This is a genomic window from Pseudomonas sp. WS 5503, assembly GCF_012985385.1.
Lineage (GTDB): Bacteria > Pseudomonadota > Gammaproteobacteria > Pseudomonadales > Pseudomonadaceae > Aquipseudomonas > Aquipseudomonas paracarnis.
Genome location: NZ_JAAQWI010000009.1, coordinates 1 through 115,343, shown reverse-complemented (window position 1 = coordinate 115,343; position 115,343 = coordinate 1). Strand labels below are relative to the sequence as shown.

Genomic DNA, 115,343 nt, shown 5'->3' with positions numbered 1-115,343 from the left:
GATCGTGAGCCGCAATCCCAACCTCATGCAGGGGGCCCGCAACGCTTGGATCGGTGACCTGTTGATCCTGGGCTGCGTAATGGCCTGGGGGGCCTATTCGCTGCTGTCCCGGGAACTCAACCAGACGTTGGGGCCGGTGCAAACCGTCACTTGGTCGGTGCTGTGGGGGACGCTGATGTTGACCCTTGCCACCCTCGCCACCGGTCGGCTGACGCTGCAAGGTTTCAGCGCGCTGCAACTGGCGCAGTGGTACAGCCTGCTGTACCTGGGCGTGCTGGGTTCGGCCCTGGCCTATATTGGTTACTACGACGGCATCCGGCGAATCGGCGCGACCCGTTCCGGTGTGTTCATCGCCCTCAACCCGCTGACAGCGGTGATATGTGGCGCGCTGCTGCTGGACGAAGCCTTGACAGCGCCGATGCTGGCGGGTGGCGCGGTCATCCTGTTGGGCATCTACCTGTGCAACAAACCCCTTGCGTGGGGCAGGGCAATGGGGATTTGATAAGAGTACGGACAAACCTGGTTACGCTGTGTAGAATCAGTTTACGCATACAAGAATATGGACTTGCGCTCACGCAAGCCTCGGCCGTCAGAGACTGATGACACCATGAAGCTACTTGGCTCCCCCCTCATCTTTGGTGACTTCCTCGCCCGCAGCGTGCGAGGCCTTTCTTGTGCGCCACCTTCCAGCCTCATCCTTGCTTGCAACTAAACAATTGCTACCCACAAGAATGATGAGGCACCGAACATGACCGACCAACTCGACAACCCAATGGGCCTGATGGGCTTTGAATTCATCGAATTTGCATCGCCCACCCCAGGCACCCTGGAGCCGATCTTCGAGATCATGGGTTTCACCAAAGTGGCGACCCACCGTTCCAAGAACGTGCACCTGTATCGCCAGGGCGAGATCAACCTGATCCTCAACAACGAACCCGATAGCCTCGCTTCTTACTTCGCGGCCGAGCATGGCCCGTCGGTGTGCGGCATGGCGTTCCGCGTCAAGGACTCGCAACAGGCCTACAAACGTGCCCTGGAGCTGGGCGCCCAGCCGATCCACATCGACACCGGCCCGATGGAGCTGAACCTGCCGGCGATCAAAGGCATTGGCGGTTCGCCGTTGTACCTGATCGACCGGTTCGGCGAAGGCAACTCGATCTACGACATCGACTTCGTCTACCTCGAAGGGGTTGATCGCAACCCGGTAGGCGCTGGCCTGAAGGTCATCGACCACCTGACCCACAACGTCTATCGCGGGCGCATGATCTATTGGGCCAACTTCTACGAGAAGCTGTTCAACTTCCGCGAAGCGCGTTATTTCGATATCAAGGGCGAGTACACCGGCCTGACCTCCAAGGCCATGAGCGCGCCGGACGGCAAGATCCGTATCCCGCTGAACGAGGAGTCGTCCAAGGGTGCCGGGCAGATCGAAGAGTTCCTGATGCAGTTCAACGGTGAGGGTATCCAGCACGTCGCGTTCCTCACCGACGACCTGGTCAAGACCTGGGATGCGCTGAAGAAGATCGGCATGCGCTTCATGACGGCGCCGCCAGACACGTATTACGAAATGCTCGAAGGCCGCCTGCCGAACCACGGTGAACCAGTGGACCAGTTGCAATCGCGCGGCATCCTGCTGGACGGCTCGTCGATTGCCGGTGACAAGCGTCTTCTGTTGCAGATCTTCTCGGAAACCCTGATGGGCCCGGTGTTCTTCGAGTTCATCCAGCGCAAAGGCGACGATGGGTTTGGCGAGGGCAACTTCAAGGCACTGTTCGAGTCGATCGAGCGCGACCAGGTGCGTCGTGGCGTATTGACCGCCGACTGATCCATGTGAGGCCGGGCAGGCTGTTCCGGCGCTTCAAGCACAGGCTCCGTATCGAAAGGTACGGAGCCTTTTTTTTGCCTGCCAAACAGGTCCGACCGATCTTGTAACAGACAAATCCTCGGGGCAGGGGAACGGCGTCGTCATGGCTTCCACTCAGGAGTGACGCAAGAGCTGATCTTCTCCTGTGTCGCAACCTTGCGTTTCGCGAACCCCAATTGTGAGGAAAGACTGATTATGACAAAACAAACTCTGGCGGCTGCAGTGCTCGCTTTGTGCGGCTTCGCTGCCAGCTCCGCGCATGCGGCAGACGGTACCATCACGATCACCGGCTCGGTCAGTGGCACCACCTGCACCATCAGCGGCGGTACCGGGGCCTCGCCAGGCTCAGGCGCCAACTTTCCGGTAGTGCTTGACCGCGTACAAACCTCGGCTCTCAAGGCAGCAGGCGATACGGCAGGCGCCAAGCGCTACTTTGTGTATGTGGGCGGCTCGGGCGGGTGCCCGGACGGTACCAAGGTCGCCGTACGTTATGAACCGACCAGCCCTGGCATCAACCCGGCAACCGGCAACCTGCGTAACACGGCAACGGCGACACCCGCCTCCCGGGTGGAGGTACAAATTCTCGATGGGGCTTCCAACACGCCAATGGACTTGCGCACAGGTAATAACTCGACCGTTGCCACCGTTACCAGTGGTCTGGCGACCTTGCCGTTTTACGCACGCTACATCGCCAACGGCGGAGCGGCAGGCGCGGGCAATGTCACCAGCAGCGTGCAGTACTCGGTCACCTTTCCTTGATGCAGCCAGGCTGATGACCACTGCGTTTGTTGCCTGAGATCCTCGCTCGACCCAGTGGTCGGGCGCAGGACAACCGTTTTCAAGGATTACCTGATGCAGGATTTACTGATGATCTTGAGTCGTCGTGTGGTGCGGGTCGCGCTGAGCCTGGCCTTGGGGATGGCATCGCACACGGTGCACGCGGGAGTGGTTATCGACGGTACGCGACAGATTTACCCCGAGCCGCGACGTGAGGTCACCGTGCGAGTAACCAATGATGACAAACACGCGCCCCGCCTGGTCCAGGCGTGGCTGGACGCGGGTGACGCGCAGGAAGCGCCGACACTGAGCGATGTGCCTTTCGTCCTGTCTCCTCCGGTATTTCGCCTGGACGCCGGCAAAAGTCAGTCCATGCGCCTGTCCTACACCAAGGCACCGCTGCCGACGGATAGAGAGTCGCTGTTCTGGTTGAACGTACTTGAAGTGCCTGGCGCTACCAGTGAGTTTGATCCCACGCTTGAAGACAGCCAGCGGAATCACTTCAAGTTCGCGTTTCGTATCCGCACCAAAGTGTTTTTTCGTCCGGCGCAGTTACCTGGAACACCCGAGGAGGCGCCTGGGCTGTTGCGCTGGTCCGTGGAACGGGGCGCCCAAGGCAGCGTGATACAGGTGCATAACCCCTCGGCGTATCACGTCACCTTCAACGACATTGTCCTGCTCATGGGCTCTGGTCCCGAAGCGGAAAAACTGTCCCTGACGGAGGGCATGGTGGAGCCAGGAGGCACGTTGAAGGTGCCGGTGCCGAAAGCCGCGAAGGTAATACCCGCCGATGCGCGGGTGGATTTCACTTACATCAACGATTTCGGCGGCTTTTCATCCGCGCAGCCTGCTGTATTGCACCGCTGAACGCGGCCCCTAAACGTTGCTGATGGCAAGCAAACGTACATTTCTCAGCGTCCACTGAAGTCATAACTATGCCTAGTCACATCCAAGTACGGGTGCGTCGCTGCGCCCCGATTTTGCCATTCCAGCATCGCACGATAATGCTGGGCGGTCTGATGAGTGCGGCCGTGATCGCCAGCGATGTCGCGCTTGCGTCTGAGTTGAGCTTTGATCTGAACGCATTCTCCAGTGGCCTGGCGTCGTCGGTTGACACGTCACGGTTCAATACCAGCAACCAGATGAGCCCTGGCATATACCGCGTAGATATCGTAGTCAACGGCCAGACCCTGGGGCGCAGGGAGGTGGAGTTTGTTGCGGCCCATGCAAAGACCGGGGCGCAGCCGTGCTTGAGTCGTGAAGTATTGGAAAAAATCGGTATCGCGATGGATAAAGTCGATACTGATGCCCATGGGCGCGAACTCTCGAACCCTGCCGCCGCCGGCCAGTACTGCGGCGACCTGGGGCAGTGGATTCCGATGGCATCCAGCACGTTCGATCCGGGTGCACTCGAGTTGGCGGCCAGCGTGCCGCAGGCCTACATGAAGCGTTCCATGCGCGGCTACATTGACCCCGAGTTGTTGGATGAGGGCATTGCCGCCGGGCTGCTCAATTACAACTTCAGTACCAATACGGTCACCGCAGGTGAAGGTGACGGTCGTACTTACCTGGGCCTCAATGCCGGTATCAACCTGGGTGCATGGCGCTTGCGACATCAGGGCGCCCAGGCCTGGAGCAACCGCACTGGCTTTGAGACTTATCAGAACACGTCCACTTATGTACAGCGCAGCATCATCCCCTGGCAGTCACAACTGACCCTCGGAGACACCTTCAGCAACGGACAGATTGTCGACGGGGTGCGCGTGCGGGGCGTCACTCTGGCCACCGACGACCGGATGCGCCCGCAGACGCAGCAAGGTTACGCACCGCAGGTTCGGGGGACGGCCGACAGTAATGCAACGGTCACGGTCAGCCAGAACGGCTACACCATTTATGAGACCACGGTGCCGCCCGGCCCCTTTGTTATCAGTGACCTACATGCCACCGGCTACGGTGGTGATTTGATCGTCAGCGTGACCGAAGTCGACGGGCGTCGGAACACCTTCGTCGTGCCGTACTCGGTGGCCCCGCAGTTATTGCGCGCCGACGCGACAAAGTACAGCGCCACCTTGGGTAAGGTGCAGCAAAAAGGCGTTGATGCGAAGGGCGCCAACGTCTTTCAAGGCACTTTGCAGCACGGTTTGACCGATGATCTGACGGTCTACGGTGGCGGTAGTGTTTCCAAAGGCTATGAACAGGGAAAGCTCGGTATCGCGTTGAATACGTCCTTCGGTGCGTTCTCTCTGGACACTGCCACCTCCCATACCGAGGTGCCCGATCATGGGCGCCAGTCCGGGCAAAGCCTGGGGCTGGGTTACAACAAAAGCCTGCCGGCCTCGGGTACGCATTTTGCGCTGGGTGCGTATCGGTTCTCCACCGAGGGTTACCTGAACCTGCAGGATGCACTGAATGTGCGCGAAATCGCGAGCCGGGCAGGTGACATCAACAGCTATGCCCGGCAAAAAAGCCGGCTCGACATGACAGTCAGCCAGCAGTTGGGTATCGGCACCTTGAGCTTGTACGGCAGCTCCGTCGACTATTGGGGAGGACAGGAAGGGCGCCAGGTTTCATTCACCGCCAGCTATGGCTCGACCTGGAACAAGGTCAACTGGAACCTGTCGGCACAGCGTTCCAGGGTCCAGGACACGCGACAACTGACCCAAAGCGAGCTCAGCGACGATGTGTTTTTCGGGCGTATCGGCCAACCCGGGCGTATCGATAACCGCTACATGCTCACACTGTCGATGCCGCTGGGGGGCGAATCGCGAGCGCCGACGATCAATACTTCGTTCTCCCGGGACACCGGTGATACACGGGGCAGCCAGCAGCAGGTGGGCATCAACGGGTTCCTGGGCGAGGACACCGCACTCAACTACGGTGTTTCAGCCAGCCGCGCAACCAGTGAAAGCACGCACTCCGGCCAGTTCAACACCTATGCCGGCTATCGCACGGATGCCACCCAACTGCGTGCCGGATATAGCCAGAGCCGCGATAGCTCGCAGCTTTCGTTTGGCGCCGATGGTGGGGTGGTCGTTCATGCCGCAGGTATCGCGTTCTCGCAAAGCCTAGGCGAAGCCTCGGCGCTGGTGCATGTGCCAGGTGCAGAAGGGGCCAGGCTCGGGGGGAGCAGCGGTGCACGGGTCAACAGCAGCGGGTTCGCTGTCGTGCCCAATCTGACGGCGTTCCAGAATAATACGGTGGAAATCGATCCGGAAGGCATGTCGATGGATGTAGAGCTCCAGGAGTCGACGCGCAACGTCGTACCGACCTCGGGCGCAGTATCGCTGGTCAAGTTCGACACGCTCAGTGGTCGGGCGGTACTGGTCAAGGGCGTCCACGAGAATGGCAGCCCGCTGCCATTTGCAGCACAGGTATTTGATGCGCAAGGGCGTGAGGTAGGCGTGGTGGGGCAGGCCAGTAAAGCCTTCGTCCGAGACATCCCGCAGGAAGGTCGTCTGACCGTCAAGTGGGGCAGCAAAATCGCCGAGCAGTGCGATATCTACTACCACATGCCGCCGATCACCGAGGGCCAACGACAGGCCACTACCGATTACCTTCAGGGGGTGTGCGTGGCAAGCCAAGGGCGCCAGGTTGCGGGGCAGCTATGAGTGAGTGCCGATGGATGACTGTTGCGGCGCATGACTTATTCGATATGACAGAGGTGTTGTTTTCATGACTAGGTTTTCACTTGCCAGCGTGGTGCTGGGAGGATGGATGGTGGCGCTGGAAGCTCAAGCGATCACCTGTGCCCCCGGCCCGGCGGTGAATATTTCCATTCCCCCGATCACGGTTGCGGCCGGGCAGCAAATCGGGCAGGTGGTCGGGTCCGCCAACGGCTATCGCTTCGACAGTCCTCCATCGTCCGCGCTTCGGTGTACCACACGAATTGCTTTAGGGGCACAGGCCAGGCTGGCACTGGTCAATAGCACGCCGACGGGCCGGACATTTTTCGCTAGCGGGCTTTCAATGCCAGTGTATGCCACCAATGTGCCTGGGGTGGGGTTTGCCCTGATGGCGAGGGACCCGAACCGGCCGTTCATGGCCATCAACACGGCAGGTGTCACACTCATTGTTGGAGATGCCAGAGCAAGGCCCATCGTCCTTGGGCTTGATACCCGAATTTATTTTGTCGCCACAGGCGCCATAACGGGTGGCACGATCACCGCCAGAAACATTGCAAGGTATACGATCACCGGCACGCCCATCACCGGCGCTGGCTATTACGCAGTGAACTTCTCCAACGTCACCATCAATGCGCCACGAAAACCCACCTGCAGGGTCTCAACACCTTCGGTCGCCATGCCTATGCCGGCCGTGGCTGCTCGTGATTTTCGCGGCGTGGGTAGTTTCGCCGGCAGCGTGACCCGCAATATCACACTGTCATGTGCGGGTGGCATCGGCGGGGCAACGCGTGACGTATTTGTGACGGTGACAGACCAGACCGTGCCGGCTAATCGCAGCGACGTACTGTCCTTGACCCGTACCTCTATGGCCAGTGGCGTTGCTCTGCAATTACTACGGGGGAACACGCTGGTGCGCTATGGGGCTGACTCCACGACGATTGGGAACCCGAATCAGTGGCTGGTCGGCAGTACTGGCAATGCGACTGTCCAGATCCCTTTGACCGCACGTTATATCCAGACCGCCTCCTCGATCCGTCCCGGCAGCGCGAACGGGTTGGCGTCATTCACAATGAGCTACCGATGAGCAGCGCGCTTTGGCGCGGGGGCCTGGGCGTGCTGATGAGCTTGCAGGCAATCGCCGTGCAGGGCGAAATCGTGATTGACCGCACGCGTGTCATCTACCCGGTTACCGCGCGCACGGTGGTGGTCAATCTGCACAATGAGGCTGACGGTCCGCGCCTAGTGCAAGCGTGGATCGATGATGGCGATGCGATGGCGGCACCCGAGAACAGTGATGTACCGTTCACGATTACGCCACCCATCGCCCGTATGAACGCGGGTACCGGGCGCGCCTTGCGGATCATGCATGATCAAACGCCAAAACAGGTGGCCGACCGGGAGTCGGTGTACTGGCTGAACGTACTGGCAATCAGACCGAGCGTTGAGGCATCCGATGAAACCAACGCCCTGCAATTTGCCTTTCGTACGCGGATCAAGCTTTTCCTCCGGCCCGCCCAATTGCCGGGAAAGGTACAGGACGTGGTTCATGCGCTTCAATGGTGCCTAAGCCGAGGGGACGACGTGGGGTTGGAGGTGCTCAACCCCACGGCGTATCACGTGACCTTGTCTGGTGTGGTTCTGACACTCGGTGGTGTGGAGCATCACAGCGAAGATCCGCCGATGGTTGCACCTTATGCTACTGCACGGGTTGCGATACCTGAGTTGCCTAGCGGCGATCTATCCGGCCCGCAATTACAGTTCACCACCTTGGATGATGATGGGGCTACTCAACATCATCAAGCACAGTTGCAGTTTGTCGACTGTTCGTCGGTCAAACCCTACGCTGCCGCACCAGATGCTTGAACCCTTCGAACACCAGCACCATGACCGCGATCCAGATCGGGATGTAGGTCAGCCATTGGCCTGCCTTGATCCCTTCACCCAGCAGCAGCGCCACCACCAGCAACAGCACTGGCTCGACATAGCTGAGCAGCCCGAACAGGCTGAACGCAAGCAGCCGGCTGGCGATGATATAGCTCACCAACGCCGAAGCGCTGATCAGACCCAGTATCGGGATCAGCGCATACAAATTGGGGTGGGCATCCATCACTGCGAAGCCCTGTTCGCCGCTTTGCACAAACCACCATGCCACCGGCAGCATCAGCGCCATGTCCAGCCACAGGCCGCCCAGGTGGTCGGTCTTGAGGTATTTACGCACGATAAAGTACAGCGGGTAACCGATGATCACCACCAGCGTCGCCCAGGAGAACCCACCGGCCTGGTATAACTCGTTGAGTACACCGAGCCCGGCAAAAAAAACCGCGATCTTTTGCAGGTAGGAAAGCTGTTCGCCCCACACCAGGCGCCCGGTGAGCACCATGGTCAGCGGCAGCAGGAAGTAACCGACCGACACATCCAGGCTGCGCCCGTTCAGTGGCGCCCACATGAACAACCACAGCTGCACACCGAGCAAGGCCGACGACACCAGTACGCCGCCGATCAGCCGTGGCTTGGCCGCGAGCATGCGCAGCAGTTCCCAGACCCGGCGCCACTCTCCGCTGACGAGCATGAACACCGTCATGCAGGGCACGGTGAGCAGCATGCGCCAGCCGAAAATCTCCAGGCCACTCAGGGGCGTTAGCAGTGATGTGAAGTAATACATCACGGCAAACAACACCGAAGCCAAGACCGATAACACCACACCTTTAGACACGTTGTCCTCGCGAAAGCCAATTATTGCGCGGGTAGTCTACAGGCGTGCCAATCGACCGGATACAAAATGCCCGACATCGTTGAACCCGGGCGAGGACGAATGCCCCGGCGTGACCAACGAATCAATGAATGCCTCGTCTTCAGCGCTGATCTTCACCGCCAGCGCCCCGGTGTAGGCGTCCCACTGCGCCTCGGTCCGTGGCCCGACAATCGCCGAGCTTACCGCCGCATTGTTCAGCACCCAGGCGATTGCGAACTCGACGATCCCCACGCCACGCCCTTGGGTGTATTGCTGGATCTGCTGGGCAATGCGCAGTGATTCAATTCGCCACTCGGTTTCCAGGATGCGTTTATCCTGGCGCGCGGCACGGCTGCCGGGCTCGGGCGTGACATCCGGTGCGTACTTGCCGCTGAGGACCCCTCGGGCCAGTGGACTGTACGGCACCACTCCCAGGCCGTAGGCCGCTGCAGCGGTGATCTGCTCGGCCTCGGCCTGGCGATTGACGATGTTATACAACGGCTGGCTGATGATGGGTTTATCGACGCCCAGGCGTTCGGCCACGCGAATCACTTCAGCGATGCGCCAACCCCGGTAGTTGGACAGGCCCCAATAGCGGACCTTGCCCTGGCGGATCAGATCTCCCATGGCGGACACGGTGACCTCCAACGGCGTGTCGTGGTCTTCGCGGTGCAGGTAGTAGATGTCCAGGTAGTCGGTATCCAGGCGTGCCAGGCTGGCGTCCAGCGCGTTGAACAGACGCTTGCGGCTCAAACCGCTGCGGTTGGGCACGCCGTCGGTAGGGCCGAAGCCGACCTTGGAGGCCACCACCCAATCCTGGCGGTTGCGTGCAATCGCCTCGCCAACGATTTCCTCGGAGCGCCCGCCTGTATACACGTCAGCCGTGTCGATGAAATTGATGCCCTGGTCCCAGGCCTTGTCGATGATGCGCAGCGAATCTTCGGTGCTGGTCTGTTCGCCAAACATCATGGTGCCGAGGGTCAGAGCGCTGACCTTTAACCCGGACTGGCCCAATGTGCGGTAATTCATGCAAAGCTCCTCACGCAAATGTAAGTGATGCAATACCAGACCCGAGCGCTCTGGAACAAGCCCTGGAGGCATTTCTTCATGTGCGTAGCAAAGTCAGGCAGCGGGCCTGTAAAAAGCGGTGCAGCACTTTCACGCGTTCCGACACTTGCAGGCGGTGCGGGCACATCAGGTTGAACGGCGCGGGTTCGCCTTGCCAGTCGGGTAGCAAGGGTACCAACCGCCCAGCCTGAATATCACGGGCCACATCCAGGTTGGCCTTATAGGCAATGCCATGCCCCGCCAACGCCCAGCGGCGGACAATCTCGCCGTCATCGCTGAGGTAGTCACCGCTCACCTCGACTTCTTGAAGCAACGCCCCCTGGCGGAAATACCAGGTGCTATTGGCCTGGCCCCGGCGCATATAGCGCAGCGTGCTGTGGTGGGCCAAATCTTCGGGCGTATGCGGAGTACCGTGGCGCGCCAGGTAGTCGGGGCTGGCGCAGGCAATGCGATGGTGATCGGGTGCCACCGGCAGGGCCACCAGGCTGGAGTCTCTAGGCACGCCAAAGCGCAAGGCGATGTCGACCGTGTCGCGAAACAAGTCGGCATTGCTGTCGTTGAGCAACAGTTGCAGACGGATGGTGGGGTGCTCCAGCTTGAACTCATCCAGCCAGCCCAGCAGCACATTGCGACCAAAGTCCGAGGGCGCGGCCAACTGCAATAAACCACTGAGGCTCTGGCCCTGTTGCTTGATGGCGTGCTCGCCGTCCGACAGCGCCTCCAGTGCCACCCGCACACTGTCCAGGTAACGCCGACCTTCTTCGGTCAGGCGCATGCTGCGGGTGGAGCGGGCGAGCAGGCGGATGCCGAGGCGGGTTTCAAGGCGCTTGAGGGCAATGCTGGCCGCCGCCGGCGTGAGGCCAAGGCCACGGGCGGCGGCCGTCAGGCTGCCGGTGTCGGCGCTGCGCACGAAGACTTCGAGGTCGAGAATGGAGCTCATTGATAAAAATCCTTTAAAGATCTTGTCGTTTTACCCGGATTTTTCATCGATTACCAAGCTGGGAAGATGAACGCTCACTTTCTGACCCAGGTAGTTTTCTCATGACCTCTTCTCTGAGCGGTAAAACCATCATCGTCATCGGCGGCAGCAGCGGTATCGGCGCGGCAGTGGCCCAGGCAGCCTTGGCGCGAGGCGCGCATGTGATCGTGGCCGGGCGCCGCTTGGCGCCAGGTTCCGACAGCGGGCTGCGCAGCGAGCCGGTGGACGTCACCGACAGCGCCTCGTTAACGCAACTGTTCGAAACCGTGGGGCGCTTTGACCATCTGGTCTACACCTCGGGGCCTTCGGTGCGGGCCAAGCCTTTGATTGAAACAGACCTGGATGAAGCCCAGGACAACTTCGATGTGAAGCTCTGGGGCGCACTACGCGCCATTCAACACGCGCTGCCCTTTTTGCACGAACAGGGCAGCATCACCCTGACCTCGGGCCAGTTGGGGCGCAAGTTGGCGACAGGGCAGTTCATCAAGACGGGCATTAACGCTGCGACCGAGGCCTTGGGCAAGCAACTGGCCAAAGAACTGGCGCCGCGTCGAGTCAATGTGATCAGCCCAGGGGTGATAGACACACCGGCCTATGCAGGGCTTGGCCAAGAGCAACGCTTGGCAATGTTTGCCAAGGCGGGCCAAGGGTTGCCGGTTGGGCGGGTGGGGCAGGCTGAAGAAGTGGCGGCGGGGTATGTACTGGCCATGGAAAATGGCTTTATGACCGGTGCGGTGGTTGATATCGACGGTGGCGGCCTGTTGTAAATACATGGTCCAAGTGGGAGGGAGCAGATCCCTCCCACGTTGAAGGCGTCAGGCCTTGAGCGTGCGCGTCATCCGCAATGCCAGGACACTGCCGCCCACAATCACCGCCGCCAGCAGGTACAACGCCACATCCGTAGACCCGGTGGCATCCTTCACAAAACCCACGATATACGGGCTGAGAAAACCCGCCATCTGCCCCATGGAGTTGATCAACGCCAAGCCACCCGCCGCCGCACCTGCGCTGAGCATGGCGGTGGGCACCGGCCAGAACATCGGCAGGCCGGTCAGGGCGCCCATGGTGGCGATGGTCAGGCCGAGAATGGCGATAGCGGGCGTAGTGGCGAAGTTAACGGCGATCACCAGGCCAATGGCGCCCATCAACATCGGCACCACCAAATGCCAGCGGCGCTCCTTGCGCAAATCGGCAGAGCGGCCCACCAGCAACATGAACACCGCCGCCAACAGATACGGGATCGCGCTGAGCCAGCCAATCACCAGGTTGTCGCTGAAGCCCATGTTCTTGATGATCGACGGCAGCCAGAAGTTGATCGCATACACGCCACTCTGGATGCAGAAGTAGATCAGACCGAATGCCCAGATCGCCGGGTTCTTGAACACTTCGGCCAGGGAGTCGCTGGTGGTTTTCGGCTTGTTAGCCAGGTCTGTGGCCTGGTCCGCTTCCAGTACCGCACGCTCATGGGGCTTGAGCCACTTGGCGTTGGCGAAGCTGTCACTGAGCAGGAAGTAGGCGAGGGCGCCGAGGACCACGGTCGGGATGCCTTGCAGCAGGAACATCCACTGCCAGCCCGCCAAGCCACCTTGGCCTGCGGCAAAGTGATTGAGAATCCAGCCGGAAAACGGGCTGCCGAGCAAACCGGACACCGGGATCGCCGACATGAACAGTGCCATGATTCGCCCACGGCGGAAGGTCGGAAACCACTGCGAAAGGTACAACACCACGCCGGGGAAGAAGCCCGCTTCAGCGGCACCGGTGAGCAGGCGCAGGGTGTAGAAATGCGTGGGCGTGGTCACAAACAGCAGGCATGTGGAGAGCGTACCCCACACGATCATCATCAACGCGATCCAGCGCCGCGGGCCAAACCGGGTCAGCGCCAGGTTGCTCGGCACGCCGCATAGCACGTAGCCGATAAAGAAAATCCCGGCTCCCAGGCCGTATACGGTTTCACTGAATTTCAACGCGTCGAGCATCTGCAGCTTGGCAAAGCCAACGTTTACCCGGTCGAGGTAATTGAACAGATAGCAGATAAAAATGAAGGGGATCAGGCGCAGGGTAATGCGCTTGTAGATGGCGTTTTTATCGTCATCGCTGGCCAGTGCGGCAGTGGCGCTCTGTGACATGGGATTCTCTCTTTATTATGATTTTTCGCGGTGCGAGGGTAACGTTGACCGCCCTGACAGTCTCGGTGACGTGAAGGGCAACTGTCTTTGTGCCGGCGCACAGTCAAGCCATCTTTGCGCTGTGCTGGTGAACAACCTTTTTCAGGAAATTAGCCCCATGTTCGAGCTGGATCATGCCCTGGCGCAGGAGATTGTCGATCGCACCATGGCAATCCTGCCCCATAACGTCAATGTCATGGACAGCCAGGGCTTGATCCTGGGCAGCGGCGAGCCGGAGCGTATCAATACCCGCCATGAAGGTGCCCAGCTAGTGTTGGCCAATGGGCGGGTGGTGGAAATCGACGGGCAGACCGCCAAGCATCTCAAGGGTGTGCAACCAGGAATCAATCTGCCGCTGCTGCATGATCAGCGCCTGATTGGCGTACTGGGTATCACCGGCGAGCCGGATGGGTTACGCACCTATGCCGAACTGGTGCGCATGACCGCTGAAATGCTGGTCAGCCAACGCCACCAGCAAGCCGAACAACAATGGCGGCGCCAGCGTTGCGATGATCTGCTGGCCCTGCTGTTGGCCGACAGCGGCGACTCCCCGCGCCTGGTGGACGAAGCCCAGCAACTGGGGCTCAAGCCACAACTGGCGCGCACGCCATACCTGTTTGAACTGGGCCCGGGCCAAACGGCGGAGGCCCTGAGCGCCTGGCTCGCCAGCCGCTACCCCGACAGTTGGTGCGTCAGCTCTGCGCAGTTTTCCTTGCTGTGGTGCCGACCTGCTGGGGTGCAGGTCGATAACCCCCGCTTGCTGGAAAAGCTCGACGGCCTGGGTTGGAACGTCCTGCGCGTGGCCATCGGCGGGCAAGCGGAGGGCTTGGCGGGACTGCGCCGCTGCTATCGGCGGGTGGGTGATCTGCTTGCTTATGGCCGCGATATCCTGCCGCAATCACGCCTGTTGACCCTCAACCGTTATCGCCTGCCGGTGATGCTGTGGCGTCATCGCAACGACGACGCCCTGGACGAATTGCTCAACCCGTTGCGCAAAGTGTTGGCCAAGGACAGCAACGGGCAACTGCTTGCCACGTTGCGCAGTTGGTGCGAGCACGATGGGCAAAGCCAGGCGTGTGCCGACGCCTTGGGCATTCACCGCAACAGCCTGCGCTACCGCATGGAGCGCATAGCCGAACTCAGCGGCGTAGACCCGCTGACGCTAGATGGGATGCTTGCCTTGTACCTGGGCGTCCAACTGCTGCCCCACCCCCTGTAGGAGCGAGCCTACTCGCGAAAAACGTCAACGATAACGCAGGTTGCCGGATTCACCGCGGCGCGTTCCGGTCTTTCGCGAGCAAGCTCGCGCCTACAACGGGCATTGTAGAAATGAACAACAAACCCGCCCCACACTTGTGCATCGGCCCCGCGTCATTGCCCCAGCCAACTGGCAGCATGGGCGTTATAAAAACCGGAGAAAGCCCATGAAAATCGTGATCGCCCCCGACTCGTTCAAAGACAGCCTGAGTGCCGCAGGTGTCGCCCAGGCGATTGCCGAGGGGTGGGCCGAGGTCTGGCCTGATGCGCACGTGCTTCAATGCCCGATGGCCGATGGCGGTGAAGGCACGGTGGATGCGGTGCTCGCAGCATGTAAGGGGCAATTGCGCCGGCACACGGTCCGAGGCCCGCTGGGCGACAGCGTCGAAGCGCGTTGGGGATGGTTGGCCGACAGCCATACCGCGATGATCGAGATGGCCGAGGCCAGTGGTTTGCAACTCGTCGCGCCGGGGCAGCGCGACGCCTGTTCCAGTACCACCTATGGCACCGGCGAGTTGATCCGCGCCGCGCTGGATGCCGGGGCGCAGCGCATCATCCTGGCGATTGGTGGCAGTGCTACCAACGATGGTGGCGCGGGGGCGATGCAGGCCCTTGGCGTGCAGCTATTGGATAGCGAACGCCAGCCACTGCCGGCGGGTGGGTTGGCGTTGGCGCGCCTGGCCCATATCAGCCTCGAACAACTGGACCCGCGCCTGGCACAGGTGCGTTTTGAAATCGCCGCCGACGTCAACAATCCCCTGTGCGGCCCCCACGGTGCCTCGTCGATTTTCGGCCCGCAAAAAGGCGCGAGCCCCGAGCAGGTGGCACAACTGGACGCGGCCCTTGGGCACTTCGCTGACCATTGCGCCCAGGTGCTGCCCAAGGATGTGCGCGACGAACCCGGCAGTGGTGCCGCCGGTGGACTGGGCTTTGCTGCCAAGGCGTTCCTCGCCGCCCAGTTTCGTCCAGGGGTCGAGGTGGTTGCTGAACTGGTTGGCCTGGATGAAGCGGTACGGGGTGCCGACCTGGTGATTACCGGCGAGGGCCGCTTCGACGCCCAGACCCTGCGTGGCAAAACCCCGTTTGGCGTGGCTCGCATTGCCCAGCGACAGGGCGTGCCGGTGGTCGTCATTGCGGGGACATTGGGCGAGGGCTACGAGCAGATGTATGCCCAGGGTGTGGACGCAGCATTTGCTTTGCCATCGGGCCCGATGTCACTGGAACAGGCTTGTCACGAGGCGCCGCGCCTGTTGCGTGAGCGGGCCTCGGACATTGCGCGGGTGTGGCGTTTGGCTATTCAGCGCGGATAGATTAAGACCGTCAACGCCGTGACAGACTTGGCGATAATTACTATCATCCGTGCTTACTCTGAAGACCGGCTGACCTGGCCGGGCATGTTGGAAACCGATCATGCAGATCAAGCGTTTTACCCTCGTCAATTTCCGCGGTATCGAGAAGATGGAACTCGATTTCGAAGGCAGGAAGACTGTCGCTTTGGTGGGCATCAACGGCGTGGGCAAGTCGTCGATTCTGGATGCGTTGGCGATAACGCTTTCGAACTTGACATCGCGGGTTGTGGGCAAGGCTGCCAAATCCAGAACTTTGTCCAAAGATGATATTCGAGCAGGGGAAGATTACACCCGTTTGGAGTTAACGACGGATTTGCAAAATCAGCCGGGTACAAAGGATTTGAGCTGGGCAATAGCCTTGAATAAGAAAGGAGGAAAACATCCAGCAGATCGTAGTAGCGATTTATTGGCCTTGAACGTAAAAGCCGACGAGTTCGAATACGGCATCCGGCACTACGAGTCAGGATTTGATGATTGGATAACATTGCCGTTGGCAGTTTATTACGACGTGCACCGTGCCGTACTAGACGTACCATTGCGCGTTCGCGAACAGTTGGTTAACGCTATCGCTGAAGGGTATGACGATGCGTTGGGCCACGGTGGCGCGGACTTCAAGCGGTTCTTCATCTGGTTTCGCAATCAGGAAGATCTTGAAAATGAAAGTAGTCGGGACACCCCTGGCTATCGAGACAGAGAGCTCTCCGCTGTACGCCGAGCTATCGAAACCTTCACTGGATTCCGGGACGTCCGCGTTCGTCGTAAGCCAGCGTTGAGAATGACGGTCCTCAAAGGCGATCTCGAATTCAATGTCCTGCAGCTATCCGACGGTGAAAAATGTCTATTGGCAATGGTTGGCGATTTGGCGCGCAGGCTTACATTACTCAATCGCGAAGTGGCTGACCCACTGCAAGGGAAGGGTGTCGTCCTGATCGACGAATTGGACCTGCATCTCCATCCGGGTTGGCAGCGTACCGTTGTTGCAAACCTTGAAAAGACCTTTCCCAATTGCCAGTTCATCATCACCACCCATTCACCACAAATATTGGGTGAGCTGCCGGCTGAAGCAATCATGCTATTGAAGGATGGCCGGTTTATCGGGCATCCAGAGCGTTCGCTTGGGTTACGCAGCGGCGAAGTGATCGAAGAATTGATGGGGGATGTCGCGCAAAACCGCGACGTTGGCCATCAACTCCAGGCAATACATCGCTATCTGGATGACGACAAACTGGAGCATGCCGAAGCCAGTCTTTCGCAATTGAGAGATAAGGTTGGGGACATTCCGGACATCCTGGAAGTACAAGCGAGCATCGACTCCTTGAGGTGGGCCGGAGAAAGTGAAGCATGAGGTCCATCACGAAAGGGGCAGAGCCCCGCGAGTTGATTGAGTGGCGTCGGGAAAACAAAGACACGCCGCAAAATCTGTTTTATGGCCGTGGTAGCAGTTTTCCAGCGGAGCCTGTGCGCAGGTCGTTATTGCGTGAGCAGTTTCATCTTTGCGCTTATACGCTACGTCGGCTACCTACGGCGCAAGAATGCGGAGCCAAAGGCCAAGACACTATTTTTAGCTGCCATATCGAACATGTGCTGCCCCAGGCAAGGCATGTGGACCAAAGCATCGCTTACGACAACATGGTCGCATGCTATCCGCCTAGTCAGTCCAATGTCGCCTGTGAGTACGGAGCAGAGGAAAAAAAGGCCTACGACCCCGCTCGAAACCCCTTTGTATCGCCTCTTTCGCCCCACGCGAGCCGGCTTTTTCGATTTTTAAGAGACGGAAAGGTTGAAGGGCTTTCACCGGAGGCGGTTCAAACGATTGAAGTGCTCAAGCTCAATCACGCCACGCTGGTCAATGACCGCAAGGCGGTCATCAAAGGCTGGCTTATGCCACGAGGAAAACCCATTTCTGCCGCAGCGGCCAGGCGTTTGAGCACGGAGGCCGAGACGCCGGACGCCAATCTTTGTTTACTTCAGTACTGCATGGCACTTAAGCAACAGGCCGAGTTACATGCGGACAAGTACGAAAAACGCGCGGTGCGTACCCGAGGTCAGGTGAGACCATGAAGGTCAACCCATTCGGTTAGCAGGGACAATCCGCGCCTGCTGTGAATCAATGATCCCTCCGGCCAACCGCTCTACCCACTGCGCTTGAAACCCCTGCAGCGCCGCACCGGGTTGCTGCAGCTGCACAAACTCAAGCATCGGGTCTAGCACCGCTGTGCGCACGCCGCTCAATTCCTCCAGGGTCGCCAGGCCGCAGAACGGTACATAGGCTTCGCTGTAGCCGCCTTCGTGCACCAGCACCAGGCGGCCCTGACATAAACGATCGGCTGCCAGGCGCAGGGCGCGGGTCAGCAGACGGAACGATTCGCTGTGCAACAACATGCGCGCTAGCGGGTCGACGGCGTTGGCGTCATAACCGCAAGCAACGATGATCAACTCCGGCTCGAAGCGCTCCAGCGCGGGCACTACGATGCGTTCCATGGCGTGTAGATAGGTGGCGTGCCCACTGCCTGGGGGCAACGGAATATTGATGTTGGCCCCCACGCCGGCCCCGCGGCCTCGATCCTGGTCGCCGCTGTAGCCAGGCGGGTAGCAGCCGTCCTGATGCAGCGAAATCGTCAACACATCGGCCCGTTCTTCGAAGATCGACTGCGTGCCGTTGCCGTGGTGCACATCCCAGTCGATCACGGCAACTTTGCCCAATCCGTTGCGGGCCTTGGCGGCCTCGATGGCAATGGCAATGTTGGCGAGAAAGCAAAAGCCCATCGCGCTGTCTGCCAGGCAGTGATGCCCCGGTGGCCGCGACAGCGAATAGGCATTGTGCGCCTGGCCCCTGAGCACCGCGTCCACGGCGGCCAGGGTCAGTCCGGCGGACAGTTGCGCAATCTCGTAGCTGCCCGGCCCAATCGGTGCCTGGGGGCCAAGCTCACCGCCGCCAGCATCGCTCAGGGCCTTGAAACGCTGCAGATAGGCACGGCTGTGGACGCGCAGCAGATCCTCTTCACTGGCTGGCGGCGCGCTACGCAGTTGTAGTTGGCGGCTCAGTCCGGAGACATCCAACAGGCTTTTCAAGCGGCGCTTGGTCTCCGGTGACTCGGCATGCCCGCTGCCGGCCGGCGGCTGCACCCAGCCGCCCACGGGCAGGGTCAGAGCATGGGCGCCGGCGCTGTGCCACAGGCTAATTTCGTCGAAGAAAAATGCGGTGGTTGGGTTCATACCGGTTCCAGTTCAGTGGGGGAATGGGGACGGCTGGCGATGATCATCACCAGCGACAGCAGGGTGATAGCGGCTGCACCGAGCAGCAACAGGCTGAACCCGCCGCTGGCCTCGATCAGGCGGCCGGCGAGCGCTGGGCCGATGGCCAGGCCGCCGCCGATAACCAGGTTGGAGGCGTTCATCAGCTTGCCGCTGTGATCGAGGTCGGCCAGGCAGGCCAGGATCAGCGGCAGAATGAAGGTCCAGGTGAATTTGAACAGCAGCGCCGCCAAGGCAAATCGCAGCAATGCGGGCTGGCCAAGCAACAAGAGCACCGCTGCCGCCATCAACAGGTAGCCCAGCAGCAACAGCACTCCACGCGGCAAGCGGGCCCCGATCAGTGAAGCGCTCGCTGCCCCGGCAATACCCATCACGGTGGCGATGGCGAGGATTTCGCCGCCGTGCTGCGCCGAAATCCCGGCACTGGCGCCCAAGGCACCGATAAAGGTCCATACGCCCCCCAGGCTGATGTAAAAGGCCAGGACAGCGCCAACCCCCAGGGCGGCTTTCCAGCGTGAACCGGGCAATACCGGGGCGCGGTTGGCGGGCAACGCAGGGCTACCGGCGGGAAACGCCCGCGCCAATGGCAGCAGCAGAGCCATCAACCCTGCCAGGAGCAAGTAGCAGGCATTCAAGCCAAATCGATCGAACAAACCAGGCAACACCACCAGGCCGAGGGCACCGACGATCAACTGCCCCATCACCCACACACCATAGACCCGGCTGGGGTTGGCGGTGGTGGCCGCACTGGCCAGGCAGAGGATCATCAACGAGCCGCCGGCCAGGGCGCTGGCAGCGCGCAACACCAGCAGTCCGGCGTAGGTGTCGGCCAGCATCGACAGCAAGTTGGCGGCCATGAACAGCAGCGCGGCGACCCGGGCGGCGGTGCGCCAGTCAACCCGCTTGAGCCACCACCAGGCGGGCAAGGTCGCCAGGCTCATGGCGCCCAGTTCCACGGAAAACAAGTCGCCGATACGCGCTGGGCTCAGCTGCCACTGGCTGGCCAACTGCGCGGCCACGGCGGGAGCGGTCATCAGGATGGTCGGGGTGATGGCGGCAAACAGCACGATCGCTGCCAGCCGCGCCGTTATCGCAGGGTTGGAAATGGGCATTTTCAAGCTCCAGGGAAAGGGGTCAGAACACATGCACCAGGCGCAACAGCGCTTCGGTGCCGGCATAGCCATTGGAAGCCGCAACGCTTTGCGAAAGGCTGACCATCAGTTGGTTCTGCCGGTCGAGCCAATGCCCGAGTTCGAAGCCGACTTGGGTGTAGCGCTTGTGGGTGTCGTCGAGGCGGCGGTTGTTGAGGCGCAGGGCGCCACCGTCGGCCTGGATCAGGCGCAGTGCACCGTAAGTGGCGGCGCTGAAGTCATACGAGGCAAAAGCCTGCAGGCGATACAGCGGGGCTTGCTTGAGTTCGCTGCTAAAGTAATCGTCATTGCGGCCATAGAGCTGGGCTTCCAGGTTGGCTTCCAGTACCCAGTTTTCGCCGATGCCGTGGGTGTAGTTGTAGACAAAGGTGGCGCCCCAGCGATTGGCACCGGGAGAGACGTCCGGGTTTTGACTGTGGTACTCACCCACCGGCACGGTGATCAGGCTCAACAAACCGCTATAAGTGCGCGAAGCCGGATCGTTGACGAAAAACAGCGTGCCGCCCACCTGTGGATCGCCCATGCCGCGCTCGCGGCTGCGCTGGTTGGCGCCGGGCAGGCGTGCGCTGATGTCGGCAAAGGGCAGGATGAATTGCGGCGTGCACAACGTGCCGCAGGCGTCGGTGAAATACACCTGGCGGTAAGCCACGGCGTTGACCCTGAGGTCGGCCTTGCCGGTGCTGTCGGCGGGGCCATGGAAATCGCCGGCACGGGTGGCGGGCAGGTACAGCACACCCAGGCGGGTGCCTGGTGGAGCGGCGAAAAAGTCGCGGGCGTTGAGGTCGGCAGCCTGGCTGTCGAGGCTGAACAGGCTGGCGCACAGCACTGCCAGGTTACGTAAGCGTGTGGAAGTCATGACGAAGCGTCTCGTGTCAGAGAAGGCCGGAAAATGGGCAACAGCAGCCCGAGACCGTAAAAACGACCGTGGCAAACCGTGGGAGAAACGGGCAGGGTCAGTCGGGCGGGGCGTGCACCAGGTGCGCTATGCGCGCCTTGTCCTTGACGCCGAGCTTGGCGTAGATGGCGCGGATATGGTGACGCACGGTGTTGGGTGAGAGGCCAAGGTCGCGGGCCACTTCCTTGTAGGTCTTGCCCTCGCCAAACCCTTGGGCTACGTCGTTTTCCCGTGGGCTGAGCTGGGGCAGGGCGCGGTTGAGGCGCGCGGCCAACAGCAATTGGTCGCCCACCGGTGACGCCTGGATATGGATGCGCTTGCCGTCATGCCCGCGCTCATCCAGCAACACCGGCAGGGTGGGGCCACGCCATTGCGGCCATTCGCTGAGCAGCAGGTCGACAAAACCGCGCTCGGCGCATTGCAACACGCCCCGTGGGTCGCACACCGCCAGGGCCAGATTGCGCGGGCTGGCCAGGGTTTCGCGCATGGCCACCAAGGTGCGGATCTGGTTTGCCGAGACCGCCGCCACCAGATGCAGCATCAGGTTATTGAGCAACTGGCAATCCTGCGCGTTGAACGCGGGCGCAGTGGGCTGGCGGTAGAGCGTCAGGTGATGACTGAGGTGGGTTTGCGGGTCGATATGGATCACACACAGCAATTCACCCAGGCCGTGGCGTTGCCCCAACCAATTCAAGGCGCTGCCGTTGGCGGGGTCGCGCATATCGATAATTACTGCCTCGCCAGGCGAGGCATGCACCCGTGCAACGGTAACGTCCAGATGGCGGATCGACTGCCAGTCCGCCAGGTAGTCGGGTGGCAACTGATAGAGGTAGCTGTTGTGCTCTTGCGGCAGACCGTTGATGACAGCCGAGCGTCCCCACCAGGCACTGTCGAAGGCCAGCAATTGGCTGACGCGTGCCAGGGCATGGCGCTGGAAGTGTTCGATGTCCTGATGTTGGGCCAGTCGTTGCAGGTCCAGCGTCAGGGTGCTGAAGGCCTGTAACAGGCCCGAGTGATCAAAACGGCTCATGGGTGTTCCTCTGTGGGACTTTTTTGTTGTTCTCGTCACAGGGTGAAGGCCGAAGCGTCGGGTTGACGGGGCAGGGCCTGGGCAGAGTATCGGCGCTGCGCATATGGATCGCCATCGTTCAGATGCAGGATGGTGCTGGTCGGCCAGTGGGAAAATTCCCGGCTCGTCAGTCAGGCGCTTAGCCTCTACACTGGCCCGCCACTTGTCTTTCAAAGGATGAAATGCAATGCACCCACCTGAACCGTCTATCGTGATCCAGCGTTTTACCGAGGCCCACCTGGAGGGCGTCGCCGCGCTCTACAACGAACCGGCTGTTTGTCGTCAGGTGCTGCAAATGCCTTTTCAGTCTGTTGAGATGTGGCGCAAGCGCCTGGTGATGGATAACGAGCGGCGCCTGCAACTGGTGGCGGTGCAGGGCACTGAGGTGATTGGCCAATTGGGGCTTGAGCAGTACTTGCGTGTACGCCAGAGCCACGTTGGCTCATTGGGGATGGGCGTGGCGCCCGCCTGGCAGGGCAAGGGTGTCGGTTCGCGGCTGTTGGCGGCCGCGTTGGAGGTAGCCGACAACTGGATGAACCTGCGCCGTGTGGAACTGACGGTCTACGCCGACAACGAAGCGGCGCACAACCTGTACCGCAAGTTCGGCTTTGAAGTGGAAGGGCGGTTGCGCGACTATGCCCTGCGTGATGGTGTGTTTGTCGACACCTTCAGCATGGCGCGCCTGCGCACGTCGGCTTGATCCTGTAAAACTGTGGGAGCTGGCTTGCCCCAATGCCAGTCAGTTAAGGGCTTTTTGTAGGAGCGAGCTTGCTCGCGAAAAACTCACAGGCGCCGCGTTTATTCAGGAAGCGCGCGTTATCGTTGACGTTTTTCGCGAACAAGCTCGCTCCTACAGTAGGCGATGACCGCTTAACTGACTGGCATTGGGGCTTGCCCGCGAAAGCGGTCTGACAGCCCCGCCAGGATGTTGGATCAGACCGAGTACATACCCGTTCAGGTAAGGACCACAAAGTTGTGTAGATACCTAAGCCTCTAAGGCAAACCCCACTGCGGCCTGCGCATGCAACGCGGTGGTGTCCAGCAGCGGCAGGGCGCTGTGTTCGGGCTGGATCAGCAAGCAGATTTCCGTACAGCCGAGGATGATCGCCTGGGCGCCTTGTGCAGCGAGTGCCTGGATCACCCGCTGATACACCTGGCGTGACGCGTCACTGATGATGCCCACGCACAGTTCTTCATAGATGATTCGGTGCACCTCCTGGCGTTCATCCGCGTCTGGCACCAGCACGGTAAGCCCCTGGGCGGCAAGGCGGGACTTGAGGAAGTCCTGCTCCATGGTGAATGCGGTACCCAGCAAGCCTACCGTCAGGGTCCCGGCCTCCAGAGCCGCCGCCGCCGTGGCATCAGCAATATGCAGGAAGGGGATCGACACCGCCGCCTCAATACGCGGTGCCACCAAGTGCATGGTGTTGGTACACAGCACCACACAATCAGCGCCCCCGGCCTGCAAGCGCCGTGCGGCATCTTCCAGGATCAGCGCGGCATCGTCCCAACGCCCGGCATGCTGAGCCTGTTCCACCGGGCCGAAATCTACGCTGTACATCAACACTTGCGCCGAGCGCAGCGGGCCAAGATGGTCGCGCACGCGCTGGTTTATAAGGCGGTAATACTGGGCGCTGGACTCCCAGCTCATGCCGCCGATAAGGCCGATGGTGCGCATAGGGTGCTCCTGAAAAAGGATGAGCCTTCACCTTACCCACTCGAGGCTGATGAGTCATACGCAGTTGCCGACCCATTCACCGGAACAGTTCAAGCAACGTGGGTGATCGGTCATCGTCCGGTGCTGAGCGACTCGTCCATACCTGTGAGAAATGACAGTATATTTTGCTGAAAACCCCATATCTAATCAGCACGAACGACCGAGCAGCCCCTGAGCGCTCATGATGGCGACGCTCCGTTTTCCCCTACGCCGAAAGACCGCCATTGCCGAGTGACCTTCGGATACCTCTCACATCCAGAGTTTTTGATTTCAAATAAGGTCAGCCCTACTGAAAGTTTGATTCCAGAGGAGCTTTTCATGGCACCGCAACACTGTGAAGGCGACACCGATACCCGCCACAACAGTCATTCGTCACCGGCGCCGCTCACGATTCCCGATATCCAGCTACCTTTCGCCGTTGCACCGCCGCGTGCCGACACTGAACGGCTGCGTGCGCATGCGCTTGCTTGGGCGCAGCGATACGGTTTGATCGGCAGGCGTGGCGCGCATCGGTTGACCACCACGGCACTGCTCGACCTGGGAATAGCATTGTGCGGGCGGGCGCCCACGCACCGAGCGCAGACTCTGGTGTGCTGGTACCTGTGGGCGCTTACGCTGGATGACCGTATTGATGACGGACCCTGGGCGGAAAACGGCGCGCTGGAGCATTTCATCGCCGCCGTGCAGGCGTTGACCGACAGCGGCGATGCTGTGCCGTCACGTGAACGCGACCGGTTCGAGGACCCGATGCTGGCTGTTCTGGTCGATGACTTGTGGCCCGAGACCCAGCGTTGGGGCAGCGGGCCTTGGCGGCAGAGGCTGGCGGGGCACTTGATCCAGCATCTGCGCGCGCAGGCGGCGCAGGTACGCATGCGAGAAACCGATACGGCGCTCGCCCTGGCTGAGTATCTGCCGTTGCGCCGGGATTCCTTCGGCGCCCTGTTCTTTTTTGATCTGATCGATGGTGCCGAAGCCCTGGACCCGCACGTGCATCCTGCGCAGGTGGAAACATGGAGCAGGTTGCGTAAGCACGCTGCCGATATCATTGCGTGGACGAACGATATCCACTCGGTTGCCAAAGATGTGGTGTGTGGCGAGCGCTTCAATCTGGTGTCGATACTCGGGCACACCGCCGGCCTGGACTGGCCTGGCGCGATAGAAGCAGCCCATCAGATGGTCAACACGGCAGTTGCTCAATTCACGGCAGCCGCTACCGAGCATGCCCATTACCCGCCGTGCGCTGCGACCGATCCGGACCGGTTGCGTCAGGTTGTCCGGGCGGCGGGGGACTGGCATCGCAGCGTTTCGCGCTATCACCTACAGGCCGATGGGTGCGCGGTACAGCACAGCCGACAAGTGGACCTGGCGCTGACTCCGCCGACCCTCAAGTCCCGCCAGTTCGAAATCGACCCGTACCCCTTGTATGAGCGTTTACGCACCACACTGCCGATCGCGTACGACGAGCCCACCGATGTTTGGCTGGTCAGTCGGCATGTGGATGTCAAAGCCGCGTTGACCCACCCAGGGGCAAGCAATCGCAACTACACCTGGCAGATTGGGCCGCTGCTGGGGCACACCATTGTGACCATGGACGGCTGCGAACACGCCCAGCACCGAGCATTGCTCACCCCGTCGTTTCGCAGCAAGGCGCTGGTGGCGCTCGAAGCGTCTGTCACCGCAGTGACCGCAGACTTGCTGGCGCGTATGCAGGGCCGGCCTCAGGTCGACCTGATTGCCGATTTCACCGCTGCGCTGCCGGTGCGAGTGATGGCTCATGCATTGGGCCTCCCGGCACACACACGAGAGGAGGTGGAGCGGCTCAAGCGTTGGTGTGCCATCGGCTTCGCGTACATGGGCAACTATCGTCAGGACCCAGCACTGTTGACCGGCGGGTTATCCAACCGGGACAGTTTTTACGACTTTATCCAGCCCTACATCGACGCTCGGCGTATAGAACCCAAGGACGACTTGATTTCACAACTTCTGGCGGCACGTATCGACGACCAGCCGTTGTCCGAGTCCTTTGTACGGTCCTATTGCGCGATCCTGATGACGGCAGGCAGCGAGACCAGTCACGGCGCCCTGGCGAATCTGATCGTCAACCTGTTGAGCGAACCTGGCGTGAAAGAGGCGGTGATCGCTGATCCAGCACTGATGGACAACGCCCTCACCGAAACCCTGCGACGCAACCCGCCTTTGCAACTTGTACTTCGGGAGGCGACTGAACCGCTGCAACTGCCGTCGGGAACAATTCCTGGTGGCGCAACCCTGGCCTGCCTGATCGGTTCAGCCAATCGTGATCCGGCCCGGTTCAGCGACCCGGACACCTTCAATATGTTGCGCGCCGAACAGGCGACCAGCCATTTCGCTTTCGGAGCGGGGCGCCACTTCTGCCTGGGCTCCATGCTCGCTCGGATGGAGATCACGATTGGCGCGCGCATGCTGCTGCAGACCTTTCCCAACCTGCGCTGGGCTCCGGGGTTCAAGCCCGAAGAGCGCGGGTTTCTCAATCGCTGCCCTGATCAATTGGAGGTCGTGCTTTGACCACATCTGTTTCCACCGAGCAACCCGGCTACACCCGCAGCTATCTCGCGGACCAACACGCAGGCCAATTGGCGAGGTTGCAAACCTTGGAGCGCGCCTTTGACCCGTTAAGCCATAAGGTTTTTGAACGATTGGATCTGCCGGACGCGCCCGCCATCCTTGATCTGGGCGCCGGTGCCGGATCGCTCGCCGGCTGGTTGAGCCAGCGATATCCCGACGCAACGGTTACCGCCACGGATATCGATACTCGCTTCCTGGTCGACATTCCCGGCATCAAGGTGATGACCCACAATGTCACGACCGATGATTTTCCTGCCGCATCGTTTGACGTGGTGCACGCCCGGGCGTTGCTGTGCCACCTCACTGACCGCGAGGAGATAGTGACGCGAGCCGCCACTTGGTTACGTCCCGGAGGCTGGTTGGTGATCGAAGATGTGAGCCTGCAACCGAGCCTCAGAACGACGAACCCGTTGCTGCGCAAAGTCGCCCAGGCCGGAATCACACTGTTGGAGCAGTCCATCGGGTCTGACATGTTCTGGGCCGATCGACTGCCTGATCGGCTACGTGACCGGGGGCTTGTCAACGTGGGGCATCGCACCCTCGAAGGCCGAATCGGCGACAACAGCCCGGCAGATGCCTTCTGGGCGGCAACCACCGCGCAGGCAGGGCCTGCATTGTTGGAACTTGGGTTACTCACCCAGGCAGAGCTGGATGCCATGGCCATGCTGCGTGCCGATCCAACGTTCACCGACGCCGCCTTGACGTTAGTCAGTGCCTGGGGACGCGTCCTCTAGCTTGATACTGTGCGGGGGCGCACATCATTGCACTTAGGAACATACACAATGACCCATGATGTAGTGTTAGTTGATGCGCAAGATAGACCGATCGGAGTGTGTGGCAAACGCGATGCACACCTGGGGAACGGACGGCTTCATCGCGCTTTTTCAGTGCATTTGATCGACAGCAGTGGCCGTCATCTGGTTCAGCGTCGTGCGGCAGGTAAAATGCTTTGGCCTGGTTTTTGGTCGAATGCTTGCTGCAGTCATCCTGCACCTGGCGAGACTATTCTGGAGGCGGCGTCCCGTCGTCTACACGAAGAGTTAGGCGTCTGGGCTTCCTGCCGCTCTCTGTACAGCTTTGAGTACCACGCGCGCTTCGGATCTGTCGGTGCGGAGCACGAACTCTGCCATGTGCTGGTTGCTCAAACGGACGCTGAAGTTTCTCCCGCTGCCGACGAAGTCAGCGAGGTCAAGTGGCAGACCCGAGCCGACATATCCGCCCAACTTGCACAGAGTCAGGCGTTATTTACGCCCTGGTTTGCAATGCAATGGCCGCGTCTTCTAGCAGAACATCCCGAGTTCGACATACCGTCCAAGCACGTATAGACCTGTTGTTTATGACAGTAGACGACGCGCATCCCACAGCCGTTAATAGGTGGGCCAAGCCTGCGTGTTGCAGCCTTGGCCCACTTGGATGACGAGGGTTGCCAAATGTCAAATGCATACGAGTTTCTTAGCTTCGATGATTTGCCAGCTGCTGAAATTACCGAGAACGAAAACACGATCACCCTTACCGCGCCAGCGATTCCTGACGTTGATGCAGGACAAGAAGTCGTGTTCTTCGTGCGTACGCCTCTGGGCAAGGGCATTGCCGTCTACCTGACCTTGCAACAAGACCGCCTGAATGAACCCATGGAGGTGAAGTTGGATAAGAGCCAACTACCCAAGTCGAAGGAGTGGCACGTCGATTACGGCGCCTACGTTAACAAGCGCGCGGCTCATCGTTCAGCCGTGTCATATTTTCCAGCGACGACGGCGGCCAATCAGAGCTAGAACAGACGACAATAACCTGCGGCGAGGGAGGCGACCTCCTTCGCCATCTCTGGCGTTAATAAGGTGCTATACCTACCACTCACTCTTACGATAGTGGTCGCCAGGGAGTTTAATTGATGAAACTAAGGCTAATGGTCAGCACACTGTGTGTTGCCTCGCTAGGCATGGCCGGTTGCGCCAGCAAGGTGGTGCAGCCGGATGAGTATTCAGGGTTTCTTTCCAACTACAGTCAGCTCAAGGAAGCCAAGTCACCGTCGGGGGCTGAGGTGATGCGCTGGGTTGATCCACAGCTGGACCTGAGCCGCTACACCGCGGTCTACATCGAGCCTACCCAGTTTTACCCCAAGCCCCAGGCCACTTCCCGAATTCCCGAGAGCACGTTGCGGGGCATCAATGACTATTACAACCAGGCGCTCAAGCGCGAGCTGGGTCAGTCACTGCCCGTGGCCAATGCCCCAGGCCCAGGGGTAATTGTTGTGAGAGCGGCGATTACCGCCGTGAGCAGCAAGACCGAGAGTCTCAAGCCATATGAGTTTATTCCCGTCGCCCTGGTGGCTGCGGCAGTGAGCACGGGCACCGGCATTCGCGACCAGGAAACCACCCTGGGCACCGAGGCGCAGTTCCTCGATGGCGCCACTCATAAAGTGCTGGCCCAAGTGGTGCGCAAAGGCACCGGCAAGCCGCTGGCTAATGACTCCCAAGTGATGAAGGCCGACGATGTAAAAAGCGTCATCGACGGTTGGGCGTCAGACCTGCACCAGTCCTACGTGAAACTGAAAAAACACTGAGTCAAAAAAAAGCGCGGCGGGTCATCGCCCGTCGCGCTTTTTTTATTCGCCGAGCTTATTTAAGCGGCGTCAACGCTGGTAGCTTCCACTGGCCGCTAGCGACTTCAGGCTTGGGCAGGTAAATGCGCAAGACCGCATAGAACGGGCCGGGAGGGGCTGGCAACCAGTTGCTCTGCTCAGCCTTGGGTGGCTCGTGGTGTTGCAATGCCAGGGTCGAGCCACCCTCTGCGTCGAGCTTGAGGCTCGGCAACATCTGCGAGTTGATCAGGTAGCGCTTCTTGTGGTTTGGCACCAGCAGTTTGGTCTTGGCGTCGTACATCGTCAGCGACCAGAACGCATCAGCCGGCGGCAACTGGTCCTTGGCAAAATGCACGTTGTAGCTGTGGCGTGCACCATTGGCCGGTTTGCCCTCGCTGTCGATGACGTAGCTCAAGTGCGCGGCTTCATCACTGGAGTTGCCGAACATCCCCAGCTCGGCACCGGCGTAGCGGTACAGGTAGTTGTTTTGCAGGTGATCGCGGCTGCCGTACAGGTCTGCGCCGGTTACTTGGTGGGTGTCGACCTTGGCCTTCTTGAACGCGGCGAATTCAGCGCGGCCATCGGCGATGCCGTCTTCCAGAGCCTTGCGCTGCTCGGCGGTCAACTGGTTGATTTTGAACGGCGCGCCCGGGGCAATACCGATCCTGGCAAAGCGCGCCAGCAGATCTTTTTCATTGTCCTGGGGCGCGGCGAAGGCCAGCATGAAGTTCAGGTAGCGAAACAGCTGCGGGCCTTCGGTCATCGTCGACATCGGCTTGGGCCATTGGATCTTCGGCACGTTGGCGGGGGCGGGTTGCTTCACATAGCTGCTCAGCGCCTGCACCTTGTAGCCGCTCTGGATCTGCTTGACCTTGCTCAGGTCTTTGTCGTCAAACAGTTGAGTGCGGTAAAGGGCGTAGGCGATGTTGCTTTCGCTGTAGACCACACGGTCGATGTCCACCGGCTGCTGACCTTTCCAGTCTGGCCCGGCGATCATGTAGTGCCCGCCGTTATTGCCGGTACTGCGGGTGCCCAGGTAGGCGAAATTCTGCGTATAGAGATCGATCAATTGCACCGAGTAATAGCGGTTGTCTTCAATCTTGGGCAGGGTCAGCACCAGCGGCTCTTTGCGCAAGTCCATCCACACGAACGAGTAGGGCGTGTCGACGTTCGGGGTGGTAACTGCGTTGTCCTTGGGGGTGAGCACCTGGGCGCTGTTTTCGATACGGTTGAACGGCGCCTTGAAGTGGGCACCGCCTTTATCAACGGCCTGGGTGTAGAGCGTCTTGTACATCTGCACCACCGGGAAGCCGTACAAGTAGGCTTCCTTGGCAATGGCCCTGGCTTCGCTGGGGCTTGCGGTGAAGTCAGCCCAGGCGCCGGAGCTCATGAGTATCGAGAGGCTCGCCAACAGCAGGCGCGTCGGTTTTCCAATCATGTTGTTGCGTCCTTCCTGAGTGCTATCTGAGAGCGTGGCGTGAAGGCGCTGAGTTTCCTGTTTTATTGGCCGGTCGTCACGTTAATCTCTGCAAAGGACCATGAGGAAGGGGCGTTAGAGCATGGATTTGACTTTGTCACGCAACTGATCGATCGAAAACGGCTTGCCAATCACCTGCATGCCGTCGGGCACATCAATGTTTTCGGCATAGCCGCTGGCAAACAGGATAGGCAGGGTAGCGCGCAGTTCGCGGACCTTGGTTGCCAGTTGTTTGCCGTCCATGTCGGGCAGGCCAACGTCGGTCATCATCAGGTCGATGATCTGGTCGGTATTTTGCACCTGCGCCAGTGCTTCCCCAGCATCCGCGGCTTCGAGCACCTTGAACTCCAACTCTTCGAGGACATCGACGATCAGCATGCGCACGATGGCGTCGTCTTCGACTACAAGGATGGTGGAGGTGTGGGACATAGTGAACTTTCCTGAACAGTGAGAGCGCTGGGCTTAAAGGCAACTAGATTGTGAGTAATAACAATGCCAGCAAGTTCCGAAGCAATTGCTGGCATTGTGACCTTAGCGGCGCAAAAAGTCCCGTCCGCTTGCGTGCTGACTCACCAAGGTGCAGGCGCCATGAGCTAGACCGCATTCGCTGCCAATCAACGCACAAACATAGCGTTGAGCGATGTTATTCGGGCAAACTTGCGGTTTTCCCGCATTTGGCCAAGGCATGCCCATGACACCCGCGTCGTCCGTCGATGAAAAAAGCTTTCGTACCTTGCTGAGCCGAAACGTGGCCCTGCCCTTGGGCGTGGGCGTGCTCAGCGCGGTGTTTTTCGTCTGCCTGATTACCTATTTGCTCTCGGTGATCCAGTGGGTGGAGCACACCGACCGCGTCATTAACAACCTCAATGAGACGTCCAAACTGACGGTTGACCTGGAAACGGGTATGCGCGGGTTCCTGATCACCGGTGACGAGCACTTCCTTGATCCGTACGAAGTGGCCAAGCCGCGGATCATTGCCGACCTGCGCAATTTGCAGGATCTTGTGGCCGACAACCCGCAGCAGGTCGACCGACTCAAGCGCTTGGAAACCTTGCAAACCGAATGGAACAACTACGCACAGTCGATGATTGAGCTGCAGCGCAACAGCGGTGATTACCGGGGCGCGGTCAAGGCGGGCCGGGGCAAGCGGCTCACCGATGAAATTCGCAAGGAATATGAGGACGCGGTGGCGATGGAACAACAGTTCCGTATCACCCGTAACGCAGAGGTTACCCGCACGACGGTGATCAGTGTCACGTTGTACCTGGCGTTTGTACTGGGGCTGAGTGGTTTTCTGGCCTACATCGGCAGGAAGAATTTAATTTCACTTTCAAAGAGTTACAGCGCAAACCTCGCGTCACAACAGAAGATTGCACGGCGCCTGGAGCAAACCGCCTGGCTGCGCAATGGCCAGACCGAGCTGGCCGAGCAAGTGCTTGGCCAACTGACCCTGAACATGCTGGGACGCAATATCCTGCAGTTCTTCGCCCAGTACATGGGCTCGGCCGTCGCCGCACTGTACGTGCGCGAAGAACACGGCGGCCTCAAGCGTGTGGCCACGTATGGCTTCTCCCGCGAGCAGGAACAACAGGAACAGTCGATCTACAGCGACGAAGGCATCGTCGGGCAGGCCGCCCAGCGCGATCGCCTGATTCGCCTGGACGATGTGCCGGTGGATTACTTCAAGGTCAGTTCCGGCCTCGGTGAAGGGGCCGCCCGCAGCGTATTGGTGGTGCCAACCAGCGATGATGACCGTGTCAATGGCGTGGTCGAGCTGGGTTTCCTGCGCCCGCTGGATGAGCGTGATATCGAACTGCTGGAACTGATCGCCGGCAATATCGGCACCTCCATCGAAGCCGCGCGCTATCGCCAGCGCTTGCAGGAAGTGCTGGCCGAGACCCAGCAGCTCAACGAAGAACTGCAAGTACAGCAGGAAGAGCTCAAGACCGCCAACGAAGAGCTGGAAGAACAGTCGCGCATTCTCAAGGAATCCCAGGCCCACCTGGAAACCCAGCAGGCTGAGCTGGAGCAGACCAACGAGCAACTCGCCGAACAGACCCAGACCCTGGCCGAACAGCGCGACGCCATGGACCGCAAGAACATCGAGCTGAACCAGGCCCAACTGGAGCTGGAAGACCGCGCCGATGAGCTGCAGCGCTCCAGCAAGTACAAGTCCGAATTCCTGGCCAACATGTCTCACGAGCTGCGCACACCGCTGAACAGCTCGCTGATCCTGGCCAAACTGCTGGCAGATAACCCCCAGGAAAACCTCAGCGCCGAGCAGGTCAAGTTTGCCGAATCGATCTATTCAGCCGGCAATGACTTGCTCAACCTGATCAACGACATCCTGGATATTTCCAAGGTCGAAGCCGGCAAGCTGGAAGTGCGCCCGGAAAACGCTAGCGTCGAACGCCTGGTGGATGGCCTGCGCGGCATGTTCGAGCCGCTGGCAATGGACCGCAAACTGGGCTTCCAGGTGGACGTGCAGCAAGGCTCGCCAACCCTGCTGTTTACTGATCGCCAACGCCTGGAGCAGATCCTCAAGAACCTGTTGTCCAACGCCATCAAGTTCACCGAACAGGGCGAGGTCAGCCTGTCGGTGTCCCGCGCGCCGGGGGAAGGCATTGCCTTTACCGTGCGCGATTCCGGCATAGGTATCGCCCCGGATCAACAGGAAAGCATCTTCGAAGCCTTCCGTCAGGCCGACGGCACCACCAATCGCCGTTACGGCGGTACTGGCCTGGGCTTGTCGATTTCCCGTGACCTGGCCACCTTGCTGGGCGGCTATATCAGTGTGACCAGCGAACCGGGAAAAGGCAGTATTTTCACGCTTGTACTGCCTGAACAGTATGTCGAACGCGACGAGGACGCGGCGCCGATCGAGCCACCGCGCCAAGTGGTGGTCGCGCCGGCACCGGCGCCTGTCAAGGTGTCGCCATTGCCGGTGGCCGACGCCAAGGTGATCCCACGCTTTGCCGACGACCGAGAAAAAGCACCGTTCAGCACCCGCTGCATCCTGGTGGTGGAAGACGAGCCGAATTTTGCGCGAATCCTGTTCGACCTCGCTCACGAACTGGGTTACCACTGCCTGGTAGCCCACGGTGCCGACGAGGGCTATAGCCTTGCCGAGCAGTACATCCCCGACGCGATCCTGCTGGACATGCGCCTGCCAGACCATTCCGGGCTGACCGTGCTGCAACGCCTCAAGGAACACGCCAACACGCGCCATATCCCCGTGCATGTGATTTCCGTGGAAGACCGCGTCGAAGCCGCCATGCACATGGGCGCCATCGGTTATGCCGTCAAGCCCACTACCCGCGAAGAGCTCAAGGACGTGTTTGCGCGCCTGGAAGCCAAGTTGACCCAGAAGGTCAAGCGCATCCTGCTGGTCGAAGACGATGACCTGCAGCGCGACAGCATTGCCCGCCTGATCGGCGACGATGACATCGAGATCACCGCCGTAGGCTTTGCCCAGGAAGCCCTCGACCTGCTGCGCACCACTATCTACGACTGCATGATCATCGACCTCAAGCTGCCGGACATGCTCGGCAACGAGCTGCTCAAGCGTATGGCCACCGAGGACATCTGCTCGTTCCCGCCAGTAATCGTCTATACCGGGCGTAACCTGACCCGGGATGAAGAGGCCGAGCTGCGCAAGTATTCACGCTCGATCATCATCAAGGGCGCGCGCTCGCCTGAGCGTCTGCTGGATGAAGTCACGCTGTTTCTGCACAAAGTCGAATCCCAGTTGTCCCATGACCGCCAGAGGATGCTCAAGACCGCCCGCAGCCGCGACAAGGTCTTCGAAGGACGCAAAATCCTGTTGGTGGACGACGACGTACGCAATATCTTCGCCCTGACCAGCGCCCTGGAGCACAAAGGCGCTGTGGTGGTGATCGGGCGTAACGGCCAGGAAGCCATCGACAAGCTCAATGAAGTGGACGATATCGACCTGGTGCTGATGGACGTGATGATGCCGGAGATGGACGGTTACGAGGCCACCGCCTTGATCCGCCAGGACCCACGCTGGAAAAAACTGCCAATCATTGCCGTGACGGCCAAGGCCATGAAGGACGATCAGGAACGTTGCCTGGCAGCAGGCTCAAACGATTACCTGGCCAAGCCGATTGACCTGGACCGCCTGTTCTCACTGATTCGGGTATGGCTACCGAAGATGGAACGCATTTAAGTGGAGCAGTGTTTCTTGGATAAGAGCAGCGATATTGAGCTGCGCCTGTTGATCGAGGCGATTTACCTCAAGTACAGCTATGACTTTCGCGACTACTCGGGCGCGTCGGTCAAACGCCGTGTGGCCCATGCCTTGCGTCAGTTCGACTGCGCGACCATTTCCGCACTGCAAGAGCGCGTGTTGCACGACCCGGCCGCGTTCATGCAGTTGCTGCAATTCTTGACCATTCCGGTGAGCGAGATGTTTCGCGACCCGTCGCACTTCCTCGCGATTCGCCAGGAAGTCGTGCCGCTGCTCAAGACCTACCCGTCGATCAAGATCTGGATTGCCGGCTGCAGCACGGGCGAGGAGGTGTACTCCATGGCCATCCTGCTGCGTGAAGAAGGCTTGCTGGAACGCACCATCATCTACGCCACGGACATCAACCCCGCGTCGCTGGATAAAGCCAAGCAGGGCATCTTTTCCCTGGAGAACGTGCGCGCCTACACCGCCAATTATCAGCAGGCCGGCGGGCAACGTTCATTTGCTGACTACTACACAGCGGCTTACGATTACGCGATCTTCGACAAGACATTGCGCGAGAACGTGACCTTTGCCGACCACAGCCTGGCAACCGACAGCGTATTCTCAGAAACTCAATTAATTTCATGTCGTAACGTATTGATTTATTTCAATAAAAAATTGCAAGATCGAGCGTTTGGCTTGTTTCATGAGTCGCTGTGTCATCGCGGCTTTTTGGTGCTGGGCAGCAAGGAAACCCTGGATTTTTCCGCCTACAGCAAGCAATTCGAGCCCTTGGTCAAGCAGGAACGGATTTACCGGAAATCATGAGCGACGCGCCAGACACCCCGATTTCGGGGATCGAAGCCATCGTCGTCGGCGCGTCCGCCGGCGGCGTAGAGGCGTTGCTGAGTATTTTCGGCCAGTTGCCGAGCACCTTCGCGCTGCCGATCATTGCCGTGCTGCACCTGCCGGACGAGCGCCGCAGCCAACTGGCAGAAGTCTTTGCCCGGCGCCTGAACATCCCGGTCAAGGAGGCGAGGGACAAAGAAGCGCTGGAGGCGGGCACCTTGTACTTTGCCGGGCCCGGTTATCACCTGTCGGTAGAGCAGGACCGCAGCCTGTCCCTGAGCCAGGAAGACCGGGTGCACCATTCCAGACCCGCCATCGACTACCTGTTTTCCTCGGCGGCCGATGTGTATGGGCCGGGCCTGCTCGCCATTTTGTTGACTGGCGCCAACCAGGACGGCGCAAGCGGGCTGGCCCACGTCAAGCAATCGGGTGGCATTACCATCGTGCAGGACCCACAAGAGGCACGCATTGCCGTCATGCCCCTGGCGGCTCTGGCCTTGCATACACCTGACCATATTCTTTCCTTGAGCCGAATCGGCTCATTGCTGGCTTCCCTGGAACCCTTCCCATGTTAAGTACTGTCCAGGCCAAACTGCTGATCGTCGACGATCTGCCGGAAAACCTGCTGGCCCTCGAGGCGCTGATCAAGCGTGAGGATCGCCAGGTCTTCAAGGCATTGAGTGCCGACGAGGCGTTGTCCCTGTTGCTGGAACATGAATTCGCCATGGCGATCCTCGACGTGCAGATGCCTGGCATGAACGGTTTCGAACTGGCCGAACTGATGCGCGGCACCGAAAAGACCAAGAACATCCCCATCGTGTTCGTCAGCGCCGCTGGCCGCGAACTCAACTACGCCTTCAAGGGCTATGAAAGCGGCGCGGTGGACTTCCTGCACAAGCCGCTGGATATCCATGCGATCAAGAGCAAGGTCAATGTGTTCGTCGACCTGTATCGGCAGAGCAAGGCGATGAAGCTGCAAGTTGAAGAACTGGAGCGCAGCCGCCGTGAGCAGGAGCTGTTGCTCACGCGCCTGCAGGCCACCCAGGCCGAGCTGGAACAGGCGGTGCGCATGCGTGACGACTTCATGTCGATTGTCGCCCACGAAGTGCGTACGCCCCTCAACGGGCTGATTCTGGAGACCCAACTGCGCAAGATGCACCTGGCCCGGGACAACGCCGCGGCGTTTACCCTGGACAAGATGCGCGCCATGGTTGACCGCGATGAGCGCCAGATCCAGAGCTTGATCCGCCTGATCGAGGACATGCTCGACGTGTCGCGTATCCGTACCGGCAAGCTGTCGATTCGCCCGGCACGCATCGATCTGGCGCAACTGGTACGCAACCTGGTGGATAACTTCGCGCCGCAAGTGGCAGCCGCCGAGTCGTCCATGCAATTGCAGGCCGAAAGCCCGGTGCAAGGCTGTTGGGATGAGTTCCGTATCGAGCAGGTGATCACCAACCTGCTGACCAACGCCCTGCGCTACGGAGCCAAGAGCCCGGTGCAGGTGCGGGTGTATACCGAGCATGGCGAAGCGCGGGTAGAGGTACGCGACCATGGCATTGGTATCAGCGAGGAGAACCAGAAGCGTATTTTCCAACAGTTCGAACGGGTTTCGGCCAACCATTCCGCAGCCGGCCTGGGCCTGGGCCTGTTTATTTCCGAGCAGATCGTGGCGGCCCATGGCGGCACGATTGAGGTCGAGAGTCAGATAGGTGAGGGCGCCCTGTTCCGGGTATGCCTGCCTTTGGAAGTGGCCGAGTGAAATCAATCGTCACCCCGACGCAACCTCTGCGTGACCCCATGGTCGTAACTGCAGCAATTGACCGGACAAAGGCTTCCCATGAGTGAAGATGCACAAGATGTCGTACTGATCGTCGAGGACGACGAATCCATTATGTTTGTGCTGGGCGAGTACCTGGCAGGCTTGGGCTACCGGGTCTTGAAGGCGATCGACGGGGAGCAGGCCTTCGAAATCCTTGCGACCAAACCGCACCTGGACTTGATGGTCACCGATTACCGCCTGCCGGGTGGGATCTCGGGCGTGCAGATTGCCGAGCCGGCAATCAAATTGCGTCCGGAGCTGAAGGTGATCTTTATCAGCGGGTACCCGCAGGAAATTCTGGACTGCCACAGCCCCATCACGCGCAATGCGCCGATCCTGGCCAAGCCGTTCGATCTGGATACGCTGCAGGAGCATATCCAGCGGTTATTGGCGTAATACCGCACAACTTGAGACTCTGCGCATCTCGACGCTCTTCTTTTTAGGTGGCGTGACCGCCTCAGGCCCTGATCATTTCTCGGACCTTGGCGGTCAATAAATCGAAGGTAAACGGCTTGGTGATCAACTGCATGCCAGGATCCAGGAATCCCCCTCGCACGGCGGCATGCTCGGCATAGCCGGTGATGAACAATACCTTGAGTTGAGGACGAATCTGCCGGCCGATTTCCGCCAGTTGCCGGCCGTTCATACCGGGTAGGCCGACATCGCTGATCATCAGGTCGATGCGCTGTTCGGATTCAATGATCGGCACCGCCGTATTCGCATCCCCAGCCTCGATAAACCCATACCCCAGTTCTTTGAGCACAGCGCTGACCAGCACCCGAACCGCGGGGTCATCCTCGACAATCAATACCGTTTCCCCAGCATTGGCAAACGGCAGCAGCGTCGGGTTGAGCGGCGCTTGTGCCTGGGGCTCACCAATGAAACGCGGCAGAAACAGGCTGACCGTCGTGCCTTGGTTGACTTCGCTGTGGATGGTCACATGCCCACGAGACTGACGAGCGAAGCCGTAGATCATCGACAACCCAAGACCGGTGCCTTGGCCGATGGGTTTGGTGGTAAAAAACGGATCGAACACGCGACCCATCAGATGTTGCGGTATGCCGCAACCGTTGTCGCTGACACTCAGCTCTACGTAGTCGCCCGGGGTCAAGGTGCCGTAGGCGGCGGTAAAGACACTGTCGAGGTGGCGATTGGTGGTCTCCACGGTCAGCGTGCCACCCGTGGGCATGGCGTCGCGCGCGTTGATCACCAGGTTGAGCAAGGCGCTTTCGAGCTGGTTCGGGTCGGCTTCGGCGGTCCACAGGGCATCGCTCAGACGCATGTCCAGGCTGATGCTTTCGTTGATGCTGCGTTGCAGCAACTCGCCCATGGCTGCCACCAGTTGATTGATCTGCACGGGCTTGGAGTCAAGCGATTGTCGGCGCGAAAACGCCAGCAACCGGTGTGTGAGGCTGGCCGCGCGATTGGCGGAGGTCACACCCAGGTCGATCAGGCTGTCCAAGTCATCCAGCTTGCCTCGGGATACCCGCCTGCGCAGCAGTTCCAGGCTGCCGATAATGCCCGTGAGCATATTGTTGAAGTCATGGGCGATACCGCCGGTCAACTGGCCGACGGCTTCCATTTTCTGCGACTGGCGCAAAGCCTCTTCGTTATGGCGCAGTTGAGCCGTGCGTTCTTCCACTTGCTGTTCAAGCGTTTCCAGGGTGCGCTGCAGCCGCAGTTCACTCTCGCTCAAGTCAATCAACCGGTCCCGTGCTTCGTATTGGCGACGCCGACCGCGCAGCGCGGCGCTCACCAGGCTGATCAGGGTAATGGGGTGGAAAGGCCGCTCCAGAAACGTCACGTTGCCCAGCAAGCCACTGAGCCGGGTGGAGCCGTTCTGCTCTTTGCCGCCATGATGGGTCATCAGCACGATCGGCAGGTCGGACCACGCCGGCTGCTGGTGCAATTGCTCGAGCAGTGGTTCAAGGTCTACGCCACGCAGCGCCTCGGCGGCAATGATGAGCAGGCCGGCGCCTTGCGCCAGTTCTTCGCACACTTGTCCCAGGTTGCTGGCGACGATCCCGCTGTAGCCGGCTTCGTTAAGCATCATCAGCGCCAATGAACCATCGCGGCCCATGGGCGCCAGCACGATGGCGCGCTCGGAGATGGGGGAGAGGGCCGGCACTAGCCCTCATCCTTGAGCAGAGGGGAGCCGGCGCCCATATAGGTTGGAATGCCGCGCAGCACACCCTGGAAGTTATCCAGGGGAACACCCACGGTCATGCCACGGCTGCCGATGCGATATTCGCGGATAGTCGACTCATGGGAGCCAGTCCTTTTCTTGATGATCGAAATGGCCCGGCGAACTTTGCCCAGAGCCTCGAAGTAACGCAGCAGGATCACGGTGTCAGCCAGGTAGGTGATGTCGACCGGGGTCTGCATGTCGCCCACCAGGCCGTGCTGGGCCACCGTCATGAAGGTCGCGGCACCGCGGCGGTTGAGGTACAGCAACAGCTCATGCATATGCAGGATCAACGCGTTTTCTTCAGGCATTGCGGCCTGGTAGCCGTTGATACTGTCGATGACCACCGTCTTGATGCCGCGCTCATCCACGCAGCGACGAACCCGGTGCGAAAATTCGCCGGGGGAGAGTTCAGCGGCGTCTACCTGTTCGATCAGCAGGTTGCCGGTGTCCCGTAGAGCGGCGAGATCAATGCCCATGTTTTTCATGCGCTCGAACAGCAGGCCCAGTTCTTCATCGAAGATAAACAGCGCAGCCTTTTCGCCTCGCGCCACGGCGGCGGCGGCGAAGATCATCGAGATCAGCGACTTGCCGGTGCCCGCCGGGCCGAGAATCAGGCTGCTGGAGCCGGTCTCGATACCACCGCCGAGCAAAGAGTCCAACTCCTCGATGCCACTGCTCAAGGTTTGACGGTTATAACCACCGCGATGCTCGGCCGCTACCAGGCGCGGGAACACGTGAATGCCGTCGCCCATGATGGTGAAATCATGAAAGCCGCCACGGTATTTCTGACCACGGTATTTCACTACGCGGATACGCCGACGCTCGGCACCGTAGGTGGGGGTCAGTTCTTCCAGGCGAATCACGCCGTGGGCCACGCTGTGCACGGTTTTATCCAGGGACTCGGTGGTCAGGTCGTCCAGCAGCAGTACGGTGGCGTCATAGCGTACGAAGTAGTGCTTGATCGCCAGGATCTGCCGGCGATAGCGCAAGGAGCTCTGCGCCAGAAGGCGGATCTCAGACAGGCTGTCGACCACCACGCGGGTCGGCTTGACCCGTTCTACCACTTCAAAGATCTGGCGGGTGGCTTCACCCAGTTCCAGGTCGGAGGAATACAGCAGACTTTGCTGGTGATCGGCGTTGAGCAGGCTTTCCGGAGGGGTAAGCTCGAAGATATGAATATGCTCATCCAAGTCCCAGCCGTGGGATTTGGCACCCTGGCGCAGTTCGTGCTCGGTTTCGGACAGGGTGATATATAAGCAACGTTCGCCGTTCTGCGCACCGGCCCGCAGAAAATGCAGGGCCACGGTGGTTTTACCGGTGCCGGGTTCGCCTTCGAGCAAAAACACGTGGCTTCGCGATAGCCCCCCGGCAAGAATGTCATCAAGACCTTCGACGCCGGTGGCCGCCTTTTCACTCAACAGCTGTTTGGATGTACTCAAGAAGTGCCCTCAGGTCACGTACAAGTAGAGGGGCACGCCGAATGGGACGCGCCATATTCACTTGACCGTAGTGGCCACTGGCGGTTCAACGTTTTGAATGATTTGGACGAAGAGAGGCTGCTTTTACAAGTTTTTGCAGTGCTGAACTGATCGCAGATCAGAGGCCCTGCTGTAGCGCCGGATCATCCGGGTTCTGTTGCTCCAGTTGAGCGAGCAGCACTTGGACGTTCTGCAACTGGCCGGTCTCTTTCCAGTAGTTGACCAGCAGCACGCGGGCTTTGCGGTTGGCGGGGTGACGCTGGACGATTTCTTCCAACTGGCGCTGGGCCGCCTCTACTTCGTCCTGGGCGTGCAGGGTCGTGGCCAGGTCGTAGCGATAATCCGGGTTGTCCGGCGCAAGCTCCACCGCCTTGGACAAGCCGAGCAGGGCGTAGGGCCGCTCGCCATGGTGCAGCAGCCACATGCCCAGAGCGTGTTGCAGGTAGGCCGATTCGGGGTGCGCAGCCAATTGTCGGGCCAGCAGTTGACGCGACTCGTCAGTCTTTCCTTGCTTGTCCAGCAGTTCGATTTGCGATACCACCGCTTGCAGGTTGTCCGGCTGCAAGCGCATTGCCTGCTCCAGGGCGTTTTGCGCCTCCGGCAATAGAGCGCTGTGGATGTACAGGCGCGCCAATTGAATCCAGCCTTCGGCGGTTTCGGGTTGAGCCTTCAGGGTTTTAACGAATTCGTCGAGCACCTGCTGCAGCGGGCCAAAGTACAGGCCCAGGGTGTCGGGGGACAGGCCCAGCAAGGCGTTGGCGGCGGCAAAGCGCACCGGCTGTTCTGGATCGTCCAGTACCGGGCCGAGCAGCAAGGTACGTTGGCCAGTGGGCACCAGCCCGACGATGCTGTGAATCGCGGCCTCGCGCACCAGCGCCGATTCATTGGCCAGGTCTTTATCGGCCAGCTTCAGCGCCTGGGGGCTGGGGTAATTGGGCAGCTCAGCATGCAAGGCGGCGCGGCGCTCGGGCGACAGGTCCGGCCGGCCCAGCTGTTGGTACAACACACGTGCGGCGCCTGGCTCGCCGTTATGCGCCTGCTTCAAGGCCTTGGAATAGCCATGGGCGATGGCCGGGGCGACGGCCACTGCCGGGGTACGGGAGAAAAACCAGGTGATCAGTACGATCAGCAACAGGGCGCACAGGCCGATGATGGAGTAACGGCGTGACTTTGACATGCAGGCGTCCGAAAGCTTGGACAGCTAAAAGTGGACAGCTTCGGCCAGCGCAAGGCGAGTGTCAAACCGGTGGTTCAGTGACTGAGGTGGTAACTGACACACCGCCTTCGCGGGCAAGCCCGCTCCCGCAGAGATTTGCGCTTGGCGCTGATTCCGTGGGCGATAGATAACCCTGTGGGAGCTGGCTTGCCTGCGAAAGCGGCGGTGCAGTGACAGATGGGGTGACTGATCCACCGTCTTCGCGGGCAAGCCCGCTCCCACAGAAAAGCGAAAAAGCCCCCCGTGTTCACTACGGACTGGCCAAACCAGTCAGCCAAGTTGAAGGCTTTGACCATTGCCGCTGCGCCGCTCTGGAGCGACTATTTCAGCGGTTTATCGAGTTGTAAACGTCCTGAAAATAAAAACACAGAAGGATAGGAAGCGATGCGTGAGTATTTGGCTGCCACTACCGAGTTTGATTACCAGCATACCGCCGACGCCGCACTGGCCGGCAATCTGCAGGCGCTCAATGCCTGTGTTGAATGCTGTGACCGTCACGCGCTGCCGGGGCGCATCGCGTTGTTCTGGGAGGGCAAGGACGGGCGCAGCGCCACCTCTACCTTTACCGAACTGCAGGAGCACGCCGCACGTTTCGCCAACTTCCTGCTGGCCCAGGGCGTCAAGCGCGGTGACAAAGTGGCGGGCCTGTTGCCTCGCACTGCCGAATTGTTGGTGGTCGTGCTGGCGACGTGGCGCATCGGCGCGGTCTATCAGCCGCTGTTTACCGCGTTCGGACCCAAAGCGATTGAACATCGCTTGAACAGCTCTGGCGCAGCGCTGGTAGTCACCGATGCAGTGAACCGTCCCAAGCTGGCGGAGGTCGCCGACTGCCCGACCATCGTCACAGTCGCCGGGGCCAAAGGCGAAGGTATCGTGCGGGGCGACTACAGCTTCTGGGCCGAACTGCCCAATTACTCTTCTCACTGCGAGCCGGTGCTGCTGGGCGCAGAGGAGCCGTTTCTGCTGATGTTCACCTCCGGCACCACCGGCCCGTCCAAGGCGCTGTCGGTACCGCTCAAGGCCATCGTCGCGTTCCAGGGCTATATGCGCGACGCCGTGGACTTGCGCCCCGAGGACGCGTTCTGGAACGTTGCCGACCCTGGGTGGGCCTATGGCATCTATTTCGGCGTGACCGGGCCGTTGTCCATGGGGCACCCGATTACTTTCTACGATGGCCCGTTCACTCTGGAAAGCACCTGCCGGGTCATCAATAAATACGCGATCACCAACCTGACCGGTTCGCCCACGGCGTATCGGCTGTTGATTGCCGGTGGCGAACAGTTCGCCCGTTCGATCAAGGGCAAGCTGCGCATCGTCAGCAGCGCCGGCGAGCCATTGAACCCGGAGGTGATCCGCTGGTTCGCCGACAACCTTGGCGTGACCATCCACGACCATTACGGCCAGACCGAGCTGGGCATGGTGCTGTGCAATCACCATGGTTTGGCGCATCCGGTGCATGTCGGCTCGGCGGGTTTTGCCTCGCCAGGGCATCGCATCGTGGTGCTGGATGACAACCATCAGGAGCTGCCAGCCGGCCAACCCGGCATCCTAGCCATCGACCGCGAGCAATCGCCTATGTGCTGGTTTGCCGGGTACGACGGCGTGAAAACCAAGGCGTTCGTCGGCAAGTACTACCTCAGCGGCGACACCGTGGAGCTGAACCCGGACGGCAGCATCAGCTTTGTCGGGCGCAGCGACGACGTGATCACTACATCCGGCTACCGCGTGGGCCCTTTCGATGTGGAAAGCGCGTTGGTGGAACACCCTGCGGTGGTCGAGGCTGCCGTGGTCGGCAAGCCTTGCCCGGAGCGCACCGAGCTGGTCAAAGCCTTTGTGGTGATCAGTGAGCAATACCGTGCCACCCCGGAGCTGGCTGAAGAGTTGCGCCTGCATGTGCGTCAGCGCCTGGCCGCCCATGCGTACCCGCGGGAAATCGAATTTGTCAGCGACTTGCCCAAGACCCCGAGCGGCAAGCTGCAACGCTTTATTTTGCGCAATCAGGAAATAGCCAAGGCCCAGGCGGCCGTGGCGTGATCCCTTTAAAAGGAAACAACGATGCAGATTGAAAACAAGGTATTCCTGGTCAGCGGCGGCGCGTCGGGCCTCGGCGCGGCCACGGCTGAAATGCTGGTCGCCGCAGGTGCCAAGGTGATGCTGGTGGACATGAACGCTGACGCCGTGGCCGCCAAGGCCGAGCAACTGGGCGACAACGCCCGCAGTGCCGTAGCAGACATCAGCCAGGAAGCCGCTGCAGAAGCGGCGGTGAAGGCAGCGGTCGAGGGCTTTGGTGGCTTGCATGGCCTGGTCAACTGCGCGGGTGTGGTGCGCGGCGAGAAGATCCTCGGCAAGAATGGCCCGCACGGCCTGGCAAGCTTTGCCCAGGTGATCAACGTCAACCTGGTCGGCAGCTTCAACCTGCTGCGCCTGGCCGCTGCGGCTATCGCTGAAACCGAGGCGAATGCCGACGGCGAGCGCGGCGTTATCATCAATACCGCCTCGGTGGCGGCATTCGATGGGCAGATCGGCCAGGCTGCGTACGCCGCCTCCAAGGGCGCGATCGCCAGCCTCACCTTGCCTGCCGCACGGGAACTGGCGCGCTTTGGTATCCGCGTGATGACCATTGCACCGGGCATTTTCGAAACCCCGATGATGGCCGGCATGACCCCGGAGGTGCGCGACTCCCTGGCTGCTGGCGTGCCGTTCCCGCCACGCCTGGGCAAGCCCGCCGAATATGCCGCGCTGGTACGCCACATCATTGAAAACAGCATGCTCAATGGCGAGGTGATCCGTCTCGACGGTGCCTTGCGCATGGCCGCCAAATAAGGAGCAATTGCCATGAACGACCCTATTGTTATTGTCAGCGCCGTGCGCACGCCCATGGGCGGTTTCCAGGGCGACCTCAAAAGCCTGACCGCACCGCAGCTGGGCGCAGCCGCCATTCGTGCGGCGGTCGAGCGTGCCGGTATCGCCACCGATGCCGTCGACGAAGTGCTGTTTGGCTGTGTGCTGCCCGCCGGGCTTGGACAGGCGCCTGCCCGCCAGGCTGCCCTGGGCGCCGGGTTGGACAAGGGCACGCGCTGCACCACCCTCAACAAAATGTGCGGTTCCGGCATGGAAGCGACGATTCTGGCCCACGACTCGCTGCGCGCTGGCAGCGTGGATGTGGTGATCGCAGGCGGCATGGAAAGCATGTCCAACGCCCCGTACCTGCTGGATCGTGCGCGCAGCGGCTACCGCATGGGCCACGGCAAGGTGCTGGACCATATGTTCCTCGACGGCCTCGAAGATGCTTACGACAAGGGGCGCCTGATGGGCACCTTTGCCGAGGACTGCGCCGAGCACAATGGTTTTACCCGGGAAGCCCAGGACGCGTTTGCCATCGCTTCCCTGACCCGCGCACAAGAGGCCATCACCCACGGCAGCTTTGCCAGTGAAATCGTCCCGGTGCAGGTCACCGTGGGTAAAGAACAAAAAACCATTCTGCACGATGAGCAACCGCCGAAAGCCAGGCTGGACAAGATTGCCAGCCTTAAACCGGCGTTCCGTGACGGCGGTACAGTGACGGCAGCCAACTCCAGCTCGATCTCCGATGGCGCCGCGGCGTTGTTGCTGATGCGTGAGTCCGAGGCACTCAAGCGCGGCCTCAAGCCGTTGGCAGTGATCCACGGGCACGCCGCGTTTGCCGATGAGCCTGGGCTGTTTCCGGTGGCGCCGGTGGGGGCGATTCGCAAACTGATGAGCAAGACCGGCTGGAGCCTCGACGAGGTGGACCTGTTCGAAATCAACGAGGCCTTCGCCGTGGTCAGCCTGGTGACCATGAGCAAGCTGGAGATTCCCCACGACAAGGTCAACGTGCATGGTGGTGCCTGTGCATTGGGCCACCCCATTGGTGCCTCCGGCGCACGCATCCTGGTGACGTTGCTCGCGGCCCTGCGCCAGAAGGGCCTCAAGCGTGGCGTCGCCGCTATCTGCATTGGCGGCGGTGAAGCCACGGCCATGGCCGTTGAATGCCTGTATTGAGGATGACCTATGTTGCCCAATGACGAACAACTGCAAATCAGCGACGCCGCCCGGCAATTTGCCCAGGAGCGTTTGAAACCCTTCGCCGCCGAGTGGGACCGCGAGCATCGTTTTCCCAAGGAGGCCATTGGGGAAATGGCCGAACTGGGATTTTTCGGCATGCTGGTCCCGGAACAGTGGGGCGGTTGCGACACCGGCTACCTTGCCTACGCCATGGCCCTGGAAGAAATCGCCGCGGGCGACGGTGCCTGCTCCACGATCATGAGCGTGCACAACTCGGTGGGTTGCGTACCGATCCTCAAGTTTGGCAATGACCAGCAGAAAGAGCAGTTCCTCACGCCCCTGGCCAGCGGCGCCATGCTCGGTGCCTTCGCGCTGACCGAACCCCAGGCCGGCTCTGACGCCAGCAGCCTGAAAACCCGTGCGCGCCTTGAAGGCGACCACTATGTACTCAACGGCTGCAAACAGTTCATCACCTCCGGGCAAAACGCCGGGATCGTGATTGTGTTTGCGGTCACTGACCCCGCCGCAGGCAAGCGTGGAATCAGCGCGTTTATCGTGCCCACCGATTCGCCCGGTTATACCGTGGCACGGGTGGAAGACAAGCTGGGGCAGCATGCCTCGGACACTTGTCAGATCCTGTTTGAAGACGTGAAAGTACCGGTGGCCAACCGTCTGGGCGAGGAGGGCGAGGGCTACAAAATCGCCTTGGCCAACCTGGAAGGTGGCCGCGTGGGCATCGCCTCCCAGTCGGTGGGCATGGCCCGCGCCGCCTTCGAAGCGGCCCGCGACTATGCCCGTGAGCGTGAAAGCTTTGGCAAGCCGTTGATCGAACACCAGGCCGTGGCCTTTCGCCTGGCCGACATGGCCACCCAGATCGCCGTCGCCCGGCAGATGGTGCATTACGCCGCCGCCCTGCGTGACAGTGGCAAGCCGGCGCTGGTGGAAGCGTCCATGGCCAAGCTGTTTGCGTCCGAAATGGCCGAGAAAGTCTGCTCGGCCGCCTTGCAAACCTTGGGCGGTTACGGTTACCTGAACGACTTCCCCCTTGAGCGGATCTACCGCGACGTGCGGGTCTGCCAGATTTACGAAGGCACCAGCGATATTCAACGCATGGTCATCTCACGCAATCTTTAAGGAGCCGATACATGAGTTACGAAACCATCCTGCTTGACGTCCAGGGCCGTGTCGGGCTGATCACGCTCAACCGTCCCAGCGCACTGAACGCCTTGAATGCACAACTGGTCAGTGAGCTGAACCAGGCGCTGGACAGCCTGGAAGCCAACCCTGAAATTGGCTGCATCGTGCTGACTGGCTCGAAAAAAGCCTTCGCGGCCGGTGCCGACATCAAGGAAATGGCCGAGCTGACCTACCCGCAGATCTATATGGACGACTTGTTCAGCGACAGCGATCGCGTGGCCAATCGCCGTAAGCCGATCATCGCCGCCGTGAATGGCTTCGCCCTGGGCGGTGGCTGCGAACTGGCCCTGATGTGTGACTTTATCCTTGCCGGCGACACCGCCAAATTCGGTCAGCCGGAAATCAATCTGGGCGTGCTGCCGGGCATGGGCGGCACCCAGCGCCTGACCCGTGCAGTGGGCAAGGCCAAGGCCATGGAAATGTGCCTGACCGGGCGTTTTATTGACGCGGTAGAGGCCGAGCGCTGCGGGATTGTCGCGCGTATTGTGCCCGCCGATGAGTTGCTGGAAGAAGCGCTGAAAGTGGCCACCCTGATCGCTGGTAAATCCGTACCGATCAGCATGATGGTCAAGGAAAGCGTGAATCGTGCGTTTGAAGTCAGCCTGTCCGAAGGCGTGCGCTTTGAGCGCCGGGTGTTTCATGCGGCGTTCGCGACCCAGGATCAGAAGGAAGGCATGGCCGCATTCGTGGCCAAGCGGGCGCCGGAATTCAAGGATAAATAACCCTGCCAAACCCCGCATAGCAAAGGTGGGAGCTGGCTTGCCTGCGATGGCATCGCCTCGGTTAGCTGATGGACCGAGGTGTCTGCATCGCAGGCAAGCCATAATGCCAGACGGTCAAGGCATTTTTGTAGGAGCGAGCTTGCTCGCGAGAAGCTCACAGACGCCGCGGTCAGTCAGCAAGCACGTGTTATCGTTGACGTTTTTCGCGAGCAAGCTCGCTCCTACAGAAGCCGATGGTGTCATGTCCGTTAGAGCTGGTAGTTTTTCAACTCCCTGGCAATCACCATCCGCTGAATCTCGCTGGTGCCTTCGTAAATCTGCGTGATCCGTGCATCCCGGTAGTAGCGCTCCACCGGGTAATCCTCCAGATACCCATACCCTCCATGAATCTGCATTGCCTTGGAGCAGACCCGCTCGGCCATTTCCGAGGCGAACAGCTTGGCCTGGGAGGCTTCGGACAAGCATGGTTTGCCTGCAGTGCGCAGGCGTGCGGCGTGGAGGATCAGCAGGCGCGCAGCGTTGAGCTGGGTTTGCATGTCGGCCAGCAGGTTGGCCACGCTCTGGTGTTCGATGATTGCCTTGTCGAACTGCACCCGATCACGGGCGTAGGCCAGCGCGGCTTCAAACGCGGCGCGGGCGATGCCCAGGGCCTGGGCGGCGATACCAATGCGGCCGCCTTCCAGGTTGGAGAGGGCGATGGCCAGCCCCTTGCCGCGCTCACCCAACAGATTGGCTTCGGGAACCTTGCATTGGTTGAGGGTGACGGCGCAGGTGTCTGACGCACGAATGCCCATCTTGTGCTCGGTGCGGTCGACCACGAAACCTGGGGTATCGGTGGGCACCAGGAACGCCGAAATACCTTTCTTGCCCAGGTCCGGATCGGTCACGGCGAACACGATGGCCAACTTGGCCCGCTTGCCGTTGCTGACAAACTGCTTGGCGCCATTGATGACCCATTGGCCATCACGCAGCTCGGCACGGGTGCGCAGGTTATGGGCTTCGGAACCGGCCTGGGGTTCGGTCAGGCAGAAGCAACCGATGGCCTGGCCACTGGCGAGTTCGGCCAGCCAGGTGTGTTTCTGTTCGGTTGTGCCGTAGTTGAGGATCGGCCCGCAACCCACTGAATTATGGATGCTCATCAACGCGCCCGTCGCAGCGTCACCGGCGGATATTTCCTCCACGGCCAGGGCATAGGCGACGTAATCGACATAGGTGCCACCCCATTCTTCCGGGACGACCATGCCTAGCAGGCCCAGCTCGCCCATCTTCGCCACCAGGGCGTCGTCGATCCAGCCGGCTTTTTCCCAGGCTTGGGCATGGGGGGCGATTTCGCCTCGGGCAAAATCCCGCGCCATGTCGCGGATCATCACTTGTTCTTCAGTGTATTCAAGATCTTGCATGGCTTATTTCCCAATCTGCACGAAGTCGCGGAAGAAGCTGTCCACATGGCTGGTATCCAGCGCATGGAGGGTGGGCGGGTTCCACTTCGGAGTCTTGTCCTTGTCGATGATCAGTGCGCGAACCCCTTCGATCAGGTCGCCGCGCTCGAACCATTGGCGATCCAGATGCAGTTCGAGGGCAAAGCACTGTTCCAGTGGCAAGTGGCGGCCACGGCGCAGCATCTCCAGGGTCACGGCCATGGCCAGGGGCGAGCGGGTCTGCATGAGGTTGGCGGTGGTCAGCGCCCAGTCGTGGCTATCGGCCACGGTGACTTGTTGCAGCTGCTCGACGATGCTGGGCACGTCTGGCAACCCGAAAAAGTGGTCAATGGCCGGGCGCAAGGCCGCCAAGGGGGCGTCGGGCAATTGCTGCACGGCGAGCTTGGCGAGTGCGCCTTGCAGGTCCTTGAGCGGCGAGTCATGCCATTGCAGGCCGTCGAGTTTCTGATCCAGCTCAACCCACTTGGCGCTGTCGATGTACCAGTCTGCCAACCCGCAGTACAAGGCATCGGCCGCACGGATCTGCACGCCAGTCACCCCAAGGTAAGTACCCAGCTCACCCGGAATGCGTGAAAGGAAATAGCTGCCGCCGACATCCGGGAAGTAGCCGATGGCCACTTCCGGCATCGCCAGGCGGCTGCGTTCGGTGACTACCCGCAGGTCCGCACCTTGCACCAGGCCCATGCCACCGCCGAGGACGAAGCCGTCCATCAACGCCAGTACGGGTTTGCGGTAGTGGTGAATGGCCAGGTCGAGGGCATATTCCTCGACGAAGAAGTCCTGGTGCAGGGTGTCGCCTTGCTTGAAGCTGTCGTACAGCGAGCGGATGTCGCCGCCGGCGCAAAAGGCTTTCTCACCGGCGCCGCGCAGTACCACGGCGTAGACCTCGGTGTCGTCGGCCCAGGCCTGCAAATGCGCGGTTAACTGGCGGACCATGTCCAGGGTGATGGCGTTCAAGCCAGCGGGACGATTGAGGGTGAGGTGGCCGATATGGTTGCGCACGCTTGCCAGGACAGCGTCCTGCTGGACCTCGGCGCGGCTTGCTTGGGATGAAACCTGAGCAGTCATCTCTAACTCCCTGCTTTTATTGTCTTTATCAAGATGTTCGCGGGTGAACTCTCTCGTGATCGTACCAGTGCAAATTTGCCCAGTACAACCCGGAATCCTGCAGGTCGTTGTTGCATTTATGCAGTGCCGGTCAAACCACCCGGCTGGCCAGTACCTCACCGATACTGCGACGTCGGGCATGGCCCTCGGCGGCGTGGATCAGTTGCTCCAACTCTGTCGGTTCGACATCGTAGAACTGCTCCATCTCGGCCAACGCGAGCTTGAGGTCGGCTGCCGTGATGCTCGGCTCGCTCACGGCATTGGCAGTGCCCAGGATAACCGGGGCTGGCTCGGCAAGGCCCTTGGGATAACGCGTGCGCGTGGCATTGTTATAGGCCAGCGCGCAGGCGAGCAGGGCGCCGGCGCCGAGCATCACCGGCGCAAGCTCGTACCAGCCGAGGTTGACCGATGCCGGATCGGCCAGCACCAGGGTCATGGCCAGGCCGCCGGCCGGTGGGTGCAGGCAGCGCAGCCAGCAGATGAGAATCACGGTCATGCCCGCCGCCAGGCAGGCGCTGCCCAAGGTGCGCCCCAAGACGCGGGCGACCAACAACGCGACGATGCCTGCACACAGGTAACTGCCCATGATTGACCAGGGTTGGGCCAGCGCCCCCGACGACACGGCAAACAGCAGTACGGCCGATGCGCCAAGCGGGCCGAGCAGGTGCAGGGCCACCTCCATGCCGAACACCTGGGCACAGGCCCAGACACTGAACATCGTGCCCAGGGCCATGCCGATGGCTGCACGGCTCCATTCGGCGGGACGGGTGTTGATTGCAGCGGGTAACCAGCGAGCGAGCATTGAGAGACGGTCCATAAACAGCGGGCGAAAAAAAAGGCCTGCCTGGTTTCCCGGAACAGCCCTTTGAAGGTTCCAACATTTGGGGGAAGGAACCTGTGCAGTGTGCAGTGCTTGATAACGCGGCGCCAATGCATATTAATGAGGGTTAAATGCAAAATAAATGCAGCTAAAAGGCCTCGCCGTAGGTAATCGGCCCGGAGTCTGCGGGTGTAGCCGGATTGATCTTGCCCAGCACGCGACTATGGGTTTCTTCATTGAACAGACGCGCTTGCAGGTCTTCGCGCAGCCTTGGATCGTCGGCCAGCGGCCCTTTCAACGCCACCAGTGCGTCACGCAACGCCATCAAACGATCCAGCCTGGGTAAAGGGAGGGTTAACAGGTTTTCTCGCACGGCATTGTCCTCTCAATGAAGTAAGCCATCGCGCGCGGGCAGCCTACAACGTCCTTGTTGTCATGAAGTGCCCTGGCCCAAGCGTTTCAGGGCAGTCCTGGCGGTCGGGTGGTAGATAGTAAGTGCACGTGGCAGCGAGTCTACAGTTGGGCTCCGAGCACCGGAAGGGAAAGTGCACCAGCCATTACGCAAACAAATGTAGGTGTTTTCTTGGTACCTATGATGAAAGTCGCCCACTCGTGGAGGAGTGGGCGTTCTTTCTTACAGTGCAGCGGGCATAGCACTCAAGGCGTCGTGGCTTTTGCCAAGTGCAGCAACACATACGGATTTTTGTCGAACGCTGCGGTGAGCGTCGGCGTGATTGAGCGCAGGCGCGGATCGTCCAGTGCCTGGAAGTCAGCCTGGCTCATGACCAACCATGCCGGCGCCTGGACCGGTTTCAATTCGGCAGGCAGTTGGGTAAACAGCGGCACCTTGTCGCAATCGAAGTTGACCATGAACTTGATAGCTTTCGCGTCTTTGCCCAGTGCATGCAACACCAGCGGCGCCGGTTGCTGCTGAACGTGCGCCTTGACGGCAAGGCTGAAGGTGCGGGTGTCGTACACCTGACGTTCCAGGGGTTCAACCACCATGATGTAGGTGGTCCAGAGGGCGAGCACGGCGGCCAAGGCGGGGCCGTAGGTGCGCAGCCGCGAGCGGAGCAATGCCAGCAGGGCCAGCACCTGTAGCGTGCCGAGCACGAGGAAGATCAGCTCAAGGTCGGCCAGCGGTTCCGGGTAGCGCCGCCGCGCCACCATCAAGCCAATGGCCAACAGCGTTGGCAACAGCGTCCAGATGCCCAGCATCAAGGCGCGTAGCCACGCAAACTGTCGCCCTTGCGTGACCGCGAAGGGGTACGCGGCAATGATCGCGGCCATCGGCAGCATCGGCAGGATGTAGCGCGCTTTCTTGGCTTGAGGTACCGACAGGCCCAGCATCACCAGCACAGCCGCTGCCGCGCAGTAGAGCACCAGCTTCAAGGCCGGGGCCGGTGCGCGTCGACCGTCCATCAGCACCGCCAGCAGCACTAACAATGCCAGTGGATAGGCCAGGGCGTAGTTGCCCAGGGAACTGGTGAAGTAATACAGGACGCCGCCGGAGCCTTCGCTGCCATCCATTCGCCCCAGGAACTGCATGCGAATCACGTCATGCATGAAGTCTTCGCCGCCGCTGAGCTTGGCCAGCAGCAGCAACAGACCGACGCACGCCGCCAGCAGCGCCAGTGCCAGCAGGCCGAAGCTGAACAGCTGGCGCCACTGGCGGTTGATCAGGTAGTAGCTGCACAACACGCCCGTAGGGATCACCAGGCCGATCGGGCCACGGATGGCAAACCCCAGCAGCAACAGCAAAAACACCCAATGCAGGCGCTTGGCGGCAGCGAAATGATCATGGGCATAGCCTAGGTAGAACACCGCCAACGCCACGGCGGCGAGCATCTGGTCGAGGGAGACTGCACGGGTTTCGCTGATGAACGTACTGCTGAGCAGCAGCATCGCAATACTCAGCAGGCCCCAACGTGGCGAGTAGGGTGCCGTGAGGCGATAGACCAGCACCACGATCAGCGCCGAAGCGACCGCCGTGGGCAGCCACGCCGTCAGGCTGGTGACCTGGCCCAGGGGCAACGACAGCAGCCACGTCAGCAGGGTCGAGGTCGCCAGGTAATCGGCATACGGCTGACCATAGGTGGTGGGAAAGAAACTCGGGCCATGGCGCAGCATTTCCTGGGCAAACAGCACAAAGCGCGAATCAAAGCCGATGATCGCCTGGTGCCAGTTGCCGACGATAAACAACAGCAGCGCCAAGAGCCCAAGCCCCAGGGACTGGCGGCGGATCGTTGCACGCTGCCCGGACGGTAAGGCGATGTTCACTTAGCAAGCGTCCTTGACCTGTTCCACCCAGTTTTGCTGGGGGATCGGTAACTCGCAGGAGTCGCCGCGGCCGATGGGGAAGTACTTGAAGCCTTTGCGCGTCAGGCGCTCGCCGTCGTACAGGTTACGGCCGTCGAAGATCACCGGGGTTTTCAGGCGCTGGTGAATCAGGTCAAAGTCCGGCGCCTTGAATTGCTGCCATTCAGTGCACACGATCAACGCATCGGCGCCGCCCAAGGTGGATTCCGGGGTGCCCATCAGCATCAGGCGCGGGTCATCGCCGTAGATGCGTTGGGTTTCCTGCATGGCTTCAGGGTCGAAGGCGCGCACATTGGCCCCGGCAGCCCACAGGGCTTCCATCAGCACGCGGCTGGGGGCGTCACGCATGTCATCGGTGTTGGGCTTGAAGGCCAGGCCCCACAAAGCAAACGTCTTGCCCTTGAGGTTGCCCTGGAAGAACGCGTTGATGCGCTCGAACAGCTTGCTCTTCTGGCGCTGGTTGATGGCTTCCACGGCTTCGAGCAGGTCGCTGGAGCAGTTGGCCTGCTTGGCGCTGTGGATCAGGGCGCGCATGTCTTTGGGGAAGCACGAGCCGCCATAACCGCAGCCAGGGTAGATAAAGTGGTAGCCGATGCGTGAGTCGGCACCGATGCCCAGGCGCACCGACTCGATGTCGGCACCCAGGTGTTCAGCCAACTCGGCGATCTGGTTGATGAAGCTGATCTTGGTGGCCAGCATGCAGTTGGCGGCGTACTTGGTCAGTTCGGCGCTGCGCAGGTCCATGAAGATGATGCGATCGTGGTTGCGGTTGAAGGGCGCGTACAGGTCGCGCATCACGTCGCGCACCTCTTCACGCTCGCAGCCGATGATGATCCGGTCCGGGCGGCGGCAGTCGGCAACGGCGGAGCCTTCCTTGAGGAATTCTGGGTTGGAGACGATATCGAACTGCAGCTCACGGCCGGCGGCGCGCAGGTTATTGAGGATGTGGTCGCGCAATGTGTCGCCAGTGCCGACCGGTACAGTGGATTTTTCCACCAGGATCACCGGCGCCACGCGATGGCGGGCTACCGCATCACCCACCGACAGCACGTATTTCAGGTCGGCAGAGCCGTCTTCATCCGACGGCGTGCCCACGGCAATAAACAACACTTCACCGTGCTCGACGGCGAGTTTTTCGTCGTGGGTAAAGCGCAGGCGCCCGCTTTCCAGGTTGTCCTTGACCATGGCTGCCAGGCCCGGCTCGAAGATGGTCACATGCCCCTTCTGCAGCGATTCGACCTTGTGCTTGTCAACGTCCATGCAAATGACATCGTGACCGACTTCGGCTAATACAGTGGCCTGGACCAGACCAACGTAACCACTACCAAATACACTGATTTTCATGGGGTATTCCTGGGACTTGAGGTGCTAGCACGACGAGAGTTGATAACCAGTACGCCGAGGATGACCAAGGCCACCCCCAGGGTTTTTGAAAGCGAAAAATCTTCGTTGAACACCGGCAGGCTGGCGGCCAGCAAATACACCAGCGCGTAGCTGATACTGAGCAGCGAATAGGCGCGGCCCAGGGGTAAGTGCTTCAGTGCGCCGAGCCAGCACAACATCGACAGCGCATAGGCGATGATCGCCAGGGTCACCACGCCCAGGGCGCCCAGGTCGATGCTGTTATCCGTGAAGGCAGCCAGCCATTGGGTGGGAAGCGGCAGGCGCGTCATGCTCCAGCGCATGCCCAGTTGGGCACCACTCACCAGGCCGACACTGCCCAAAGCCAGGGCGAAACCCCGCACGCGACTCATACCTGGCGCCCCAGCAAGACCACGCCGGCAATCACCAGCCCCACGCCCAGCCAGTGACGGCCATCAATGGGTTCGTGAAACACAAAGCGCGCCATCAGCGTGACCAGCACAAAATTCAGGCTGAGCATGGGGTAGGCAATGCCGACTTCCAGGCGCTGCAACACCAGCAGCCACACCAGCAAGCCCAGGCCCAGGCACACCAGCGCCGACCACAACCACGGTGAGCGCAGTTTCAGTGCCCAGCCGTCTGGCACGCCGCGCCAGCTTTCCACGGCGAATTTTTGCGAGACTTGGCCCATGCAGGTCAGCAGGCAGGCCGTGAGCAGTAGCAGCAGGGTGATCATGGCGCGACCTGCGGGAAAATCAGGATCACGATCTTGCCTTGCGCATAACGCTTGCCGTCAGTGGGCAGCAGTGCGAGTTCTTCTTTTTCGCCGGTGCTATTGACGCGCATCACCACGCCCACCGCGCCGGTACGCCGGGTTTCGGCCATCCACGCCTGGATGCGGTTACGGTCGACCAGACGCGGGGCCGTATCCTCGTAAGCCAGGCCGTACTTGACCTCACCCGAGGTGTTGTACAGCGTGATATCGGGACGCTTGAGGCGCCAGGACAGCGCCGAGGCGGCGCCCAGGTCGTTGCTCAGCAGGGCAACGCTGGGTTGCAATTCGTCGATGTGATCAATGATGAACTGGTCCGGGGTCTTGTTGTAAACCACCGAATGGGGCAACGCCGCAGGCACCAGCAGCACCAGTAATCCACTGCCGATCAGCGGCGCGGCCCACAATGCCAAAGGGCGCGCCGCTTGCAGCAGATTGACCACGATCCAACCGAACAAAAAGATGAACACCAGCACCAGGCTGAGGGTTTCTTCACCCGGTTCGTATACCGGCTTCATCAACTGGAACCAGCTGAGGGCCAGCAATGCCAGCACACCGATCACCAGGTTCAACCAACCATTGATGCGCAACACACGCCCGCGCCCTTGAGCCAGTTTGTCGCTCAGGGCCGAGCCCATCAGCAAGGCCAGTGGGAGCATGCACGGCATGATGTAGGAGGGCAGCTTGCCTTTGGCCAGGCTGAAAAAGGCCAGGGGCATCAACAGCCACAGTAGCAGGAACGCGGTTTTCGGCACACGCCGTTGCAGCCAGGCCTGCTTGAACGCGGACGGCAATAGCGCAACCCACGGCAGCGCGAACCCTACCAGCAGCGGCAAGTAATACCAGAAAGGTTCGGCGTGCTGGGCGTCTTCACCGGCAAAGCGTTGGATGTGCTCGTGCCAGAAAAAGAAATGCCAGTAGTCCGGCTCTTGCAAGTGCACGGCCAACGCCCACGGCACGCTGACAGCAATCGCCACCACCACGGCAACAGGGCCAAATTTGCACAACTCGCCAAAACGTTTTTGCCAGACGGCGTAGGGCAGGGCGACCAGCACCGGCAGCAACCAGGCCAGGAAGCCCTTGGTCATGAAGCCCATGCCGCACGCCAGGCCCAGCAAGGCCCAGGACCACAAGCGCGCACGCCGCGTGGTGCTGTCGAAACAGAACCACAAGGCCACGCCTGTCAGGTTGACCCAGAAGGTGAACTGCGGGTCCAGGTTGGCATAGCCGCCCAGCGCGGCCACGCTGACGAAGCTCATGTAGAGCAGCGTGCTGACCAGGCTTTTTTGCGGGTCGTTCCACAACCGGCGAGAGACCAGATACACCAGCAGAATGCTCAAACCGGTGCTCAATGCCGAGGCAAACCGCACGCCGAACAGGTTCTGCCCGAAGATCGCCTGGCCCAGCGCGATCATCCAATAGCCTGCGGCGGGCTTTTCGAAGTAGCGAATGCCCATGAAGTGCGGCGCGGCCCACTTGCCGGTCAGCAGCATTTCCTGGCTGATTTGCGCATAGCGGGTTTCATCTGGAATCCACAGGCCATGGGTGGCCAATGGCAGCAGGTAGAACACGGCAAACGCCAGCAGGAGCAGGGGCAAAGCCCAGCGGCGGATCATGCCTGCTGCACTCCCAGCCAACCCTCGCGGCCGCTCAATGCGCCGCGCACCAACTGTTGCTGGGGCAGGGTGGTCACATCCGTGGGCAACAGCTCGCCCAAGGGTTTGAAATCAATGCCGCGCTGCCCGGCCTGGGCGAGCAACTGGCGAAAATCATTGGCCATCAGAATCCCTTCTACTTCTGCGTGGATCGTGTAGACGTTCAGCTTTGACGCGTTGAAGCGATCAAGAATGAAGCGGTTGAAATCGTTGGCAGCCACCACCGGCCCGACGACTTCGTCGAAGGTCGGCAGGTCTACCGGAATTTGTGGGGTGCCCGCGCTGCCATCGGCCAGGGTTGGTCGAAACAGGCTGGAGCCCCGGCAATCGCTGTTGTAGCGAAAGTTGAAGCCTTGCTTGGCTTGCACCACACGCTCATCGGCACGCCAGCCAGCGGCCGCTGAACAGTCGATGCGCTCGCCGAGGATGTCGCTCAAGGTGTCTACGCCGCGTCGAATTTGCTCGACCAGTTGTGCCTCGCTCCAACGCCCGGTGTTGGCCTGCCAACCATGGTGGTCCCAGGCGTGCAGGCCGACTTCATGCCCGGCCGCCTTGACCTGGCGCATCAAATGCCCCAGGTCTCGGCCAATCGGCTTGCCTGGCCAGGCAGTGCCGGCCAACAAGATGTCCCAGCCATACAGGCCGGCCGCGTTGGAGCGCAGCATCTTCCACAGGAACTGCGGGCGGATCAGGCGCCACAAGTGACGCCCCATGTTGTCCGGCCCGACACTGAAGAAGAACGTCGCTTTGACCCCGGCTTCGGCCAGGGAGTCGAGCAACCGTGGCACACCTTCACGGGTGCCGCGGTAGGTGTCGACGTCGATGCGAAGACCTGCCTGCATTACTTTTTATCCGCAATTTCAAGCATGGCTTCACGCAAGAAGAAATCGAGCGTGTTGCCGATGGTTTCGCTCATCTGCACGCTCGGCTCCCAGTTCAGCAGGCGCTTGGCGTTTTCGATGCTCGGCTTGCGGTGCGCCACGTCCTGGTAGCCTGTGCCGTAGAACGCCTTGCTCTCGACGTCGCGGAAACCGGCGAACGGCGGGAAGTTGTGGCGCAGTGGGTGAGCCTCGAACTGACGCAGCAGTTCTTCGCCCAACTGGCGAATGCTGGCTTCGTTTTCGGGGTTGCCGATGTTGATGATCTGGCCGTCGCAGACGCCATTGTCGTTATCAATGATGCGTGCCAGGGCTTCGATACCGTCGGCAATGTCGGTGAAGCAACGCTTCTGCTCACCACCGTCGAACAGACGGATCGGCGTGCCTTCCACCAGGTTCAGGATCAGCTGGGTAATGGCGCGGGAGCTGCCGATACGCGCCGAGTCCAGACGGTCCAGGCGCGGGCCCATCCAGTTGAATGGACGGAACAGGGTGAACTTCAAGCCCTTGTCGCCGTAAGCCCAGATCACGCGGTCCAGCAGTTGCTTGGAGACGGAGTAGATCCAGCGTTGCTTGTTGACCGGGCCCACTACCAGGTTGGAGGTGTCTTCGTCGAAATACTGGTCTTGGCACATGCCATAGACTTCGGAGGTCGACGGGAAAATCACGCGCTTGTTGTACTTGACGCAGTAGCGCACCAGCTTGAGGTTTTCTTCGAAGTCCAGTTCGAATACGCGCAGCGGGTTACGGGTGTATTCGATCGGCGTGGCGATGGCCACCAGCGGCAGCACCACGTCGCATTTCTTGATGTGGTACTCGATCCACTCGGTGTGGATGCTGATGTCGCCTTCCACGTAATGGAAGTTCGGGTGGCTGCGCAGGCGCTCGATGGCGTCGGAGCCGATGTCCAGGCCATAGACTTCGTAGCGGTCGTCACGCAGCAGGCGCTCGGACAGGTGGTTACCGATAAAACCGTTCACGCCCAGGATCAGCACACGGGTACGGCGCGGCTTGCGACCCGACTCGGCGCCGCGCAGTACGGAGCCATCCACCAGGCCCAGTTCATCAGCCAGGGACGGGCCTGCCAGGTACAGGCCGTTTTCGTTGCGCTGGCCGAACTTGACCACCAGGGAATCTTCACCGCAGGCAATGCGCAGCGGGTTGACGCTGATTACACGGCCAGGCGCCAGACCTTCGTTGCCTTTGACCACGTCGGCTTGCCACACGATCAGCTTGTGCTCGCCCACGGCGCAGAAGGCGCCAGGGTACGGCTGGGTCACTGCACGCACCAGGTTGAACAGTTGCTCGGCAGGTTTTTTCCAGTCCAGCTTGCCATCGGCGGCGGTGCGACGACCGAAGTAGGTGGCTTTGCTCTCGTCCTGGGCGGTTTCGCTCAGCTTGCCCTGGGCCAGCTGTGGCAGGGCATCACGCAGCAGCGCCGTGGCCGCATCACGCAGCTTGGCGTGCAGGCTCACGCCGGTATCGCTGCGCTCGATGGTGACTTTCTGCTGGGCCAGGATGGCGCCGGCATCGGCACGCTTGACCATGCGGTGCAGGGTCACACCGGTTTCGGTTTCGCCGTTGACCAGCACCCAGTTGGCCGGGGCGCGGCCACGGTATTTAGGCAGCAACGAGCCGTGCAGGTTGAACGCGCCTTTGCGGGCGGTGGCCAACAGCGGCTCGCTCAGCAGGTTGCGGTAGTAGAACGAGAAGATGTACTCCGGGTTCAGCTTGGCGATGCGTTCGATCCACAGCGGGTGGTTGGCGTCTTCCGGTGCATGTACCGGGATGCCATTGCGGGCGCAAAGTTGGGCGACGGAACCGTAGAAGTTGTTTTCCTTGGGGTCATCGGCATGGGTGAACACGGCGGCAATGTCGTAACCGGCGCTGAGCAGCGCTTCAATGCCTGCGCAGCCAATATCGTGGTAGGCGAATACAACAGCTTTTGAACTCATGACTGGACCTGATCCGAAGAAGAAGTAGAAGTATGGGAAGACACCAGACCGTCGACCACGACGACTGGAGCCGGTGCTGCCGGTTGGTTGCGCAGCACTTTTTCAATAAAGAAGCGTGGGCGGGCGCGAACATCGCTGTACATGCGGCCCAGGTATTCGCCCAGCAGGCCCATGCCGATGAACTGGCCACCGGTGAACACAAACAACACCGCAAACAGCACGAACAGGCCATCACCGGCCCAGTCGGCGCCGAAGGCCAGGCGCATGACGATCAGGGCAAAGGCAAACAGCACGCCCAGCGCCGCCAGGCTGAAACCGACGATGGACAGCAGGCGCAAGGGCGTGGTGGTCATGCAGGTCAGCAGGTCGAACATCAGGCTGATCAGGCGCATGGCGCTGTATTTGGATTCGCCGTGCTCACGTTCGGCATGGTGCACCAGGATTTCCGTGGTGTGGCGGGCGAAGCCGTTGGCCAGGATAGGAATGAACGTGCTGCGTTCACGGCAGGCGAGCATGGCGTCGACAATGGTGCGGCGGTAGGCGCGCAACATGCAGCCGTAGTCGGTCATGGCCACGCCGGTAGAGCGCTGCACGGCAAGGTTGATCAAGCGCGACGGCCAGCGGCGGAAGGCCGAGTCCTGGCGGTTATTACGCACGGTGGCGACCACGTCGTAGCCCAGGGCAGCTTGCTCGACCAGGCGCGGGATCTCTTCCGGCGGGTTCTGCAGGTCGGCGTCGAGGGTGATCACCACTTCGCCACGGCACTGTTCGAAGCCGGCCATGATCGCCGCATGCTGGCCGTAGTTGCGGTTAAGGATCACCGCTACCACATTGCTACCGTCTTCGGCGGCAGCGTCTTCGAGCAGTTGAGCGGAGTTGTCGCGGCTACCGTCATCCACCAGGATGATTTCGTATTCGTAAGCCAATTGCTTGCAGGCTGCCGTGGTGCGACGCAGCAACTCGGGCAGGCTTTCTTGTTCGTTGTAGACCGGGATAACGATCGACACGCAATGAATAGGGTAGGGTTTCAAAGATTCATGACCTCGGGCTAAAGCGACTTCAAGCGTGAAAACGGCAGCGTTCATTGGGCAAAACTACAGCCCGCAGGTTACAAAACGGGGCTAAAGATGATGCGTTTTCAATAGGTTAGTCGATAATCCACGGATTGCTCTTAAGTGTTGCCCATAAGGTTAAGCGCAAAAATGTGCAACGAATATGAAAGGCGGATGAAAAACTCGTTTATTTGACAGGCAGACAGCTAGGGTTCAGCTAAGTAATCAAGGCGTTACATATAGGTCTCACAGGGCGACATCGGAGCTTCGTACAAGACGCTTGGTTCAATCTGAGCGAGGCGATCAGCCCAATGCTCGCCCTTCAACAATCTTCTCTGCATTAGCGCTCAAGTGCCGGTAAAGTAAGCCCTCTCTTGCCAGGGTACTCGGATGAATAGCGTGCAGCTTTTACGCGGCCAGTTGCGGCCAGCGCTGATGGGATTGTTGATGACGGTGGCCTGTGTCACCAGCGTGCGGGCTGATCAAGGCGTTCCGCTGACCCCGCTGGACCAGGTGCCGGACGGTGTGGAAGTGCGCGGCAAGCAGGTCGCGGCTTATACCTGGGATGACCGCCAAGGCAAAAACCTGCTGGTACTCGCCGAGCAAGTCGGTGAGCGCGATGACGATGGTACCCAGTCGGCCTTTGTCTACGCGGCGCAATACGTGCTGGGTGGCGAGCGCCCCAAGCGCGTGTGGATGCTGTACGACGATGTGCAGCACTGCGAATTCGACGCCGGGCTGCGCTTTGACCGGGCTGCCACCAAGGTCACCGACCTGCTGGGCGACGGCAATACCCAGGCCACGGTCGGTTATTCGCGGGCCTGCACCAGTGATGTCAGCCCCAACGAATTCAAGCTGATCATGCATGCCGGCAAGTCCGAGAAGTATCGTCTGCGTGGCCTTGACCGCGTGGGCGCCAGCTGGTGGGACGAGGACGCTGGTGCCTTGCGCGGCATGCCCCTGCCCACCGACTGCAGCGTCGCGGCGCAGCAAGCGCTGGTCAGCCAATACAAGGAGCAGGGCACCGAACTGCCACTGCCAGGTTGCTATGGTGACGAGAAGGACTTTGCCAAGGCGCCGGACAATTACCTCGCCTTTATGCGCCAGCATTGGTTCGCGCTGATGCAGCAACAGGATGCCGACTGGAGCCAATCCCAGGCCCAACCCCAGGCAGCCAGCGAAGACGACGAATCGGCCCCGTGATTTTGTGCCAGGGCCGGTCCTGGGTTAGACTCGGCCTTCGCCAATCCACTAAATACATCGACTAATCAAATAGTTGGTCGGTGTATTTAATCCAAAGGCTGATCTACCTTGACCGAGTCCATTTGCAACCCACTGACCCTATATCTCACACGCCTGGCGCCTTCCAGCCAACTGACCATGCGCTACGTGCTGCAGGATGCCGCCGACCGCTTGGGTTTCGAAGACCTCAACCTCGAAGAGATTGACTGGCACCTGCTGCAGCCTGAACACGTCATCGCACTGGTGGCTGCCTTGCGCGAGGACGGCTTAGCGCCGAACACTTCGTCGCTGTATGTGAATGCGGTGCGCGGGGTCATGAATGAAGCGTGGCGCATGAGCTTGATCAGCCAGGACCACCTGTTGAAGATGCGCTCGGTCAAGGCCACACCCGGTACGCGCCTGAGCCAGGGCCGCAATCTGCGCCGCACCTTGATCCGCGAGATGCTCGACGTCTGCGCGGCCGACCCTCGGCCTCAGGGCCTGCGGGATGCCGCAGTGATCGGCCTGTTATATGGCTCGGGCATGCGCAAGTCGGAGTCGGTGAACCTGGACCTGGCACAGGTCAACTTTGACGAGCGCAGCTTGCGCGTGATCGGCAAGGGCAACAAAGAGCTGGTCAAGTACGCGCCGGACTGGGCGTTTGCCAAACTGCAGGCCTGGCTGGCGTTTCGTCGCGAGCACCTCAAGGAAGGCGAGCAGGACGACAGCTTCCTGTTCAACCGCATCCGGCGAGGCAGCCATATCACCCGAGAGCGGATCACCAAGCATGCGATTTACTACATCGCACGCCAGCGCGGTGATCAGGTGGGGGTCAAGATCATGCCCCATGATTTCCGTCGTTCGTTTATCACCCGGGTGATCGAGGAGCATGATTTGTCGATTGCGCAGAAACTGGCGCATCACACCAACATCCAGACCACTGCCAGCTATGACGTGCGTGACGACAATGAGCGGCGGCGGGCGGTGGACAGGTTTGATCTATAGGTTCGCGCCCGCCCTTGTAGGAGCGAGCTTGCTCGCGAAAAACGTCAACGATAATGCGTGCTTCCTGAATGAACGCGGCGCCTGTGAGTCTTTCGCGAGCAAGCTCGCTCCTACAGGGGGGGATACGTCCGATGGCGATCTCAGGATGAGGCCAGGTGGGCCGGCAAGCGACGTATGGTCCATAGCGTGGTGAGCATCGCGGCAAGCGCACACAGCGCAATGCCAATCAACATCGGCGCCGGTGTATGGTCGGCAAACACACCCACCAAGGTCATCGCCACAGCCGCCGTGACCATCTGGATCGCACCCAGCAGTGCAGACGCAGAACCTGCCACCGCACCATGATCCTCCAGCGACAGTACCCCGGCCGCCGGCAATAGCAGGCCAAGAAAGCCGAAACCGATAAACAACAGCCCCATCATCAAGCCCAGGCTGTCACCCCACAGTGTGGTGCCCGCCAGCAAGCTCATGACCGCCGCCACGCCCACCACCGACCAGCGAATCAACGGCGCCAGGCCAAAGCGGGCGCTGAGGCGGGCGGTCAATTGGCTCATGGCGAAAAACGAGGCCGCGTTGAGCGCAAAGCACAGGCTGAACTGGGTCGGTGTCAGGCCAAAAAACTCGATGTACACGAAGGGCGCGCTGCCGATGAACACGAAGAAGGTGGCCAGACCAAACCCGCACACCACCGACAAGCCCGTAAAGACCGGGTCGCGGAGGAGGGCGCCATAACTGCCGAACGCCTGGCCCAGTGTCTTGCCCAGGCGGCGCTCGGCCGGGTGGGTTTCTGGCAGTTGTACTGCGGTCATCACCAGACACAGCACGGCCACCACCGCCAACACGGCAAACACTTCGCGCCAGCTCCAGATCGAAATCACCAGGCTACCGGCCAGTGGCGCGAGGATCGGCGAAACACTCATCACCAGCATCAACAAAGCCATCAGACGCGCCGCTTCATGGCCGGTGTACAGGTCACGGACAATCGCCCGTGGGATCACCATGCCCGCACAGGCACCGAACGCTTGTATGGCTCGAAAGCCGATCAGCACTTCGATGGTCGGGGCCAGTGCGCAGCCGACGCTGCCAATGGCAAAGATCACCAAACCTGCATAAATCGGAGGTTTACGCCCGAACACATCGCTGAGTGTGCCGTAGAACAACTGGCACACGCCGATAATCATGAAGAACACCGTCAAACTCATCTGCACGGCCGCCGGCGAGGCCTGGAGGCTGGCGCCCAGGGTCGGCAGCGCCGGCAGGTAGATGTCGATGGCAAACGGGCCGACGGCGGTGATCAAGCCCAGCAACAGGGCGAGACGGGCGATACGTTGAGGCATTTGGCAGATCCAGGTAGAGCAACGGACGGTCAGCTTAAGGGAACCGCGCAGATCCGCAAACTTAGGCTTCACTAACAAGCAACAGCTGCCGATACAGCTAGCAGCGACATTGAAACGGTTGGGTTCCCAACCGGCGTTCCTGGCACGGGGTACCACTATGACGATCAAATTACGCTTGGTGCTGTTGATTGCGACCGGGTTGCTCACCGCTTTGATCATGAGCCTGGCTGGCTACCTGGGCAATACGCGGATGGCCGATGCGGTACAGGACAACGACGTCAGCATGACGGTACTGCGCAACCACATGGAAGCCGACATGATGCACGACGCCCTGCGTGCGGATGTACTGTCGGCGATGTTGGTCGGGCTGGGCAAGAGCACCAGTACGCCGGCCGAGGTCAACAGCTCGATCAAGGAGCATGCCGAGCACTTTCGCGAGGTGCTGGCGGACAATCTCAAGCTGCCGTTGGACGCCTCGATCAAGGCCAGCCTGGAAAAAATCAAACCCAGCCTGGACACCTACATCAGTGCCGGCGAGCGCATCGTCGCGCTGGCCCTGGAGAATCCAGAGGCCGCACGAGGGGAACTGCAGACCTTCAATGCCGCGTTCAGCCAGTTGGAAGAACAAATGGCGGCGTTGAGCGAACTGATCGAAAACAATACCCAACTCACCAGCACCGGTACCCGGCAAACCATCAGTAACGCTAACTGGACCTTGATTATTGTATTGGGGGCGAGCCTGCTGTTGCTGCTGGCACAAGGACGTTGGGTGACCCTGAGCATCATGGGGCCGTTGCGCACCGCCAGCCGTATTGCCCAGAGCATTGCCCATGGCAACCTGAGCGAGCCGATTGCCGAACCCAAGAACCAGGACGAAGCCAGTGCACTGATTCGCAGCCTGGCGACGATGCAGCGGGATTTGCGCAGCATGATCGAAGTGGTTCGCAGCAATGCCCATGGCGTCAATGGCATGAGCGAGCGCCTCAGCCAGGGTTGCCATGAAGTGGCAGGCAGCAGCCAGCAACAAAGCGTCGCCGCCAGCACCATGGCCGCCGCCGCGAGCGAAATGACCGCCAGTATCGAAGAGATCACCCGTCACGCCCAACGTGCCCTGGACATGGCCAGTCAGGCTGAAACCCTGGCCAAGGACGGCGGCCGGGTTATCCACCAGGTGGTCAGCGACATGGATGGCATCGCCCGTTCTGCCCAACAGTCGGCCCAAGTGATCCGCACGCTGGACAAGGAGTCCGAGGCGATCTACAGCATTATCCAGGTGATCAAGGGGATTGCCGACCAGACCAACCTGCTGGCCCTGAACGCCGCCATCGAAGCCGCCCGCGCCGGTGAACAAGGGCGCGGCTTTGCAGTCGTGGCCGACGAAGTGCGCAGCCTGGCCGGACGCACCAGCGCCTCCACCCAAGAAATCGCCAGCATGGTCGGGAGTATCCAGCAAAACACCCGTGAAGCGGTGATCAGCATGGAGGAGGGCGTTGCCCAAGTGGACAAGGGCATGGCGGTGACTGCCGAAGTGGAACGTGCCATTCGCGAGATCCTCCAGGCCACGCTGAGCACCACTGAATTGGTCAACGATATTTCCCGCACTATTAGTGAGCAGAGCCTGGCCAGTAATGAGATTGCTCATCAGGTGGAGAGGATTGCGGGAATGTCGGAAAGTAACAGTCGGGTGATTGGCGAGACGGCGTCGACGACGGATGAATTGTCGAGTTTGGCGGGGAAGCTTTCGCAGTCGGTGGATAGGTTTAGGCTCTGAGGCATGACAATCATATATAACTATACTAAATAGTCATTTAGAATAGTTATTCTTTATGGTTATATTATGAGGGTAGGGTAGCCCACCTGGTGAGCTATGTTCCGATGGCATGCATCTTTAAGGATCTCTGTTAAATGAATCACTTTCCAGGCTGGATGCTCGAAAGCGCCCATAATTATCTCAAAGCTTCTGAGCTTCTAGACGCCCAAAACCTCCCACATGTTTCCATGGTTAACGCAGCGATTGGCATGGAAATACTGCTGAAAAGCTTCATTTCTGTACCAGACCAGCATCAAGATACGTCCGGTGAAACCTACACGATTGACGTTGATGCACTCAAAGCGGCTCACAAGCATCTTCAGTCAACCGGCAAGACGCCAGCCGATCAGCGTCGTGACGGTCACGATCTGTTGACCTTGTTTCATGCCGTGCCTGCAGACATTCGTAAAGCGTTGGCCTTGGACAGCCAAGAAGATTCGTTCGAGCGGTACCGAGATGTTTTCACCAACAGCCGGTATCAGTACGAGTCGAGCAGCTGGAAGTTTTCCGATCCGGTGCTGATGAGGTTGCTGCGGTGGACGCTGGCCAACGTGGTTGGTTATGACAAGGAGCGCGGATCGGAGGACGCATTCATTGTGAGTTACATCGCCAGTCTGCAAGCTGGACCAGGTGATGCGTAAGAGGCCGTGCCAGGCTTCAAATCTGACCACCAGAGCCCTCCAACCCCGCATACGAAGGTTCGCATAATGTATATTATGTTAAATAATGTGCTATGTCAGATATGTTCATAAGCCACGTAAGTCACTGATTCGACCAATTCGTATTTGACGTCTACTCTCTCAACGGGCCATGTCCATAGTGTTCATGACAATTCCTTGAATGAGGTGGCTGTCGATGAAACTGATTCAGTGCCGTTTCTCTTCAGGTCAACGACTACCGCTGCTTGTACAAGCTGGTGATGCGACGCCGTTGCCCATACTCATTCCGTTCATCTACGTCCAACTCAAACTCAGGCACCGCGCTTACAACACGGCTGCGGCGCACCTGCGCGCGATCCAGGCTTTCTACGCCTATTCCAAAAGCCGAGATATGGATATCGATGAGGCCATTTTGGCCTGCCACTTTGAGGCGATTCTGGCTTTGCTGGACGGTTACGCTATTTGGCTCCAAAGTGGCCGTCATGCCGATAATCTGATCGCCTGAATCGGCAAACCTGGCACTGTACTTTTTCAGCAGATCAGTTCACGAACACGTGACCAGTACCTGCGCCTGCTGAAGAAATACCTGTCTTGGTGCGTCACCCGTTACATCCCGCGCGCCCGTCAGAATTCAGCCACACAGGCTGACATCAATGTGGTATTTGCCGATGGTGCTGACGTCATTGAGCGGCGCTTTGAGAGCCATATCATCAATGCTCGTCCCGACCGCACTCGTTACCGCAGCCTGACAGATACGCAACTACAGATCGTTCACACACTGATTCGCCCTGGCGCTGCGGAGAATCCGTTCCCGGAACGTTTGCAACTGCGTAACTGGCTAATGATTGAATTGCTCTTGGAGACCGGCACCCCACTCTGTATTAATGACCAGTCGATCAGCACCTTTGAGATGATTTTTTGTGTTCCCTACGAACAAAAATATTGCATATAGAATAAACTGAAATCATGGAGCTCCGTCTGTTCAGGTAGGAGCAGTTCTTGCCAGTTTGAAGCTGCATTCGGAAAAATTTAGTGAAGCTAAATCATGAGCTAGGCGTTTGTGCGATGAATCTACATTCGCTGTACAAAGGAGCGTAGCCTCTGCAAAAATTCGAGATCGTGTAGAGCCTTACAGTTTTTTCGCTGGTGGCACTAATCTTTACAGATTTGACACAAGGAGTAGGAAATTGACCGAAAATCCCGAATCCCCCTCAAAACATCATGTATTTGGTCGTGCTTTGAATGATGTTGAGCATGCCATAGGCATGTATGCCTACAGTTATTGCACGATGCCCGCTGAGGCTATTTACGATAAAGCCATTTTGCAATCTATGATGAGCGTCATTGAAACATGTCACATTTACTGCATCGGATACACACCAATTGTGGATTTCACTGGTGCAAGCCAAACGGGAGATGAGCTTAATATACAATTGAATGTATTGGGTAAAAAGTATACTGTCACGTATTCAATACCTGGTTTAATCTACAAGATGGAAGACGGTTATAATTTCCTAGAGGATCCGGCCGGCGAAAGGTTTTGGCCTGACATGGAGCATGTGCAAGCCCGCCTAAGCAATGAATTTAAAGCTGTTACTTTCGACGTAAAGTACATTGGCCAGGCATACGGTCAAGACGGTTCAAGAAATGCCATTGATCGACTTCTAAAACATGAAACCTTGCAAAAAATAGCGCTGAAGGGAGTTCCTTCAGGGCACAAACTGACTCTACTTTTGCTTTCCATTCAACCTAGCAATCAACTCATTACAATGATGAACCCATTTGCTAAAAATGGCGATAGCGGTGATGCACGGATAAAACAAGGATTGGACAAAGCGCAAAACACTACAGAAGCGGAAAAAATTTCTCTATATGAAGCGGCGCTAATTAGGTATTTTTACCCGGAATTTAATAAAGAATTCAAGGACAGCTTTCCTTCTACCAATCTAAAAATCCTTCAAGATTGCTATGACAAGGATTTTGGCGCCGTTGTAGCTGAAATCTGCATAGATGAATTACCTTTCATGTTATTTTCAGATAATATTGAGCCAAAATTTTATCACGTCGCAAAGCATAACTTGCATAAGAGTGAAGATCGAAAAATGTTCTTTGGCATTTGATCTTGCGAAAATTTCACAAACTAGAAGACTGGGTCAAACACATGATCGCCGTGGCCCGTTTGCCGCTGCGTAGCGACTCTGCAACAACCAGTTCGAGCGTTCAAACGCTGACGGTCGGATCTGGTTCTCGACCTGGTTGTTCCAGGGCTGCCTCATTCGCATGCCTCGCGCAGTTGCTGCGCGAAAAGCGGCAGAAAAAGCTCGGCTTCAGCTTTTTGCTACCCTAAATCAAAGATAAACTTTATCTTTAGAGCTTCTAGAGTGATACTCAGTAAGGTAATCCAAATATTCTTGGAAATATTTATATGGAATTCCAGAATCCACGGCCATTTTTTCAAATTCACCAGGAAAAGGCCGATATATTTTCTTGATCTCTCTCATTCGTGAAACATAGACCCCCTCATAAGTATGGTCGCCTTCATAATATGAAAATAATCTCTTTCCTCTCACACTGAACCCACGCTTCACCAGCATTCTATCAACTTCATATTCGGCCAGATCCGGATGCATATAGAACCATTCGGAGTTCCGACCTGTATATAGATGCAAGACTGGGTCAGCAAAAGATCGTCGATGGATGTAGCCTTCGATAGCTTTCAACTCAACCTTTGAAATTCCATAGGTGCAATTTGCGAGATTATAGGTAGCGAAAAGCACGATGAACGGATTATAGGTTTTTCCTTCTGCAAGCCTTTGCTCAGGCGTTTTTTTTGTTGTTAATCCTATTTTTGATATCCTCATATCTCTAACGTCGGCTGCAATATACAACCACCCAAATGGAGAAAGTGGATGCGCAGCATAGTGATCATTCTGCGTGACGACTTCTTCGTCTGCGTCAAACTCATCGTACTCGAAATCCATTTGAAAACTACTCTATCTGAACCATGATAAATTATTACTGTTTAAGCCTAGATCCGCGATGTTAGATCAGTCATCTACACCGGCTTAACCGATACCCGTGCCACAAACCTGAATTAGGAAGGAGCTTAGTGCATCGACTCGATGAATGATCTCATGCATCTTGTCTTCAAATTCATTTCTAACCCGCAATCTGACTTTCAACCTAGCCGTAACAGACCATCAGCGACTCCCCTACCCTGCTTGGTGGCCCCCGACACTTGAGTCACGGTGTTACTGGTAACCGCGCCAGTGGGCCTCTACCTGCCAAAGCGGCTTTCCGGCCATAGCCTGTCTCACCCCGTCAATGACGTCTTGGTACTGACTGGAGTCGAACTTCGACCAGCGCAGCTTGCGCGCTTTGGCCCACGTGACACGCAGTCCGCCTACGTCATGCACATATAGGTCATCGAGCAGAAGGCTATCGATGGGTGGGTGAAGTGAAGCGACGTTGGCGTGGTTTTCATGCCCTGCACAAACAACTGCACCCTTGAGGTAAACGTTGATCAATTTTGCTGCGACGCCGTGATTGAAGCTGCGCAGGTTATGTTCAGTAGCTGCTTGCATCGCTCTAACGCACCACTGCCGATGCTTCGCATCAATACTATGGGGGGTGGGCAATAACTCGGGGTCTGCTAACAATTCCTTGAGTCCCACTGCCTCAATGATGAGTTTGCCTGTATTGACGTCGAATCGGCAGGTGTTCGTGCTCGCGGCACGGCTCGCTGCCCACGCGGAATACCTGTGTTTGTGTTCGATAATGCAGTAGCTAGATGGACTTACGGTCTGCACGTGAAGCTCCTAATTTATTCAGAACCAATTTCTAAACTCGGCCCTTTCCTGGGCTGGGCAACTGGAATCAGTCGGATGGCGGGCGCGCTTTGGGAATCGCTCCATCAACTCGTAGCTACTTCACTTATTAGTACCACTTGGCATAGACAGGAACTGTCTGTGCAACAAAAAGAAGCCTGACGCACTGAACTCTATAGGCGATTCGCCACCAGGGTTGATCACTCCTACCATGTCGCTGTGTATCCGCTTCCCCTTAGGTTACTTGGCTACGAGCTGCGCGCCTTTGTCTAATAACTCTCCAAGGACACGCTCCCTGGTCTGTGTTGATTGACTTGCCTGCGTCACCAGTGCACTGGCGGCCATAGCGGCAAGGCGTCGTGCACTAACGCGTTTCTGAGTTGAGATTTTCTCGATGCCACCTCTCCCATGGATGAAGGCGCTCCGCAGGTTGAACAGGTCAGCGTAAAGGTCTGCAGCAGAAGCATCGTCCAGAGCGGATGCTAACCGGACGCCCACGCGTTTAGTAGCACCAATATTTGGATGATGCAGCTTCCGGGCCTTCGGATTGTGATCTGTCTGAAGTCCCAGGGCGGCCTCGATGGCGGTCAAGTGTGCCATGAACTCATCAATGCCATTTGCAAGGAATGCCCGCACCACGAAATGCATGACAGGGGGTTGTAAGAGCTCTGAGTCGAGAGCGCTTTTGAAGTCCGTCCATCGTTCATCACTGAACTCAAGCATTTCACCTCTGGCGGAATCTATCAGCCTGAGTTCAATGGGGCGCTCCACCTCGATGGACTCTCCCCAATAGTCCGTATAGGTATGCGGCTCCCATGAAAGCGTATCCGCGCTAGGGGGCGCTGAGGGTGAGACGAACAGATCATCGTCGAGACAGTAAATCCAGGGCACCCGAAAACCGCGCCAATCTACTTCGTTCATGGTTGACCACTTCTCCCATGGAGCAAGCAACAGGAAGAAGAGCACGGTTTCAACGGCCTGTGGAAAGCGACCTTTGTGGGGATCAATTTCACCAAAGTCCCTGTCCATGATCGTGGAGAAGTCCGGCATTGCTCGTAGTCCTGCACTACGAGTCACGGGAACATTTTCCTCGATCACAAGCCAATGGAATTGCGATAGTCTCGCCGAGTCGAGCGGTTGGTTTGGATAGCATCTAGCTAGTCTACGAGCATCGAAAAAGGTCTCAAGATCAGCTGCGCTAAATCTACCCAGCCTGACTGCCCCAAACGTTAATGACGGCACGTCCTCCGCCAAATCTAGCGGGCAGATATAAGTGCGACGCGTGCTCGTTTGCTTGAACGCCTGATCCAGCCTCTCCGCCGCTTCACTAACATCGCCAATCTCGGCTTCCAAAACCTCTGGCAGGGTGCCGGGTGCTCCGAGTGATCGCAAAGCATGGTTCAGTGCGAAGGAGGATCCGAAGCTATGTCGACCATTTTCGTACAGGTCCGCACATACCTTCTCAAGCCTTTTGAATACAGGTTCAGACCAAAGACCGTTTTGGGATTTGCGAACGATCCATAGCTCACTAAGAGCTTGAAGAAGCTGCGGCTCAACCTTAGCCAATTTCGTTGCTCCTTATACTATTGCTGCCCTTGCGAACATGAACTACTCGGGCGTGGACAGAGCGTTGCGGGCGCACTGGAGCGCCAACACATAAGCATCTTGCAGGTGAGGCGCAAGACATCCTTCCATTTGCTGGTGTTGACTCAGGACATTACAATGATCGGCATCGTCCAGCCGGCGCGTGAAGATCAACCAGCCATGAAGGTGGGGCGTCGTCTGCGTGGGATGCGCCCCGGTGGCGGCAGATAATTTTCTGGCGCCCTGATCATCCGTTAACACTGCTAGCCCGCGGCCCATGGCGAATGCAATGGATGAAAGCTCTCCCTTCCCTAGTCGCTTGCGACTTTCTAACAATCCAATGACCTGAAGATCCGCAATGCTGCAGGAGTGGACTTCAAACTGACCGGCTCGGCGTGCCTCCTGCAGTCGACGCTGTAGCTCACGACTCGAATCATTTGGCAATGTCCTAGGTTTAGCTAGACATTCGTAATCCACAAAGCCTGTCACACAGAAGCTGCATTTAGCTGCGACTGCGGCCCGGTAAAGGGTTGAGGATGATAGAACGTTCCAGACGGAACACGTATCTGTCACGTTGTGAAGGTGGAATTGAGAAGGATCAATGGCCATAAGATGATCTTCCGTAAAGGGATAATAGATCTCGAAGCTCTTCGTAGTCGCACAATAAGGCCTCTGCCAATCTCCCCCGTGTGATGACTCCCTGACTGGCCGCATCCAGACATAAGGCGACGTAGCTATCCGACAGCCCTCTCTCCAACAAACGAGCTTTACGCTCCCGTTGTCGTGGTGCTAATTGATCTGGAAGCTCTGGATCGACTTTGAGATTACGAGGCACTCGACACGATTTGATGTGTTGGAATACAGCCTCGCTAATCAGCCCTTCAGCTTTGAGCCCAATACCAAGGGCCACGCAGCTCACTCGCAGTTCATTTGCCCAGTGCTGGACGTCTGCCTCCACCCAACGTTTAGGATCAGGCAGTTGACGAAGGAATTCTGGTGGCATCAGGTAGCGAGAGGCAAAGGTGTTCGCTCGTAGCTCCCGGCGATCATCCTTATCCGTTTGCACGTAGGTAATGCTGGGACCGTCACTCGCATCAAATAGGGCGTGAGCCATTTCATGAGCCGCACTGAACCGCTGCCTGTACACATCCTCGCTGTAATTAACCAGGATACATTTACCGGCAGTTGGGTGGAGCATGAAGAGGCCGGAAACTTTAGAGTTCCCGAGTTTGCGGCGGAAGACATGTGCTCCCGTCTCACGGATTTCTCGATAGACATCTCTGGGAACAGCGTTGTGTTCGTGTTGGTTGAAGCGACGGAATCCGGTCGCTGCCGAAACACCATCCTTCTTGAAATGGCCGGTAGGAGGCGCAGCCTTGAATTGCCGATGCTTGATACCCAGCTCCTTTGTAAGGAATGCCTCTGTCTCGCAAAGGTACAAAAACTCCTGCACCGCCCGACGATCGTCCTTTGAGAATTCTTTACCGTGTGCCCGGTAAAGGATTTCAGTCTGCTCGAAAGGCGCAACCTGTTCATTAGAAATGAAGAATTTGAAATCGCAGCGGAAAAGGTCAGCCAAGATGAGAACTTCGTCCCCGGTAGGCTCAACTTCGCCTGCCTCGACAGAGCAAAGGCGCTCTAGCGGGATGCGAGTGGCCGCACTCACCTCTTCCACGGTCAGTGCGAGCTGGATGCGATACCGAGAAACCTTTGAACCTAAAGCACTGAGGTTTATTGCCATTGCTGTACCCCGTCTTCCTAGTGAGGGTCAACCCGATCCTAAATGGATCGGTGTTGCCTGGCTACTGGACTAATCCAGAATTAACTCCCATATCGCTTATACCGTTGGTTCCGAGTTCGAAATGCTCGCAGCCATGAAACCCATTGTCGCCCTCCAGTGCAGATCGAAATCCTTTCCCTCCTGCCGCCCGCATACTACGCGTTCGCATCGAAGATGCAGACTAGGTTGTTCAAGTTGCACGCACGCCGCGGCTGAGAATCTACCGTCAGACTCAGAGTGCCGCTGCTAGGCTACGACCCCGAACCACCGAGGGGGCCAGCCGTAGATTCTAGCGCCTGCAATAGTTCAACCCAAATGGCATCACCCGGACGTGCACACCGCGAATTGTCTTCGCATACTGATCATTTAATGATTGGAACCACCAGATCTGAACCCTAAGTCTCTGAAGAGCGACCGACGCCCTTCTCCAGTGCTTCCGCGTCATCCAGCGCAGCACGCAACCGTCATTTGTAGTGCTCAAAGGAGGCGCTGATTAATTCGGTTTTTCGTGCCCAGCTTGCTCTGCAAGCCTTGATTTACAAGGGAGGGACTTTCAGGTTTTCGATTTAATCAGCGGCTCCCTAACGAAGGCAGACAAATTAAAGGAAATCGACCCGAAGCAGCCAAAAACCGAGTCAAAGCTCACAGATGAGAGTTCGCCGACGACTGGGAGATCAGATTGCCAGTCCTTTCCTTATCCCGCTATCGGAGGCGGGGTCAGGTCTACGAAGCAGCTCAGTCGTTCCAGGATTTGGCAATCCCAAGGAGTCCTCTGCAGATAAACCAGAAGCTCCTCATGAACATAAATCTGTGAACATTTGGCTCCATACACCCGGAGAAAACCTGCTAGTGATTGGGGTTCCGATCGCTCATAAACAATAAGCATCGCCCATAAGTTAAATTACATATCATAGACGTTCATGAGTGGCCTAAACCACTGAGGTGATCTAACCCCTGCCCATTCACGCCTTGATCGATTTGGGTATCGCGATACGGCTACTGGTCTTAATTTCGCGTAAAGCCAGACTGGACTGGATGGACGCAATACCCACCTGACGCCTGAGCACCTGTTCGATAAAGTCACTGTAGCTATCAAGGTCTTCTGCCAACACTTGCAGCACGTAATCGGCATCCCCGGTGATCTTGTGACAGGACAAGACTTCAGGCAGTTGAGCAATCACCGCCTCAAAATCATCGGGAGCGTGGTCGGCGTGGGTGGAAAAACGGATGTGCACGAACGCCATGATATCCAGCCCCAGCATTCGTCGATCAAGGTTCGCCTGATAGCCTATAATCACACCCGCCTCCTCCATTCTCTTACGCCGCCTCCAACAAGGTGTCAGGCTTAACGACAAGCGCTCACTGAGTTCAGAGTTGGAAATACCCGCATCCTCCTGCAGCAACGCGAGAATCGCCAGGTCGGTGTCGTCGAGACTGATGCGTTTGGATGTTTTTTTCTGCATTACGTCATTCCTGAGTAAAAACGCCCGAATAATCCAGTAAACCACGAAAACAAAGCAAAGAAAGCGCGTCAGAGCCGGAACAGAATATTTGCACTGGCCCATATCAGCGGATGCGCACAATGTTTACAGTTTTCAGTGATTCCCACCGTTTGCACCACGGCACCGAATTGAAAGACGGCGTGCTCAAGCCGTCCTTCGAACAGCCCAGTCGGGCCGATACCGTCCACAATCGGGTCAAACAGGTAGGTCTTGGCCAGATCATCGAACCGCGAGCATTTGATCGGTCGTGCTATGTCAACGCCCACAGCGAGCGCTACGTAACTTTTCTGGAATCTGCCTGGTCTGAATGGTGCGCAACCGGGCGCACCCACGATGCGTTGCCGCTGGTATGGCCAGTGCGTGATCTGGCCAACGAGCAAGTCCCGACTTTCATCGACGGCAAACTGGGTTTCTACGCCATGGACGCCGGCTCGCCCATTACTTCCACCACCTGGCAAGCGGTAAAAACCAGTGCCGATATCGCACTGACCGGACTGGCGCTGATCGATGAAGGCCACGACAGTGCCTTTGCCCTATGCCGTCCGCCCGGCCATCACGCTGCACGTGAATTCATGGGCGGCTATTGCTATCTGAACAACGCGGCCATTGCCGCACAACAGGCTATTACCCGAGGCGCCAAGCGTGTCGCGGTATTGGACGTCGACTTTCATCATGGCAACGGTACCCAGAATATTTTCTACGGGCGCAGTGACGTCATGTTTGTCTCGCTGCACGGCGACCCGACGGTGTCCTATCCGTACTACTCAGGCTACAGCCACGAAGTCGGCGCTGGTCACGGCGAAGGTTACAACCTGAACTATCCGCTGCCGAAGAACACCTCTTGGGAAAGCTACCGCAACGCCTTGCTCCACGCCTGCAAGAAACTCCAGCAATTTGCCCCTGACGTGCTGGTTATTTCACTGGGCGTCGACACCTTCAAGGACGACCCCATCAGCCACTTTTTGCTTGAAAGCGAAGACTTCATCGGCATCGGCGAGCTGATAGCCGGCGTGGGCTGCCCTGCCCTGTTTGTGATGGAGGGTGGCTACATGGTCGATGAAATCGGGATCAATGCAGTCAATGTGCTGCATGGTTACGAGAGCAAACGGGCCTGAAACTCCGCAAACCACTACCGTCAGTAGCCATTACATCTCTATCAAGGTCACGTGATTCCCACTTTTCTACCAAAACTCAAAAACATAAAATCAAGAGGTTTTGTAATGAAATCGACTCCGTCCGAGCGGGTTGAACAGCCCGCGCTGCAGCGCACACTCAGCAATCGTCACATTCAGTTAATGGCCATGGGCGGTGCTATCGGGACAGGCCTGTTCATGGGTTCCGGGAAGATCATCGCCCTCTCCGGCACGTCGATCATCCTCATCTATATGATCATCGGTCTGTTCGTCTACTTCGTCATGCGTGCCATGGGCGAAATGTTACTTTCCAACTTGAGCTTCAAAACCTTCGCTGATTTTGCCGGTGCCTATCTTGGCCCACGCGCAGCATTCTTTCTCGGCTGGTCATATTGGCTAAGCTGGAGCGTTGCAGTGATAGGTGATGCAGTCGTGGTGGGTGGATTTTTTCAGTATTGGTTCCCTGATGTACCCGCCTGGATACCAGCCATCGGCATGCTGATAACACTGTTCGCCTTGAACGTGCTGACTGTCAGGCTCTTCGGTGAAGTGGAGTTCTGGTTCGCGATCATCAAAATCATTGCCGTCGTTGCCCTGATTGGGGTTAGCATGGTGCTGATTGCCAGCTCCTTTGTCTCACCCAGTGGCGTCACCGCGTCCCTGAACAACTTGCTGGATAAACAGGGCGCATTCCCCAACGGCTTGTTCGGTTTCTTTGCCGGGTTTCAGATGGCGATTTTCTCATTTGCGGGCACCGAGCTGATCGGCACCGCAGCCGCCGAAACGCGCTCCCCCGAAAAGACCCTGCCTAAAGCCATCAACTCGATTCCGCTCAGAATCATCTTGTTTTATGTGCTGGCACTGGCCTGCATTATTGCAGTGACGTCCTGGCAACAGGTTTCGCCCAACAAGAGCCCCTTCGTCGAGCTGTTTCTGGTTGCGGGGTTCCCCGCAGCAGCCGGTATTGTCAACTTTGTGGTGCTGACATCCGCCGCCTCATCGGCCAACAGTGGCGTATTTTCGTCCAGTCGGATGCTGTTCGGGCTGGCCAATCAGGACAACGCTCCGGGGATTTTCCGGCGTCTGTCGAGCAACAGCGTGCCTCTGCTGAGTTTGGCGTTCACCACCTTGTTGATGCTGCTGGGCGTGTTGTTGCTGTTCATCGTTCCAGAAGTCATGACCGCCTTCACCATCGTCTCTACCGTGTCAGCAATTCTGGTGATTTTCACTTGGTCGACGATCCTCGCGTCGTACATTGCCTATCGCAATACTCGACCTGACCTACATGCAAAATCGACCTACAAGATGCCTGGCGGCGCGCCGATGGCCTGGTTCTCTTTGGCGTTTCTGGGCTTTGTTCTTTGTCTGCTGGCATTGAGACCAGACACCCGAATTGCCTTGATGGTCATGCCGGGGTGGTTCCTATGGTTGGCAATTGCTTACCAGTTGACCTGTTCCAGAAAACCCAAGCCCGTTGACAGTTCGGCAAATCAATACAAACGCGAAGGCTTGGTTTAAGGGCTATGGCTTACCGCCCTCGTACCTCCTGGCGCGGAACTCCAAGGAGTACGAGGGAAATCTTGTTGAGGTTCAGCGACCAAGCAATCTTTTCAGCACCAGTAGAGCAACAGCTCCGATTGCCAGTGCAGCAACCGGCTTCTCTTTGACGAATGTAGAAACACTGTCCAGTGCGTCGCCATAGGTTTGCGTCAGTTGACCCGCAGCTTGGCGTCCAGCGCCCTCAGCTTCCAACTTCGAATCGCCAAAAAGCTTCCCGACTGCGCTCTGGGCTTTGCCAGCAACCTTTTCTACAACGCCTTCTACCTGTTCGCTCTTCATGATTAACCAAACCTTCGTGTGTGATTGGGTAACCCAGGAAAACCCCGGGCTTGAGGCAACGTGCAAAGCGTTAGGTGGACAGGCTTAGTGATTAGTTCAAAGTTGATGAAGCTCACTTGGTCCAGATCAACCGATAAGTCTTCTTCCCTGTAGCGGCATCGTGATAGGGATTTTCGCCCGGGACCTCTCGCGTGCGCACGCACGGGCGTCCCTCGCAGTCAATAATGGCAGCGTCACCACCCTGGCGTTTCAACGCTTCTATGTTTTGCTCAAGCACCGCTAACTCTCGTTGCCTTTGCGCAATCTCATCGGTGCTGGGGACCGCAAAGAAAAACAGCAACGCCAGAGGCAATACCACACCTAGATGAATGGCGAAGATGCTGAGCCAGAATCGACGCTTAAGGCTGTCACTGGCGGCCTGGTACTTTTGCGCCGCATCAAGCGCCGCGGCATCGGCCTGTCTGAACCTGCCAACCAACTGCTCGGCCGCCTTTGAAGCCACTGAATCTGCGATCTGCGCCGCTGAAGCGCCCAGTATCGTCGGAATCTGTTGCAGGCTCTGCTCAACACGTTTTTCCAGATAGCCAAGGCGCGCAATCGCCTGCTCAGCGGCTTTTCTGTCATTTTCCGCTGCGCTCATGATGCCCTTGGCAGCAACGGCCATGGCCCGCAGGCTGAGGTCATTCTCGTTCACGTGTTCGTCCATGGGTCATTACCTTCCATATTCGGGGCCGTCGCGGTGTTTGGGACGCTTCATGCCTCGCTCCAATGCAGGCACAGATCGCTCCAGCTGCGGACCGCTCATTTCCAGCTCCAGCCATTGCCTGTGCGGCATACTCAAATCACAGACGTCTCGCAGCTGAACAAAATGCATTGCTCCACCTGCGCCCATGACCAGAAGCACGCCACCTGCGCCCACCGGGTCGTCAGCTTGAATATTGCGTAAAAATCGCAGGTATATCTGTGAACGCTCGCGCATCATCGGGTCCAGGCCGCGAACAGCTTCGCGCGCGGTTTGCTCCACGAGTCGTTCAAGGCTTCCCGCGGACAACGCCAAGTGTTCGTCGTCGAAGGCGTCGAGATATGGAACGGCTCGCGAAACCAGAGGCGTGTCGGTGTCATTGGCGCCCACCTCCACATACCAGTGCAGGCTTCTGGACGTTTCGACCAATACCTGATTCTCACCTGTCAGGGCGGCCATGAGTAAACGATGTCGCAGCCGTTCTTTTTTCAGGCTGGCGCCCTTCATCTTGAATTCGATCAAGCGCACGACACCTGGAAAGCTCAGCAGTACGTCAGCCAGCTCTTTGTCTGCAGGCGTCTGCTGTAGCAGGTTGACCACGCTTGGGATCGAGGTGTTTGCGTCTAGACATGACCGCACGGCGAATCCGAGACCGTACAGGAAGTTTCCTATCACGACGTTTTCATAGAGTTTCTTCGTTCGGTGACGTTTGTTCTGATGACCAACATCATCCTGATCTTGCTGGTTCAACGGCACTCCGTTACTCCTGATGCTTGGGATGAAGGACCTTATATATCTGCAAAACCACCCGCCTCACCGCCTCTTCAATCGTCCATTCATTGCGACACACTACCCACCCCTGCTCCACAGCCGCTCGCTCAAACGCCTCGGTACACGCAACTTGCTCCTCCAGCTTAGACATCACCGTACTGCTCAACCCCCGCCGTCGTGCTGCCGCCCGCGCCCAGGATATTTGCGCCGCGGTGACAACCCCCACGTGCAGGTCCGGCACTTGCACCTGCCGATTAATGTTCAGCTCAAGAATGTCTGCAAAGGGTATCAACCGACGAAACGCGGCATCAGACGGGTACCAGCGATCCATCAGGATGATGCTGTCAGGTGGCTGCGCGGCCAGTACGTTCCGAGTAATCCAGCTGCGGCTGTCGGCAAAGCGCTCACACACCTCAAGTTCCAGATCCCGGCTGGGATCTCGGGCGAACGTGTTAACCAGAGCCATCGTTTGCGCTCGACAGGGATCGCTCTTGCGCTCGCACAGTCGCACGACCTTTAGGTTGTCGGCCCTCAACGCTGTCGTAACGGCCTCCAACAGCGTGGTTTTACCGGTGCCTTTGGGGCCATCCATCGAAATAAACAGCGCACGAGTCATACGGGCGCTGCATCATCGTTCAGGTTGTGCAGTTCCATGGGGCCTCGGGGTCTGAGCGTTTGGGCGAGTTGGCCTCCATTATGGGCAACCCTATTGCCCAATGCGAGGCCGGACTGGCCGACGCGCCCTCCCCGCGTCGACGGTCAGTCATTCAGCATCCGGCTTTCCGGCACCCCAGCCTCGTACCTCAACGCCCATGGCGCAATCAACCGCTGCGGGGTCTGGCAGGTTTTGCGTTTAAACACGAAGTTGCGGCATTTCTCGGCAAACTGCTGGCGATTTCCCACCATGTCGAATCGCATCTGTGCCAGTTCCTGCTCGCGACAGCGTTCAACTTGCTGAGTATCCAGCGTGGCTTTACGTGTGCGTGCATGAAGGTACTTATCATCGGTCAACGCACTGTCGGCCTGTTGCAAAAGCCACAAGCCAAATGCTTGTGGGCAACGCGGGCCGATGGCCTGAACCATGCCGTACTGCTGGGCCTGGATGGCGCTGATGGGCAGGCATTCTTCGGTAAGCTTATGCGCGATTTCGCTGCCCACGGCCCGTGGCAGGCTGTAGGTCCAGTATTCGGAGCCGTAGAGTCCCATGGTCTTGTAGTGCGGGTTGAGCACCACACCTTCGCGAGCCAATACAATGTCGGCGGCCAGCGCCAGCATCACGCCGCCTGCGCCCGCGCTGCCGGTCAGGCCGCTGATCACCAGTTGCCTGGCGGTGAGCAGCTCCAGGCACACATCGTCGATGGCTTGAATGTTGGCCCAGGCTTCCAGCCCTGGCACGTCGGCGGCCTGGATGACATTGAGGTGAACGCCATTGGAAAAGCTGCCGCGTCCGCCCTTGATCAGCAACACCTGGGTATCTCGCGCCTTGGCCCAGCGCAACGCTGCGACCAGCCGCTGGCATTGTTCGGTGCTCATGGCGCCGTTGTAGAACTCGAACGTCAGTTCGCCGATGTGGCCGAACTCTTGGTAGCGAATGGGTTGATAGACCCGCTCGTTGAAAGGCTGGCGGGCGATTGAGCTGTCCAGCACCGGAACGCCGGCCAGCCTTTGCGCCAGTACGTGCCGTGCCGGCAGCTTGAAGGTCTCTGGGCCTTTGGGTTTGAGCGAGCCGATCCACAGGCTGTGATCTCCGGCCGCCACCAGCACAGCGTCGTCCTGTACCGCGAGGATTTCTCCGGGCGTGCCCTGGCGGGCGTCCAAGTGCGCGTCGTAGAGGTAATATTGCCCGCCCAACAGGCTGGCCAACACGCCGGGCTGGCCATCGGCAGCATCGATGCTGCGTTTGATAAAGCCTGCGCAATCGAACCAACTGAAGGTGCGGTCGGCCTGGGTCATGTTCGGCTGCAAGTGCCCGATGACGCTGGGTTGGGTGTAATCGAGCGGTGTGGGGACGAAGCCCTTGGCGAATTTCGCCACTACGTCACGAATGCAAACCATCGCGGCGTCGCTCACCAGGCCGTTGTACAGCTCGGATTTGCGCACCTGGTCGGGCATGTCGAACTCACAGGTGGACCATATCGGTCCTGCATCCATTTCTTCCACCGCTTGCAAAGCCGTGACGCCCCAACGGCGGGCCTGCTGGGTGATAGCCCAATCCAGCGCACTGGCACCGCGGTCACCAACGATGCCCGGATGGATGATCACCACCGGACGCTGCGGATGGCTCCATAGTTGGTGCGGCACACGGTCCTTGAGAAATGGGCAGATCACCAGGTCGGCACCTGACGCCTCGACCTGCTGGCACACCGTGGCTTGATCGGTGAACACCACAACGCTGGGGTCGTGACCCGCCTGGCGCAGATCCAGCCAGGCTCGTTGGGTCAAACCGTTGAATGCCGATGATAACAACAGGATCTTGAGTGATCGCATGGCTGACTCTTCCTTGAGAATGTGCGACCAGAGCTGCTCGTTGAGCCGTCCCTGGCCATCGATAAGCGCCCAAGGTTATAGAGCGGGCCAGCACGGCCACCTGATCGAGATCAATAGTCGGGTTCTGTTGTTCTCAAGGTTCGGCCGGTGAAAGCGGCTTATATTTTCTGAATCACTGCGCAGCCCACTCATCAAACGAACATGCCCTGCTCGGGTTTGCCTTGTTAACCGTAACGGAGCCACGTTCATGTTCGAGAAAGCGCATTACCTCATCAGTTTCATCCTCGACAACCAGCCACAAAGCCGCACGCTTGAGCACGATGCCGACACGCTGGACCCGCAATGGGCCGAGTCCCTGCTCAGGCAGCGCTTCGCAGAGCTCAAGGACGCGAAATTGAGCGACGTCCAGGTGCAAAAGCGCAACAAGCCGGCCGATGAAGGCCATGACATCCCAGGGCATTACCAGCAGCCCTGATTTACGTATCAGAAAACTGCTGCCCGTTTATCAATCACTGAATATTCGGAGGACCTATGAACCCGACAACTCAAGGTTGGACCTGCGCCTGCCCAGGCTGCACCTGCCAGGTGACCCATGACACGCGTCACCAGCGCAACGGCAAAGCCTACTGCAGCCAGGCATGCGCCGACTTGCACCCCCAGGGTCAAGCGTGCCCCAGTGCCGATTGCCATTGCGAGTCGAATGTGAAGGTGCAAGACCGCGCTGTCAGCGATAGCCAGCTCGACGAGGCGATCGAAGAAACCTTTCCTGCGAGCGATCCCATATCGCCTTGATCATTCAGACCCATTAGGAAAACGGGGGCTGCATCGTGGCTCTAGGGTCTAGCAGTTGACAGCCCCCGGCAAAACTCAACAACCTGCACGTCTCACCGCCCTGCCCTGAGGCTGCCCTTGGACTATTTCACCGCGCTCACCGCCTTCATCGAAGCCGCCGAAGGCAACAATTTCTCGCGTGCCGCCGAACGCTTGGGGATCAAGGCCTCAACGGTTTCACGCTATGTGAAGGACCTTGAGCAGGACCTGGGCATCGCGCTGTTCAACCGCTCCACACGCACGCTGCATCTGACCGAAGGCGGTCAGACCTTCCTGATACACGCACGCAGGGTATTGGATGAACTGGAACACGCCAAAGCCGCCACGTCTGCGCTGAACCAGCATCCCCGGGGCGTGTTGAAACTCAACCTGCCGCCGGCGTTTGCTCGGCATCACATTCTGCCGGCGTTGAATGACTTTCTGGTGCGCTACCCGCAGATCTGCGTGGAACTGGTGCTGGATAACACCCAGGTCAATTTGATTCATGCCGGCGTCGACTTAGCCATACGCATTGGCGAGCTGGCCGATTCGACCCTCAAGGCACGCAAGCTCAGCGACGGCCACTACCGCTTGGTGGTCAGCCCGGCGTTTGGCATGCAGCACCCTCCTCCTTCCACGCCCACCGACCTGGCCGGTTTGCCTGCGGTGCTGGGCACGGCGACCACCGGCGATATCAGTTTTGTATCCGCCGGCCGCGCGCTCCCGTTGCAGCATGACGGCGTTATTCGAATCAATGACCTGGACGCGCAACTCATCGCCGTGCGCCAAGGCTTGGGCTTTGGGCTGTTGCCGGACTGGCTGGTGGCGCGAAGTATCGAGGCCGGCGACTTGGCAGTGTGGCTGCCCGAATGGCATATCCAGGGCGTGGAGCGGGCGTTTGCGGTGTGGTTTGTGTACCCGCCCAAGCGCATCGTATCGTCCAAGGTCCGGTGTTTTATCGACTTTATCGTTGAACGACTGGGCGAAACACCGGACTGGAAGTGACTCAACTGAAGCGGATATCCAGCGCACGCAAGTAGGTTTGCAGCCCCGCATCCTGAATCGGGATCAGGAACGCCTCGCTATCCGATTCATTAAAATGCGCATGCCAGTAACCCGGTGGCGTGACAAACGCCAGGCCGGGCGACCAGTCGACCCGCTGCGGGTTACGAATTTGCCCATCCGCGTCCAGCTCGGTGCCCACCAATGAATAACAGCCCGCGGGGCAATCAATAATGAAGTCCAGTGCAATCGACTGATGCCGATGGGGTTTCTGCACCGATCCCGCCGGCAGAATCCCGTACATGGCCCACAGCACGTGGGTCACCGTGCGCGTCTGCGGGAAATGACGGTTGCCCAGCAGGATGCTGATGCGGCTGCGGTCCTGTGCCCTGGGATCATCGGCCGCTTCACGCAACTTCGCGTTGGCCAGTGCTGCTGGGTACAGGGTCGGCGCAAAGCGATCGGCGCGGGGTGTCACCCCCAGGTAACGCAGCAACGGCTCATCGTGCACATAGTAAAGACGTGCATCCTCGCGGGCACTGAAGTGCGCTTGCTGTAATCCCGGCAGGGCGATAAAGCAGCCCTTGGACCATTGAATCTCATACTCCCCCTGAACCACGCTGCCCTCTCCGGCAATCACGTAGAACACCTGGGAAGTGGCGTTGGGTTGCAGGGTCAGCGTGTCGCCACGGTTAAGGCGCATGAAGTTCGCGCATAGCCCGGGGCCTGTCGCAGGGCCTTCGCAGCCCAAGGCGTCGCTGAGGTCCAGCGGTACCACGCGGGAGGGGCCACTGTCATACAGCGAGGCCGGAAAGCTGTGGTAGGGAATGCGGGAAATCAGGTTGGCACTGATGGGATTCGCCGCCTTGCTGTACTCGAAGTACTCGGCGTCCACTTGGTTGATATCCGTCAGTGCGGGGTCGAATTCACGGTTCATCAGGCTCACCTCAGTCTTGGGCTGGATCGCGCAGCACGGTTGAAGCGCTGCACGGGCTAAGTGGACTATAGGCATTGCCCACTGGCGGATGAATGCCTGTAACGGCACAGCAGTTATGCGAAACGGGGCAGTTAACGCAATTGGAACCAGGTGGTTTTCAACTGGGTGTACTTATCAAACGAATGCAGCGACAAATCGCGCCCGAACCCCGACTGTTTGCCGCCGCCAAACGGCACGGTCACGTCCAGGGCGTCAATGGTGTTGACCGACACGGTACCGGCATTCAGGGCACGCGCCACGCGATGCGCACGGTTCAGGTCATCACTCCACACCGATGCCGCCAGGCCGTAGACGCTGTCGTTGGCTTGCTGTATCGCCTGTTCTTCGGTATCGAAGGCACTCACCGCCAGCACGGGGCCAAACACCTCCTCACGGGACAGGCGCATGTCAGCGGTGACGTTGGCGAATATCGTCGGCTGGATGAAGTTTGAACAACCCTCGATGTTCAACTGTTGGCCACCGGTCAACAGCGCGGCACCGTCTGCGTGCGCCCGGCCGATGGCCTGCATGATGCGTGCGGTTTGCCCGCTGTCGACAATTGCACCGGCGGCGCTGGCAGGGTTCAGTGGGTTGCCGGGCATCCAGGCGTGGGATTTATCGATCAGGCGCTCGATGAACTCGTCGTGGATGCAGCGTTGCACGTAGAGGCGCGAATTGGCCGAACACACCTCGCCCTGGTTGAAGAATATCCCGAAGGCCGCCTTCTCCGCCGCCAGGTCCAGGTCCTGACAGTCTGCAAACACCAGGTTCGGGCTCTTGCCACCACACTCCAGCCACACCTGCTTGAGGTTGGACTGCGCGGAGTACTGCATGAAGTACTTGCCCACTTGGGTCGAACCGGTAAATACCAGGCAATCGACGTCCGGGTGCAACCCCAGTGCCTTGCCGGCGCCATCGCCCATGCCTGGCACCACGTTCAGCACGCCCTCGGGGACGCCCGCCTCGAGCGCCAGTTGGGCCAGGCGCAGGGCGGAAAACGGCGATTGCTCAGCGGGCTTGAGTACCACGCTATTGCCTGCCGCCAAGGCGGGTGCCAATTTCCAGGCGGCCATGTCCAGCGGGAAGTTCCACGGCACCACCGCTGCAATCACGCCCAATGCTTCGCGGGTAATGGTCGCCAACGCGTTGTGGGCAGTCGGCGCGACCTGATCGTAGAGCTTGTCCAGGGCCTCACCGTACCAGGCGAAAACATGGGCCGCGCCGGGTACGTCGACGTTATAGGCGTCCATTACCGGCTTGCCCATGTTCAGGGAGTCCAGCAGTGCGAGTTCTTCGCGGTGGGTCATCAACAGGTCGGCGAGTTTGATCAGGACTTTTTTGCGTTCGCCTGGAGGCATGCGCCGCCAGGGGCCGTTGTCAAAGGCGCGGCGTGCGGAGCGTACTGCCAGGTCGACCTCCGCTGCACCGCAGGCGGCGACCTGCGCAAGCAAGCGGTTGGTCGCCGGGTTGATGGTGTCGAAGGTCGCCCCGGAGAGTGCACCTACGGGCTGGCCGTCGATCAGGGCGGTGCTGATGAAGGTTTGGCGGGCAGCGCGTTGCTGCCAATAATCGAGGTTGGACATGCTGTACTCCTGAATTGGGCCGTAAGGCTTTTGTAGGAGCGAGCTTGCTCGCGAAAAACTCAAGGGCGCCGCGTTCATCCAGGAAGAACGCGTTATCGTTGACGTTTTTCGCGAGCAAGCTCGCTCCTACGGATGAACCGAGGTGGGGCCTGTTCATTCGGCCATTTGCAGTTCCGGCATGCGTACCCGGAACCCACGCGTGACGCAGAACAAACACACCAGCCCCAGGGCCATCCAGCACAGGCCGATGGTGAACGACAGGCCGGACAGGCTCGTCCACAACCACAGCGTGCTGAGAAACCCCAGGCCCGGCAGTGCGGCGTACAGCAGATAGTTGCGTGTACCGCGCAGCTTCTGGTCGCCCAAGTAATGTTTGATCACGGCCAGGTTCACCGCCGAAAACGCGAACAGCGCGCCAAAGCTGATCATGTTGGCCACGGTGTCCAGGCTGATGAACAGGGCAATCAGCGAAAACAGGCTGACCAGCATGATCGCGTTGGCCGGCACGCGTTTTTTCGTCACCAGCTTGCCGAATACCCTGGGCAACGCGCCGTCGCGGCCCATTGCGAACAGCACGCGGGACACGCTGGCCTGGGAGACCATCGCGGAGGCGAAACAGCCCGCCACATAGGTGGCGGTAAACGCACTCACCAGTAGCTCGCCGCCGACCCGGCGCATCACATCGACCGAAGCCGAGTCGGGATCGGCAAAACTATTCCATTCCGGGAAGACCATCTGGGCGCAATACGACACCACCAAAAACAGCAACCCACCGATCAGCGACACCGCCATGATCGCCTGCGGAATGGTACGACGCGGGTCAGGTGTCTCCTCAGCCATGGTCGACACGGCATCAAACCCCAGGAACGACAAGCACAGCACCGCCGCGCCGGTCATGATCAGCGGCACACTGAAGCCTTCATGGTGAAACGGCTTGAGCAGCGACACCGGCTCGGCTTGCCCGCTGAGGTTGTGGATCGACGACCCCACGAACACCACGATGAACACCAGTTGGGCCACGATCAGCACCCAATTGACCCGGGTAATCGACTCGATACCCACCAGATTCAGCGCCGTCACCAGGGCAATGGAGCCCAATACCCATACCGCGGTGGGCACGGTAGGAAAGTATTCGGACAAGTAGATGCCGATCAGCAAATAGCTGAGCAGCGGCAGGAAGATGTAGTCCAGCAGCAAGGTCCAGCCGGCGATAAAGCCGAAGGAGGCGCCAAACGCCTTGCGCGTATAGGTGTAGACCGAGCCCGAATACGGGTGCGCCTTGACCATGCACCCATAGCTGTAGGCCGTCAGCAGCATGGCAGCCAGGGTCAACAGGTAGGCGGTGGGCAGGTGCCCCTTGGTCATTTGGGTCACCAGACCGTAGGTGGTGAACACCGCCAGCGGCACCATATACGCCAGCCCGAACAGTACAAGCCCGACAAGGCCCAGGGGTTGTCGAAAGCGGCGCGATGAGGTTGGTTGGGTTGGGGTTTGATGGACGGGAGTATCGGCTACGTTTGTTATTGTATTCATTGCTGACTCCTGGAAAGTGGAATGCAGGGCGCCGCGGCGTTCGATCAAATCGACACCTTTGATGAGTCATCCATTGGGAGCGGTGGGCAGGCCGCTATGGGCCGCCCACCCTGTTCAACCGAAGCGGCATGCGGGGGCTCAGCCCTTCACAGTTTTCCCGCGATCCGTGCGGTGCGGTCCACCGCAATGCGGGTCTTGTCGACCAGTTCATCGAGCTCCACGCGGCTGGCTACCAGGGCCGGCGCCATGATCATGCGGCCCAGGGTCGAGCGAATGATCACGCCTTCTTCAAAGCCAAAAGTGCGGCATTGCCAGGCCAGGTCGTTTTCATTGGCAAAGCGTTTGCGCGTGCCTTTGTCCTCGACAAACTGCAAGGCTGCCAGCAGGCCGGTGCCCTGGATCTCGCCGATCAGCGGGTGGTTGCCAAAGACTTCGTGCAGGAGCTTGTGCAAATACGGCCCGGTGTCGTCCTTTACCTTGCGCACGATCCCTTCGTCACGCAAGGCCTTGAGGTTGGCCAGGGCCACCGCCGCCGCAACCGGGTGCCCGGAATACGTCAGTCCATGAGCAAACACCCCGCCCCGCTCTACCAGGGCTTCGGCCATGCGCTTGCTCAATACCAAACCGCCCATGGGCAGGTAACCTGAGGTCAGGCCCTTGGCGATCGACAACGTGTCGGGTTCGAAGCCGAAATACTGATGGGCAAACCACTCACCTGTACGACCGAAACCGCCAATCACTTCATCAGCGCACAGCAGCACATCGTATTGGCGACAGATACGCTGGATCTCCGGCCAGTAGCTTTCTGGCGGAAAAATCATGCCGCCGGCGCCCTGGAAAGGTTCAGCGATAAAACCGGCGACGTTTTGCGCGCCCAACTCCAGAATCTTTTCTTCCAGTTGCAGGGCGCAGCGCCGCCCGAACTCGGCCGGAGTCAAGTCACCGCCCTGGGCGTACCAATAAGGCTCGTCAATGTGCGCGACGTCCGGGATCAAGCCGCCCATTTCATGCATGAATTTCATGCCGCCCAGGGCAGACGCCGCCAGGGTGGAGCCGTGATAGCCGTTCCAGCGACCGATCATGATCTTCTTCTGCGGCTTGCCGAGCACTTGCCAGTAGCGGCGTACGGTGCGGATCAGCACCTCATTGGCTTCGGAACCGGAGTTGGTGTAGATCACATGGCTGTAGTGCCCTGGCAACAGGCTGAACAGCAACTCGGACAGCTCGATCACCGCCGGATGAGTGGTGTGAAAGAACATGTTGTAGTACGCCAGCTGATCCATCTGCGCAGCCGCCGCAGCGGTCAGGTCCTTGCGGCCATAACCCAGCTGCGTACACCACAGGCCCGACATCCCGTCCAGGTAACGCTTACCCTCGCTGTCCCACAGGTACAGGCCCTCACCGCGGACCATTACGCGCGGGCCTTCGGCATTCAGCGCCTTTTGATCCACAAAGGCATGGATATGGTGGGCCGCGTCCGAGGCTTGGTAGTCCTGGGTCTGGCGTTGCCGTTCAAAGGGTAGGTTCATGGCTTTTTCTCTTGTTGTGGGTAGTCATGCAGCCGGTCAACGGCCTTTGCTCATGTAGCGTTCGAGGGGGTCTTTGCTCAGCCCGCCCTGGGCCTCGGCCAACGAGTCGATAAACAGGGAAAACAGTTCCGATTGCGTGCCGATGTCGAGCTTGCTGTAGATGTGCTTGCGGTGGGACTTGATGGTGTCTTCGGAGACCCCGAGGCGCTCGGCCAGCGAACGTGTGGAGTGGCCGCGCAGGATCAGCTGGGTGATCCGGCATTCGCGTTCGGTGAGCAGCGAGGATCCGAAGTTGTTGAGTGCCGAGTGAATACGCTGTTCCAACAGGCTTTCGAAACGCGCGCCCTGAGTCTCCAGGCCGACGAAGTGCTTGCCCAGCACCGCCAGTACCCAAGGTGCTATGCGCTTGAATTGCTCTGTGGTGGTCGCGTCGAGCTTCTGCGTAAAGGCCAGCGACACCGCCAGGCTCAAGCCGTTGCTCGCCTGCAGGATGTAGTTGAGCTCATCCTCCAAGTGCGAATGCCGGTAAAACGACTGGTAGTACTCGCTGTGCTCAAAGTGGTCGGGGGCCACATCGGCGAGGTCGTAGCAGCCGGAAGTGGCGCCCTCCACGCAGGCGCCGTAGAACGGGTCGAGCAAGTAAAAACCGGAGAGGTACTGGCGCACATTGCCCTGGGGCAGCCATGGCCCGTCCAGTTCGAACAATGCGCTGGGCATGCCGTCGTGGGGGTACAGGTACAAGGTCGTGGCCTGAATGGGGCGGATACACCCCAGGGCATCGAACAACGTGGCGGCAAACCCCGCGTGCCCGATGCTCTCGGTCACCCTGGCTATCTGTTCGAACCACTGGGCTGAAGACAGTCGATCATTATCCACTTCGAAGACTCGCCGTCATAACGGTTGGGTGCGACACCAGGACACTGGCGCCGGGGACTGAAGTGATAGTCCCACACCCGCAAAGTCATCGAAATCACCCCTTAGGGTGAGGGGGTGCGCTGGAACCTCGGAATCGCCAAGCCCAGGCTTTCGCGCAAGGTCGAGCCCTCGTAGGCCGTGCGATAAACACCGCGCTCTTGCAGCAAAGGGATTACCTCCTGAGTAAAGCGATCAAATTGCCCAGGGTGCCCGATGTAGATATTGAACCCGTCCACCGCCCGTGCCTCGAACCAATCCGCCATTTTCTGCGCCACCGTGACGGCGCTGCCCACGAACGCGCCTGGGCGCAATTGCCGGCCAAATTCGACGGCCTGGCGCAGGCTGAAGCCCTGCTCCCGCGCCTGGTCGGCGATGCGTTTGGCAGCGGTGAAAAAACTGCTGCGCGCGGCCTCCAGGCTCTCTTGCGGGAACGGCGCATCCAGGTCGTATTGGCTGAAATCATGCCAGCCAAAATTGCGCCCGAACTCCTTGAGTGCCAGCGCAAAACTGTGGTCGATCTGATGATAGTGCTGCTCGATTTCCCGGGCATGGGCATCGGTGTCGCCCACATAAATTTCCGCACCGGGCATGATCAGTACCTGTTCCGGATCGCGCCCCCGTTGTGCCGCCCTGCCCTTGATATCCCGGTAAAACGCCTGGCCCTGCTCGATACTGGCCGCGTGGGTGAAGATCACATCGGCGGTGGCGGCGCCCAGGTCGCGGCCTTGCTCCGAGTCGCCGGCCTGGAAAATCACCGGCTGGCCTTGGGGCGAGCGCTGGATATTCAGCGGGCCTACCACCGAGAAGTGTTCGCCCTGGTGATTCAGGCTGTGCAGCTTGCTCGGGTCGAGAAACTGCCCAGTGGCACGGTTGCGCACAAACGCATCGTCTTCGTAAGAGTTCCACAGCCCCTGCACCACCTGAACGTGTTCGGCGGCACGCCCGTAGCGGGTGGCATAGTCGTAATGTTCGTCGCGGCTGTAATTGCCGGCGGTACCGGCATCGCCACTGGTCACCACGTTCCAGCCGGCGCGGCCTTTGCTGATCAGGTCCAGGGAGGCGAGGCGCCGGGCGACGTTATAGGGCGAGTTATACGAGGTGGTCAGCGTACCGACCAGGCCGATATGCCGCGTGCTCATGGCCAGTGCCGACAGCAAGGTCAGCGGCTCCAGGCGATTGAGGTAATGGGAAGGCGAGCCCTCGGTGATGAACTGGCTGTCGACGATGAACATCAGGTCGAACAGCGCCGCCTCGGCCTGGCGCGCTATCTCGATGTACCAATCGACGTTGACGCTGGCATCGGCCGGCAACTGCGGATCAAGCCACAGGTTATGGCGGCCCGGCCCACCGCAGCCCATGGTCAGGGCGCCCAGTTTGAGCTGTCTTTTAGTCATTGCGCAGTAGTCCTTCAAGCGGTCAGGGCTGGGTGGTGGCGACGGCGGGCTGCAAGGCGGCTGCAAATGAAGGGTCGAACAACGTGGCGGCCGAGTAAGACTTGACCAGGCCCAGGCCGGCAAAAAAGTCCACGGTCTTTTGCGCCTCGATGGGCGCCTGAGGCGTCAGCGGCTCGACGGTGGTGCGTGCGCGGGCAAACCAGACGCGAGCGATGTCGGCATCAGCGCGGGTGCGCTTGGCCCAGGCATCGGCATACGCGTTGGCGTTGGCCGGGCTTTGGCGGGCCCAGTCGCGGGCTTTTTTCAGGCGCTGGAGGAAGTCGCTGATGGGTTCACGCTTGGCCTCGACAGCACTGGCGTTGGCGGCAATGAAACTCTGGGCCGGGATCAAGTCTTCAGCGGTTGCCAGCACCCGCGCACCTTGGCGTTCCTGTTGCGTGACGTAGGGTTCCCAGGTGGCGATCACGTCAACTGCACCGCCTTCCAGCGCGTGGGAGGCATCCAGGGCGCTGAGGTAGCGCCATTGCAGCGAATCCCGCGCAACCCCGGCCTTGTCCAGTGCGGTCAGCAACAGTTGCTGGCTCCAGGAACCTTTCCAGATCGCAGCGCGCTTGCCTGCCAGATCGGCCAGGCTGTGGATCGACGAGTCTTTTTTTACCAGGATGGCTACGCCGTCGAGATTTTGCCGGCTGACGGCAATCACCTTGATCGGTGCACCCAAGGCGCCCAGGAACAACACCGGGGCATCCCCGAGCAGGCCCAGGTCCAGGCTGCCGACGTTGAGCGCTTCGGCCACCGGCGACCCGGCCGTGAACTGCTTCCAGTCCAGCGTGTAAGGCAGGTCATCGAGCACCCCCGCCGCTTCCATCACGGCCTGCGCGTTGTAGCTCTGGTCGCCGACCACCAGGGTTTGGGCCTGCGCCGTCAGGCACAGCAAAGAGGCGGCCAACCCGGCCGCCAGGGTTTTGAGGTAACGCACGTTCGTCTCCAGATGCCTTGTGGGGCATTCAAATCGATCCGCACGCACGGTCTCGGTTTTAAAAAGCTTTTATCTGTGGCGATTGAGCTTGCTCCCGCTGGGCTGCGTAGCGGCCCCCTGCTCCTGACAAAGAGCAGGGCCGCTTCGCGCCCCAGCGGGAGCAAGCTCCCTCGCCACAGTTTTTTGGGTGTCCGGGCTATTTTCGTGGTGTTGAAGGCGAGATGTAAAATACTGATAACGCATAACCTAATTCGTTAATAATGCGCATATCGCATCACGCTAGCGCGGCAATTCAACCCGAGCCACCAACCCCGACCCACGTCGATTGCTCAGGCTCAGCTCACCGCCCTGCTCGCGCACAATGGCCCGCGCTGCCGAGAGCCCAAGCCCTACCCCACCGGTATTGCGGTTGCGTGAGGTCTCGAGACGAAAGAACGGGTCGAACACACGCTCCAGGTCCGCTTCGGGAATCCCCGGGCCCTCGTCGCTGACCTCGATGCGTACCCGCTGATCGTCAACACTCAGAGCAATGCTGGGGTGCCGGGCGTACTTGGCGGCATTTTCCAGCAGGTTGACCACCACCCGTTTAAGCGCCAATGGCCGGCCGTGATAGACCAGATGGGGCGGCCCCCGGAAGTCGACCGCCAGCTGCTGGTCGCGATAGTCGTCGATGATGGTTTGCAGCAGTTCAGACAAATCGAATGCCGTGCTGTGCTCCAGTACCGTATCGTCGCGGAAAAACGCCAGCGCGGCGTTGATCATCGACTGCATTTCCTCGACATCGCGAATCAGCTTGTGCTGATGGTCCAGATCCTCCATGAACTCACAGCGCAGGCGTATCCGCGTCAAAGGCGCGCGCAAGTCATGGGAAATGGCTGCCAGCATCTGGGTGCGTTCGCCGATGAAGTGCTGGATCTGCGCCTGCATGGTGTTGAAGGCGATAGTGGCCTGGCGTATTTCGTCGGGGCCTTCGATGTCGATGGGCGGTGCGCGCAGATCGCCGCCGAAGCGTCTGGCGGCACTGGCGAAACGCTGCAACGGCTTGGCCAATTGCCGGGTGGCCACCCAGGCGACCAGCAAGGTGGCGATCAACCCCAGGATGATGATCACCGCAATCCGCGTGGGTGCGCTCAGGCCCCAACTGCGTTCGGGTGGGATGAAGGACAACCAGCTGCCATCAAGTAACTGCACCAGCGCGACATAATGCGCGTCGGGGCTGCCACGCGGCCAATCGTCCGGGCTGTACACCTGAATGATGCGCCCCGTGCCAAACAACGCCTGTATCCCAGGGACTTCGCCCGCCTGTAGCACGTTGCCGCCGCTGGGCAGGCCGAAATCCACGGGGTCGGTATGCCACGTCACCTGCAACCGCGCATCGCTGGCCGCTGCAGCCAGATGCGAGCGCAACGGCGCAGGCGCCGCCTCGATCACTTTCAACGTCGCGGCCATTTGCTCCAGCAACCCCGTGCGGTCGATGGGCGGACGCGCCCACACCCCGGCCACCTGCACGAACAAGGCATTGAGGGCCAGTGAGGCGAGCATCGCGGCGAGAATGGTCAGGGCGATCCGCCGATTCAGGGTGTCGCGGCGCAGCAGGCGGCGAATCATGCGCGGGTCACCGGGGCAGTGAACAGATAGCCGCCGTTGCGCACGGTGCGGATCAGGTCCGGGCGCTTGCAATCGGGCTCGATCTTGCGCCGCAGCCGGCTGACCTGCACGTCGATGCTGCGGTCGAAGGCGTCGTGGCCCTGGCCGTGGGTCAGGTCGATCAACTGGTCGCGGGTGAGAATGCGCTGGGGGTGTTCGAGAAACACTACCAGCAGGTCGAACTCGCCACCGGACAACGGGATCATGACGCCCTCCGGCGAACGCAGCTCGCGACAGGTGATATCCAGATGCCAACCGGCGAAGGCAATCACCGGGCGTGAGCGCTCGTCGGCCGCACTGACCGACTGTCCCGCACGCCGTTGCACAGCGCGCAGGCGGGCCAGCAATTCGCGCGGGGCGAAGGGTTTGGTCAGGTAGTCGTCGGCGCCCAATTCCAGGCCAACAATGCGGTCGCTCAGCTCGCCCATGGCCGTGAGCATGATGATAGGGATGCCGACCTGCGCCTGCACTTTCTGGCAGAGGCTGAGGCCGCCTTCGCCGGGCAACATGAGGTCGAGGATGATCGTGTCCGGCCGCTGTTGTGCGATGGCCGCCCACATGGCCTCGCCGTCGGCGGCCACGTCGACTTCATAGGCGTGCTGGACGAAGAATTTCTTCAGCAATGCCAGCACTTCCACGTCGTCATCGACGATCAGCAGTCTGCTCACGTTCACAGATTCCCAGGCCAAAAAAAGAACGACATCTAAAACCATTCCGGCGCCGGGGTCATTTATTTCAATCGAGCAACATTCCTTCGCCACGGACACAACCCGGACATCTTTGGGCAAAACCTGTCGGGCATTCTGCACATCTCCCACTCACGAAAGACGCCTATGAAAGTTTCGAGCAGCAGGTACACCGAGCAAGCAGCAGGCGATGCGCGGCCACTGGTACTGAGCCAGCGCACCTCTTCCCCGGCTCAGGACAGCCCGATGCTGTTCCAGGAATCCTGCCTGGGGCTGAACGCGGACCTGGACCGTATCGTGCTGCGTCGCTACTTCGAACACTACAGCCCCGACGCCGGGCGCTGGGTCGAGTACGCCCACTCCATTCCCATCGCCGAGCTTGTCCACTGGATCATGACCCATGGCCAGTTGCATATCGAATCGTCACACGACACTCCAAACGAACAGGCAACCCATTGATGGCCCGTAAATGCTCACTCCTGTTACTGATGGCGGGCACCCTGAGCCTGATGGCTTGCAGCAGCAACAAGGTCGAACCCGAGCGATATACAGGCTTTCTTCATGACTACAGCCTGCTTAAAGAACAACAGAGCCCGTCGGGCCAGACCGTACTGAGTTGGATCAGCCCGGCCTTGAAGCGCGGCCGCTACAAGCAGGTCTACCTGGCGCCCAGCCAGTTTTTTCCGGCTGTTGAACCCAGCGCCCAGATCCCCCAAAGCACGCTCTCCCACGTCACCGGCTACTACGACCTGGTACTGCGTTCGGAACTTGGCAAATACGTTTACCTGGCCTCAAAACCTGGCCCTGACACCCTCACAGTACGCCCTGCCATCACCCGCATCGCCACCAGCCCACAGGGGCTGCGGTTTTATGAGTGGCTGCCGATCACCCTGGTCGCAGCGGGCGTGAGCGCCGCCACAGGCATATGCGATCGAGACAGTGAAATCGCCACGGAGCTGTCATTGGAAGATGGTTCGACCGGCGATGTCGTGGCGGCCATGGTGCGTAAAGGCACCGGCGCACCCCTGGCCAATGACAAGCAAGTCATGACCGCCGACAACGTCAAGGACGTGCTCGACGGCTGGGCCCGCGACCTGGGTACGTCGTACAGTGCAGTCGCTCGATAACCCTCGCCGCGCTCAAACGTCATAATCACAGGGGCATCTGCGTGGTAATCTCCCGGCACCACGAATAGACATTGATCGTCACTTGACGATGACCAAAGCCAGGAAAGACCATGCCCAAGATTTCTCACTCAGCGCTACGCCGTAACTTCCGTGACCTGCTGGCAACGCCCCTGTGCGTTGAAACCGCCTCCGTATTCGACCCCATGTCTGCCCGCATCGCGGCCGACCTGGGGTTTGAAGTGGGAATCCTGGGCGGCTCCGTCGCCTCCCTGCAGGTGCTGGCGGCCCCCGATTTTGCGTTGATTACCCTGAGTGAGTTCGTCGAGCAAGCCACCCGCATCGGCCGTGTGGCCCAGTTGCCCTTCATCGCCGATGCCGACCATGGCTACGGCAACGCCCTGAATGTAATGCGCACCGTCGAAGAGCTGGAACGCGCCGGCGTCGCTGCGCTGACCATCGAAGACACCCTCTTGCCCGCGCAATTCGGGCGTAAATCCACGGACCTGATTTCCGTCGAAGAAGGCATCGGCAAGGTCAAGGCCGCGCTGGAGGCGCGTGTCGACCCGGCGCTGTCGATCATTGCGCGCACCAACGCCGGCGTGCTGCCCACCAGCGACGTGATTGCGCGGACCAAGGCCTATGAAAAGGCCGGCGCTGACGGCATCTGCATGGTCGGCGTCAAGGACTTCGACCACCTGGAGCAGATCGCGGAGAACCTCAGCGTTCCGCTGATGCTGGTGACCTACGGCAACCCACAACTGCACGACAGCGAGCGCCTGGCCAGCCTGGGCGTACGCATCGTGGTGGCCGGGCATGGCGCCTACTTCGCCGCGATCAAGGCCACTTACGACAGCCTGCGTGCCCAGCGCCAGCTGACCCACAGCACCTCGAACCTCAGTGCGACGGAATTGACCCACACCTACACCTTGCCTGAGAGCTATGTGGCGTGGGCCGAAGAGTTCATGGATGTAAAAGAGTAATCAATCACTCGCGGCTCAGCCGTTGGCGCATCCCTGCGCTGGCGGCCGGGCCGGGCTGTACCACGCACTGATCCATCGCCACCCACGCACCTTCCTCCGTCGCCATCATCGGCTGCACCGGCCGGCCCGTCTCGCGTTCCACCACCTCGACACTGATGCCCTCCTCGGCGTAATGCCGATTGCCCCACGCCACCAACGCCATCAGCACCATACGAAAGTCTTCGCCTCTGGCCGTCGGCACGTATTCGTACCGTGGCGGCCGCTCGCTGTAGGCGCGGCGCTCCAGCATCCCCGCGTCTACCAAGCCATTAAGGCGGCGCGTCAGCATGTTGGGCGCGATGCCCAGGCTGCGCGAGAACTCGTCAAAACGGCGCAAGCCGTGCAAGGCGTCGCGCATGATCAGCATGCTCCACCACTCCCCTACCCGTTCAAGGCTACGGGCGATGGGGCATTCGGCACTGATGAGGGATTTGCGCTGCATAAGTATTCCTGTGTGCGAGTACAAACTTGTATGACGCCATGTTACTTTCATGATGATAGTGACGTCCATACGCTGTGTACCCTTCAAGCAACAGGAGTCGATTGAGCATGAGTAAACGTATCGTCGTGACGGGCATGGGCGCGCTGACGCCGCTGGGGTCGAGCGTGGAATCCACTTGGCAGCGCTTGCTGGACGGGCAGTCGGGCATCCGCCGCTTGCCGCAAGAATTGATCGGTGATCTGGCGGTCAGCATCGGCGGCCAGGTGCAGAGTGTGTTGCAAGACCCCGAAGCCGGTTTTGATCCTGATCGACTGTTGGCAGCCAAGGAACAGCGCAAGATGGACCGCTTTATCCTGTTTGCCCTGGCGGCGGCGGATGAAGCCCTGAAGCAGGCCAATTGGGCCCCCAGAACACCCGAAGAGCAGGAACGCACGGCAACCATCATCGCCTCCGGCGTCGGCGGTTTCCCGGCCATTGCCGATGCGGTGCGCACCACCGACAGCAAGGGCCCGCGTCGTTTGTCGCCCTTCACCATTCCATCGTTTCTGAGCAACATGGCCGCCGGGCATGTGTCGATCAACTATGGCTTGAAAGGCCCTCTGGGTGCGCCAGTAACCGCGTGTGCCGCCGGGGTTCAGGCTATCGGCGACGCAGCGCGAATGATTCGCTCCGGGGAAGTCGACGTCGCGGTATGCGGCGGTGCCGAAGCGGCGATTCATCGCGTCAGCCTTGCCGGTTTCGCCGCAGCGCGAGCGTTGTCCAGCGATTTCAATGCCACGCCGCAGCGCGCTTCGCGCCCCTTCGATCAGGCGCGCGACGGCTTTGTGATGGGCGAAGGCGCCGGCATTCTGGTAATTGAAGAACTGGAGCATGCCCTGGCGCGGGGCGCACAGCCGATTGCCGAACTGGTGGGCTATGGCACCAGTGCAGACGCCTATCACATGACCGCAGGGCCTGAAGACGGTGACGGTGCGCGCCGGGCAATGACTCAAGCGTTGCGCCAGGCGGGCATCGAGGCGTCGCAGGTGCAGTACCTGAATGCCCACGCGACCTCCACACCTGTGGGCGACAAAGGCGAGCTGGCGGCAATCAGGACGCTATTCGGTACTGGCGGTAGCCCGGCGATCAGCTCGACAAAATCCGCCACCGGCCACTTGCTCGGTGCTGCGGGGGGCATCGAAGCCGTCTTCACCGTGCTTGCCCTGCGTGACCAGATCGCGCCAATGACACTCAACCTGGAAAACCCGGACGCCCTCGCCGACGGCCTGGACATGGTGCGCGATGAGGCGCGTCCCATGCCGATTGAATATGCGCTGTCCAATGGCTTCGGCTTTGGCGGCGTGAACGCCAGCGTGCTGTTCCGACGCTGGATATAAGCCGGGGTTTGCCCCTGGAGTGAATTTCACCGACCATGGCGCCTTTCTGTTCCTGCCAACACGAGGTGCCCATGGCCAACCACGACCTGTCCTATACCCCTGACCCGGACGCCGATTCCATCTCCTCCGACGTAATCGGCTTCAACGGCATCCTGGTCTCCACCCAGATTCCCACCCATGCCGATGGCAGCCTGGAACTGGGCGATATCACCCTGCAAAGCGAGTGCACCCTGCAAGCGCTGAAAGTCGCGCTGGAAAAAGCCGGCAGTTCCATGGACCGGGTCATGCACCTGACCATCTACCTCACCGACATGGCCGACCGTGCTGCGTTCAACGAGGTCTACAAGCGCTTTTTCGCCAAGCCCTGGCCAGTGCGGGCAGCAGTGGGCGTTGCCGCCTTGGCGGTAGAAGGTATGCGGGTGGAAGTGACGGCGATGGCTGCCAAGGCTTGAATCTGTGACGCCGTTAACGCCGATCTGATCGGAATGTCGAACGCGGTCAAAAAGGTGGGCTTGCCTGCGATAGCGGTGGTGAATGTTCCATCGCCATCGCAGCATAGGTATCTACACAACTGTGCAGTTCGCCGCAGCCCCGTAACCACGATGCGAAGCGAGCCGCTCTTGATCTGCTCTTGATCTTAGGCGCCCCGTTAAACCACGCTGGCCGGAATTCGACAGGGATTTGGGGGGTAAACCGGCAGGGATGCCGGTTTAGCCGCCCCGCGCCATGGATGGCGCGTGGCGGCGGCCCCCCAAATCACTGGCGGATTACGGGCACACCGAGCCTAGGCGAGGTGCCGAGTGGTGGGGCAAGAGCCCTTTGGTTACTTTGGGGCTCTTTTCCAAAGTGACCCGCCGTCAGGCGGAACCCTAAGTGGCAGTTACCGCAGGAATGGATATGTACACGGTCCAACTGGGTTGACTGTCAGGCCGTCTTCGCAGGCAAGCCAGCTCCCACATTTGGACAGCGGCGCGTCAGTTAGAACAGCGCTGGCTGTCAGGCCGTCACGGGAGCAAGCTCCCTCGCCACAGGTTCAGCGTCGCACCAAAATTGTGTAGATACCTATGGCCATCGCAGGCAAGCCAGCTCCCACATTGGGTCTTCGTTGCGTTGAGTAATGCGTTCGCTTAACGGGCTTGCATCAGGGCCGACAGCCCTGCGGTAGATGCCGCCCAGGCATTTCACGGCTACAATGCGCGCCTCGACCGTGACAAGCCTGACTAAAAAAACTATGTCCTTGCCCAAGCATCACCTGGAATTGCTCAGCCCTGCCCGCGATGTCGCCATTGCGCGCGAGGCTATCCTGCACGGCGCCGACGCCGTTTATATCGGCGGGCCGAGCTTCGGCGCCCGCCATAATGCGTGTAACGAGGTGAGCGATATCGCTCAACTGGTGGAATTCGCCCGCCGTTACCACGCCCGCGTCTTCACCACCATCAACACCATCTTGCATGACAACGAGCTGGAACCTGCGCGCAAGCTGATCCATCAGCTCTACGATGCCGGTGTCGATGCGCTGATCGTGCAAGACCTGGGCGTGATGGAGCTGGATATTCCGCCGATCGAGCTGCACGCCAGCACCCAGACCGACATCCGCACCCTGGGCCGGGCCAGGTTTCTCGACCAGGCCGGTTTCTCGCAGTTGGTACTGGCCCGCGAGCTGAACCTGCAAGAGATCCGCGCCATTGCCGACGAGACCGATGCCGCCATCGAGTTCTTTATCCACGGCGCCCTGTGCGTGGCGTTCTCCGGGCAGTGCAATATCTCCCACGCGCAAAATGGTCGCAGCGCCAACCGTGGCGACTGCTCCCAGGCCTGCCGCCTGCCCTACACCCTGAAAGATGATCAGGGCCGCGTGGTGGCCTTTGAAAAGCATCTGCTATCGATGAAAGACAACAACCAGAGCGCCAACCTGCGCGCCCTGGTCGAAGCGGGCGTGCGTTCGTTCAAGATCGAAGGCCGCTACAAGGACATGGGTTATGTGAAGAACATCACCGCCTACTACCGCCAGCGCCTCGACGAGATCCTCGAAGACCGCCCGGACCTGGCCCGCGCTTCCAGCGGCCGTACCGCGCACTTCTTCCTGCCCGACCCGGAAAAAACCTTCCACCGTGGCAGCACCGATTACTTTGTCAGCGACCGCAAGATCGACATCGGTGCCTTTGACACCCCGACCTTTACCGGCCTGCCCGTGGGCACCGTGGAAAAAGCCGGCAAGCGCGACTTGCAGGTGGTCACCCATGAGCCACTGTCCAACGGCGACGGCCTCAATGTGCTGATCAAGCGTGAAGTGGTGGGTTTTCGCGCCAATATCGCCGAGCCCAAGGGTGAGTTCGAGGAAGACGGTGAGAAGCGCTACCGCTACCGCGTCGAGCCCAACGAAATGCCGGCCGGCTTGCACCAACTGCGCCCGCATCACCCGCTCAATCGCAACCTGGACCACAACTGGCAACAGGCCCTGCTCAAGACCTCGGCCGAGCGCCGTATCGGTTTGTCATGGGTCGCGCGCCTGCGTGAAGAGCAGCTGCAAATCACCGCGACCAGCGAAGAAGGCATCAGCGCCAGTGTCACCCTGCCCGGCCCGTTTGGCGTGGCCAACAAACCGGAGCAGGCGCTGGACACCCTGCGCGACCTGCTCGGCCAGCTCGGCACCACCGAGTACCACGCCACCCATATCGAACTGGATGCGCCGCAAGCGTTCTTCATCCCCAACTCGCAGCTCAAGGCGTTACGCCGTGAAGTGATCGAAGCACTGACCGCCGCACGCGTCGCCGCACATCCGCGGGGTGGGCGCAAGGCTGAGACTTCGCCGCCGCCGGTGTATCCCGAGGCGCACTTGTCGTTCCTGGCCAACGTCTACAACCAGAAGGCCCGGGACTTCTACCACCGTCACGGCGTGAAGCTGATCGATGCGGCCTTCGAAGCCCACGAAGAAACCGGCGAAGTGCCGGTGATGATCACCAAGCACTGCCTGCGTTTCTCGTTCAACCTGTGCCCTAAACAGGCCAAGGGCGTGACCGGAGTGAAGACCAAGGTGGCACCCATGCAATTGATCCACGGTGACGAAGTGCTGACCCTGAAGTTCGACTGCAAACCCTGCGAAATGCATGTGGTGGGCAAGATCAAGGGGCATATCCTCGGTCTGCCGCAGCCTGGCAGTGCGGTGGAGCATTTCAACCCGGAAAACCTTATCTACCAGGGCACGCACTAACCCTCACCTGTAGGAGCGAGCTTGCTCGCGAAGAACGAGAGAACGCCGCGTTTCAACCCGATGCGCTGCGTCATCGTTAACCTTCTTCGCGAGCAAGCTCGCGCCTACCGAGGTTGCGGGGCCACCACCAGCCCCGCTGCAACCCTGCCGCTGCCAACAGAATCGCCGCCACGCCCAGCCATTGCAGCCACCCCAGGCGATGCCCGAACGCAATCCAATCCACAAAGATCGCCGCAATCGGGTAGATGAACGACAGTGCGCCGGTAATGGCCGTCGGCAGTTTCTGGATCGCGCCATACAGCAGTACATACATCAAACCTGTGTGCACCACCCCCAAGGTGACCAAGGCCGCCCACGTCGTGGTGGATGCTGGCAGGCCATTCCAGGGCACCAGTGGCGCCAGCAATAGCGCGCCAGTCGTCACCTGGATCAATGCCATCAAATGCGGCGGTACTTCCTTGAGGCGCTTGATGATCAACGCCGCGACCGCATACAAAAATGCCGCACCCAGGGCCAGCGCGATGCCTACCAGGTAATCTCCTCCACCCGTTTGCTCGCCATGGGCGGTGACAATCGCCAACATGCCCAGGAACGCCACGCTCAACCATGCCAATTTCTGCACGGTGATTTTTTCACCGAGAAACACCGCCGCCAGCATCACCAGGATAAACGGCTGCACGTTGTACACCGCGGTGCTGATAGCGATGGAGGCACGGGAATAGGATTCGAACAGCAGCAACCAGTTGCCGACAATGGCCACGCCGCTGAGCACGGCCAGCCCCAGTTTTGCCCAACTGAGCAGGTCCAGGCGCAGGTAACCCAGCCAGGCGCACACCAGTACCAGCGTCAGCGCACCGATCACGCAGCGCCAGAACACCACCTCGATCACCGACACGCCAGACACCAGCACAAACCAGCCAATGCTGCCCGAGATCAGCATGGCGGCGACCATTTCCCACGACCCGCGACGGATGGATGAATCCATGATTGAGGCTCCTCAAGTGAGGCTCCAGTATGGCAATCTGTTGGCGACGGCTACAGCGACTAAAAAAGGCAAAATCCCGAAATCACCTTTTCTTATTAGGCACAGACCATGATCGACACCATCGACCAGCAACTGATCGCCGCTTTGATGGACGACTCGCGGTTGTCCCTCAAAGCCCTGGCAGGCATCACCGGGCTGTCTTCACCCAGCGTCAGCGAACGCCTGCGCCGCCTGGAAGAACGCGGCGTGCTGACCCACTACACCGTCGACATCGACCCCAAGCACTTCGGCTACCTGCTGCAGGCCATCGTGCGCATCCGCCCCCTGCCCGGCAAATTGCAGGAAGTGGAGCGCCAGATCCAGGCGATCCCCGAGTTCACAGAGTGCGACAAGGTTACCGGGGACGACTGCTTCATCGCACGCCTGCATGTACGCACCATGGAGCACCTCGACACGCTGCTGGACCGGCTGAATACCTATGCCGAAACCAACACCGCTATCGTCAAGAAAACCCCGGTGAAACGGCGTTTGCCGCCGTTGGCTGACTAAATGGGTTGTTCAGGTACTCATGCCCAGTGCACGGCGCGCTCACTGGTCAGCTTTTCCACAAACCCCACAATCCGCCGACAGGCCTGCGCCAGGCGCTCTTCGCCCAGGGTAAAGGACAGTCGAACGAACCCCTGGGCCGGCTCGCCGAAGGCTGCCGCGTCCAGCACCGACACGCCCGCTTCACGAAACAGGCGCCAGGCAAAATCCAGCGACCCCAGCCCCGTGCCGCGCACATCCACCAGCACAAACATGCCGGCTTGCGGCGCCAGCACCCGGATGCCTGGGCAGGTGCTCAAGGCGGTCACTACCAGGTCACGTCGGCGTCGGTAGGTCTCCCGCATACCTTCAGTGACTTCATCGTGGGCCAACACCGCGGCGGTCGCCGCCTCCATCACGAAGCCGGGCAAGCCGTACATCATGCTCAACAGCAGGGTTTCGGCGTGCTGCACCATTTGCACTGGAGCGATGAGCCAGCCGATACGCCAGCCGGTCATGGCGTGGGATTTGGACAAGCTGCCGATCACAATGCAGCGCTGCGCCATGCCCGGTAATGCCGCGAGGCTGTGGTATTGACCGTCGAACACCAGGCTTTCGTAGACCTCATCCACCACCACCCACAGATCATGGGCGATGACCAGGTCGGCAATGGCTTGCAGCTCCTGCAGGTCAAGCACCACGCCAGTGGGGTTGTTCGGATTGGAAAAGAATATCGCCCGGGTACGCGGGGTGATCGCGGCGGCGAGCAAGGACGGATTCAGGCGAAAGCCGGCTTCAGCACTGCAGGGCACCCGCACCAGGGTGGCGCCGCTGGCCTTGAGCGTGGCTTCGTAGGTGACATACATCGGGTCGAGCACCAGCACTTCGTCGCCGGCCTGCAACAGGCACAGCGAACTGATGAACAGCGCGTTCTGCGCACCGGGCACGATGATCACGTTGTCGGCGGCCAACGGCCGGGCAAGGGTCTGGCTGTAACGGGCTGCGATCGCCTCGCGCAGTGCCGGGCGACCGGCGATCTCGGTGTAGTGAGAATCTCCCGCGTGCAAGGCATTGACGGCGGCGTCGGTGATAAAGGGCGGCGTGGCGAAATCCGGGTCGCCGACGCTGAGGATGATGACGTCTTCGCCCTGGCTGGCGGCGTCGAACGCGGCGTGGTGGATGTCCCAGGCAGCAACGCCCTGCCCTGCAATGCGCTCAACGAAGGGAGAAAACTTCATGCCAGAGCCTCTGGTAAAAGAAGAAAGACGCAGATCCGTAGATGCGCGGGCGACAAGCGGCCAACTTAGTGCATGGCAAACCTTCGTTCAATGGCTAAATAGGGCCTTGCCCCCATGGCAGGCAATCACATTGAACCCCCTTCCGGTCCCCGTTCTCAAAGCTGCATAGACCACGGCCCTGGAACACGCACAATGACTTTCATTCTATGGCTGGCCGTATTGGGCGCCGTACTGCTTACCCTGGCCCTCACCTCCTCATACTTGCGCTGGATGCCGGTCACCACCTCGGCGGTGTGCCTGTTGCTGGGTATCGCCATCGGCCCTCTGGGTGTGGACCTGCTGCATCTGGACATCAAGGGCTCGGCGCGCTGGATGGAGCACCTGACCGAAGTGGCAGTGCTGTTTTCGCTGTTTGTCAGCGGCCTGAAATTGCGCCTGCCGCTCAAGCATCGCACCTGGCGCATCGCCTTCGGCCTGGCCGGCCCGGTCATGCTGTTGACCATCCTCGGCACCGGGCTGTTGCTGCATTACCTGCTTGATCTGTCGTGGGGGGTGTCTCTGCTGGTGGGCGCGATCCTGGCGCCGACCGACCCGGTGCTGGCGGGCCTGGTTCAGGTCAACAATGCCCAGGACTACGACGCGCTGCGCTTCGGTCTGTCAGGCGAAGCGGGGCTGAACGATGGCAGCGCCTTCCCGTTTGTGATCTTCGGCCTGCTGTTCATGCAACACGGCGGCTTCGATGGCGACTGGGTCGGCGGTTGGGTGCTGAAAAACCTGGTATGGGCGGTGCCGGTCGGGCTATTGATCGGCTACTGGATGGGCCGAGGTATCGGCCGGGTGACGTTGCGCCTGCGCCTGATCAATGCCGACAGCACCCTCTCGCCCAATGATTACCTGACACTGGCATTGATCGCCCTTGCCTATGTGACCGCCGAAGCCGTGGGCGGCTATGGCTTCCTGTCGGTATTCGCGGCGGGCCTGGGGTTGCGCCAGGCCGAGGTGAAGTCCACCGGCAACGCCCAGACACCCGCCGAGCACCTGGCGCAACCGGTGGTGGGCCACCTTGAAATCGAGCCCGAGCAAGCCTTGCATGGTGACGTCAGCCAGTTGAAGGACACCCAGATTGCGGCAGGCGTGATGATGGGCGACATGCTGGCCTTCGGCAGCCTGGTGGAGCGGGCCATGGAGGTGTTCCTGGTGACAGTCTTGGGCATCGTGCTGGTCAGCCACTGGGAGTGGGCCGCGTTGGCGGTGGCACCGTTGCTGTTTTGTGTAATTCGCCCCGCCAGTGTATTCGCCATGCCTTGGGGCCGCCTGTTGGACCGGCGGCAACGCAGCCTGGTCAGTTGGTTCGGCATTCGTGGGATCGGCAGCATTTACTACCTGTTCTATGCGCTCAACCACGGGCTGGTGGGCACCAGCAGTGCGGTGGCGGTCAACCTGACGTTGTCGGTCATCGCGGTGAGCATCCTGGCCCACGGGTTGAGTACCCAGCCCATGCTGGCGTGGTATGAGCGTCAGGCTGCGCAAAAAAATTGAATCCTGCACCGCGCCGGGGTTTCAAACAGTCAGGACCCACAGTGCGAGTCAACTAATGAAAAACATCGCCCAACGATTGCTTGAGGAACGCCAACGCTTGGGATATTCGCAGCAATACCTGGCGCAGGCAGGCGGCGTGACCACACGCGAGCAACGTCAATATGAACTGGGCGAAGACCTGCCCCATGCCAACTACCTGGCAGCTTTGGCCGAGCATGGGGTGGATGTGGTGTATGTGATCACTGGCAAGCGCAGCACAGTGGTCAATATCAGCCGCGATCAGGCGCAGACGCTGATCGATAACCGCGTGGTGGGCCAGGAGGTGTCGCTGGACGGCGGGGCCGAGGAAGACGTCTACTTCAAGCTCAGCAATCCCTGGGGCCCGCCGCCGGATCAGTCCTGATTTTCAGTGTTGCCAACGTCCGCCGCTTCATCCAGGTCGTTCAGCGGTACCTCGGCATCGTCCATCAGCGAACCCGGGTCTTCGTTGCCGGGGTCGTTGAGTTCATCGTCCAGTTCTTTTGACATGTGCGTCTCCTCTAACCGCCTTGGGTATCGATATCGGCATCGGTTTCAGGCTTGTGCTCGCGCTCGGGCCTGAAGTCTGGACTGTAGTCGTTTTCCTTGGCCTTTGGGTCGCTCGCAGGCGTTGGATCCTTGGGCGCATCGGCGGCGGTGCCAGGGGCCGGCTCGCCGCCGTCGATGGCTGGGTCGTTGCGATTGTGGGTCTGGGGATCTTTAGGCTGGGTCATGAGGCACCTCTTTGCAGGCCGGTGAAAAATCTGTACCGCATAGAGCTAAGGCGTCACGGCCACGGCTGAAGTTCCGTCCGCGTGGTCAGCGCAGTGGATTGTCCACTTGGATATAAAACGCATAGATGCCCAACACCAGCCAGAACACCATGAACAACCACGGCGCGCGCATGGAAAACAACAACGACTTGCGATAGCCCTTGTGGCTCGACTCCACCTCGGAAAACAGTGGCGACTCATCGTAGGCCATGCCCATCACCGGCTCGCTGCGCAGCAATTCGCTTTGCTTGTAGTGCCAGTGGTCGATGATTTCATACGCCGCACGGATACCGGGCCAGGCATTCAGCGAACTGAGAATACCCAGCGAAACCAGGAAGATCGGCACCACCAGCGTGAACAGCTTGCCCCATTCCGGGTTGAGGTTGCCCATGCCGGAGACAAAGGCAATCACCAGGAAGGATTGCGCGGTCAGGTAGGCGTCGGTGCGGTTAGCCAGGATGCTGGTTTCGTACTGGATCTCGCGCCGGTAAAAGTCGAGGCGGTCCTTGGGCGAGCCGAAAATCTTTGCGTTGTGTTCGCTGTGGTCGTTCAGGGCCGCTTCCGGAGTGTGGGGGGAGATGATTCTGGACACGACGGTGCTCCACAAGGTGACGAAACTTCTTAGAAGAATCGGGGCTCGATGAAGTTCAAGTGGGTTGGCGCACCAATCTGAAACACGCCGCGCCCCATTGTGGTGAGCCCCCTCCTGTGGCGAGCGAGCTTGCTCGCGCTGGAGTGCGCAGCGCTCCCGCTTTTATTGGGGCCGCTGCGCAGCCCGGCGCGAGCAAGCTCGCTCGCCACAGGTTATTGATGCCTAGTTCGCATTCCGGCACAGGCATTGCTTTATCCATTCACCCCCCGGAAAACAGGAGCATGCGTTACCCCCCGACCCAGAGCCGCCCCCATAAGAAAGTAAGGACCAGGTCTGTTGGCACCTTCAGCCACGGGCTCATAAAAACATGCGTTTTTTTAAGCGGCAGTGCCACCCAAAGCCACACTGGGCACTGACAAGGTACTGGAATGGCTCGATCTTTCTTTGATGAAATGAATGACGCAAACGGCGTATGCCGTGCGCACTATCAGGACTTCTCTCGCTGGCTGGCCAATACGCCGCCAGAACTGCTGGCCCAGCGTCGCCGTGAAGCGGACTTGCTGTTCCATCGCGCCGGGATCACCTTCACCCTGTATGGCGACGAGCAAGACACCGAACGCCTGATTCCCTTCGACATCATTCCCCGCAGCATCCCCGCCAGTGAATGGAGCCTGATCGAGCGTGGCTGCATCCAGCGGGTCAATGCACTGAACATGTTTCTCGCCGACATCTACCACGACCAGCGCATCATCAAGGCCGGGATCATTCCGGCAGAACAGGTGCTGGGCAACGAGGGCTATCAGAAGGCAATGGTCGGCCTGGACCTGCACCGCGACATTTACTCGCACATCTCCGGTGTCGACCTGGTGCGCGACGGTGACGGCACTTACTACGTGCTCGAAGACAACCTGCGCACCCCCAGCGGCGTGAGCTACATGCTCGAAGACCGCAAGATGATGATGCGGCTGTTCCCGGAAGTATTCGCCAAGCAGCGCATTGCACCCGTGGACCACTACCCCAACCTGTTGCTCAAGACCCTCAAGAGCGCCAGCCGCCTCGATAACCCGAATGTGGTGGTGTTGACGCCTGGGCGCTTCAACAGCGCCTTCTTCGAACACGCGTTCCTTGCCCGGGAAATGGGCGTGGAGCTGGTGGAAGGTGCCGATCTGTTTGTGCACGATCTCAAGGTGTTCATGCGCACCACCGACGGCCCCAAGCCCGTGGACGTGATCTACCGGCGCATTGACGACGCCTTCCTCGACCCCCAGGCATTCAACCCCGAATCAATGCTCGGCGTGCCGGGGCTGGTGGCGGCTTACTGCGCCGGCAATGTGGTGCTGGCCAATGCCATCGGCACCGGGGTGGCTGACGACAAGTCGATCTATCCCTATGTACCGGCGATGATCCGCTTCTACCTGGACGAGGAACCGATCCTGCAGAACGTGCCGACCTTCCAATGCCGCAAGCCCGATGAACTGTCCCATGTGCTGGCCAACCTCGAGCAGTTGGTGGTCAAGGAAACCCAGGGCTCCGGCGGCTACGGCATGCTGGTGGGCCCGGCGTCGACGGCCGCCGAGATCGAAGACTTCCGCCAGCGCATCAAGGCCCGTCCCCATGCCTACATCGCCCAACCCACCCTGAGCCTGTCCACCTGCCCGACCTTCGTCGAAAACGGCATTGCGCCCCGGCATATCGACCTGCGCCCATTCGTACTCTCGGGCAAGGAAACCCGCCTGGTGCCCGGCGGCTTGACCCGCGTGGCGCTGAAGGAAGGCTCGCTGGTCGTCAACTCGTCGCAAGGCGGCGGAACCAAGGACACCTGGGTGGTGGAGGGCTGAGTATGTTGAGTAGAACCGCTGCAGATCTGTATTGGATGTCCCGCTACCTGGAGCGCGCCGAGAACCTGGCACGCATGCTGGAAGTCAGTTATTCGCTGTCCTTGATGCCCCAGGCCGGGCGCAGCGATGGTCTGGATGAGTTGGCGATGTCGTTGCTCAGCAGCGGCACCCTGGACAGTTACCTTGAACGTCACCAAACCCTGGATGCCGAGCGCATGCTGCACTTCTTCGCCCTCGACGAAGAAAACCCGGCCAGCATCTACAACTGCCTGCGCGCCGCCCGGGGCAATGCCCACGCCGTACGCGGACGCATCACCGCCGACATGTGGGAAAACCTCAACGCCACCTGGCTGGAAATGCGCAGCATTGCCGCCGGCGGCCTGGCGCGACATGGCATCAGCCACTTCTGTGACTGGGTCAAACAACGTTCGCACCTGTTTCGCGGCGCGACCTCGGGCACCATCATGCGCAATGACGCCTACCGCTTCATCCGCCTCGGCACCTTTGTCGAGCGCGCCGACAACACCCTGCGCCTGCTGGATGCACGCTACGAGATGTTCGGCGAAGAGTCCGAAGAAGTCAGCGACCTGTCGGCCCGCGGCTATTACCAGTGGAGCGCCCTGCTCCGCGCGTTGTCGTCATTCGAGGCGTATACCGAGCTGTACCCCAATGCCTTGAATGCCCGCTCGGTGTCGGAACTGCTGCTGTTGCGCAGTGACGTGCCGCGCTCGCTGCATGCGTGTATCGAGGAGTTGAGCCATATCCTTGCGGACCTGCCCGGCAGCTATGGACGCACGGCGCAGCGGTTGGCGGCGGAATTTGAAGCGCGGCTGCGGTATACGGGGATTGATGAGATTCTGGAGGATGGGTTGCATAGGCGGTTGACGGAGTTTATTGAGGGCGTGCGGGAGTTGGCGGGGGCGGTGCAGAGCTCTTATCTGGAAGTCGTTTGATTGATACTGGGTGGCAGTGACCTATCTCTTGGTACCAGCACAGTATTACGCCGGCCCGTATTGATCGTTGAAAGAGCGCCAGATCGGGCAGATTTACTATTTAAATAAATCTGCCCCGTATTTCCAAAGGTACGGTGCCGGTGTTGAGTGTCGAAGGTCGAGTGATCGAGGAGAGCCTGGAGATCATGCAATGGGCGCTGGCGCAGCACGATCCGGATGATTGGCTGCTGCAAGGTGACCCTGCGGTGCTGGCGTTGATTGCCGAGAATGATCAGGTGTTCAAGCATCACTTGAATCGATACAAGTATGCCGAGCGCTACCCGGAACAGCCGATGGAGCATTATCGGGCCGAGGGTGAGGTGTTCTTGCAAAAGCTGGAAGGCTTGCTGGCGGAGCGTGAGTACTTGCTCGCCGAACACCCGAGCCTGGCGGATGCGGCACTGGCGCCGTTTGTGCGGCAGTTTGCTCATGTGGATCGGGAGTGGTTTGCGGGTACAGCGTATGACCGGTTACAGGCGTGGCTACACCGGTTCCTGGAGTCCCCACTGTTTACCGCCGTGATGGCAAAGCCCTGAAGCCGATACACCCAAGTGTGGGAGCTGGCTTGCCTGCGATGCTGACGACTCGGTGCAACTGAAACACCGAGTTGATGCCATCGCAGGCAAGCCAGCTCCCACATTTGACCGTCGCTCAATTCCAGTTCAGTGCCGGGTCTTGTTATCTAGCATCAAGTATGGGGCAGACCCGCTTTTGAATCAGTCCGTGTTCCACGAATTGTCGTCATTCGAGGCATACACCGAGCTGTATCCCAATGCCTTGAATGCCCGCTCGGTGTCGGAACTGCTGCTGTTGCGCAGCGACGTGCCGCGCTCGCTGCATGCGTGTATCGGGGAGTTGAGCCATATCCTCGCGGACCTTCCTGGCAGCTATGGACGCACGGCGCAGCGCTTGGCGGCGGAATTTGAAGCGCGGCTGAGGTATACGGGGATTGATGAGATTCTGGAGGATGGGTTGCATAGTCGGTTGACGGTCAGTCCTTGTGGAGGCGTGGAAACCTTGCCCCCAAAGGACGATGTCGAGATGCCTGAGTTTTTTGCCCATGCGCACGCTCGCCGGGAGTGGCGCATGGGGCAGCCTTCCTTGAAGTAAATATGCCCCAGATTAGCCCTATGTTGATTTAACTAATCCCCCATATAGCAACAGAATTCCAACCCCCGTTATCAGGAGTAATCAGTAATTCATAAGGATCAGTTGCCGTATACCTACCAAACCTAAGCATAGTTTGATTACCCAACCACAGCGATCCAACGATAGGAAGTCCACCCACTCTGTATAAGTCAGCAAGTACCCTGCACTCAGCCTGAGTTGGAAAACGTGTACCTGAACTGGCGATAGCATTGACAGCTCTGGGCCATGCATTTTGCATTGGCGGCTGGCCTGTATGAACTCTCCACCACATCGTTAAACCACTTATCGTCAAGGTATAAGAGGCGGTAGTTCCAACATTATCTGTCACTGTGATTTTCGTTGTTCCTTTGCCCGCCGCTACCACTCGCCCTGTCAACTCATCAACCGTTGCTACATTTTTATCAGCTGAACTGTAGCGATAAGGACGAACGCCACCTGTTGCACTTTGAGTATAGACAGCCGCCGCAGGTGGATTTGCGGGCGGGGCTCCTTGAATAACATGGTAGCCAGGGACTGCAAGAGTTTTATTCCCACCCGCACTTAAAGCGGGTTTGTAAATGGTGTATTCCACCACCGGAAAGCTGATGGTCTCGGCCTCAACCTTGCTCACACTGAACGCCGCTTTTAACTCCACCTGCAGCTTGGTGCCATGTCCCAACCCCTCCAGATAAGTACGAGCGATCCCTGGTTCGATTTTTCCGTTAGCGATCCAGGTCGGGTTGACAGCTGCGCTGCCCGCCCCGTTGTACACCGTCAGCGAATGATCAACACCCTTGTCCGTTTTCCCCAGCAGCTTCAACCAGACGGGGTAAGGTGCAGTGATAAACGGCCAGACACCAATTTGCCCTGTGGCATCGCCGGTAAACGTAGTCAAGTCCAGTACTTGAGTCGCCGCGTTAGCCTGGTTGATCTTGAGCACCGTTTTGGCCAACTCCGCCTGGGGTATCGGCGTCACCGTCACCGTCAACACCTGGGACGATACAACCTTGCCGTTACGGGTTACATCGTAATCAAGGGTGAACGCCTTGTCGGCATTACCGACGTTGGCGGCAATCGCGGCCTTGGTAATATCGAACGTGACTTTGCCCGCCGTTACCCCATTCTTGGCCGGGATCACCGGCGACCCCGTACCGGCTGTCCCCACCATCGTCACCTTGATGCTGTCTGTGGTGTACATCGGTGTGTACTCCACCGACACCGTGCCACCGTTTTGTGCGTTCAACGGCGCCAGGGTAACTGAGGTACCCGTCCCCGTGGCCTGGGTCAACTTGGGAACAGGGAATTCTGCCGGCAGTGTATTGACGGTGTACTCCACTATCGGAAAGCTGATGGCCTGGGTTTCATCCTTGCTTGTGCTGACCGCGGCCTTGAGCTCCATCTGCAGCTTGGTGCCATCACCCAATCCATTCAAATAACTACGAGCGATCCCTGGTTCGATTTTTCCGTTAGCGATCCAGGTCGGGTTCACAGCTGCGCTGCCCGCCCCGTTGTATACCGTCAGCGAATGATCAACGCCCTTGTCCGTTTTCCCCAGCAGCTTCAACCAGACGGGGTAAGGCGCAGTGATAAACGGCCAGACACCAATTTGCCCTGTGGCATTGCCGGTAAACGTAGTCAAGTCCAGTACTTGAGTGGCCGCGTTAGCCTGATTGATCTTGAGCACCGTTTTGGCCAACTCCGCCTGGGGTATCGGCGTTACCGTCACCGTCAACACTTTGGACGATACAACCTTGCCGTTACGGGTTACGTCGTACTTAAGCGTGAGCGTCTTGTTGGCATTACCGACGTTGGCGACAATCGCGGCCTTGGTAATGTCGAACGTGACCTTGCCCGCCGTTACCCCATTTTTGGCCGGGATCACCGGAGAACCCGCACCGGCTGTCCCCACCATCGTCACCTTGATGCTGTCTGTGGTGTACATCGGTGTGTACTCCACCGACACCGTGCCACCGTTTTGTGCGTTCAACGGCGCCAGGGTAACTGAGGTACCCGTCCCCGTGGCCTGGGTCAACTTGGGAACAGGGAATTCTGCCGGCAGTGTATTGACGGTGTACTCCACCACCGGAAAGCTGATCGCCTCGGCTTCAACCTTGCTAAGACTGACGGCGGCTTTGAATTCCATCCTCAATTTTGTGCCATGGCCCAACCCATCGAGGTAAGTGC

104 protein-coding genes and 3 pseudogenes (1 of these 107 running past the window's edge) are annotated in these 115,343 nt (G+C 59.5%); 53 read left to right on the top strand and 54 right to left on the bottom strand.

The window, feature by feature from the left end; all coding sequences use genetic code 11:
- From HBO10_RS22210 to HBO10_RS22180, 7 genes are all read left to right on the top strand, one after another.
- Positions 1-502: the 3' portion of an EamA family transporter gene (locus tag HBO10_RS22210; protein ID WP_034127484.1), read on the top strand. The gene continues 419 nt to the left of window position 1, outside the view; only the last 502 of its 921 coding nucleotides appear in the window; its start codon lies off the left edge, out of view; the stop codon is at positions 500-502.
- A 246-nt stretch (positions 503-748) separates the two neighbouring features.
- Complete coding sequence (gene hppD / locus HBO10_RS22205) at positions 749-1,825, top strand: 4-hydroxyphenylpyruvate dioxygenase (RefSeq protein ID WP_034127483.1); 1,077 nt, start codon at positions 749-751, stop codon at positions 1,823-1,825.
- A gap of 234 nt (positions 1,826-2,059) precedes the next feature.
- A complete protein-coding gene (locus HBO10_RS22200) occupies positions 2,060-2,623 on the top strand; it encodes a fimbrial protein (RefSeq protein ID WP_034127482.1) in 564 nt (187 codons plus the stop codon).
- Positions 2,624-2,716: 93 nt separating this feature from the next.
- Entirely contained in the window at positions 2,717-3,508 is a 792-nt protein-coding gene (locus HBO10_RS22195) for a molecular chaperone (protein WP_230633851.1), read from the top strand.
- A 68-nt stretch (positions 3,509-3,576) separates the two neighbouring features.
- Positions 3,577-6,249, top strand: a complete 2,673-nt coding sequence (locus HBO10_RS22190; protein ID WP_052199966.1) for a fimbria/pilus outer membrane usher protein — start codon at positions 3,577-3,579, stop codon at positions 6,247-6,249.
- Between the two features lie 64 nt (positions 6,250-6,313).
- Entirely contained in the window at positions 6,314-7,348 is a 1,035-nt protein-coding gene (locus HBO10_RS22185; RefSeq protein ID WP_080757688.1) for a fimbrial protein, read from the top strand.
- Positions 7,345-8,127, top strand: a complete 783-nt coding sequence (locus HBO10_RS22180) for a molecular chaperone (protein WP_052199965.1) — start codon at positions 7,345-7,347, stop codon at positions 8,125-8,127. Before HBO10_RS22185 ends, HBO10_RS22180 begins: the two co-directional genes overlap by 4 nt.
- Here HBO10_RS22180 and rarD read toward each other — a convergent pair.
- The 3 genes from rarD to HBO10_RS22165 form a co-directional block, all read right to left on the bottom strand.
- Positions 8,096-8,977 carry an EamA family transporter RarD gene (gene rarD / locus HBO10_RS22175; protein WP_034127481.1) on the bottom strand — a complete coding sequence of 294 codons (882 nt, stop codon included), beginning with the start codon at positions 8,975-8,977 and terminating at the stop codon, positions 8,096-8,098. The genes HBO10_RS22180 and rarD overlap by 32 nt on opposite strands.
- A 36-nt stretch (positions 8,978-9,013) precedes the next feature.
- Positions 9,014-10,024, bottom strand: coding sequence for an aldo/keto reductase (locus tag HBO10_RS22170; RefSeq protein WP_034127480.1), 1,011 nt, complete (start codon positions 10,022-10,024; stop codon positions 9,014-9,016).
- 76 nt (positions 10,025-10,100) lie between these two features.
- Entirely contained in the window at positions 10,101-11,003 is a 903-nt protein-coding gene (locus HBO10_RS22165; RefSeq protein WP_034127479.1) for a LysR family transcriptional regulator, read from the bottom strand.
- A 101-nt stretch (positions 11,004-11,104) separates the two neighbouring features.
- On the opposite strand from HBO10_RS22165, the gene HBO10_RS22160 reads away from it, so the two are divergent.
- Positions 11,105-11,809: an SDR family oxidoreductase gene (locus HBO10_RS22160; protein ID WP_034127478.1), complete on the top strand. Its 705-nt coding sequence runs from the start codon at positions 11,105-11,107 to the stop codon at positions 11,807-11,809.
- Between the two features lie 48 nt (positions 11,810-11,857).
- Here HBO10_RS22160 and HBO10_RS22155 read toward each other — a convergent pair whose 3' ends face one another.
- The gene (locus HBO10_RS22155; RefSeq protein ID WP_034127477.1) at positions 11,858-13,168 is read right to left on the bottom strand and encodes an MFS transporter; all 1,311 of its coding nucleotides are present in this window, start codon (positions 13,166-13,168) and stop codon (positions 11,858-11,860) included.
- Between the two features lie 157 nt (positions 13,169-13,325).
- Between HBO10_RS22155 and HBO10_RS22150 the strand changes: the two genes are divergently transcribed.
- The 4 genes from HBO10_RS22150 (at position 13,326) to HBO10_RS22135 (ending at position 17,874) form a co-directional block, all read left to right on the top strand.
- On the top strand, positions 13,326-14,426 hold the full coding sequence (locus tag HBO10_RS22150) for a sugar diacid recognition domain-containing protein (protein ID WP_034127476.1): 1,101 nt from the start codon (positions 13,326-13,328) through the stop codon (positions 14,424-14,426).
- A 205-nt stretch (positions 14,427-14,631) separates the two neighbouring features.
- The gene (locus HBO10_RS22145) at positions 14,632-15,774 is read left to right on the top strand and encodes a glycerate kinase (RefSeq protein WP_034127475.1); all 1,143 of its coding nucleotides are present in this window, start codon (positions 14,632-14,634) and stop codon (positions 15,772-15,774) included.
- Between the two features lie 100 nt (positions 15,775-15,874).
- Positions 15,875-17,158: an AAA family ATPase gene (locus HBO10_RS22140; RefSeq protein WP_034127474.1), complete on the top strand. Its 1,284-nt coding sequence runs from the start codon at positions 15,875-15,877 to the stop codon at positions 17,156-17,158.
- Positions 17,155-17,874, top strand: a complete 720-nt coding sequence (locus HBO10_RS22135) for a hypothetical protein (protein WP_060764750.1) — start codon at positions 17,155-17,157, stop codon at positions 17,872-17,874. The genes HBO10_RS22140 and HBO10_RS22135 overlap by 4 nt, the downstream gene beginning before the upstream one ends.
- 3 nt (positions 17,875-17,877) lie before the next feature.
- Here the strand turns inward: HBO10_RS22135 and HBO10_RS22130 are convergent, their stop codons facing one another.
- From HBO10_RS22130 to HBO10_RS22115, 4 genes are all read right to left on the bottom strand, one after another.
- Positions 17,878-19,029 (bottom strand): class II histone deacetylase, encoded by a 1,152-nt coding sequence (locus HBO10_RS22130; RefSeq protein ID WP_052199964.1) that lies wholly within the window; start codon positions 19,027-19,029, stop codon positions 17,878-17,880.
- Positions 19,026-20,180: an MFS transporter gene (locus HBO10_RS22125; RefSeq protein ID WP_034127472.1), complete on the bottom strand. Its 1,155-nt coding sequence runs from the start codon at positions 20,178-20,180 to the stop codon at positions 19,026-19,028. The genes HBO10_RS22130 and HBO10_RS22125 overlap by 4 nt, the downstream gene beginning before the upstream one ends.
- A 22-nt stretch (positions 20,181-20,202) precedes the next feature.
- Complete coding sequence (locus HBO10_RS22120; RefSeq protein WP_034127471.1) at positions 20,203-21,075, bottom strand: transporter; 873 nt, start codon at positions 21,073-21,075, stop codon at positions 20,203-20,205.
- Positions 21,076-21,172: 97 nt separating this feature from the next.
- On the bottom strand, positions 21,173-22,144 hold the full coding sequence (locus tag HBO10_RS22115) for a helix-turn-helix transcriptional regulator (RefSeq protein ID WP_034127470.1): 972 nt from the start codon (positions 22,142-22,144) through the stop codon (positions 21,173-21,175).
- 226 nt (positions 22,145-22,370) lie between these two features.
- Between HBO10_RS22115 and HBO10_RS22110 the strand changes: the two genes are divergently transcribed.
- A complete protein-coding gene (locus HBO10_RS22110; protein WP_034127469.1) occupies positions 22,371-22,883 on the top strand; it encodes a GNAT family N-acetyltransferase in 513 nt (170 codons plus the stop codon).
- A 285-nt stretch (positions 22,884-23,168) separates the two neighbouring features.
- Here HBO10_RS22110 and HBO10_RS22105 read toward each other — a convergent pair whose 3' ends face one another.
- The gene (locus HBO10_RS22105) at positions 23,169-23,861 is read right to left on the bottom strand and encodes an aspartate/glutamate racemase family protein (RefSeq protein ID WP_034127468.1); all 693 of its coding nucleotides are present in this window, start codon (positions 23,859-23,861) and stop codon (positions 23,169-23,171) included.
- Between the two features lie 357 nt (positions 23,862-24,218).
- On the opposite strand from HBO10_RS22105, the gene HBO10_RS22100 reads away from it, so the two are divergent.
- From HBO10_RS22100 to HBO10_RS22080, 5 genes are all read left to right on the top strand, one after another.
- Positions 24,219-26,444, top strand: a complete 2,226-nt coding sequence (locus HBO10_RS22100; RefSeq protein ID WP_034127467.1) for a cytochrome P450 — start codon at positions 24,219-24,221, stop codon at positions 26,442-26,444.
- Positions 26,441-27,238, top strand: coding sequence for a class I SAM-dependent methyltransferase (locus tag HBO10_RS22095; RefSeq protein ID WP_034127466.1), 798 nt, complete (start codon positions 26,441-26,443; stop codon positions 27,236-27,238). Before HBO10_RS22100 ends, HBO10_RS22095 begins: the two co-directional genes overlap by 4 nt.
- Before the next feature lie 48 nt (positions 27,239-27,286).
- Positions 27,287-27,829, top strand: a complete 543-nt coding sequence (gene idi, locus HBO10_RS22090; protein WP_080757692.1) for an isopentenyl-diphosphate Delta-isomerase — start codon at positions 27,287-27,289, stop codon at positions 27,827-27,829.
- Positions 27,830-27,934: 105 nt separating this feature from the next.
- Positions 27,935-28,276, top strand: a complete 342-nt coding sequence (locus tag HBO10_RS22085) for a hypothetical protein (protein ID WP_034127465.1) — start codon at positions 27,935-27,937, stop codon at positions 28,274-28,276.
- 116 nt (positions 28,277-28,392) lie between these two features.
- Complete coding sequence (locus HBO10_RS22080; RefSeq protein ID WP_034127464.1) at positions 28,393-29,064, top strand: DUF3313 domain-containing protein; 672 nt, start codon at positions 28,393-28,395, stop codon at positions 29,062-29,064.
- 55 nt (positions 29,065-29,119) lie between these two features.
- Here HBO10_RS22080 and HBO10_RS22075 read toward each other — a convergent pair whose 3' ends face one another.
- Positions 29,120-30,520, bottom strand: a complete 1,401-nt coding sequence (locus HBO10_RS22075; protein ID WP_034127463.1) for a DUF1254 domain-containing protein — start codon at positions 30,518-30,520, stop codon at positions 29,120-29,122.
- A 114-nt stretch (positions 30,521-30,634) separates the two neighbouring features.
- Entirely contained in the window at positions 30,635-30,988 is a 354-nt protein-coding gene (locus tag HBO10_RS22070) for a response regulator (RefSeq protein WP_034127462.1), read from the bottom strand.
- A gap of 262 nt (positions 30,989-31,250) precedes the next feature.
- Between HBO10_RS22070 and HBO10_RS22065 the strand changes: the two genes are divergently transcribed.
- The 5 genes from HBO10_RS22065 to HBO10_RS22045 all read left to right on the top strand — a co-directional run bounded on the left by HBO10_RS22065 (position 31,251) and on the right by HBO10_RS22045 (position 37,818).
- The gene (locus HBO10_RS22065; RefSeq protein ID WP_169922109.1) at positions 31,251-34,748 is read left to right on the top strand and encodes a response regulator; all 3,498 of its coding nucleotides are present in this window, start codon (positions 31,251-31,253) and stop codon (positions 34,746-34,748) included.
- A 15-nt stretch (positions 34,749-34,763) separates the two neighbouring features.
- Positions 34,764-35,579 (top strand): protein-glutamate O-methyltransferase CheR, encoded by an 816-nt coding sequence (locus HBO10_RS22060; protein ID WP_014718485.1) that lies wholly within the window; start codon positions 34,764-34,766, stop codon positions 35,577-35,579.
- Entirely contained in the window at positions 35,576-36,175 is a 600-nt protein-coding gene (locus HBO10_RS22055; protein WP_034127460.1) for a chemotaxis protein CheB, read from the top strand. The genes HBO10_RS22060 and HBO10_RS22055 overlap by 4 nt, the downstream gene beginning before the upstream one ends.
- Positions 36,169-37,362, top strand: a complete 1,194-nt coding sequence (locus HBO10_RS22050; RefSeq protein WP_169922108.1) for a hybrid sensor histidine kinase/response regulator — start codon at positions 36,169-36,171, stop codon at positions 37,360-37,362. The genes HBO10_RS22055 and HBO10_RS22050 overlap by 7 nt, the downstream gene beginning before the upstream one ends.
- A 78-nt stretch (positions 37,363-37,440) precedes the next feature.
- A complete protein-coding gene (locus tag HBO10_RS22045) occupies positions 37,441-37,818 on the top strand; it encodes a response regulator (protein ID WP_032897270.1) in 378 nt (125 codons plus the stop codon).
- 61 nt (positions 37,819-37,879) lie between these two features.
- Here the strand turns inward: HBO10_RS22045 and HBO10_RS22040 are convergent, their stop codons facing one another.
- The 3 genes from HBO10_RS22040 to HBO10_RS22030 form a co-directional block, all read right to left on the bottom strand.
- The gene (locus tag HBO10_RS22040) at positions 37,880-39,550 is read right to left on the bottom strand and encodes an ATP-binding protein (protein ID WP_034127458.1); all 1,671 of its coding nucleotides are present in this window, start codon (positions 39,548-39,550) and stop codon (positions 37,880-37,882) included.
- A complete protein-coding gene (locus HBO10_RS22035; RefSeq protein ID WP_034127457.1) occupies positions 39,550-41,049 on the bottom strand; it encodes an ATPase domain-containing protein in 1,500 nt (499 codons plus the stop codon). The genes HBO10_RS22040 and HBO10_RS22035 overlap by 1 nt, the downstream gene beginning before the upstream one ends.
- Before the next feature lie 157 nt (positions 41,050-41,206).
- Positions 41,207-42,265, bottom strand: coding sequence for a tetratricopeptide repeat protein (locus tag HBO10_RS22030; RefSeq protein ID WP_034127456.1), 1,059 nt, complete (start codon positions 42,263-42,265; stop codon positions 41,207-41,209).
- A 423-nt stretch (positions 42,266-42,688) separates the two neighbouring features.
- On the opposite strand from HBO10_RS22030, the gene HBO10_RS22025 reads away from it, so the two are divergent.
- The 5 genes from HBO10_RS22025 to HBO10_RS22005 are packed head-to-tail and all read left to right on the top strand — an operon-like array spanning position 42,689 to position 48,246.
- Positions 42,689-44,338 (top strand): AMP-binding protein, encoded by a 1,650-nt coding sequence (locus HBO10_RS22025; RefSeq protein WP_034127455.1) that lies wholly within the window; start codon positions 42,689-42,691, stop codon positions 44,336-44,338.
- A 21-nt stretch (positions 44,339-44,359) separates the two neighbouring features.
- The gene (locus HBO10_RS22020) at positions 44,360-45,127 is read left to right on the top strand and encodes an SDR family NAD(P)-dependent oxidoreductase (RefSeq protein WP_034127454.1); all 768 of its coding nucleotides are present in this window, start codon (positions 44,360-44,362) and stop codon (positions 45,125-45,127) included.
- A 6-nt stretch (positions 45,128-45,133) separates the two neighbouring features.
- A complete protein-coding gene (locus tag HBO10_RS22015; protein ID WP_168220193.1) occupies positions 45,134-46,324 on the top strand; it encodes an acetyl-CoA C-acyltransferase in 1,191 nt (396 codons plus the stop codon).
- Between the two features lie 9 nt (positions 46,325-46,333).
- Positions 46,334-47,461, top strand: a complete 1,128-nt coding sequence (locus HBO10_RS22010) for an acyl-CoA dehydrogenase (RefSeq protein WP_034127453.1) — start codon at positions 46,334-46,336, stop codon at positions 47,459-47,461.
- A gap of 11 nt (positions 47,462-47,472) precedes the next feature.
- A complete protein-coding gene (locus tag HBO10_RS22005) occupies positions 47,473-48,246 on the top strand; it encodes an enoyl-CoA hydratase (protein ID WP_034127452.1) in 774 nt (257 codons plus the stop codon).
- A gap of 248 nt (positions 48,247-48,494) precedes the next feature.
- Here the strand turns inward: HBO10_RS22005 and HBO10_RS22000 are convergent, their stop codons facing one another.
- The 12 genes from HBO10_RS22000 to arnC all read right to left on the bottom strand — a co-directional run bounded on the left by HBO10_RS22000 (position 48,495) and on the right by arnC (position 61,584).
- Entirely contained in the window at positions 48,495-49,646 is a 1,152-nt protein-coding gene (locus HBO10_RS22000; RefSeq protein WP_034127451.1) for an acyl-CoA dehydrogenase family protein, read from the bottom strand.
- A gap of 3 nt (positions 49,647-49,649) precedes the next feature.
- Positions 49,650-50,753: an enoyl-CoA hydratase/isomerase family protein gene (locus HBO10_RS21995; RefSeq protein ID WP_034127450.1), complete on the bottom strand. Its 1,104-nt coding sequence runs from the start codon at positions 50,751-50,753 to the stop codon at positions 49,650-49,652.
- Between the two features lie 130 nt (positions 50,754-50,883).
- Positions 50,884-51,594 carry an HPP family protein gene (locus tag HBO10_RS21990; RefSeq protein WP_034127449.1) on the bottom strand — a complete coding sequence of 237 codons (711 nt, stop codon included), beginning with the start codon at positions 51,592-51,594 and terminating at the stop codon, positions 50,884-50,886.
- 166 nt (positions 51,595-51,760) lie between these two features.
- Complete coding sequence (locus HBO10_RS21985; RefSeq protein ID WP_254989728.1) at positions 51,761-51,949, bottom strand: type VI secretion system contractile sheath small subunit; 189 nt, start codon at positions 51,947-51,949, stop codon at positions 51,761-51,763.
- 320 nt (positions 51,950-52,269) lie between these two features.
- Positions 52,270-53,892 (bottom strand): glycosyltransferase family 39 protein, encoded by a 1,623-nt coding sequence (locus HBO10_RS21980; RefSeq protein WP_034127448.1) that lies wholly within the window; start codon positions 53,890-53,892, stop codon positions 52,270-52,272.
- On the bottom strand, positions 53,893-55,275 hold the full coding sequence (locus tag HBO10_RS21975; RefSeq protein ID WP_034127447.1) for a UDP-glucose/GDP-mannose dehydrogenase family protein: 1,383 nt from the start codon (positions 55,273-55,275) through the stop codon (positions 53,893-53,895).
- Positions 55,272-55,685, bottom strand: coding sequence for a 4-amino-4-deoxy-L-arabinose-phosphoundecaprenol flippase subunit ArnF (arnF, locus tag HBO10_RS21970; RefSeq protein WP_034127446.1), 414 nt, complete (start codon positions 55,683-55,685; stop codon positions 55,272-55,274). The genes HBO10_RS21975 and arnF overlap by 4 nt, the downstream gene beginning before the upstream one ends.
- The gene (gene arnE / locus HBO10_RS21965) at positions 55,682-56,029 is read right to left on the bottom strand and encodes a 4-amino-4-deoxy-L-arabinose-phosphoundecaprenol flippase subunit ArnE (protein WP_032897302.1); all 348 of its coding nucleotides are present in this window, start codon (positions 56,027-56,029) and stop codon (positions 55,682-55,684) included. Before arnE ends, arnF begins: the two co-directional genes overlap by 4 nt.
- Positions 56,026-57,681 (bottom strand): lipid IV(A) 4-amino-4-deoxy-L-arabinosyltransferase, encoded by a 1,656-nt coding sequence (gene arnT, locus HBO10_RS21960; protein ID WP_034127445.1) that lies wholly within the window; start codon positions 57,679-57,681, stop codon positions 56,026-56,028. Before arnT ends, arnE begins: the two co-directional genes overlap by 4 nt.
- The gene (arnD, locus tag HBO10_RS21955; protein ID WP_034127444.1) at positions 57,678-58,562 is read right to left on the bottom strand and encodes a 4-deoxy-4-formamido-L-arabinose-phosphoundecaprenol deformylase; all 885 of its coding nucleotides are present in this window, start codon (positions 58,560-58,562) and stop codon (positions 57,678-57,680) included. Before arnD ends, arnT begins: the two co-directional genes overlap by 4 nt.
- Complete coding sequence (gene arnA, locus HBO10_RS21950; RefSeq protein ID WP_034127443.1) at positions 58,562-60,553, bottom strand: bifunctional UDP-4-amino-4-deoxy-L-arabinose formyltransferase/UDP-glucuronic acid oxidase ArnA; 1,992 nt, start codon at positions 60,551-60,553, stop codon at positions 58,562-58,564. Before arnA ends, arnD begins: the two co-directional genes overlap by 1 nt.
- Complete coding sequence (arnC, locus tag HBO10_RS21945) at positions 60,550-61,584, bottom strand: undecaprenyl-phosphate 4-deoxy-4-formamido-L-arabinose transferase (RefSeq protein WP_003191219.1); 1,035 nt, start codon at positions 61,582-61,584, stop codon at positions 60,550-60,552. Before arnC ends, arnA begins: the two co-directional genes overlap by 4 nt.
- Before the next feature lie 411 nt (positions 61,585-61,995).
- Here arnC and HBO10_RS21940 point away from each other — a divergent pair, with 411 nt between their 5' ends.
- Positions 61,996-62,808: a hypothetical protein gene (locus HBO10_RS21940; RefSeq protein ID WP_034127442.1), complete on the top strand. Its 813-nt coding sequence runs from the start codon at positions 61,996-61,998 to the stop codon at positions 62,806-62,808.
- 108 nt (positions 62,809-62,916) lie between these two features.
- Positions 62,917-63,831 (top strand): tyrosine-type recombinase/integrase, encoded by a 915-nt coding sequence (locus HBO10_RS21935; protein ID WP_034127441.1) that lies wholly within the window; start codon positions 62,917-62,919, stop codon positions 63,829-63,831.
- Between the two features lie 140 nt (positions 63,832-63,971).
- Here HBO10_RS21935 and HBO10_RS21930 read toward each other — a convergent pair whose 3' ends face one another.
- Entirely contained in the window at positions 63,972-65,168 is a 1,197-nt protein-coding gene (locus HBO10_RS21930; protein WP_034127440.1) for a multidrug effflux MFS transporter, read from the bottom strand.
- A 157-nt stretch (positions 65,169-65,325) separates the two neighbouring features.
- Here HBO10_RS21930 and HBO10_RS21925 point away from each other — a divergent pair, with 157 nt between their 5' ends.
- From HBO10_RS21925 to HBO10_RS21905, 5 genes are all read left to right on the top strand, one after another.
- Positions 65,326-66,939: a methyl-accepting chemotaxis protein gene (locus HBO10_RS21925; RefSeq protein ID WP_034127439.1), complete on the top strand. Its 1,614-nt coding sequence runs from the start codon at positions 65,326-65,328 to the stop codon at positions 66,937-66,939.
- 134 nt (positions 66,940-67,073) lie between these two features.
- A complete protein-coding gene (locus HBO10_RS21920) occupies positions 67,074-67,619 on the top strand; it encodes a hypothetical protein (RefSeq protein WP_034127438.1) in 546 nt (181 codons plus the stop codon).
- 214 nt (positions 67,620-67,833) lie between these two features.
- Positions 67,834-68,142, top strand: coding sequence for a hypothetical protein (locus HBO10_RS21915; RefSeq protein ID WP_034127437.1), 309 nt, complete (start codon positions 67,834-67,836; stop codon positions 68,140-68,142).
- A 150-nt stretch (positions 68,143-68,292) separates the two neighbouring features.
- Positions 68,293-68,589 (top strand): hypothetical protein, encoded by a 297-nt coding sequence (locus tag HBO10_RS21910; protein WP_034127436.1) that lies wholly within the window; start codon positions 68,293-68,295, stop codon positions 68,587-68,589.
- Between the two features lie 235 nt (positions 68,590-68,824).
- Positions 68,825-69,757 carry a hypothetical protein gene (locus tag HBO10_RS21905; protein ID WP_034127435.1) on the top strand — a complete coding sequence of 311 codons (933 nt, stop codon included), beginning with the start codon at positions 68,825-68,827 and terminating at the stop codon, positions 69,755-69,757.
- Between the two features lie 228 nt (positions 69,758-69,985).
- Here HBO10_RS21905 and HBO10_RS21900 read toward each other — a convergent pair whose 3' ends face one another.
- The 6 genes from HBO10_RS21900 to HBO10_RS21875 all read right to left on the bottom strand — a co-directional run bounded on the left by HBO10_RS21900 (position 69,986) and on the right by HBO10_RS21875 (position 76,291).
- The gene (locus HBO10_RS21900; protein ID WP_034127434.1) at positions 69,986-70,618 is read right to left on the bottom strand and encodes a hypothetical protein; all 633 of its coding nucleotides are present in this window, start codon (positions 70,616-70,618) and stop codon (positions 69,986-69,988) included.
- Between the two features lie 270 nt (positions 70,619-70,888).
- A complete protein-coding gene (locus tag HBO10_RS21895) occupies positions 70,889-71,446 on the bottom strand; it encodes a hypothetical protein (RefSeq protein WP_034127433.1) in 558 nt (185 codons plus the stop codon).
- Between the two features lie 258 nt (positions 71,447-71,704).
- Positions 71,705-73,030: a hypothetical protein gene (locus HBO10_RS21890; RefSeq protein WP_034127432.1), complete on the bottom strand. Its 1,326-nt coding sequence runs from the start codon at positions 73,028-73,030 to the stop codon at positions 71,705-71,707.
- A 42-nt stretch (positions 73,031-73,072) separates the two neighbouring features.
- Positions 73,073-73,657 (bottom strand): hypothetical protein, encoded by a 585-nt coding sequence (locus HBO10_RS21885; protein ID WP_034127431.1) that lies wholly within the window; start codon positions 73,655-73,657, stop codon positions 73,073-73,075.
- Complete coding sequence (locus tag HBO10_RS21880) at positions 73,647-74,789, bottom strand: XRE family transcriptional regulator (RefSeq protein ID WP_186353488.1); 1,143 nt, start codon at positions 74,787-74,789, stop codon at positions 73,647-73,649. Before HBO10_RS21880 ends, HBO10_RS21885 begins: the two co-directional genes overlap by 11 nt.
- Positions 74,790-75,790: 1,001 nt before the next feature.
- Complete coding sequence (locus tag HBO10_RS21875; protein WP_034127430.1) at positions 75,791-76,291, bottom strand: Lrp/AsnC family transcriptional regulator; 501 nt, start codon at positions 76,289-76,291, stop codon at positions 75,791-75,793.
- A gap of 119 nt (positions 76,292-76,410) precedes the next feature.
- On the opposite strand from HBO10_RS21875, the gene HBO10_RS21870 reads away from it, so the two are divergent.
- Together HBO10_RS21870 and HBO10_RS21865 are read left to right on the top strand one after the other, a co-directional pair.
- Entirely contained in the window at positions 76,411-77,445 is a 1,035-nt protein-coding gene (locus HBO10_RS21870) for a histone deacetylase family protein (protein WP_034127429.1), read from the top strand.
- 105 nt (positions 77,446-77,550) lie between these two features.
- On the top strand, positions 77,551-78,981 hold the full coding sequence (locus HBO10_RS21865; protein ID WP_034127428.1) for an amino acid permease: 1,431 nt from the start codon (positions 77,551-77,553) through the stop codon (positions 78,979-78,981).
- 72 nt (positions 78,982-79,053) lie between these two features.
- Here HBO10_RS21865 and HBO10_RS21860 read toward each other — a convergent pair whose 3' ends face one another.
- From HBO10_RS21860 to HBO10_RS21840, 5 genes are all read right to left on the bottom strand, one after another.
- Positions 79,054-79,302: a CsbD family protein gene (locus tag HBO10_RS21860; protein ID WP_014718439.1), complete on the bottom strand. Its 249-nt coding sequence runs from the start codon at positions 79,300-79,302 to the stop codon at positions 79,054-79,056.
- A gap of 112 nt (positions 79,303-79,414) precedes the next feature.
- Complete coding sequence (locus HBO10_RS21855) at positions 79,415-80,008, bottom strand: hypothetical protein (RefSeq protein ID WP_034127427.1); 594 nt, start codon at positions 80,006-80,008, stop codon at positions 79,415-79,417.
- Positions 80,009-80,014: 6 nt separating this feature from the next.
- A complete protein-coding gene (locus tag HBO10_RS21850; RefSeq protein WP_152612726.1) occupies positions 80,015-80,794 on the bottom strand; it encodes a hypothetical protein in 780 nt (259 codons plus the stop codon).
- A gap of 10 nt (positions 80,795-80,804) precedes the next feature.
- On the bottom strand, positions 80,805-81,431 hold the full coding sequence (locus HBO10_RS21845; protein ID WP_034127426.1) for a dTMP kinase: 627 nt from the start codon (positions 81,429-81,431) through the stop codon (positions 80,805-80,807).
- A 143-nt stretch (positions 81,432-81,574) separates the two neighbouring features.
- A complete protein-coding gene (locus HBO10_RS21840) occupies positions 81,575-83,302 on the bottom strand; it encodes a hydrogenase maturation protein (protein ID WP_034127425.1) in 1,728 nt (575 codons plus the stop codon).
- 247 nt (positions 83,303-83,549) lie between these two features.
- On the opposite strand from HBO10_RS21840, the gene HBO10_RS21835 reads away from it, so the two are divergent.
- The 3 genes from HBO10_RS21835 (at position 83,550) to HBO10_RS21825 (ending at position 85,117) form a co-directional block, all read left to right on the top strand.
- Complete coding sequence (locus HBO10_RS21835) at positions 83,550-83,777, top strand: hypothetical protein (protein ID WP_034127424.1); 228 nt, start codon at positions 83,550-83,552, stop codon at positions 83,775-83,777.
- 56 nt (positions 83,778-83,833) lie between these two features.
- Positions 83,834-84,094 carry a metallothionein gene (locus HBO10_RS21830; protein ID WP_034127423.1) on the top strand — a complete coding sequence of 87 codons (261 nt, stop codon included), beginning with the start codon at positions 83,834-83,836 and terminating at the stop codon, positions 84,092-84,094.
- 117 nt (positions 84,095-84,211) lie between these two features.
- Positions 84,212-85,117 carry a LysR family transcriptional regulator gene (locus HBO10_RS21825; RefSeq protein WP_034127422.1) on the top strand — a complete coding sequence of 302 codons (906 nt, stop codon included), beginning with the start codon at positions 84,212-84,214 and terminating at the stop codon, positions 85,115-85,117.
- Between the two features lies 1 nt (position 85,118).
- On the opposite strand, the gene HBO10_RS21820 is transcribed toward HBO10_RS21825, so the two are convergent.
- From HBO10_RS21820 to HBO10_RS21780, 9 genes are all read right to left on the bottom strand, one after another.
- Positions 85,119-86,051 carry a cupin gene (locus tag HBO10_RS21820; protein WP_034127421.1) on the bottom strand — a complete coding sequence of 311 codons (933 nt, stop codon included), beginning with the start codon at positions 86,049-86,051 and terminating at the stop codon, positions 85,119-85,121.
- A 131-nt stretch (positions 86,052-86,182) separates the two neighbouring features.
- Positions 86,183-87,673, bottom strand: coding sequence for an aldehyde dehydrogenase (locus HBO10_RS21815; protein ID WP_034127420.1), 1,491 nt, complete (start codon positions 87,671-87,673; stop codon positions 86,183-86,185).
- Positions 87,674-87,826: 153 nt separating this feature from the next.
- Positions 87,827-89,206: an APC family permease gene (locus tag HBO10_RS21810; RefSeq protein WP_169922107.1), complete on the bottom strand. Its 1,380-nt coding sequence runs from the start codon at positions 89,204-89,206 to the stop codon at positions 87,827-87,829.
- 146 nt (positions 89,207-89,352) lie between these two features.
- Positions 89,353-90,735, bottom strand: a complete 1,383-nt coding sequence (locus tag HBO10_RS21805) for an aspartate aminotransferase family protein (RefSeq protein ID WP_034127418.1) — start codon at positions 90,733-90,735, stop codon at positions 89,353-89,355.
- 36 nt (positions 90,736-90,771) lie between these two features.
- Positions 90,772-91,611: a helix-turn-helix transcriptional regulator gene (locus HBO10_RS21800; RefSeq protein ID WP_034127417.1), complete on the bottom strand. Its 840-nt coding sequence runs from the start codon at positions 91,609-91,611 to the stop codon at positions 90,772-90,774.
- A gap of 101 nt (positions 91,612-91,712) precedes the next feature.
- Positions 91,713-93,044 (bottom strand): LLM class flavin-dependent oxidoreductase, encoded by a 1,332-nt coding sequence (locus HBO10_RS21795; RefSeq protein ID WP_034127416.1) that lies wholly within the window; start codon positions 93,042-93,044, stop codon positions 91,713-91,715.
- A gap of 22 nt (positions 93,045-93,066) precedes the next feature.
- Complete coding sequence (locus tag HBO10_RS21790; protein ID WP_034127415.1) at positions 93,067-94,023, bottom strand: ABC transporter substrate-binding protein; 957 nt, start codon at positions 94,021-94,023, stop codon at positions 93,067-93,069.
- A 279-nt stretch (positions 94,024-94,302) separates the two neighbouring features.
- Positions 94,303-95,631 (bottom strand): ATP-binding protein, encoded by a 1,329-nt coding sequence (locus HBO10_RS21785; protein WP_034127414.1) that lies wholly within the window; start codon positions 95,629-95,631, stop codon positions 94,303-94,305.
- On the bottom strand, positions 95,628-96,383 hold the full coding sequence (locus tag HBO10_RS21780) for a response regulator (RefSeq protein WP_052199962.1): 756 nt from the start codon (positions 96,381-96,383) through the stop codon (positions 95,628-95,630). The genes HBO10_RS21785 and HBO10_RS21780 overlap by 4 nt, the downstream gene beginning before the upstream one ends.
- A 120-nt stretch (positions 96,384-96,503) precedes the next feature.
- Here HBO10_RS21780 and HBO10_RS21775 point away from each other — a divergent pair, with 120 nt between their 5' ends.
- The 3 genes from HBO10_RS21775 (at position 96,504) to HBO10_RS21765 (ending at position 98,463) form a co-directional block, all read left to right on the top strand.
- On the top strand, positions 96,504-96,815 hold the full coding sequence (locus tag HBO10_RS21775; protein ID WP_034127413.1) for a hypothetical protein: 312 nt from the start codon (positions 96,504-96,506) through the stop codon (positions 96,813-96,815).
- Entirely contained in the window at positions 96,815-97,483 is a 669-nt protein-coding gene (locus HBO10_RS21770; protein WP_034127412.1) for a DUF3313 domain-containing protein, read from the top strand. Before HBO10_RS21775 ends, HBO10_RS21770 begins: the two co-directional genes overlap by 1 nt.
- A 110-nt stretch (positions 97,484-97,593) precedes the next feature.
- Positions 97,594-98,463 (top strand): oxaloacetate decarboxylase, encoded by an 870-nt coding sequence (locus tag HBO10_RS21765; protein WP_014718426.1) that lies wholly within the window; start codon positions 97,594-97,596, stop codon positions 98,461-98,463.
- A 4-nt stretch (positions 98,464-98,467) separates the two neighbouring features.
- Here HBO10_RS21765 and HBO10_RS21760 read toward each other — a convergent pair whose 3' ends face one another.
- Positions 98,468-98,944, bottom strand: a complete 477-nt coding sequence (locus HBO10_RS21760; RefSeq protein WP_034127411.1) for a helix-turn-helix domain-containing protein — start codon at positions 98,942-98,944, stop codon at positions 98,468-98,470.
- A gap of 107 nt (positions 98,945-99,051) precedes the next feature.
- On the opposite strand from HBO10_RS21760, the gene fabF reads away from it, so the two are divergent.
- From fabF to HBO10_RS21745, 3 genes are all read left to right on the top strand, one after another.
- On the top strand, positions 99,052-100,320 hold the full coding sequence (gene fabF / locus HBO10_RS21755) for a beta-ketoacyl-ACP synthase II (RefSeq protein WP_034127410.1): 1,269 nt from the start codon (positions 99,052-99,054) through the stop codon (positions 100,318-100,320).
- 71 nt (positions 100,321-100,391) lie between these two features.
- Complete coding sequence (locus tag HBO10_RS21750) at positions 100,392-100,772, top strand: RidA family protein (protein ID WP_014718423.1); 381 nt, start codon at positions 100,392-100,394, stop codon at positions 100,770-100,772.
- Positions 100,773-101,551: 779 nt separating this feature from the next.
- Complete coding sequence (locus tag HBO10_RS21745; RefSeq protein WP_106118201.1) at positions 101,552-103,531, top strand: U32 family peptidase; 1,980 nt, start codon at positions 101,552-101,554, stop codon at positions 103,529-103,531.
- A gap of 76 nt (positions 103,532-103,607) precedes the next feature.
- Here HBO10_RS21745 and HBO10_RS21740 read toward each other — a convergent pair whose 3' ends face one another.
- Positions 103,608-104,516 (bottom strand): DMT family transporter, encoded by a 909-nt coding sequence (locus tag HBO10_RS21740; RefSeq protein ID WP_034127661.1) that lies wholly within the window; start codon positions 104,514-104,516, stop codon positions 103,608-103,610.
- A gap of 108 nt (positions 104,517-104,624) precedes the next feature.
- Here HBO10_RS21740 and HBO10_RS21735 point away from each other — a divergent pair, with 108 nt between their 5' ends.
- Positions 104,625-105,065 carry an Lrp/AsnC family transcriptional regulator gene (locus HBO10_RS21735; protein WP_034119698.1) on the top strand — a complete coding sequence of 147 codons (441 nt, stop codon included), beginning with the start codon at positions 104,625-104,627 and terminating at the stop codon, positions 105,063-105,065.
- A gap of 47 nt (positions 105,066-105,112) precedes the next feature.
- Here the strand turns inward: HBO10_RS21735 and HBO10_RS21730 are convergent.
- Positions 105,113-106,279 (bottom strand): annotated as a pseudogene (locus HBO10_RS21730) (aminotransferase class I/II-fold pyridoxal phosphate-dependent enzyme); the annotation flags it as partial.
- 192 nt (positions 106,280-106,471) lie between these two features.
- Here HBO10_RS21730 and HBO10_RS21725 point away from each other — a divergent pair.
- On the top strand, positions 106,472-107,818 hold the full coding sequence (locus HBO10_RS21725) for a cation:proton antiporter (protein ID WP_034127663.1): 1,347 nt from the start codon (positions 106,472-106,474) through the stop codon (positions 107,816-107,818).
- Positions 107,819-107,873: 55 nt separating this feature from the next.
- A complete protein-coding gene (locus tag HBO10_RS21720) occupies positions 107,874-108,221 on the top strand; it encodes a helix-turn-helix domain-containing protein (RefSeq protein WP_034127664.1) in 348 nt (115 codons plus the stop codon).
- On the opposite strand, the gene HBO10_RS31415 is transcribed toward HBO10_RS21720, so the two are convergent.
- The 3 genes from HBO10_RS31415 to HBO10_RS21710 all read right to left on the bottom strand — a co-directional run bounded on the left by HBO10_RS31415 (position 108,212) and on the right by HBO10_RS21710 (position 109,201).
- On the bottom strand, positions 108,212-108,346 hold the full coding sequence (locus HBO10_RS31415) for a hypothetical protein (protein ID WP_014718417.1): 135 nt from the start codon (positions 108,344-108,346) through the stop codon (positions 108,212-108,214). The genes HBO10_RS21720 and HBO10_RS31415 overlap by 10 nt on opposite strands.
- Positions 108,347-108,357: 11 nt before the next feature.
- Complete coding sequence (locus HBO10_RS21715) at positions 108,358-108,570, bottom strand: hypothetical protein (RefSeq protein WP_096144667.1); 213 nt, start codon at positions 108,568-108,570, stop codon at positions 108,358-108,360.
- Between the two features lie 85 nt (positions 108,571-108,655).
- On the bottom strand, positions 108,656-109,201 hold the full coding sequence (locus HBO10_RS21710; RefSeq protein ID WP_014718415.1) for a hypothetical protein: 546 nt from the start codon (positions 109,199-109,201) through the stop codon (positions 108,656-108,658).
- Positions 109,202-109,629: 428 nt separating this feature from the next.
- Here HBO10_RS21710 and HBO10_RS21705 point away from each other — a divergent pair, with 428 nt between their 5' ends.
- The 4 genes and pseudogenes from HBO10_RS21705 to HBO10_RS21690 form a co-directional block, all read left to right on the top strand.
- On the top strand, positions 109,630-111,039 hold the full coding sequence (locus tag HBO10_RS21705; protein WP_034127666.1) for a circularly permuted type 2 ATP-grasp protein: 1,410 nt from the start codon (positions 109,630-109,632) through the stop codon (positions 111,037-111,039).
- 2 nt (positions 111,040-111,041) lie between these two features.
- Entirely contained in the window at positions 111,042-111,992 is a 951-nt protein-coding gene (locus HBO10_RS21700) for an alpha-E domain-containing protein (protein ID WP_034127667.1), read from the top strand.
- 125 nt (positions 111,993-112,117) lie between these two features.
- Positions 112,118-112,567, top strand: a pseudogene (locus HBO10_RS21695) (glutathione S-transferase); the annotation flags it as partial.
- 139 nt (positions 112,568-112,706) lie between these two features.
- Positions 112,707-113,021, top strand: a pseudogene (locus HBO10_RS21690) (alpha-E domain-containing protein); the annotation flags it as partial.
- A gap of 148 nt (positions 113,022-113,169) precedes the next feature.
- Here the strand turns inward: HBO10_RS21690 and HBO10_RS21685 are convergent.
- Positions 113,170-115,343 (bottom strand): Ig-like domain-containing protein (locus HBO10_RS21685; protein WP_222937094.1); only part of this gene is annotated, 2,174 nt, incomplete at its 5' end.

What these genes read in the sequence shown, in the direction of transcription:
- hppD (WP_034127483.1), top strand. Translation starts at nt 749, where the DNA reads ATGACCGACCAACTCGACAACCCAATGGGCCTGATGGGCTTTGAATTC.
- HBO10_RS22200 (WP_034127482.1), top strand. Translation starts at nt 2,060, where the DNA reads ATGACAAAACAAACTCTGGCGGCTGCAGTGCTCGCTTTGTGCGGCTTC.
- HBO10_RS22195 (WP_230633851.1), top strand. Translation starts at nt 2,717, where the DNA reads ATGCAGGATTTACTGATGATCTTGAGTCGTCGTGTGGTGCGGGTCGCG.
- HBO10_RS22190 (WP_052199966.1), top strand. Translation starts at nt 3,577, where the DNA reads ATGCCTAGTCACATCCAAGTACGGGTGCGTCGCTGCGCCCCGATTTTG.
- HBO10_RS22185 (WP_080757688.1), top strand. Translation starts at nt 6,314, where the DNA reads ATGACTAGGTTTTCACTTGCCAGCGTGGTGCTGGGAGGATGGATGGTG.
- HBO10_RS22180 (WP_052199965.1), top strand. Translation starts at nt 7,345, where the DNA reads ATGAGCAGCGCGCTTTGGCGCGGGGGCCTGGGCGTGCTGATGAGCTTG.
- HBO10_RS22170 (WP_034127480.1), bottom strand. Translation starts at nt 10,024, where the DNA reads ATGAATTACCGCACATTGGGCCAGTCCGGGTTAAAGGTCAGCGCTCTG.
- HBO10_RS22165 (WP_034127479.1), bottom strand. Translation starts at nt 11,003, where the DNA reads ATGAGCTCCATTCTCGACCTCGAAGTCTTCGTGCGCAGCGCCGACACC.
- HBO10_RS22160 (WP_034127478.1), top strand. Translation starts at nt 11,105, where the DNA reads ATGACCTCTTCTCTGAGCGGTAAAACCATCATCGTCATCGGCGGCAGC.
- HBO10_RS22155 (WP_034127477.1), bottom strand. Translation starts at nt 13,168, where the DNA reads ATGTCACAGAGCGCCACTGCCGCACTGGCCAGCGATGACGATAAAAAC.
- HBO10_RS22150 (WP_034127476.1), top strand. Translation starts at nt 13,326, where the DNA reads ATGTTCGAGCTGGATCATGCCCTGGCGCAGGAGATTGTCGATCGCACC.
- HBO10_RS22145 (WP_034127475.1), top strand. Translation starts at nt 14,632, where the DNA reads ATGAAAATCGTGATCGCCCCCGACTCGTTCAAAGACAGCCTGAGTGCC.
- HBO10_RS22140 (WP_034127474.1), top strand. Translation starts at nt 15,875, where the DNA reads ATGCAGATCAAGCGTTTTACCCTCGTCAATTTCCGCGGTATCGAGAAG.
- HBO10_RS22135 (WP_060764750.1), top strand. Translation starts at nt 17,155, where the DNA reads ATGAGGTCCATCACGAAAGGGGCAGAGCCCCGCGAGTTGATTGAGTGG.
- HBO10_RS22130 (WP_052199964.1), bottom strand. Translation starts at nt 19,029, where the DNA reads ATGAACCCAACCACCGCATTTTTCTTCGACGAAATTAGCCTGTGGCAC.
- HBO10_RS22125 (WP_034127472.1), bottom strand. Translation starts at nt 20,180, where the DNA reads ATGCCCATTTCCAACCCTGCGATAACGGCGCGGCTGGCAGCGATCGTG.
- HBO10_RS22120 (WP_034127471.1), bottom strand. Translation starts at nt 21,075, where the DNA reads ATGACTTCCACACGCTTACGTAACCTGGCAGTGCTGTGCGCCAGCCTG.
- HBO10_RS22115 (WP_034127470.1), bottom strand. Translation starts at nt 22,144, where the DNA reads ATGAGCCGTTTTGATCACTCGGGCCTGTTACAGGCCTTCAGCACCCTG.
- HBO10_RS22110 (WP_034127469.1), top strand. Translation starts at nt 22,371, where the DNA reads ATGCACCCACCTGAACCGTCTATCGTGATCCAGCGTTTTACCGAGGCC.
- HBO10_RS22105 (WP_034127468.1), bottom strand. Translation starts at nt 23,861, where the DNA reads ATGCGCACCATCGGCCTTATCGGCGGCATGAGCTGGGAGTCCAGCGCC.
- HBO10_RS22100 (WP_034127467.1), top strand. Translation starts at nt 24,219, where the DNA reads ATGGCACCGCAACACTGTGAAGGCGACACCGATACCCGCCACAACAGT.
- idi (WP_080757692.1), top strand. Translation starts at nt 27,287, where the DNA reads ATGACCCATGATGTAGTGTTAGTTGATGCGCAAGATAGACCGATCGGA.
- HBO10_RS22085 (WP_034127465.1), top strand. Translation starts at nt 27,935, where the DNA reads ATGTCAAATGCATACGAGTTTCTTAGCTTCGATGATTTGCCAGCTGCT.
- HBO10_RS22080 (WP_034127464.1), top strand. Translation starts at nt 28,393, where the DNA reads ATGAAACTAAGGCTAATGGTCAGCACACTGTGTGTTGCCTCGCTAGGC.
- HBO10_RS22075 (WP_034127463.1), bottom strand. Translation starts at nt 30,520, where the DNA reads ATGATTGGAAAACCGACGCGCCTGCTGTTGGCGAGCCTCTCGATACTC.
- HBO10_RS22070 (WP_034127462.1), bottom strand. Translation starts at nt 30,988, where the DNA reads ATGTCCCACACCTCCACCATCCTTGTAGTCGAAGACGACGCCATCGTG.
- HBO10_RS22065 (WP_169922109.1), top strand. Translation starts at nt 31,251, where the DNA reads ATGACACCCGCGTCGTCCGTCGATGAAAAAAGCTTTCGTACCTTGCTG.
- HBO10_RS22055 (WP_034127460.1), top strand. Translation starts at nt 35,576, where the DNA reads ATGAGCGACGCGCCAGACACCCCGATTTCGGGGATCGAAGCCATCGTC.
- HBO10_RS22050 (WP_169922108.1), top strand. Translation starts at nt 36,169, where the DNA reads ATGTTAAGTACTGTCCAGGCCAAACTGCTGATCGTCGACGATCTGCCG.
- HBO10_RS22045 (WP_032897270.1), top strand. Translation starts at nt 37,441, where the DNA reads ATGAGTGAAGATGCACAAGATGTCGTACTGATCGTCGAGGACGACGAA.
- HBO10_RS22030 (WP_034127456.1), bottom strand. Translation starts at nt 42,265, where the DNA reads ATGTCAAAGTCACGCCGTTACTCCATCATCGGCCTGTGCGCCCTGTTG.
- HBO10_RS22025 (WP_034127455.1), top strand. Translation starts at nt 42,689, where the DNA reads ATGCGTGAGTATTTGGCTGCCACTACCGAGTTTGATTACCAGCATACC.
- HBO10_RS22020 (WP_034127454.1), top strand. Translation starts at nt 44,360, where the DNA reads ATGCAGATTGAAAACAAGGTATTCCTGGTCAGCGGCGGCGCGTCGGGC.
- HBO10_RS22010 (WP_034127453.1), top strand. Translation starts at nt 46,334, where the DNA reads ATGTTGCCCAATGACGAACAACTGCAAATCAGCGACGCCGCCCGGCAA.
- HBO10_RS22005 (WP_034127452.1), top strand. Translation starts at nt 47,473, where the DNA reads ATGAGTTACGAAACCATCCTGCTTGACGTCCAGGGCCGTGTCGGGCTG.
- HBO10_RS22000 (WP_034127451.1), bottom strand. Translation starts at nt 49,646, where the DNA reads ATGCAAGATCTTGAATACACTGAAGAACAAGTGATGATCCGCGACATG.
- HBO10_RS21995 (WP_034127450.1), bottom strand. Translation starts at nt 50,753, where the DNA reads ATGACTGCTCAGGTTTCATCCCAAGCAAGCCGCGCCGAGGTCCAGCAG.
- HBO10_RS21990 (WP_034127449.1), bottom strand. Translation starts at nt 51,594, where the DNA reads ATGCTCGCTCGCTGGTTACCCGCTGCAATCAACACCCGTCCCGCCGAA.
- HBO10_RS21975 (WP_034127447.1), bottom strand. Translation starts at nt 55,275, where the DNA reads ATGAAAATCAGTGTATTTGGTAGTGGTTACGTTGGTCTGGTCCAGGCC.
- arnF (WP_034127446.1), bottom strand. Translation starts at nt 55,685, where the DNA reads ATGAGTCGCGTGCGGGGTTTCGCCCTGGCTTTGGGCAGTGTCGGCCTG.
- arnE (WP_032897302.1), bottom strand. Translation starts at nt 56,029, where the DNA reads ATGATCACCCTGCTGCTACTGCTCACGGCCTGCCTGCTGACCTGCATG.
- arnT (WP_034127445.1), bottom strand. Translation starts at nt 57,681, where the DNA reads ATGATCCGCCGCTGGGCTTTGCCCCTGCTCCTGCTGGCGTTTGCCGTG.
- arnD (WP_034127444.1), bottom strand. Translation starts at nt 58,562, where the DNA reads ATGCAGGCAGGTCTTCGCATCGACGTCGACACCTACCGCGGCACCCGT.
- arnA (WP_034127443.1), bottom strand. Translation starts at nt 60,553, where the DNA reads ATGAGTTCAAAAGCTGTTGTATTCGCCTACCACGATATTGGCTGCGCA.
- HBO10_RS21940 (WP_034127442.1), top strand. Translation starts at nt 61,996, where the DNA reads ATGAATAGCGTGCAGCTTTTACGCGGCCAGTTGCGGCCAGCGCTGATG.
- HBO10_RS21930 (WP_034127440.1), bottom strand. Translation starts at nt 65,168, where the DNA reads ATGCCTCAACGTATCGCCCGTCTCGCCCTGTTGCTGGGCTTGATCACC.
- HBO10_RS21925 (WP_034127439.1), top strand. Translation starts at nt 65,326, where the DNA reads ATGACGATCAAATTACGCTTGGTGCTGTTGATTGCGACCGGGTTGCTC.
- HBO10_RS21920 (WP_034127438.1), top strand. Translation starts at nt 67,074, where the DNA reads ATGAATCACTTTCCAGGCTGGATGCTCGAAAGCGCCCATAATTATCTC.
- HBO10_RS21915 (WP_034127437.1), top strand. Translation starts at nt 67,834, where the DNA reads ATGAAACTGATTCAGTGCCGTTTCTCTTCAGGTCAACGACTACCGCTG.
- HBO10_RS21900 (WP_034127434.1), bottom strand. Translation starts at nt 70,618, where the DNA reads ATGGATTTCGAGTACGATGAGTTTGACGCAGACGAAGAAGTCGTCACG.
- HBO10_RS21885 (WP_034127431.1), bottom strand. Translation starts at nt 73,657, where the DNA reads ATGGCCATTGATCCTTCTCAATTCCACCTTCACAACGTGACAGATACG.
- HBO10_RS21880 (WP_186353488.1), bottom strand. Translation starts at nt 74,789, where the DNA reads ATGGCAATAAACCTCAGTGCTTTAGGTTCAAAGGTTTCTCGGTATCGC.
- HBO10_RS21875 (WP_034127430.1), bottom strand. Translation starts at nt 76,291, where the DNA reads ATGCAGAAAAAAACATCCAAACGCATCAGTCTCGACGACACCGACCTG.
- HBO10_RS21870 (WP_034127429.1), top strand. Translation starts at nt 76,411, where the DNA reads ATGTTTACAGTTTTCAGTGATTCCCACCGTTTGCACCACGGCACCGAA.
- HBO10_RS21865 (WP_034127428.1), top strand. Translation starts at nt 77,551, where the DNA reads ATGAAATCGACTCCGTCCGAGCGGGTTGAACAGCCCGCGCTGCAGCGC.
- HBO10_RS21860 (WP_014718439.1), bottom strand. Translation starts at nt 79,302, where the DNA reads ATGAAGAGCGAACAGGTAGAAGGCGTTGTAGAAAAGGTTGCTGGCAAA.
- HBO10_RS21855 (WP_034127427.1), bottom strand. Translation starts at nt 80,008, where the DNA reads ATGGACGAACACGTGAACGAGAATGACCTCAGCCTGCGGGCCATGGCC.
- HBO10_RS21845 (WP_034127426.1), bottom strand. Translation starts at nt 81,431, where the DNA reads ATGACTCGTGCGCTGTTTATTTCGATGGATGGCCCCAAAGGCACCGGT.
- HBO10_RS21840 (WP_034127425.1), bottom strand. Translation starts at nt 83,302, where the DNA reads ATGCGATCACTCAAGATCCTGTTGTTATCATCGGCATTCAACGGTTTG.
- HBO10_RS21835 (WP_034127424.1), top strand. Translation starts at nt 83,550, where the DNA reads ATGTTCGAGAAAGCGCATTACCTCATCAGTTTCATCCTCGACAACCAG.
- HBO10_RS21830 (WP_034127423.1), top strand. Translation starts at nt 83,834, where the DNA reads ATGAACCCGACAACTCAAGGTTGGACCTGCGCCTGCCCAGGCTGCACC.
- HBO10_RS21820 (WP_034127421.1), bottom strand. Translation starts at nt 86,051, where the DNA reads ATGAACCGTGAATTCGACCCCGCACTGACGGATATCAACCAAGTGGAC.
- HBO10_RS21815 (WP_034127420.1), bottom strand. Translation starts at nt 87,673, where the DNA reads ATGTCCAACCTCGATTATTGGCAGCAACGCGCTGCCCGCCAAACCTTC.
- HBO10_RS21810 (WP_169922107.1), bottom strand. Translation starts at nt 89,206, where the DNA reads ATGAATACAATAACAAACGTAGCCGATACTCCCGTCCATCAAACCCCA.
- HBO10_RS21805 (WP_034127418.1), bottom strand. Translation starts at nt 90,735, where the DNA reads ATGAACCTACCCTTTGAACGGCAACGCCAGACCCAGGACTACCAAGCC.
- HBO10_RS21795 (WP_034127416.1), bottom strand. Translation starts at nt 93,044, where the DNA reads ATGACTAAAAGACAGCTCAAACTGGGCGCCCTGACCATGGGCTGCGGT.
- HBO10_RS21785 (WP_034127414.1), bottom strand. Translation starts at nt 95,631, where the DNA reads ATGATTCGCCGCCTGCTGCGCCGCGACACCCTGAATCGGCGGATCGCC.
- HBO10_RS21780 (WP_052199962.1), bottom strand. Translation starts at nt 96,383, where the DNA reads ATGGTTTTAGATGTCGTTCTTTTTTTGGCCTGGGAATCTGTGAACGTG.
- HBO10_RS21775 (WP_034127413.1), top strand. Translation starts at nt 96,504, where the DNA reads ATGAAAGTTTCGAGCAGCAGGTACACCGAGCAAGCAGCAGGCGATGCG.
- HBO10_RS21770 (WP_034127412.1), top strand. Translation starts at nt 96,815, where the DNA reads ATGGCCCGTAAATGCTCACTCCTGTTACTGATGGCGGGCACCCTGAGC.
- HBO10_RS21765 (WP_014718426.1), top strand. Translation starts at nt 97,594, where the DNA reads ATGCCCAAGATTTCTCACTCAGCGCTACGCCGTAACTTCCGTGACCTG.
- HBO10_RS21760 (WP_034127411.1), bottom strand. Translation starts at nt 98,944, where the DNA reads ATGCAGCGCAAATCCCTCATCAGTGCCGAATGCCCCATCGCCCGTAGC.
- fabF (WP_034127410.1), top strand. Translation starts at nt 99,052, where the DNA reads ATGAGTAAACGTATCGTCGTGACGGGCATGGGCGCGCTGACGCCGCTG.
- HBO10_RS21750 (WP_014718423.1), top strand. Translation starts at nt 100,392, where the DNA reads ATGGCCAACCACGACCTGTCCTATACCCCTGACCCGGACGCCGATTCC.
- HBO10_RS21745 (WP_106118201.1), top strand. Translation starts at nt 101,552, where the DNA reads ATGTCCTTGCCCAAGCATCACCTGGAATTGCTCAGCCCTGCCCGCGAT.
- HBO10_RS21740 (WP_034127661.1), bottom strand. Translation starts at nt 104,516, where the DNA reads ATGGATTCATCCATCCGTCGCGGGTCGTGGGAAATGGTCGCCGCCATG.
- HBO10_RS21735 (WP_034119698.1), top strand. Translation starts at nt 104,625, where the DNA reads ATGATCGACACCATCGACCAGCAACTGATCGCCGCTTTGATGGACGAC.
- HBO10_RS21725 (WP_034127663.1), top strand. Translation starts at nt 106,472, where the DNA reads ATGACTTTCATTCTATGGCTGGCCGTATTGGGCGCCGTACTGCTTACC.
- HBO10_RS21720 (WP_034127664.1), top strand. Translation starts at nt 107,874, where the DNA reads ATGAAAAACATCGCCCAACGATTGCTTGAGGAACGCCAACGCTTGGGA.
- HBO10_RS31415 (WP_014718417.1), bottom strand. Translation starts at nt 108,346, where the DNA reads ATGTCAAAAGAACTGGACGATGAACTCAACGACCCCGGCAACGAAGAC.
- HBO10_RS21715 (WP_096144667.1), bottom strand. Translation starts at nt 108,570, where the DNA reads ATGACCCAGCCTAAAGATCCCCAGACCCACAATCGCAACGACCCAGCC.
- HBO10_RS21705 (WP_034127666.1), top strand. Translation starts at nt 109,630, where the DNA reads ATGGCTCGATCTTTCTTTGATGAAATGAATGACGCAAACGGCGTATGC.
- HBO10_RS21700 (WP_034127667.1), top strand. Translation starts at nt 111,042, where the DNA reads ATGTTGAGTAGAACCGCTGCAGATCTGTATTGGATGTCCCGCTACCTG.